The sequence below is a fragment of the Neisseria sp. KEM232 genome (assembly GCF_002237445.1).
In the GTDB taxonomy this organism is placed as follows: Bacteria; Pseudomonadota; Gammaproteobacteria; order Burkholderiales; family Neisseriaceae; genus Neisseria.
The window spans coordinates 1912079-2023820 of the sequence record NZ_CP022527.1; the positions used below are offsets into that span (position 1 = coordinate 1912079).

Sequence of the window (111742 nt, forward strand, 5' to 3'; positions counted from 1 at the left end):
TAATACACATCACACGGCGAGCACCAGAATTATCAGCCACGTCCAAGACTGTCTGCATCTGAATCATATTTTTACCTTTTTCTAAAATCCAACTTAACTTACTATTTTTAAATTCTCAACATTGAAAATAATTACTTAATTGGAATTTAAAACCAATAGAAGGTATGAGTAAATCAGTTTTGGCCCGGAAGGGAAGAAACTTTCACGAAAAGAAAGCTAAAAACGAAGTTTACAGATTTTTTTATCAAACTGCAAGCTTCGTTTTGTCTAAAAATTTTATAAACTAAACAGTACGTGCCTTTTCAATAAGTTCAGTCACTATCCATGCTTTCGTCTTGGAAATAGGTTTACTTTCCTCAATAAGCACAATATCACCAATACCATACTGATTGGCCTCATCGTGAGCATGGATTTTAGTTGAGCGACGGATAACCTTCCCATACAAAGGATGCTTAACTTTACGCTCAATAAGTACAGTAACTGTTTTATCCATCTTGTCACTAATCACCTTACCTCGCAAGACACGGATATTTTTTACGTGATCCATTATTTCACACCCTTTTCAGCCAAGACGGTTTTAATACGAGCAATATCACGACGAGTTTTTTTTAACTCACTTGACTTACTTAACTGCCCTGTAGCATTTTGCATACGCAAACCAAATTGAGATTTCAACAAATCAAACATATGATTACGTAATTGCTCAACAGATTGATCTCTTAATTCACTAGCTTTCATTATTTACCTACCTGCTTAATTACGAATACTGTCGGAATAGGTAATTTGGCAGCAGCCAATGCAAATGCCTCCCTTGCCAACGATTCAGCAACCCCATCCATTTCATAAAGTATTTTACCAGGTTTAATTTCTGCTACGTAATATTCAACAGAGCCCTTACCACCACCCATACGTACTTGGATAGGTTTCGCGGTAATCGGTTTATCAGGAAATACTCGAATCCAAATGCGGCCACCACGCTTAATATGACGAGTCATTGCACGACGGGCAGCCTCAATTTGCCGGGCAGTTAATCGCCCGCGACTCACAGATTTCAAACCAAAATCTCCAAAGCTTACCGAATTGCCACGCGTAGCAATACCAGTATTCCTGCCTTTATGTTGCTTACGATATTTCAGTCTAGTTGGTTGCAGCATTTTTACCTGCCTTTCTGCGTTTACTTTCCGATTCAGATTTTACCTGAGCTGACTCCTTGCTCTCACCTGTATAAACCCAAACCTTCAGACCAATCACGCCGTAGGTCGTATGAGCTTCACTAGTAGCATAATCGACATTGGCACGCAAAGTATGCAATGGAACTCGCCCTTCACGATACCACTCGCTTCGTGCGATATCCGCACCATTAAGTCGACCCGAAGTCATAATTTTGATACCTTTTGCCCCAACTCGCATAGCATTTTGCATTGCACGTTTCATAGCACGGCGAAATTGAACACGCTTTTCCAACTGCTGTGCAATACCATCAGCAATAATTTGTGCATCCAATTCAGGCTTACGGATCTCTTCAATATTAACATGAACCGGCACACCCAAAAGATTTTGCAAATCGCGTTTTAATATTTCAATATCTTCGCCTTTACGACCAATAACCATACCAGGTCGGGCAGAAAAAATTGTTACGCGAGCAGATTTTGCAGGGCGTTCAATAACGATACGTCCAACAGAGGCATTTGCCAACCGTTTCTGCAAATATTCCCGAACATCAATATCCTGTTTCAAAACAGTCGGAAACTCACTATTTTTAGCAAACCATTTTGAAGACCAGTTTTTATTTACCGCCAAGCGAAAGCCAGTCGGATGAATCTTTTGTCCCATAGCTTTTCCTTAGTTTCCCACTGTCAGATTGATGTGACAGGTCTGCTTTTCGATACGGTTACCTCGACCCTTTGCACGAGCCTGAAATCGTTTCAATGACGCCGCCTTATCCACATATACAGTGACAACTTTTAAATCATCAATATCCGCACCTTCGTTATGCTCTGCATTGGCAATAGCTGATTCCAATACTTTCTTGACCAATTCCGCCCCCTTTTTGGGACTGAACGCCAAAATATTTAACGCTTGTGCGACATCTTTACCACGAATTAAGTCTACTACCAATCTGACTTTCTGCGCAGACATTCGTGCATTTTTATGACTTGCTGATACTCTCATGATTCACCTTATTTCTTTTTAGCCTTTTTATCGGCCAAATGGCCTTTAAAGGTACGGGTCAATGAGAATTCACCTAACTTATGACCAACCATGTTATCACTAATAAAAACAGGAACGTGGGTTCGACCGTTATGAACCGCAATAGTGAGGCCGATAAAGTCAGGCAAAATAGTGGATCGACGCGACCATGTTTTGATAGGACGCTTATCGTTGCTTGCACGAGCCGCATCCACTTTTTTTAGCAAATGCAGGTCTACATATGGACCTTTTTTCAATGAACGAGCCATATCAATTAACCTTTATTTGAGTAACGGCGACGGACAATCATATTATCCGTACGTTTATTATTACGAGTACGATAACCTTTAGCTGGTGTACCCCATGGACTTACCGGTTCACGGGCTTCACCAGTTCGACCTTCACCACCACCATGGGGGTGATCAACGGGGTTCATTACAACACCACGAACGGTAGGACGGATACCACGCCAACGATTTGCGCCAGCTTTACCGATTTTCTGAAGACTTTGTTCTTCATTACCGACTTCGCCAATAGTTGCACGGCAATCAACATGAATTTTACGCACCTCGCCCGAACGCAAACGAACTTGGGCATAAATACCTTCTTTAGCCAATACAACAGCAGACGCGCCTGCAGAACGGGCAATCTGCGCACCTTTACCGGGCTTCATTTCGATGCAGTGTACGGTAGTACCTACCGGAATATTGCGGATGGGCAAAGTATTACCTGTTTTAATTGCCGCTTCTGCACCAGACAGCAGCACCGCACCGGCTTGAATACCTCTCGGAGCAATGATGTATCGACGTTCACCATCTGCATAACAAAGTAAGGCGATGTGGGCTGTACGGTTAGGATCGTACTCGATACGCTCCACTTTTGCAGGAATACCGTCTTTATTCCGTTTAAAATCTACTACACGGTAATGATGTTTGTGACCGCCACCTTTATGGCGCGTAGTAATATGGCCGTTATTATTACGACCCGCGGTAGAGTTTTTCTTTTCAAGAAGCGCAGCGTACGGCGCACCTTTATGCAAACCTTCTGTGGTAACGCGAACCATGCCGCGACGACCCGCAGAGGTAGGCTTCATTTTTACAATAGCCATTCCACTTATTCCTTATCTGCAGCTGCAGCGGCGGATTCAAGGTCAAGTTCTTGACCCTCAACCAAGCTTACATAAGCTTTTTTAACGTCGCTGCGACGACCTACCGTACGGCCAAACCGTTTGGTTTTGCCTTTGGTTGTAACAGTAGTAACCGACGCAATCTGCACACCAAACAATAACTCAACAGCAGCTTTGATTTCCTGCTTAGTTGCACTAGGCAATACTTTAAAAGTCATTTGGTTGCGTTTCTCAGCCAGCATATTGCTCTTTTCAGAAACAACGGGAGCCAAAATTACTTTCGTCAAACGCTCTTGATTCATACCCATTGCTCCTCCAGTTGCTGAACGGCAGCCTTAGTAATCACTACTTTTTTGTAGCGCAACAGGCTGTAAGGATCGATCTGCTGTGCTTCCAAAACTAATACATTGGGCAAATTGCGCGAAGACAGGTACAGATTTTCATCGAGTTGTTTGGTAACGAACAACACTTGTTCCAAACCAAGATTTTTTACCTGTTCTGCGAATGCTTTCGTTTTGGGAGTTTCAGCAGACAATTCGTCAATAACAAACAAACGCTCATCACGCACCAACTGAGACAGGATAGAGGCCATGCCTGCACGGTACATTTTACGGTTTACTTTTTGGGTAAAGTTTTCATCGGGCTTGTTCGGAAACGCACGACCGCCGCTTCTCCACAGAGGAGAAGAAGTCATACCAGAGCGTGCACGACCGGTGCCTTTTTGACGCCACGGTTTTTTGGTGGAATGTTTCACCTCGGCACGAGTCAGCTGCGCACGGTTACCGGAACGGGCATTAGCCAAATAGGCGGTAACCAGCTGATGAACCAAAGCCTCATTGTATTCGCGCGCAAACAAAGCATCAGAAGCGGACAAACTACCTGCAACCTGACCTTGCGCATTAATTACTTTTAATTCCATTACGCACCTACTTTCACGCTGGGACGCACAATCACATCGCTGTTTACCGCACCGGGAACGGCACCTTTAATCAACAGCAGATTACGCTCGGCGTCGACACGGACGATTTGCAGATTCTGAACTGTAGAGCGGGTATTGCCGTACTGACCGGCCATGCGCTGACCGGGGAATACGCGGCCGGGATCCTGTGCCATACCGATGGAACCGGGAACACGGTGGGAGCGCGAGTTACCATGGGAAGTACGCTGGGAATCAAAGTTGTGGCGTTTGATGGTACCAGAGAAACCTTTACCTTTGGAGGTACCGGTAACATCCACCAACTGACCTGCCTCAAACAAAGCGACGGTTACTTCGCCGCCGGCTTGCAACTCGGCCAGCTTTTCGGCAGAAACGGCAAACTCAACCAAACCGCGACCCGCTTCCACACCTGCTTTCGCAAAGTGGCCGGCTTCGGCTTTGCTGACACGGTTTGCCTTTTTCTGACCGAAGGTAACCTGAACGGCGGTATAGCCGTCGGTATCTTCGGATTTCAGTTGAGTGACGCGGTTCGGAGTCATTTCCAGCACGGTTACCGGAACAGAAGCACCCTGTTCGTCGAACACGCGGGTCATGCCGACCTTGCGTCCAACCAGACCTAAAGTCATGATTATTTTCCTTAAATTAAAGGGGTCAGCTGCGATTGGCCGACCATTTGGACAAAAATAAAACCTTGGCGCAAAAGGCCAAGGCGCGCACTATACTATATTAGCGGCTGTATTTTCAAGGAAAAAATCATGTTTTCCGCCATTGTGAAGCAAACGGGAAACAGGTCGTCTGAAAACGTGCGGCCGCTGGGGTCGGTTTTCAGACGGCCTGCATATATTTTTACCGGCTATCCAAGGCGGCAAACAAAGGAAAACGGGCAACAAGATACAGCAAAGCCGCCGCATTCAGGAAAACCGTTATAAAAAACACCCTGCGGAAAGACGCTTTCTGTGATTTGTGCCGGAGATACGCCTGCGCCAGCAGCGCACCGCCCCAACCGCCTGCGAGGGACAGTATATGCAGCGTGCTTTCTTGCGTACGCCATCCGCCCGTCTGCGCCGCATATTTGTCGAAATCATAGGCGTAAAAAGTGATATACCCAGCCAGCACATACCATCCGAATATCAGCCACGACAGTTTGCCGAAAGCACATAAAGCAGCAAGGGCGGCGTAAAGGGCAATCACAATCAGCAGTTGCACCGCTTGGCCGGACTCAAAGGCTTCTTGCTGTTGCTGTCGCAGCCGTTCCCTATTCCGCCTTTCCGTTTCCTTGCGCTCTACGAAAGCCTGCTCCTGCACCCGCACGGCCTGCAATCGGCCTTTGCGTTCAGCCGTCTGAAATATAACGCGCTCACCCGCCTGCGGTCGTCTGCCGGCACAAAATTCGCTGATATGGAAAAACAGCTCCCTCCCGTCGGCATCGCTGCGGAGAAAGCCGTATCCTTTGTCGTCCTGCCAGCGGACAACCGTTCCCGTTTGTTGCTTCATTATTTTTCACTTCTCATCAAGGCTGAGGCCGTCTGAAAGCCACCAAACAGTTTTTCAGACGGCCTATTATCCGTTCCGACGTTTAACCGATGATTTGGTTCAACTCGCCTTTGGCATAGCGGTCGGCCATTTTTTCCAACGACACCGGTTTGATTTTCGCCGCCTGACCTTCGCAACCGAAGGCCAGATAGCGGGCGACGCAGACTTCCTTCATCGCATCAATAGTTTTCGCCAGATATTTGCGCGGGTCAAACTCAGACGGATGCTCGGCCAAAAAGCGGCGTACCGCGCCGGTGGACGCGAGGCGCAGGTCGGTGTCGATGTTGACTTTGCGCACGCCGTGTTTGATGCCTTCGACGATTTCTTCTACGGGTACGCCGTAGGTTTCGCCGATGTTGCCGCCATATTCGTTAATCACTTTGAGCCATTCTTGGGGCACGGAGCTGGAGCCGTGCATCACGATGTGGGTATTGGGCAGGGCTTGGTGGATTTCTTTGATGCGGTCGATGCGCAACACGTCGCCTGTGGGCGGGCGGGTGAATTTGTACGCGCCGTGTGATGTGCCCACGGCAATCGCCAGCGCATCCACGCCGGTGTCTTTCACAAAGCGCACGGCGTCTTCGACGCTGGTGAGCATTTGGTCGTGCGACAGTTTGCCTACCGCGCCCACGCCGTCTTCTTCGCCCGCTTCGCCGGTTTCGAGGTTGCCCAACACGCCGATTTCGCCTTCAACCGATACGCCGCAGGCGTGGGAAAACCTGACGACGGTGCGGGTCACTTCGGCGTTGTATTCGTAGGACGCGGGCGTTTTGCCGTCCTCCATCAGCGAGCCGTCCATCATCACCGACGAAAAACCAAGCTGAATGGAGCGTTGGCACACGTCGGGCGATGCGCCGTGGTCTTGGTGCATGACGACGGGAATGTGCGGAAATTCTTCGACGGCCGCCAAAATCAGATGGCGCAAAAAGGGCGCGCCGGCATATTTGCGCGCACCGGCCGAAGCCTGCACGATAACGGGCGCGTTCACCGAGTCGGCGGCTTCCATAATGGCGCGCATTTGTTCGAGGTTGTTGACGTTGAAGGCGGGCAGGCCGTAGCCGTTTTCGGCGGCATGGTCGAGCAGCTGGCGCATGGAGACGAGTGCCATGGGAAACTCCTGAAATAATGAAAAGGTAAACGGTTGAAAGGCGCGGATTATAGCAAAAGATAAAAGGCCGTCTGAAACCTTTCAGACGGCCTCTCGTTACACCGGCAAACGGGTTTTATGGCGTCTGCCGCGCCATCGGCCCTTTGCCGTTGATTTCGAGCTGGCGCTCTTCTATCCAGTCCTCGCAGCGGCGGATAAGCTCCGTTTCGCTGCCGCTGTCGTAGCGGATAACCGGGCCGACAATCACGTCTACCGTGCCGGGGTATTTCAAAAACGAGTCTTTCGGCCAAAATTCGCCGCTGTTGAGGGCGACGGGCACCATGTCCATTTCAAACAGCTTGGCCATCCGCGCCGCGCCGCTTTTGTATCGCCCCCTGCTGCCGGGGGCAACGCGTGTGCCTTCGGGGAAGATGGTGATCCAGTAGCCTTCGTCGCGCCGCTCTTTGCCCTGTTTGGCCAGCTGGGCGCTGGCTTGGGCGCTGCCGCGCTCGATGCCGATGGTTTTGACGATTTTCAGCCCCCAGCCGAAAAAGGGGATTTTGAACAGCTCGCGTTTGGCGACAAACACTTGGTGCGGGAAGATTTCCTGCAAGGCCAGGGTTTCCCAGCCGCTTTGGTGTTTGGCGCAAATGATGGACGGCCTGTCGGGTATGTTTTCCGCACCGACAAGGCGGTATTTGAGGCCGACGACGTTTTTCAGCGACCACATCAGCACTTTCACCCACTGCTGGCCGACCCAAAACGCGCCGTTGGGTATCAGCGCGCCCAAGAGCAGGAAGGGAAACATGGTGATGAGGCTGACGACGAGTATCAGCCAATAAAGCAGGTTACGCGCCAAGAGCATGGGCGGCCTCCGTTTCCTGTTTTTCCTGCTGCATCAGATATTGGGCGAAGGCGGCGAGGTCGTCGAAAATCTGCGTACCCTGCGGCAGCTCCCCCGCGTGTCCGGCCAGCGTTTTTTTGCCTTTGCCGCTCAACACCAGCACGGGTCTGCCGCCCGCGCCCGCCACGGCCTGCAAGTCGCGCAGGCTGTCGCCCACCATGTAAACGTCGGCGGCTTTGGCGTTGAAGCGGTCGATGATGTCTTCCACCATGCCGCTTTTGGGTTTGCGGCAGTTGCAGTCGGCGGCGGCGGTGTGCGGGCAGAACCAGATGCCGTCGATTTCGCCGCCGGCCTGCCGCACCAGCTTGTGCATTTTGGCGTGCATTTCGTTCAACTGCTGCATGGTGAAGAGGCCGCGGCCGATACCGGACTGGTTGGTGGCGACGGCAACGGTGTAGCCCGCCTGCGTGAGAAAGGCGATGGCGTCCATGCTGCCTTCGAGCGGCACCCACTCGTCGGCGGATTTGACGAAGTCGTCGCGGTCGCGGTTGATCACGCCGTCGCGGTCGAGAATAATCAGTTTCATAAGGGTTTCCGGAAAATCGTGCGGCATTTTAGAGCCTGAACGGGGGCTGTCAAGGCTTTGAGACCGTCTGAAAGCGGGGTTTCAACGAAGCCGGAACGGGGCGGACGACGTCTCGGTATGAAGACAGAATGCGGTTATAATGCGCGCTTTGCGCCACCAACGACACGGAAACCGCCATGAGCCAGACCGACCGACAGCCCTCCTCCCTGCGCCGCGACAATATTTTCGCCCCCGCCAGCCTGATCTGCGGCATTTTGGCCTGGACGCTGCTGCCGCTGCTTGCCGCCCCCGCCGCCATGCTGGCCGGACACATTGCCTACGCCAAAAGCAAACGCCTCGGCGTGGGCGGGCGCGGTATGGCGCTGGCGGGCATGGTGCTGGGTTATTCCGGCCTTGCCGCCGCCGCCATGCTGATCGGCGTGCTGCTGGCGCTGCCCGAAGGCAAATCACTGTTTCCGCAGGAAGCCGCCGAACAGCCAGCGCAGGCTGCCGAGCCGCAGCCGAAGCCCCGCGCTGCCAAGCCCGCCAAACCCGTGGCCGTTGGAGAAAAACCGCTGCCGCCCGTCATCCCGCCGCAGGCCGAGGCCATATTGGCGGCGCAGCACGCGGTGGCCGAACGGCTGGCGGCGGGCGAGTCGCTCGACGAAATCAACGAAGGCTTCCCGCTCAACGAAGAAGGCCGCCGCTACTGGCAGAACATCGAAGCGCGGCAGGGCACGGTAATCATCACGCCCAAGCCCGACGCCCGGGGTTTCGCCCGCCAAATCATGCTGCTTTCGGCACAGGAAAACGGCCGCCTCACCTGGTCGTGCGTCGGCGAACTGGAAAAAAGCGTCGAACAGACCGTCTGCCGCTGAACAATCGTGAAACAACACGGGCGGCCGTCTGAAAGCGCACATCCCCGCCGCCTTTTCAGACGGCCTTTTTTCAGACGGCCTCAGGCTGTCTGAAACCTTAAAAGCAATCGAAAACAAAGGCCAAGCATGAAAATCATCCTCGCCACCTCCATGCGCGGGCTGGGCGGCACGGAAACCGCCGGCCTGCGCTTGGGCGCCTTGCTCGTGCGGCACGGCCACGACGTCGTCCTCGCCTCCTCCGACGGCCCCCTGGTCGAACAGGCACAGGCGGCGGGAATGCGCTGGCAGCCCATCGATTTCTACGGCGGCGCGGCGGGCTACCTCAAAGCCGCCTGGGCGTTTGCCAAACTGCTGCGGCGCGAGCGGCCGCACATCGTCCACTGCCAAATGGCGCGCATCGTCCCCGCCTGCGCCCTCGCCGCCAAAATCGCCGCGCCGCAGACCAAAACCTTCTACCACGCCCGCGGCCTCGACGCTGCCACCTATCCCAAAATCGCCCGCCTGTTTGCCCGCCTCGGCGTTTTCCTCATCGCCAACTGCCGCCACGAGCGCGACAAATTCGTCCGCCACGGCTTCCCCGCCGCACGCGCCGCCTACACCTACAACGCCCTGCCGCCGAGACCCGCCGCGCCGCAGAAAACGCCGCGCAGCCACATCGCCCTCGGCACGCTGTCGCGCTTGGACAAAGTCCGCGCCGTCCACCTCACCCTCGACGCCTTCGCCCTCCTCCTGCAACGCGGCCTCAACGCCCGCCTGCACATCGCGGGCGACGGAGAAGAGCGCGCCGCCCTCGAAGCGCAGGCCGCCGCGCTGGGCATAGGCGGCCGCGTCTCCTTCCTCGGCGCGGTGCGCGATTTGGACGCCTATTTCGCTGCCACCGACATCCTGCTCAACACCCCCGACCTGGCGGGCGACCACGGCGCGGGCGTCGGCAACAACATCCTTGAAGCCGGCCTCTACGAAACTGCCGTCGTCAGCTACGACGTGGCCGGCATCTCCGAAATGGTGGAAAACGGCGTCACCGGCTACTGCACCCCGCTGCGCGACCACACCGCCTTCGCCGCCGCCGTCGAAACCCTCGCCACCGATCCCGCCCTGCGCCGCCGCTTCGGCAGCGCTCTGCGCCGCCGCGTCACCGCCCTCTGCTCCGACGACGAAATCTACCGCACCACCCTCGCCGCCTACAAAATGGCGGAAAAAACATAAACGTGTCCGCCCGCAAGCGGCAAGGGCGAAAGGCCGTCTGAAAATTTCAGACGGCCTGCGTTTGCCGACCCTACCCGCGCGTGGGGCGCAGCAGAGAAAAACAGACAAGACAAGCACACGTTTTTTTATCCGCAGGAATCAGGCCGTCTGAACCCTTTTTAACTTCGTTGAAGCTCCGCTTTCAGACGGCCTTTCGCTCTTTAATTTAAAGAGCCGCCGCGCCACGCCCGCCCGCACCGCCCGTATTATCCGCCACCACCGCAGCGCCGATGTCCGCCGCCAAAGTCTGCGCGTTCAGCGTGCGCAAGGCCGTCTGAAAATCCGAGAAATCCATGGCTTGCGAACCGAAGCGGCGCAGGTGCTCCGTGTCCTGCTGGCAGTCGATCAGCGCGATGCCGCAGCGGGCGAGAAAGGGAACGGCGCAGGCAAAGGCGGTTTTCGACGCATCGGGCGCGTCGGCAAACATCGATTCGCCGTAAAACACACGCCCGATCTGCACGCCGTAAAACCCGCCCGCCAGTTTCAGACGACCGCCGGCATCGGGCAGAAAACACTCGAAGGAATGCGCGTGCCCCAGCCTGTGCAGCGCCGTATAGGCCGTCTGAAATTCGGGCGCAATCCATGTGCCGTCCTGCCCCGGGCGCGGTTTGGCGGCGCAGGCGGCGACAACGTCGGCAAAACGGCGGTTGGCGGTAACAAGATAAGGCTTGTTGCGCAGCGTCTTCGCCAGCGAACGGCCGACGCGCAGATTCTGCGGCAGCAGCACCGCCCTCGGCGCGGTGGCAAACCAGTAGAACAGCCCGTTTTCGGAAAACCACGGAAACACGCCCGCGCGGTAGGCCGCCAGCAGCCGCCCCGTGTCCAAATCGGCGCTGACGCCCACCAGCCCGTCCCTTTCGCGCAGGGCGCGGGCGGGGTCGGGGAAACGGTAGTCGAGCGGCGGAAGAAAGGGAACGGTCATAACGGCAGCCTGCGGAAAAAAACGCGATTATAGCGAGCCAACACGAAAATCTACGGCCTTGCTGCGCCTTAGCTCGAAGAAGGCGGTTTTCTACGGCATTGGAAATGCCAAGAAAACCAGTTTCATACTGCTTGTACTGCCTTCGGCTTACTGCCTTGTATCTTTTGTGTTGGCTCGCTTACAGAGTGCAGGCTGCCAAGGCGGTTTTGCAAACCGCCACCCCCTCCCCAACCCTCCCACGCGCTTGGAGCGCAGGGGAGGGAGTGGAAATACAGAGGCGGCAGAAAGGCCGTCTGAAAACCCGTAACAGGGCTTTCAGACGGCCTTTTATGCCTTTAAAGGGAGCAAAACGCTACCTGCGTTCAGTCTTGGTAATCCTCAACCGGCGGGCAGGTGCAGACGAGATTGCGGTCGCCGTATACGTCGTCGACGCGTTTGACGCTCGGCCAGAATTTGTGTTCGCGGTTGTGCGGCAGGGGGAACACGGCTTCTTCGCGGCTGTAGGGGTGCGTCCATTCGCCGGCGAGGTCGTCGGCGGTGTGCGGGGCGTTGACAAGCGGGTTGTCGTCTTTCGGCCAGGTGCCGTCAATGACTTTTTGCACTTCGCCTCTGATGGCTTTGAGCGCGGCGATGAATCGGTCGAGTTCGGCTTTGCTCTCGCTTTCGGTCGGCTCGATCATCAGCGTGCCGGCCACGGGGAAGGAGACGGTGGGGGCGTGGAAGCCGTAGTCCATCAGACGTTTGGCGATGTCGGTTTCGGTGATGCCGCTCTCGGCTTTGAGCGGGCGCAAATCGACGATGCATTCGTGGGCGACGCGGCCGTTTTTGCCGGTGTAAAGAATCGGGTAGTCTTCGCCCAATTTTTTGGCAACGTAGTTGGCGTTGAGCAATGCCCATTCGGTGGCCTGTTTCATGCCCTGTTTGCCCATCATGGTGATGTACATCCAGGTAATCGGCAGGATGGAGGCCGAGCCGAAGGCGGCGGCGGATACGGCGGTTTCGCCGGCACTGGCGCTGCGGGTGTCGGTGAGCGTGTGGCCGGGGGCGTAGGGGGCGAGGTGGGCTTTGAGGCCGATGGGACCCATGCCGGGGCCGCCGCCGCCGTGGGGGATGCAGAAGGTTTTGTGCAGATTCATGTGCAATACGTCTGCGCCGACTTCGGCCGGCTGCATGATGCCGATTTGGGCGTTCATGTTGGCACCGTCCATGTACACTTGGCCGCCGTTGTCGTGGATGATTTTGCAGATGTCGCGGATGCCTTCTTCGTACACGCCGTGGGTGGACGGGTAGGTAATCATCAGTGCGCCGAGGGTGTCTTTGTATTGTTCGGCTTTGGCTTTGAGGTCGGACACGTTGACGTTGCCGTGTTCGTCGGTATCGACCACGACCACTTTCATGCCGAGCATGGCGGCGGTGGCGGGGTTGGTGCCGTGGGCGGATTTGGGAATCAGGCAGACGTTGCGCTCGGGGTGGCCTTGTGCTTCGTGGTAGCGGCGGATGGCAAGCATACCGCTGTATTCGCCTTGTGCGCCGGAGTTGGGCTGCATGGAGATGGCGTCAAAGCCGGTGATGGCTTTGAGGGCGGCTTCGAGACCGTCGATGAGTTCGCGGTAACCTTCGGCCTGGTCGGCGGGGGCGTAGGGGTGGAGGTTGGCAAACTCCGGCCAGGTGATGGGCAGCATTTCGCTGGTGGCGTTGAGCTTCATGGTGCACGAGCCGAGCGAAATCATACTGCGGTTCATCGCCAGGTCGCGGTCTTCGAGTTTTTTCAGGTAGCGTAGCATTTCGTGTTCGGTGTGGTAGCGGTTGAACACGGGGTGTTGCAGGATGGCGTCGCTACGCAGCAGGCTGTCGTTCAGACGGCCTTTGACTTCGTCGGAGAGCGTGAAAGTCTGTTTGCCGGTGAAGATGTAATACAACACGGCCATCTCTTCGCGGTTTGACTCTTCGTGGAAAGCCACGGCGATTTGGCTGTCGGCGGCGCGGCGCAGGTTGTAGCCCAGCGACAAGGCCGTCTGAAACACTTGGTCGGCTTTTTCTTTGCTGCCCAAGTCCGCCAATACGGTGTCGAAAAATACTTCGTGTACGACTGTGAGGCCGTCTGAAACCAGCGCGTCGGCAAAGGCCGAAGCCAGCGCGTGAATGCGCTGCGCGATGCGTTTTACGCCTTCGGGGCCGTGGTACACCGCGTACATGCCCGCCAAATTGGCCAACAGAGCCTGCGCGGTGCAGATGTTGGACGTGGCTTTTTCGCGGCGGATGTGCTGCTCGCGCGTGGACAAAGCCATACGCAGCGCGGGTTTGCCCGACGCGTCTTTCGATACGCCGATGATGCGGCCGGGGGCGGAGCGTTTGAACTCGTCTTTAAAGGCAAAATAAGCCGCGTGCGGGCCGCCGAAGCCCATCGGTACGCCGAAACGCTGCGTGTTGCCCAAAGCAATGTCCGCGCCCATCGCGGCAGGCGGTTTGAGCAGAACCAGGCTCATGATGTCGGCGGCCACGGCCACAATCGTGCCTTTTTCTTTCAGACGGCCTATCACATCGGTTAAATCCACTACATCGCCGTCGCTGCCCGCATATTGCAGCAGCGCGCCGAAATACTCGCCCTCAAAGGCCGTCTGAATGTCGCCGACCACCAGCTCGAAGCCGAAATACTTGGCACGGGTTTTCATCACGTCCAGCGTTTGCGGGTACACGCGGCTGTCGACAAAGAAACGCTCCGATTTCACCTTGCCCACGCGGTGCGCCATCGCCATCGCCTCGGCGGCGGCCGTAGCCTCGTCCAACAGCGACGCGCCCGCCACTTCAAAACCGGTCAAATCGATGCACACCTGCTGGAAATTCAACAGGGCTTCCAAACGCCCCTGCGCGATTTCCGCCTGATAGGGCGTGTAGGCCGTGTACCAGCCGGGGTTTTCCAACACATTGCGCAGAATCACGTTCGGCAGGCGGGTAGGGTAGTAGCCCAAACCGATGTAGCTTTTGTTGATTTTGTTTTTCGCCGCGATGCCCTTGATTTTCAAAAGCGCGTCGGCCTCGGTGAGCGCGTCGGGCAGGCCGAGTTCGGACGGCATACGGATGCTCTGCGGCACAGTGTTGTCCACAAAACCGGCCATGTCTTTCTCGCCCAAAGCCGCCAAAAGCGCGGCCTCGTCGGCAAAGCTGATGTGGCGCGAAGCAAATTCGTTGTTGTTGAAGAGATCGGATAGTTTCATGTTTTTTCCTTTGAGTGGGTTGGCATGAGGCCGTCTGAAAACGGGCGCGGCAAAACGCGCGGATTGTAACACCGTTGCCCGCGTTTTCACGTTGGCGGAGCGGTGTTTCAGACGGCCTCAAACACAACGGGGCGGGGCTGTGCGGCGGTACGGGCGCGATGGTGGAAAAAATTGTCCTGCGGGGCTTGAATTCGCCTGCCGCAGCCCTATTTTCCCGCCGTTGGGTCGGGCGGCGCGCCGTCCGACTGCCGATTCGACCGCAAAGGTCTGTTTTTTATGACTGTCAACTTAATGGAGATTTTTTTATGACCATCCGTCCCCTGCACGACCGCGTCGTCGTCAAACGCTTGGAAGCCGAAGAAAAAACCGCCTCCGGTATCGTCCTGCCCGGCGCGGCCGCCGAAAAACCCGATATGGGCGAAGTGATCGCCGTGGGCGCGGGCAAAGTCGGCGAAGACGGCCAACGCCGTGCGCTTGACGTGAAAGTCGGCGACAAAGTGATTTTCGGCAAATACAGCGGCCAAACCGTCAAAGCCGACGGCGAAGAGCTGCTGGTGATGCGCGAAGAAGACATCTTCGGCATCGTCGAGTAAGTTTTTATGCGGCCGTCTGAAAGCCCCCTTTTCCTTTTTTCAGACGGCCTCCCGACAGCAGAAACAAACATTTGATTATTGATATTTGGAGTAAATGAATATGGCAGCAAAAGACGTACAGTTCGGTAACGAAGTCCGCCAGAAAATGGTCAGCGGCGTGAACACCCTGGCCAACGCCGTGCGCGTAACCCTCGGCCCCAAAGGCCGCAACGTGGTGCTCGACCGCTCCTTCGGCGGCCCGCACATCACCAAAGACGGCGTTACCGTGGCCAAAGAAATCGAACTGAAAGACAAGTTTGAAAACATGGGCGCGCAAATGGTGAAAGAAGTCGCCTCCAAAACCAACGACGTGGCCGGCGACGGCACCACTACCGCCACCGTTCTGGCGCAGGCCATCGTCACCGAAGGCATGAAATACGTTACCGCCGGCATGAACCCCACCGACCTCAAACGCGGCATCGACAAAGCCGTGGCCGCGCTGGTGGGCGAATTGAAAAACATCGCCAAACCCGTGCCGGAAAAATCCAAGGAAATCGCCCAAGTGGCCTCCATTTCCGCCAACTCCGACGAAGCCATCGGCGACATCATCGCCAAAGCGATGAACGAAGTGGGCAAAGAAGGCGTGATCACCGTGGAAGACGGCAAATCGCTGGAAAACGAAGTGGAAGTCGTCAAAGGCATGCAGTTCGACCGCGGCTACCTGTCGCCCTATTTCGTGTCCAACATCGAAAAACAAATCGCCGAGCTGGACGCGCCCTTCGTGCTGCTGTTTGACAAAAAAATCAGCAACATCCGCGACCTGCTGCCCGTATTGGAACAGGTTGCCAAAACCAGCCGCCCGCTCTTGATCATTGCCGAAGACGTGGAAGGCGAAGCCCTCGCAACCCTCGTGGTGAACAACATCCGCGGCATCCTGAAAACCGTGGCCGTGAAAGCCCCGGGCTTCGGCGACCGCCGCAAAGCCATGCTGCAAGACATCGCCATCCTCACCGGCGGCACCGTGATTGCCGAAGAAGTCGGCCTCTCGCTGGAAAAAGCCACCCTCGAAGACCTCGGCCAGGCCAAACGCATCGAAGTGGGCAAAGAAAACACCACCATCATCGACGGTTTGGGCGACAAAGCCGCCGTGGAAGCCCGCGTGGCCGAAATCCGCAAACAGGTTGAAACCGCCACCAGCGACTACGACAAAGAAAAACTGCAAGAGCGCGTTGCCAAGCTGGCAGGCGGCGTGGCAGTGATCAAAGTCGGTGCCGCTACCGAAGTCGAAATGAAAGAGAAAAAAGACCGCGTGGAAGACGCGCTGCATGCTACCCGCGCAGCCGTTGAAGAAGGCGTGGTTGCCGGCGGCGGCGTAGCCCTGTTGCGTGCTCGTGCCGCTTTGGAAAACCTGCACACCGGCAATGCCGACCAGGACGCGGGCGTACAGATCGTACTGCGCGCGGTTGAGTCCCCGCTGCGCCAAATCGTCGCCAACGCAGGCGGCGAGCCTAGCGTAGTCGTGAACAAAGTGTTGGAAGGCAAAGGCAACTACGGTTACAACGCAGGCAGCGGCGAGTATGGCGACATGATCGAAATGGGCGTACTCGACCCCGCCAAAGTCACCCGCTCCGCGCTGCAACATGCCGCGTCCATCGCCGGTCTGATGCTGACCACTGATTGCATGATTGCCGAAATCCCTGAAGAAAAACCCGCGATGCCCGATATGGGCGGCATGGGCGGTATGGGCGGCATGATGTAAGAGGCCGTCTGAACGCCTGACGTACAAGCGTTGAAAAAAACACCCGCAGGGTTTGCGCCCTGCGGGTGTTTTTTATAGTGAGCCAAAATAAAAAAGATACAAGGCAGCAAGCCGCAGACAGTATGGGTAATACGGCAAGGCGCAGCAACGCCGTAGATTTTTTATTTTGGCTCACTATATCGTTGAGGCCGTCTGAAAAGACAGCACAGGCACACAAACATCCGTTCCGTCTGTATGAAAACGTGTGCTTCTCGGGACGGTACACTACCGCGTTTGAAAGATTGAGGCCGTCTGAAAAGTACAAAACGTTTTCAGACGGTCTTTGTGTTTGGCGATTTCGTTTTATCTCAACCTACCATCGCCTTAAACACTTCTTTCGCGGCAGACACGGTTTCGTCTATCAGCTCAGGCGTATGCGCGGCGGAAACGAAGCCTGCTTCATAGGCCGAAGGGCCGAAGACGACTTGTTTGTCGAGCATACCGTGGAAGAAGGTTTTGAAGCCGTCGGTGTTCGAGCGCACCATGTCGGCGTAGTTGCGCGGCAGGCCGTCGGCGAAATACAAGCCGAACATGCCGCCCACGCTGTCGGCGGAGAATGCGATGCCTGCGGCTGCGGCTGCGGCCTGAAAGCCCTGCACCAATTGTTCGGTACGCGCGGTCAGGTTTTCGTAGAACCCGGGGCGCTGGATGATTTCCAGCGTTTTCAAACCGGCGGCGACGGCGACGGGGTTGCCCGACAAAGTACCGGCCTGATACACGCCGCCCAGCGGGGAGATGGCGGACATAATGTCTTTGCGCCCGCCAAACGCCGCCAGCGGCATACCGCCGCCGATGACTTTGCCCATGGTGGTCAAATCGGGCGTGATGCCGTGCAGCGACTGGGCGCCGCCGAGCGCGACGCGGAAACCGGTCATCACTTCGTCGTAAATCAATACCGCGCCGTGGCGGGCGGTAAGGGAGCGCAGGGCTTTGACAAAGTTTTCAGACGGCCTGACCAAGTTCATATTGCCGGCAAACGGCTCAACAATGACGCAGGCGATTTCGCCGCCGATTTGCGCGAAGGTTTCTTCCAGTTGCGCGACATTGTTGTATTCCAACACCAGCGTGTGCTTGGTGAAATCGGCGGGCACACCGGCGGACGACGGGTTGCCGAACGTGAGCAAACCGCTGCCCGCTTTCACCAGCAGGCTGTCGGAATGGCCGTGGTAGCAGCCCTCGAATTTGACGATTTTGTCGCGGCCGGTAAAGCCGCGTGCCAGGCGGATGGCCGACATGGTCGCTTCCGTGCCCGAACTCACCAAACGCACCTGTTCGACGCTGGGCACGAGTTTGGCGATTTCTTCGGCAATCACGATTTCGCCTTCGGTGGGCGCGCCAAACGACAAACCGCCCAAGGCCGCTTCGCGCACGGCTTCAATCACTTCGGGATGCGCGTGGCCGACAATCGCCGGCCCCCACGAGCCGACGTAGTCAATATAGCGCGTGCCGTCGGCATCCCACACATAGGCGCCCTCGGCCTTTTGGATGAAACGCGGCACGCCGCCGACGCTGCCGAAGGCGCGCACGGGCGAATTGACGCCGCCGGGAATGATGTTTTTGGCGCGGGTGAAAAGTTGTTCGTTGCGGGTCATGGGGGTTTCCTTATTTTGATGCGGATGGGGTTTGAGGCCGTCTGAAAATGTCTTTAATCAAACTGCCTGCGGGAGAGTCGGTTTCGGTTTTGACATCGTGGCTGAAACGGTAGTCGGACACGGTGTCGCCGTCGTAGTCGATGCACAGCTTCCATGTGTCGCGGCGGCTTTTCATGTAGAAAAAATTGGTCGGCAGGAAATTGTAGAGCGGCAGGCGGCGCACGGCGGTTTTCCAAACGGATAAAAGCACGGCATTTTACCCTGTTTTCACTTCGTTGAAGCCGCGCTTCGGAAACGCCGTTCCCATGCGGCGGGCGCGGCCTCCCCGCCGCAGAAGCTGCCGCCGCAAAAAATTGCAGAAAATGCTTGACGGGGCGCGTCTGGCTCATTATTATGCGCGCTTTCCTTTCTTACGGGTCGTTAGCTCAGTCGGTAGAGCAGCGGACTTTTAATCCGTTGGTCGAGCGTTCGAATCGCTCACGACCCACCAATTTTAAAGCCGGGTTTTCCAACCCGGCTTTTTTTTGCCCGCATGGCTGACTATGTTTTTCAACCTGTCGGACATGCAGTGAAAAACGCCGCCCTTTTTGCAGGGCGGCGTTTTTGCGGAAACGCTCTGCGTATGCCTTTCAGACGGCCTCAGCCTGCCCCGCCCTGTTTGGCTTCGAGCGCTTCCCAGCGTTCGAGTTTTTCCATCAGCTCGTTTTCCACCGCTTCCGCACGCTGTTGCAACTCGGCGGCTTTTTCGTAGTCGCGGAACACTTCGGGGTCGGACAGTTGCGCGGCCAGTTCGTTTTGTTCGGTTTCGAGGGCGGCGATTTCGTCGGGCAGGGTATCGAGTTCGCGCTGCTCTTTGTAGGAGAGTTTGACGGTGCGGTTGGCCTTGGGTTTGGCAGACTTGGCGGATGCGTCTTCGGGCGCGGGTTTCGCAGGTGCGGCAGCCTGAAAAGCCTGCTCGCGGTTTTTGGCATCGAGATAGTCCTGATAGCCGCCGACATATTCTTTCAGACGGCCTTCGCCTTCAAAGACGATGCTTTGGGTAACGACGTTGTCGAGAAAGGTACGGTCGTGCGACACCAGAAACACGGTGCCGTCGTAGTCGCGCAGCAGCTCTTCCAGCAGCTCCTGCGTGTCGATGTCCAAGTCGTTGGTCGGCTCGTCGAGTACCAGAATATTGGCCGGGCGGGTAAACAGTTTGGCCAGCAGCAGGCGGTTGCGCTCGCCGCCGGAGAGCGAAGACACGGGGCTTTGCGCGCGGGCGGGGTGGAACAGGAAGTCTTCCAAATAGCCCATCACATGCCGTTTTTTGCCGCCGATTTCCACATAGTCGTTGCCCTGGCCTAAGGTGTAGAACACGGTGTCGTTTTCGTTGAGCGCGCTGCGGAACTGGTCGAAATAGGCGGTTTCCTGCTTGCTGCCGAGACGGATTTTGCCCGAAGTTGGCGAGAGTTCGCCCAAAATCAGCTTTAAAAAGGTGGTTTTACCGATGCCGTTGGCGCCGATCAGGCCGATTTTGTCGCCGCGCTGAATCACGGCGGAGAAGTCGCGCATGATGGGCTTGCCGCCGTAGTCGAAGCTGGCGTGTTCGAGTTCGGCGATGATTTTGCCGCTTTTTTCGCCGGCATCGAGTTTGAACGACACCTGCCCCTGCCGCTCGCGGCGCGCGGCGCGTTGGCGGCGCAGCTCTTCCAAACGGCGCACGCGGCCTTCGTTGCGGGTGCGCCGCGCTTCGATGCCTTTGCGTATCCACGCTTCTTCCTGGGCGTGGAATTTGTCGAACAGGCGGTTGTGCTCGGCTTCCACCGCCAGCTCTTCGGCTTTTTTCTCGCTGTAACGCGCGAATGAGCCGGGGTAGGAGCGCAAAATGCCGCGATCAAGTTCGACAATGCGCGTGGCAATGTGGTCGAGAAAACGGCGGTCGTGGGTGATCACAATCAGGCTGCCTGAAAAGCCGCGCAGCAGGTTTTCCAGCCAGATGATGGCATCGATGTCCAAGTGGTTGGTCGGCTCATCGAGCAGCAGGATATCGGGCTTTTGCACCCAGGCCTGCGCCAGCGCGACGCGCTTTTTCTGGCCGCCGGACAGGTTGGCGATGGTTTCGTTTTCAGGCAGCCCCAATTCGCCGATGGTCTGGCGCACGGCGGCGTCGAACTGCCAGCCGTTTTGCGCTTCGATTTGGTTTTGCAGCGCGTTCATTTCGGCGGTGAGTTCTACGTTTTCAGGCTGCTTTTCCAGTTCCGAGAGCACCGCATGATAGCGGCGCAGCACGTCGCGCAGGCTGCCCAGCCCTTCGGATACGGCGTCGAACACCGTGGCCTGCGGGTCGAAAAAACTCTCCTGCGGCACATACACCGTTTTCAGGCCGTTTTGTAAAACGAGCTGGCCGTCGTCGGGCTTCTGCACACCGGCCAGGATTTTCAACAGCGAGGACTTGCCCGCGCCGTTGCGCCCGATGAGGCCGACGCGCTCGCCGGCGTCGAGTTGGAAAGCGGCTTTGTCGAGCAGGGCGACATGGCCGACGGCAAAAGACAGGTTTTCGGCTTGGAGGATGTTCATGGGTTTGGGTTTCAACGGGATGGCAAAGGGGCGGATTGTACAGGCAAAAGGCCGTCTGAAAAGCACGGGGCATGGGTTGGGAAAGGCCGTCTGAAAGTTTCAGACGGCCTTTGGTTCACAATATTGTCAGCGCGATACGGTAAAGCTGCCACAGCGCCCAGGCGCAGACGGAAAGTCCGGCGAAGAGGCGGACGCGGCGGTTTTGCAGCAGGGTTTTGAGTTGTCCGGCAAACCAGCCGAAGGCCAAAAGATTGGGCAGGGTACCCAGCGCGAAGCAGAGCATCAGCAGGCCGCCGTGCAGGGCGCTGCCGCTGCCGAGGGCGTAGAGCGAGGCGCTGTAAACCAGGCCGCAGGGCAGCCAGCCCCACAGCAGGCCGACGGCGAAACAGGCGGGCACGCTTTTAATCGGCAGCAGGCGGTTGAGCAGCGGGTTGAGCCGTTTCCAGATCGGTTTGCCCGCGCTTTCGATATGGCGCACGAGGTCGGACAGCCCCGCCAGATAGAGGCCGAGCAGCAGCAGCAGGATGTTGGCGGCGAGGAACAAAACGGTTTGCGCGCCGCGCGTTTGGTCGAGGGAAATGCCGAACTGGCCGAGCGCGCCGACAATCAGGCCGATGGCGGTGTAGCTGGCGATGCGGCCGAGGTTCATCAGCACAATCAGCCACAGGCGGTTGATGTGCGGCGGCAGTTGCAGGGCGAAAGCGGAAGAGAGGCCGCCGCACATGGCCAGGCAGTGGCCGCCGCCAAAAAAGCCGAGCAGAAAGAGGGTGAGGAAGGAGAGGTCGCTGTTCATGGGTGTGTGCGGGTGGGAGGCCGTCCCCGCCTACGCGGGGATGACGTTTCTGAAAAAGGAGAAAACAGGGTTTTCAGACGGCCTTAATGCAGTTAAATCACAAAATCTTCCGCCGCGTCTGCCTGTTTGCGATACTGGCCGGGCGTGAGGCCGTAGGCTTTTTTAAACGCTTTACCGAAGTGGGTTTCCGAGCCGAAGCCGCAGGCCAGGGCGACGGCCAGCACGGAATCCGCGCTTTGTTTGAGCATGGCGGCGGCCTGTTGCAGGCGGATGCGGTTGACGAAGGCGTAGGGGCTGGTGCCGGTGTGCGCTTTAAACAGGCGCATCAGTTGGGCGCGGGACACGGTGGCGGCGTCGGCCATTTCTTCTATCGTCCACGCGCGCGCCGGGTCGTCGAGCACCGCCTGAATCACGCCGCGCAAACGGCGGTCGCGCCAGCCTTTGAGCAGCCCCTCGGGCAGCGGCCGCACCGGATGTTCGGCCAGGAAAACGCGCACCAGCGACACCAGCAGCACCGCCGAGAGCGCGTCGACCACCGCCTTCGAGCCGGGCTGCGGCCTGTCGGCCTCGGCCTGCAACAGCGACACCAGATGCGGCAGCGGCGTGCCGCGCATATCGAGCAGCACCGTTTCCGGCAGCCCCGCCATCAGGTCGGCCTGCGTATCGTAGGCGAAGCGGGCGCAAAACAGGCTCAAATCGGCCGCGCCTTCGCCGCTGCGTTTGAGCGTGAACGCGCCGCTGCGCTCCGAAACCACCGCCGCGCCGCTGTTGGCGCAGTCGGCCTCGCTGCTCAACACATGATCGGCGGTGCGCGGGAAAAACACCACGTCGCCCGCGCGCAGCCGCCGCGCCTTGTCGTCGGCATCCGCTTTGAGCCAGCCCTCGCCGCCCGTAACGATATGCACCAACCCCTGCCCGCGCCGCGCCTCGTGCCGCACATACCATTCGCCCTGAAACAGACACTGCACATCGACGCTGCCGCTCACCTGCGAGAGCGCCACCAGCTTGTCGAGAATATCCATTTTGCGCCACCTCATGATACGATTTGACGGGTATTATAGAACGAAAAAGACAATAATGGCGGTGTTGTCTGTTTTAATTAGTAAAACAACACGGAAAGATACAAGGCAGCAAGCCGCAGACAGTACAAGTAGTACGAGGCTGGTTTTCTTGGCATTTCCAATGCATTAGAAAACCGTCCCCTTCGAGCTAAGGCGCAGCAACGCCGTAGATTTTCGTGTTGATTCACTATAACCACAAGATTAAGGAAAGAGACCATCATGGAAACCACATTCAAAAACTGGCCCGAACATACCGCCCACGTTAAAAAAGCCTTCGGCGAAATGGGCAAAAAACACCCGAAAATGCTGCAAGCCTACGGCACATTGGAACAGGCCGCCGCCGCCGAAGCCCTCGACGCGAAAACGCGCGAACTGATCGCCATCGCCGTCGCCATCACCACCCGCTGCGAAAGCTGCATCAGCGTCCACGCCGCCGCCGCCGTCAAAGCGGGCGCAACCGAGAGCGAAATCGCCGGCGCACTGGCCACCGCCATTTCCCTCAACGCCGGCGCGGCCTATACTTACGCCCTGCGCGCCTTCGAAGCGGCGGAAAGCCAAAGCTGAAAACCGCCTAGGCCGTCTGAAATAATGCTTTCAGACGGCCTTTGAGCCGCATTATTTGTGCCATAATTACCGAAAGGAAACCCGATGAAAAAACTGCTTCTCCCCGTATTTGCCGCCGCCGCGCTGCTCGCCCAGCCCGCCTTCGCCCTCTCCCTCGCGCCCGCCCAAACGGCGCAGCAGCAGGCGCATGAGGGCGGCGTGTGGATAGACGTGCGCAGCCCCGAAGAATACGCCGCAGGCCACCTGTCGGCCGCGCAAAACATCCCGCTCGAACAAATTACCGCCAAAATCGCCGAAGCCGTGCCCGACAAAAACGCCCCCGTCAACCTCTACTGCAAATCCGGCCGCCGCGCCGGCCTCGCCAAGCAGATGCTGGAAAAACTGGGCTACACCCGCGTCACCAACCACGGCGGCTATCAGGATCTCGTCGCCAAGGGCATGAAATAACAGCCCGTTTGCAAAAAGGCCGTCTGAAAGCCTTTCAGACGGCCTCTTTTCCCAAGTGCCGCAACCGTGAAACCGTAAACCGAAGGAGAACCGAATGAATATGAAACGAAAATTTTCCGCACTGGCCGCTGCGCTGTCTCTGTCTGCCTGCGCGGGCACGCAAACGGGAACGGCGCAGCCTCCTGCGGGCGTGCACAACGCCGCCGCCGAAGCGTCAGAGGCGCGGGAGGCTGAAATGCCGCCTCCGACGAACGTGCACAGCTTCGCCAGCCGCTACGGCTTCGACGAAACCGTTTCCCGCCTGAAAAACGCCGTGCAGGCCAAAGGCATGACCGTGTTCGCCCTGATCGACCACCGCGCCGCCGCGCAAAAAGCGGGGCTGGATATGCAGCCGGCCACGGTGATTGTGTTCGGCGCGCCCAAAGCGGGCACGCCGCTGATGGCCAAAGACCCCGACTTTGCCCTGCGCCTGCCGCTCAAAGTACTGGTAACGGAAACCGACGGGCAGGTGCGCGCCGTCCTCGCCGACACCCGTTCCCTGATTGCCGACAGCCGCATTTCGGTTGCCGACGTGGAAAACACGCTCGACCGTGTGCCGGCGCTGATTGAAAAAACCGTCAGCGAATAGGACGTGTTGACATTCGGCTTGTGGGTATTTTTTGCCAAAAACACCGCCGCAAGGCTGATTGTCAACACGCCCTAAAACGCGGCGCAAAATGGCTGAGGCCGTCTGAAAACTCCGTTTGAGGGTTTTCAGACGGCCTTTCGTTTACCCACAATCTCTGTGGATAAATCTGTGTACAACTTGCGGGTAAACGGAAAAATCCCTATTGCGGCAACCGGCCGCTTAAACTGCCTAAAAAATATTCAAAAATAAAACACATAAAAATCAACAGAATATATATTTCACGATGAGACGGTTTAGCACGGCGTACTAAATTTCCAGCGAAAACAAACCGGTGCGAAATTGTGCATAAACAGAGATTGACAAGCCTGTTCCGCCGCCTGTTCCGGCTTGACTGACACTCTGTTTTTCAGACGGCCCAAGCCGCCCTGCCCCCTCTTCGGGGCATCAGCGCAGGAAAACGGTTTCGCGGTACAATGCGGCCTCGTTTTTTACAAAGAAGAACAATGCCATGAAAGCCAGCCAATTTTTCATTTCCACTTTAAAAGAAGCCCCCGCCGAAGCCGCTCTGGCCAGCCACAAGCTGATGATTCGCGCGGGTTTGATCAAAGCCAACGCCTCCGGTTTGTACACCTGGATGCCGATGGGTCTGCGCGTGCTGCGCAAGGTTGAAAACATCGTACGCGAAGAGATGAACCGCGCCGGCAGCGTCGAATTGCTGATGCCCGTGGTGCAGCCTGCCGAATTGTGGCAGGAATCCGGCCGCTGGGAGTTTTACGGCAAGGAGCTCTTGCGCCTGAAAGACCGCCACGAGCGCGATTTCTGCATGGGGCCGACCTGCGAAGAAGTCATTACCGACATCGTGCGCAAAGAAATCACCAGCTACAAGCAGCTGCCGCAAAACTTTTACCACATCCAAACCAAATTCCGCGACGAAGTGCGCCCGCGTTTCGGCGTGATGCGTGCGCGCGAATTTGTGATGAAAGACGCCTACTCCTTCCACGCCGACTACGAATCGCTGGTGCGCGACGGCTACCAGCCGATGTACGACGCCTACTGCCGCATCTTCGATCGTCTGGGGCTGAACTACCGCCCCGTCGCCGCCGACACCGGCAGCATCGGCGGCACCGGCTCGCACGAGTTTCAAGTGCTGGCCGAGAGCGGCGAAGACGTGATTGCCTACAGCGACACTTCCGATTACGCCGCCAATATCGAGCTGGCGCCGACTTTGCGTCTCTCTGGCGAGCGCAGGCAGCCTGAAAAAACGCTAGAGAAAGTGCACACGCCCGATGTGAAAACCATCGTCGCGTTGGTGGAATTTCTCAATATTCCGGTTGAACAGACGCTCAAATCCATCGTCGTCGAAGGCGAAAACGACGGCGAACCGGTGTTGCTGCTGTTGCGCGGCGACCACGAGTTCAACGACATCAAAGCCGAAAAACTCGCCGGCGTAAAAGCCCCGCTGACGATGGCCGCGCCCGAACTTATCCGCGCCCAATTCGGCGCCGACGGCGGCTCGCTCGGCCCCGTGGGCTTTAAAGGTAAGGTTTACGCCGATTTCGCCGTAGAAAAAGGCGCAGACTGGGTCATCGGCGCGAACGACAACGGCTGGCACTACACCGGTTTCAACTTCGGCCGCGACGCCGCCGAGCCCGAGTTTGCCGATTTGCGCAACGTAGTCGAAGGCGACGCAAGCCCCGACGGACAAGGCCGTCTGAAACTCGCGCGCGGCATCGAAGTCGGCCACGTTTTCCAATTGCGCGACAAATACTCCGCCGCCATGAACGCCAGCTTCCTCGACAACAACGGCAAAGCGCAAATCATGGAAATGGGCTGCTACGGCATCGGCATCACCCGCATCGTTGCCGCCGCCATCGAGCAAAACAACGACGAGCGCGGCATCATCTGGACCGACGCCATGGCGCCTTTCCAAGCCGTTATCGTGCCGATGAACTACAAAAAGTCCGACACCGTGCGCCAAGCCGCCGACCGCCTTTACGCCGAATTGCAAGCCGCCGGCGTAGATGTATTGCTGGACGACCGCGACGAGCGCGCCGGTGTGCTGCTCAACGACAGCGAATTGCTCGGCATCCCGCACCGCATCGTCATCGGCGACCGGGGCTTGAAAGAAGGCCAAGTCGAATACGCCCGCCGCACCGACAGCCAAGTGCAGAGCATCGCGCTCGCCGAAGCCGCAGCGAAAGTGGCCGCAGCGGTGAAACAAGCATAAGCAACGAAGCACAAAGGCCGTCTGAAAAGATGTTTTCAGACGGCCTATCACACACCCAAACCCAAAGGAACTCCCTTGCCGCTCACTTCCCCCGCGCTCTGCCGCATCCGCGCCATTACCGCCTTTGCCACCCTGTCGCCCGCGCAAAACACTTGGGCGGACACCCTCGCCGCCGCCAAGCACCAGTGCGACCGTCTGGCCGCCGCCTTCGCGCAGGAAGGCTACACCGTCCAATCCGTGCGCATCGTCGCCAACCCCTTCGGCGAATACCTCGACACCGCCTCGCCCGAGTCCGCCAAACAAGGGCTCGCCTACATCCAGCGCATCCTCGCCGGGCTGAACCAAAACGGCCTGCGCATCCGCTTTGCCATCGGCGAAGCCCGCAGCGCCGAAGAAATCGCCCTGCTGCCCGAGTTAATCCGCGACTACGGCGATTTGAGCAATGCCTGCGTCAACATCGCCGCCGACGAAAACGGCATCCCCGAACACGACCAAATCGAGCGCTGCACCGCCGCCGTGCAAGAAATCGCCCGCATCACCCCGCGCGGCGAAGGCAATTTCAACTTCACCGTCAATTTCAACTGCGCCCCGCTGATCCCCTACTTCCCCGCCGGCTTCCACCGCGGCGCACAGGGCGACTGCATCGTTGTCGGCTTGGAAACGCCCGACCTGCTCGCCGCCGCACTGCGCGCCTTAAACCCGCCTGCCGACCAGTCCGCCTTTCTTCAGGCTGCCTACACCGCCATGCGCCAAGCCCTGCAATACCACGCCGACCGCGTGCAGGAAATCATTGCCGCCACCGCATTGGACGGCGGCTGGCGCTATGCGGGCATGGACACCTCCGCCGCACCGTCGAAAAACTGCACCTCGATGACGGAAATCTACCGTCTGCTGCGCGTGCCGCACTTTGGCGCGGCAGGCAGCATCGAAGCCTCCGCCCTGCTCACCCGCGTGTTCAAAACGCTGGCAAACGTCAACGCCGTCGGCTTCTCGGGGCTGATGCTGGCGGTAACCGAAGACGCGGGTCTCGCCGCCGCCAGCCGCGTGCCTACCTTCGATTTGCGCGCGCTTTTGACGTACAGCAGCGTCTGCGGCATCGGGCTGGACACCGTTCCCATCCCCGGCGACACCCCCGCCGACCGCATCACCGCGCTGATGCGCGACACCGGCACCATGGCCTTCCGCCTGAACAAACCGCTCACCGTGCGCCTGTTCCCCGTACCCGGCCTGAAAGCGGGCGACATTACCGCCTTTGAAAGCGACGATTTGTGCAACTGCGCGGTGCTGGCGGTACAGTAAGCGCGGCAAAGGCAGCCTGCAAGCGTGGTTTGGGGTTTCAGGCTGCCTGAGAACAGCGAAAAACAGCCTGAAAGACTGATTGACACGTAGGTCGAGTATTTATGCCCGACAAACACGGCTGCCATACAAGCGAGCTTGGTGTCGTTGGTGCACTTGTTTGAATAAAAGGCCGTCTGAAAGGTCGATTAAGGTTTTCAGGCTGCCTTTGCCATTCCGCGTAAATCCTAAAAAACAGCCTGAAAGCTGCAACGGCACTTTCAGGCTGCTTTTTAGGCACGCAGGTCGGGAATTTATGTCCGGCAAATTGACAACAAAACAAAAAATATCGGGCATAAATGTCCAACCTTGTATATCGGAACTCCAGTATCATAGCAACAAACCGCCCGGCCGCCACCCGTACCCAACCGAGGCAAAAAACCGTTGCGTAGCTCAGGGAGCGGCCGGACACCCATCGACACAACCGGACAGTTGCCGGACAACACAACCGAATGCAAGGCAGGTTTATGATGAGTACCCAACACAATTACGCAGGCATCGACATTGCCAAACGAAACTTCGTCATCTCCGTTTCGTCTTTGTCTAAAACCAAAACCGAAACCAACAACCCCAAAGGGATCGCCCATACCGTCGAATACCTTAAAAAACACAACGTCGCACTCGTCGTGATGGAAAGCACCGGCGGTCTCGAAGTCCCCGCCGCCAAAGCCATCCACCGTGCAGGCATAGCCGTGATTATCGCCAACCCTCGTCAGACGCATCAGTTTGCCCAATCACAGTCGCTGACCAAAACCGAAGCGGGGTTGAAAAAGGTCGTCTGAACATTTTAAAACATGGATTTTCATGTGCAATACTGTTTTCAGACGACCTTTTCCCTGATAAGAAATTTCCAATAAAGCCTGAATCATCATGCCCATAGATTCCTTTTTCTACCTCTTACTCCTCACCGGATTTTGCGCCGGACTGATGAATGCGGCGGTCGGCGGCGGCGGGCTGCTGCAAGTCCCGGGGCTGTTCAACCTACTGCCCACTTCCACGCCCGTGGCTTCGGTGGTTGGCACCGACAAATTCGCTGCCTGCTTCGGCATGCTGACCGCAACGGGGCAATACCTGCGCAAAATCCCCGTGCCGTGGAAAGTGCTGCTGCCCGCCGCCGCGCTGGCGTTTGCCGCTTCCTATCTGGGCGCGAATGCCGTGGCGTATCTGCCCGTGCACTACATGAAACCGGCGATGTTGGTCATCATGGTGGCCATGTGCCTTTATACTTTTCTGAAAAAAGACTTGGGACAGGCGGTGCGCACCGAAAAACTGACGCGCCGCGAAACCTTATGCGGCTTGCTGTTCGGCACGCTCATCGGTTTTTACGACGGCATCTTCGGGCCGGGCTCAGGCAGCCTGCTGGTCTTCGTGTTCGTCCGTTTTTACGGTTATGATTTCCTGACAGCGAACGCATCCGCCAAAGTCATCAATTCCACCACCTACCTTGCCGCGCTGGCGTTTTTCATCCCGCAAGGCCATGTCGTGTGGGCATGGGCGGTGCCGCTGGCGCTGGCGAATTTATGCGGCAGCGTGGTCGGCGCGCGCTTGGCCATCCACGGCGGAACAAAATTTCTGCGTTACGGATTTATGGTGTTGCTATGCCTGACCATAGGCAAATTTGCTTGGGATTTGATTCGATAGAGATGGGGCGCGCCATAGCAGGATTAGCGTCCTGAAAGCGTTTCAGACGACCTTTGGATGCCAAAGATGCCAAAATGCTCGCCTTCTTCGCACAGATGACGGCACAGAAAGAAGGTTGGCAAACTATGCTCTACCAGCCGCCCACCGAAGCGGAAGAAGTGTTGGGAGCATTGGTTAACCGCCGCAACCAGCTGGTGGATATGCGGACTGCCGAGAAAAACCGTCTGCATCAGGTTCACGAAACGCAAGTCGAAAGCGTCAAACAACTGATTGCCCATTTTGACCGGCTGATTGACGAATTGGACAAACAAATTGACGACCACACCCACACGCATTTTGACGGCAAAGCCCAAGTGGCGGAGCAGATCAAAGGCATCGGTTCGATAACGACGGCTACGCTGATGGCGATGCTGCCCGAATTGGGACGGCTGAACCACAAACGGATAGCGAGTTTGGTCGGTATTGCCCTGCACCCGAGGGAGAGCGGGGAAACCAAATTCAAAAGCCGCTGCTTCGGCGGAAGGTCTGCGGTGCGTAAGGCGCTGTATATGGCCACCGTAGTGGCGATGCGGTTCGAACCGTTTATTCGGGATTTCTATCAGCGCCTGCTGTCCAAGGGTAAGCCGTATAAGGTTGCCGTTACGGCATGTATGCGCAAACTGCTGACGATATTGAATGCCCGGATGCGTGATTATTTTGCCGGGAACGGTATCCGAACGGCTTGATTTGAGTTTTGGTATTTTTGCCCGACGGGGTGAAAAATACAGTTGCTACGCATTTGCCACACTCGGTTTTGCATCATCGGCGTGCTTGTTTCAACAAAAGGCCGTCTGAAAGCGGTTTTTGGGTTTTCAGACGGCCTTTACCATCACAAACAATCAAACCGTTTGCGCCAGCCATTCATCTGCCACGCGCGCCACGGCGCTTTCCGCGTCCGCCAGCGACTGCTGCAAGCGTTCGCCGCCGAACTCGTCGTATTCCGCCGCCACGCTTTGCACATTGCTGATGCCGATGTAGGCGAAGGCGGTGCGCACCGAGGCTTCGACGTGGTTGGCGTAATCGGCCTGGCCGCTGTCGTAGCCGTAGTCGCCGCGCGAAGAGAGCAGCAGCAGGCGTTTGCCGCTGCCTGCGAGCATCGGCCAATAGGGCTTGCCGCTGCGGTTGCGGTCGAAGCCGAAGGTGCGGCCGACGCGTACGATGTTGTCGATATAGGCTTTAAACTGAGCGGGCGGTGCGAAGTTATACATCGGTACGCCGGACACGATGATGTCGGCGGCGATCAGCTCGTCCACCAGCGCGTCGCTTTCGCGCAGTACTTCGTTCATCCACGGTTCGCGCGCTTCGCTCGGGGTAAAGGCGGCGTGTATCCAACGGCCGCTCACCGGCGCAGGCGGGTTTTGCCCGACGTCGCGGTAAACGATGCGGCTGTCGGGGCGCGCCTGGCGCCAGCGTTCGACAAAACGCGCGCTCAGGCGGCGGGTGTGCGAACCGTAGGCGTCCTGCCCGGAAATGCCGCTACGGGCGCTGGAATCAATGTGTAAAATCGTGGTCATTTTTGGCTCTCCGAAACAAAACAGAAGCGCGATTCTGCCGCCCTGCCCTGATTCCGGCAAACGCTGTTTTCTCAGCCGACAGTCGAGATTTTTTCATCCATTATCACTGCGATATGAACCGTATTCCCTTCTCTCTTGGCGCACTGCACGCCTTTGAGGCCGCCGCGCGGCTGGGCAGCTTTAAAGCCGCCGCTGCCGAGCTGGCGCTCAGCCCCACCGCCGTCAGCCACCGCATCCGCACGCTGGAAGCGCAGTTGGGCAAAACGCTGTTCGAGCGGCGTACCCGCGCCGTGGTACTGACTGCCGACGGGCGGCTGCTGGCCGAAGCCGTAAGCGGCAGTTTCGCCGCCATCGCCGAGGCCGCCTCCCGCATCCGTCGTCCCGAACGCAGCCGCGTGATACTGGCGCTGACACCCGAATTTGCCCGCCAATGGCTGGTGCCGCGCCTAGCCGGTTTTCAGGCTGCCTGCCCCGATGTCGAGCTGCATATCCGCGCCGACTACCGCACCGCCGATCTCGCGGCGGGCGAAGCCGATTTGGCGGTGCGCTACGGCGGCAGCGACAGCGCGGGTATCGAAGCCGTGCCGCTGTTTGGCGAAACTTTTGCCGCGGCCGCCGCCCCCGCGCTGTTGTCCAAACTTCCCGCCGAACCGCAAAACTGGCCGCTGCTGCATCTGGACTGGCACAAGCCGCAGGGCGCCGCCGACTGGACGGCTTGGGCGCAGGCGGCAGGCGTTCCGCCGCATGCCATGCAGGGCGGCACCCGCTATTCCGACGCCGGCCATCTGATTCAGGCCACCCTGGCCGGACAAGGCGTCGCCCTGCTCGGCCGCAGCCTGCTGGCCGAAGAGTTCCGCCTCGGCCTGGTTCACAGCGTGTCGGACATCGTCCTGCCCGGCCGCCGCTATTACCTGTGCCGCGCCACCGGCGTTGTGCTGTCGCCCGCGGTGCGGGTGGTGGAAGGGTGGTTGTTGGCGGCGGGGGATGCCCATGACTGCGGCACGCTTTTGCCGTAATGCCGCCCACGCAGCGGTTTTCAATCAAAGAGGCCGTCTGAAAGCTGTTGCGGGCTTTCAGACGGCATGATGGTTGTTCGCCATGGGAAATGCCGTCGACAACAGACAAGAACGACATGCGGCAATTTCCGATAAATGTCGTGCTATGAATGGTGCGATTAGACGGTGGCAGACAAAAAAATAACCGCTGAAAAGCGGTTAGTGGCAGAGGCTCTATCGAAATGGCAAATAAAAACACTGATTTAAAAAATAATTTTTCTATTAAAAATCAGGCTAACCAACAAAAACGCCAACAAATTACAAGGACTTTATTTCTTAGCCGCCGTCTGCGGTTTCAGATTATCCCGCCGCCTTCCCAAGATGCCGAGTTTTTTAGAAACCAGCTCATCGGCTTTTTCTTCTGCTGCCAGCCATTGCCGGTAAATCCGCTCGTAGGTTTGATGGTGCATTCCTTTGGGGCGGCGCGGTATGCCTGTATCCAGCGGGTCGATTTTTGCCAGCAGGCGGCGGGCTTTGTCGATGGCGTTGTAGGCGGCAGGCTGCCTTGTGCTGGGGTAGTTCAGGTTTTTGCAGCGGCGGCATACGAAAACACGCCCGCTGTACAGTACGCCGACACGGCGGCGGCATTGCGGGCATTCAAACCATAAGCGGCTGCCGCCGTAGTTGCAGGGGGTATGCAGCAGTTTGACGGGATAGGTGCGGGCTTCGCCGTTTATGTGGTAATCCAGTATCAGGCGGTTTTCGGTTGCCCGATAGCTTCGGATGGCTGCCTGCTCTATGCCGCCGCGTGTCCAGCGGGCAGTGATAACGCTGCCTGTCGGGTATTTGGCGATGTCTGTGATTTTGAGTTGCCGATAGTCTTCTGTGCTTGCTTTTGCCATTTTTGCCTGTTGATTTAGTTTGTTTGCAAGTTTAACCGATTTTCCGCCCTCGGCTCAAAAATGAGCTTGCGGCCTCAAATTTGAGGGCGTTAGCCCGTCCATATTTGGATTGGCTGAAACCAAATATGGATTTAGTGCCGAAATGGCTCTGTGCTGCGTTTTTAGTGCGGCCAAATGCGCTGGCAATGGGGGTAGGTAGCGGGCAGGGTGCAAAATCAATCCTAGCGCGTTTTAGGGGTATTTACGGCGGTTTGGTTTGGCTTTTCAGGCTGCCTTTTGGTTTCCTGCCTAAGTTTTACTAAGTTGGGATGGTTTGGCAAATCCGTTTTTCAGGCTGCCTTGCGGATGGGAAAACGGCCAAATTCGCCCCCCATCCCTTTTTCCCTAAATTTTTCAAGAAAAGGGCAAGAGGGACGCGCTAAAAAGCGCGTATAGATGGCTTATATAGAAAGGTGTACGGAAAACGGGGCAATGGGTGGGCTATTGCCCCGTTTTACGGGGCAAGGACTTTAATTTTTCAGGCTGCTTTGTATCTGCGGCCAGTCCGTAGCGTTGGTTTGGTCGGGCGGTTTCAACGGCGGGGGCGGGGTTATTTCGTAGTGCCGCCGCTTCCAGTCGTCAGGCGGGCGGGTGGTGGCCTCGATGTCCAGCTTGCCGCCGCAGTGGTCGATGGCTAGGAAAGTCATGGCATACAGGTTGCAGCGGTTGCGTCCGCCCTGCCTTGATACGGTTATCAGGCCGTTGCCCCGCAGTTCGGCAATGGCTTTTCCCAATGTCTCTTTGGACGGGAAACCTGCGCTTGCGTATGTGGCCGTCAAATCGCCGTTGTTGTGGCCGTTGTACTGCGCCATAAGGTGCAGCAGCAGGCGGGCGGCACTGCCGGAAAGGGTTTGTACTACGGGGCTGCGCAATACGTCGTGCCGCAGCGGCATGAATGACTGGTTGCCGCGTTTTTCGGCTGCCGCGTGCCATTTGTCGGCCTGTTTTTGTCGGCTTCCCATGCCGCCCCCCTATGCCAGCCAATACCGTTTAATTTTTGTTTTCCGCCCGAACTGGTTGGCATGCGGCTCGTAACGGTCTTGCACGGGGTAGCCCATGCGGCGCAATTCCGAAATGCGGGCGGTGGCGGCGTTGATGCCGCGCGTGTGCATTTCGTAGTTGGTAATGCCGCCGTTTTTGAGCCATTGCAGAATGCGTGCGTGTTGGCTCGGCGGTTTGGTAGAATGGCGTTTGCTGTTCGTGCCGTCTGAATGGTTTGCCGTTTGGGCGGTATTTTTTTGTGTCATGGCCTGCCCTCCTATTTGCCTGCTTCGCGGCTGCGGCTGATTAGAATCTGCTGGTAGGCGGCAATTTCGCTTGCCAGCCATGCGGTGGCGCGTTTGCCCACTTTCACGGATTTGGGCATATCGGGGTCGTAGCGGGGATTGCCCTCGCGCATACGGGAATAAACGGCCTCGCTGCTGGTTACGCCTAAGGCTTTTTTGACTTCGCCGATACGCAAAAAGGTTTCTACTGTGTTTGTCATGTTGGCTTTCCTTTGCCGTGGGTTGTGAAACAGGCAAAAGAATATCGGCTTACTGTGGTAAATAACAGGCATGAATTTTTTTATTTTCATGCTGTTATAAAAAAATAAAAATTCATGCACACATGAAAATTTCAGTTTTTCTGCCCGCAAAAATTCTGCCGAAAAAATGCCCGCATGAAATTTTTAAAATTTATGCGGGCATGAATTTGTCGGAATTTTTTACAGCAACAATCTTGGATTGGTTCTTTCCAAAAGTTCTATTGCTTTGGGTTTGACTGTACGGGCAATTCTGCCTACCGCGTCAAAATCCAGCGGGGTATTGTCTCTCGGCGGGTAAATCATGGCGGCCATCTCAACATCGGTAAACTTGCGGCCTGTTATCTGCCCATATACGTACAGGTCGATATAGGCGAAAACCCGATATTCCACAATTTTCCTGATTTCGGCATCCGTGTATCTTTTGGTGCGCCTGCCAGACCAATAGGTGCTTAATTTTGATTTTGATTCCTTTACTCTGATTTCCTTTAATTTCTGCTCGAAAGCCATTTTTAACACTTCATCGCTTTGAGCTAGGTTGATGATGAATATATCGGCATAGTCGGAAACTTCTGATAACGGAGTATCAAGGTCGGATTCAGGGATAGGATTTTCTTCTTCAGTCATTACCACAATATCCGTTAAATAGTCTTGGTATTCAAGTCTGATTGCTCTATCCATTTGCACGGAGGCTTGTTGAAAGATTCTGCGCATTTGCGGATTGACTAAGTAAAATTCAGCAAACAGGTTAACAACATCTCCAAGGCAAAATTCCCGAATAATGTCTTGCTCTGCTTCCAATGGGTCGTAGTCTTCTTTAGCTTGGCTATTTTTGTTTGGGGCTGTACTAGATAAGCAGTCATGTCAGACTGCAAAAATGAAGATAACCCGTTGTAAACTAAAAAAGAGTATTCAAAAGAAACTGCTTCAGTTTTTTGTACTCGAAGTTACTGTCCGTTCAGCAGCTGATTTATTGGGCATCCACCCTAATTCGGCAGTGCTGTTTTACCGCAAGATTCGCGAAGTCATCAGCCATCATCTTTCACTGGAAGCCGATACGGTTTTTGACGGCTCAATTGAGTTGGACGAGAGTTATTTTGGCGGACCCGAACCGAACCGAACCGAAATTATACACGATTTAGAAAATAATTTCACCCAAAACAAGATATTACAACTCAAATCCCTATTCCCCGAAGCCTTTTGCGAAGAGCAAATCGACTGGGAAAAGCTCAAACTCATCCTCGGCGCGGACAATCTCGCGCATCAAAACGAGCGTTACCAGCTTAACTGGGCGGGCAAAACCGATGCCTACCGCACGCTGCAGGCGCCGACCTTCAACACCCTTTCCCCCTGCCGCGCCGAATCGGTGGATTTTGACGGCACGCGCAATCTGTTTATCGAGGCGGAAAATCTGGAAGCCTTGAAAATCCTGCAAAAAGCCTACGCCGGCAGCGTGAAGATGATTTACATCGACCCGCCCTACAACACCGGCTCCGACAGCTTTATCTATCCCGACAAATTTTCCGAAACCCGCGAAGAATACGCCCGCCGCGTGGGCGACAAAGATGCCGACGGCTATTTGAAACGCGACGGCGTGTTCCAAGGCGCATGGCGTAAAAATCCCAGAGAAAACGGGCATTACCACAGCAACTGGCTTTCCATGATGCTGCCGCGCCTGCATTTGGCACGCACGCTGTTGCGCGACGACGGCGTGATTTTTATCTCAATCGATGATAACGAACAGGCGCAGTTGAAACTGCTTTGTGATGAAGTATTTGGGGCGGAGAATTTTGTTGGGCAATTCCCGTGGCGCAAACGCACGGCAAAATCCGATGTGCCGTTTGGCGTATCCGCCGACTATGAATTTATTTTGGCTTATGCAAAATCAACGGAGTTTGTTGCCAGCGTGGAAGGCAAGGAACGCCGTTATTTTGAAACCGATGATTTTCCCAACCGACCTTGGCGTATCCACGATTTAACAAAACAAACCAAAGCCAGCGAACGCCCCAATAGTTTTTTTACGCTTAAAGATCCCAAAACAGGCAAGGAATATCCAGCCAATCCGTTGCGTACTTGGGCGGTTACGCAAGATACGTTTCAAGAGTATTACGATGCAGGAAAAATCGTTTTTCCCGACGACTACGATTTTTTGAATATCAGCAATCCCGTTATGCGCTATTTCAAAGACGACGATATGGCAAAAGCGGGTGAAAAATTCGGCAGAATCGCCGTCAGCACCAAGCTGCCTGAAAACGTGGGAATGTCTTTAAACGGCACAAAAGAAATTACCGATTTGTTTGACGGAAAACTGTTTGATTTTCCCAAACCCTCTTCTCTCATCAGCTTTTTTCTCAACACCTTACACGACGATCAAGCCCTAATCCTCGACTTCTTCTCTGGCTCTGGTACAACCGCCCACGCCGTGATGCAACTGAACGCCAAAGACGGCGGCAACCGCCGCTATATCTGCGTGCAGCTTCCCGAAGAAACCGACGAAAAATCCGAAGCGCGCAAAGCAGGTTTTGACACCATCGCCGAAATCGCCAAAGAGCGCATCCGCCGTGCGGGCGCAGCCGTTTCAGGCAGCCTGAAAGACGGGCAGCGCGTGGATACGGGCTTTAAAGTGTTCAAATTATCCGAAAGCAGTTTCAAACAATGGCGGCAGCCTGAAAACGGCGCAGATTTGGAACAGCAGCTGCGCCTTGCCATCGATTCCGTTGCCGAACACGCCGCGCCGAAAAATATGGTTTACGAGCTGATGCTGCGCCTGGGCTGCAAACTCACCAGCCCCGTCGAACACAAAAACGGCGTGTATTGGGTAACCGACGAAGACACGGGCAAACGCATCGCCCTGCTGCTGGAAGCCGCCGACCAAACGCTGATTGACGACGTAATCGCCGCCGCGCCCGCCAAGGTGGTGGCGCTGGACAAATGGTTTGACGGCAACGATGCGCTCAAAAGCAATACGGTGTTGCAGATGAAAGACGCGGGCATTGTGTTTGAGTGTGTGTGAGGCAGCCTGAAAAGCTACATCCGCCGTCATTCCCGCGCCCTGCTTGCCGTCATTCCCGCGCAGGCGGGAATCTTGGTTGGATTGCGGCGGCCGTTGGGGCAGCCTGAAAGCGCCGAATCTGTTTTTTCAGGCTGCCTTTACGGGGCAAATATCCGTGTACCGCCGAAAAGATTCCCGCCTGCGCGGGAATGACAGGGTGAGGAAATATCTGAAGGCAGCCTGAAAGGCCGTCTGAAAAAGGAAAAATTATGGAACTGAAATTTGAACAATTAGCCTACCAAACCGATGCCGTGAATGCGGTGGTGCGCCTGTTTGAGGGGCAGCGCCGCGAAAGTTTCAGCCTGCACGATGCGGGCATCGAGCTTTTTGTCGGCAATAAGCTGGATTTGGATTGGGCGCAAATCGGCGAAAACCTGAACAACGTGCAAAAAACCTTTGGGCAGCCTGAAACGGAAATCGGGCAGTACGGCCTGAATTTTTCGGTGGAAATGGAAACGGGTACGGGCAAAACCTATGTTTATCTGCGCACAATTTTTGAGTTGAACCGCCAATACGGTTGGACAAAATTTGTGATTGTTGTGCCGGGTGTGCCGATTCGCGAGGGCGTGTTGCAGACGCTGCGGGCGACGAAAAACCATTTTGCCGAGCTGTTTAACAAGCCCGTGATGAATTTCAGCGAGTACGACAGCAAGCGTTTGGGCGCGTTGCGTAATTTCGCGGTGAATGACGGTATTGAGATTATGGTGATCGGCATTCAGGCGTTTTACCAAGACAGAAACGTTATCAATAAAGTCAACGAAAGCGGTGATGCGCCGATTCATTGGATTCAGCAAACCAATCCGATTGTGATTATTGACGAACCGCAAAATATGGAAGACGATGTCAGCAGCAAGGCTTTGGATTCGCTCAACCCGCTGTTTACCCTGCGCTATTCGGCAACCCATAAAAACAGCCGCCATAAGGTTTACAGTCTCAATCCCGTTGAAGCCTACAATCAAAAGCTGGTAAAGCAGATTGTGGTGCAGTCGGTTTTGGCGGAAAACGACAGCAACGGCGCGTTTGTGGAACTGGTGGAAATACCGCCGGCAAAAGGCAGCCTGAAAGCCAAGCTCAACATTCATTATCGCGGCGAAACGGAAACCAAGAAAAAAACTGTGTGGGTGAGAAGCGGCAAAAATGGCAAACAAGGTGATGATTTGTTTGATAAGTCAAACGGGAATGAAGCCTACCGGCACGGTTATATCGTGGATGGACTCAATTTTGATGAACAGATGGTTGCATTTTCCAACGGCGTGCAAATCAGCCGCGCCGACAATCAGGACGCGCTGCAAGATGCGGTGATGAAAGCACAAATCCGCTGCACCATTGACGAGCATTTGAAGCGCGAGAAAAAGCTCAAAGCGCAAGGGATTAAAGTGTTGTCGCTGTTTTTTATCGACAAGGTGGAACACTACCGCACGGCCGACGGCAGCGCGGGCAAGTTTGCGCGATGGTTTGACGAGATTTACCGCGAGCTGGCGGGTGAAGATTCAGACGGCGTACACAACGGCTATTTTTCGCAAGACAAACAAGGCCGTCTGAAAGACACCAAAGGCGATACGCAGGCCGACAACGATACCTATCATTTGATTATGCGCGACAAGGAAACGCTGCTTTCCTTTGCGAGCCCCTTGCGTTTTATCTTTTCCCATTCCGCGCTGAAAGAAGGCTGGGACAATCCCAATGTATTCCAGATTTGCACGCTCAACGAAACCCGCTCTGCCATTAAAAAACGCCAGGAAATCGGGCGCGGGCTGCGGCTGGCGGTGAACCAAAACGGCGAGCGCGTGCGCGATGAAGCGGTAAACGTGCTGACCGTGATTCCCAACGAAAGCTATGAGAGTTTTGCTAAAAACCTGCAACAGGAATACGAAGACGAATGTGGTATTAAATTTGCCGCCAGCAATATCAAAGACGGGCGCAAACGCAAAACGCAGACTTTCCGCAAAAACTTCCCGCTTGACCCCGAATTTCAGGCGATTTGGCAGAAACTCGACCGCAAACCATGCTACCGCGTGCAATACGATACGGCGGAATTAGTCAAACAAGCCGCCGATGCCGTTTGCAGGCTGCCTGAAATCCACGCGCCGAAAATCCAAACGCGCAAGGCGAAAATCGAAATCAACGAAGCCGAACAAGAGCAGGCGTATCAGCTTGAAGCCAAAGAAACCGCCAGCGGCAGCCTGAAAACCGAAACGGTGTTTGCCATTCCCGATATTTTGGGCGAAATCCAAAGCAAAACGGGTTTAACGCGCCGCACTGTGTTTGACATTCTCAAAGCGTCCAAACGCTTGAACGATGCGGCAAACAATCCGCAACGCTTTATTGATTTGGCGGCGGAAAAAATCAACCGCTGCCTGCACGCGCTGATGAGCGAAGGCATTGTTTACGAGTTGACCGACAACGAACAATACCGCCAAGAACTGCTGCGCAACCTGCAAAAAATGGAAAGCGAAGGCGAAGAGTTTTATTTTGACGAACGCACCACGTTTACCGTGCAAAACGGGCAAAAAACCATCGCCGAAAACTATATCCCGCTGGATTCGGAAACCGAGCAAAAATTTGCCGCCGACTGCGAAAACTACGAAAACGTGTCGCTCTATTTCAAACTGCCGCGCTGGTTCAAAATCCCCACGCCGCTGGGCAATTACAACCCCGATTGGGCGGTGGTGAAGCAAAACGGCGAAAAAGCCTATTTCGTTGCCGAAACCAAAAACACCGGCCAAGGCATACAGGGCGGCGTGGACGAGGACAAACTGCGTGATGAAGAGCAGCTCAAAATCCGATGCGCGCGGGCGTGTTTTGAGAAGGTGAAGGAGGTGGGGTATCGGGTGGTAAAAAAAGCAGGGGAGTTGGAGTGAACAAAGGCCGTCTGAAAGCGCAGCGCAAGGCTTTCAGACGGCCTTTGCCGTATGCGCTAAAATGCCGCCTTTTGCAACGACACGGAAAAACAGATGTTCCAACCGAAAATGCTGCTTCTCTGGCTGGCTGCCGCGCTGGGCGTGTTCAGCCTGCCCGAAGTGAAAGAAGCACAAAAATGGCTGCATCGGGCGCAGGCTTGGGCGCGGCAGATTGAACGGCCGCAGGCCGAAACGCCGCGCAAGGCGGCGCGCGGGCGCACGGTGCAGGCCGAGGCGGGGCGGCGTTACGAAGGGCGGGTGACGGCGGTGCACGACGGCGACACGGTGCGCGTTACCGACCGCGACGGCGCGAAACACAAAATCCGTCTCGCCTATATCGACGCGCCGGAAACCGGTCAGGCTTTCGGCACGGCCAGCCGCGATATGCTGCGCAATCTGGTGCTGGATAAAACGGTGGAAGTGCGCGTTGCCGACGTCGACCAATACGGCCGCGAAGTCGCCTATCTGGTTTCAGACGGCCTCGACGTCAACCGTCGCCAAATCGAAAGCGGCGCGGCCTGGCACTATGTTTCCATCGCCAAACGGCAGCAGGCCAAAGCGGATTTCGCCGCCTACTCCGCCGCCGAAGCCGCCGCCCGCGCAGGCCGCACCGGCCTGTGGCAGGCACGCAGCCCGTTTGCGCCCTGGCAGTTCCGCCGCCAGGCGCGCGAGCGGCAGTAAAACAAAACAGGCCGTCTGAAAAGTAAACAGGCTTTCAGACGGCCTTTCCCGCCCGCAAGAGGCCGTCTGAACCCATGAACAAGCAAACCCGCCAAGAAATTTTCGCCCGCTGGCGCGCGGCCAATCCCCATCCGCAAACCGAGCTGCAATACGGCTCACCCTTCCAGCTGCTGATTGCCGTGCTGCTGTCGGCGCAGGCCACCGACAAAGGCGTGAACAAGGCCACCGCCCGCCTGTTTCCCGCCGCGCCCACGCCGCAGGCCATGCTCGATTTGGGGCTGGAAGGCGTGATGGAATACACGCAGACCATCGGCCTTTACAAAACCAAGTCCAAACACATCATCGAAACCTGCCGCATCCTCTTGGAAAAACACGGCGGCCAAGTGCCGCAGACGCGCGAAGAACTCGAAGCGCTGCCCGGCGTCGGCCGCAAAACCGCCAACGTCGTCCTCAACACCGCCTTCGGCCAACCCGTGATGGCCGTCGACACCCACATCTTCCGCGTCAGCAACCGTATGAACCTCGCCCCCGGCAAAGACGTGCGCGAAGTGGAAGACAAACTGATGCGCGTCGTGCCCGCAGAATTTCTGCTCAACGCCCACCACTGGCTCATCCTGCACGGCCGCTACGTCTGCAAAGCGCAAAAACCCCTGTGCCACCAATGTATCGTCAACGACTTGTGCGAATACAAAGGCAAAACCGTCGAACTGCCGCCGCCCGCCGCAAAGGCCGTCTGAAAACTCCCTCGACATAAAAACAAACCATGCACACCGCCGCCCCGCCCGAGCCAAGGCCGCTCCTTCCTCAAACACACGGGAATGACGTTTCTGAAACCCGTTCAGACGGCCTCAACGACACCTTCGCCGAACGCTTTATCCGCTGGCAGAAACAACACGGCCGCCACAATCTCCCCTGGCACAGCCGCGACCCCTACCGCGTCTGGCTATCCGAAATCATGCTGCAACAAACGCAGGTGTCCACCGTTGCCCAATACTACCCGCGCTTTCTCGCCGCCTTCCCCACCGCCGCCGCCCTCGCCGCCGCCCCCGAAGACCAAGTGCTCGCCCTCTGGCAGGGCTTGGGCTATTACAGCCGCGCCCGCAACCTGCACAAAGCCGCCAAACAAATCGTCACAGAGCACGGCGGCGCGTTTCCCGACTCCCGCGCCGCCCTCGAAACCCTCAGCGGCGTCGGCCGCAGCACCGCCGCCGCCATCGCCGCTTTCGCCTTCTGCCAACGCGAAACCATCCTCGACGGCAACGTCAAACGCGTCCTCTGCCGCGTTTTCGCGCGCGAGGGCGACCCGTCCGACAAAAAATTCGAGCAAAGCCTGTGGACGCTGGCCGAAAGCCTGCTGCCCGCCGACCCCGCCGACATGCCCGCCTACACCCAGGGGCTGATGGATCTCGGCGCAACCGTCTGCACCCGCGCCAAACCGCAATGCCCCGCCTGTCCGATGGCAGACATCTGCCAAGCCCGCGCCCAAGGCCGCACCGCCGAACTCCCCCGCCGCAAAACCCCGCCCGCCGTGCAAACCCTGCCGCTCTACTGGCTTATCCTGCGCCGCCGCGACGGCACACTGCTGCTGCAAAAACGCCCCGCCAAAGGCATCTGGGGCGGCCTCTACTGCGTCCCCTGTTTCCCCACCCTCGCCGAAACGCAGGCCGCCGCCGCCCGCCACGGCATAGGTTCAGACAGCCTCGAAGAACAAGCCCCCGTCACCCACCGCCTCACCCACCGCCTGCTCTTCATCACCCCCTACGCCGCCGAATGCGCCCAAACGCCCGCCGCGCGTGAAGAAGACGTTTCAGACGGCCTGTGGGTGCCGCCGCAGGATTTGGCAAACTACGGCCTGCCCAAACCGCTGGCGGCGTATCTGGACGGGAAAACGTAAGGCCGTCTGAAAAAGGCCGTCTGAAATCCGAATCGGGGTTTCAGACGGCCTGACATTTTTCCGCCGCCGCGTAGGGTGTGTTGCGCAGCAACGCACGCGTTCTCCAAATATAATGAGCCAAAATAAAAAATCTACGGCGTTGCTGCGCCTTGCCGTACTACCTGTACTGTCTGCGGCTTGCTGCCTTGTATCTTTTTTATTTTGACTCACTATATTCCGACAAACCGCCGAACAGCTTTGCAAACCCGAAACCGCGTGCGTGCCTGCGGCACACACCCTACGCACGGTGCAAAAAGGCCGTCTGAAAGAGATTTCAGACGGCCTTTTTGCCTGCGGCGTCAGGGCGTGTATTGGGGCATCATGCCGTTGGGTAGGAGCTGCCAGACGTAGCCGGTGTGTTTCATTTTGCCGGCGACGCGGCCGGCTTCGTCGCCGTAGCCCCAGAAGAAGTCGACGCGCACGGCGCCTTTGATGGCGCTGCCGGTGTCCTGCGCCATGATGAGGCGGTTGAGGGCGCGGCCGGTTTCGGGGTGGGCGGTGGCGAGGAAGAGGGGGGCGCCGAGGGTGATGTAGTGTTTGTCGACCGCGCCCGAATAGCCGCCGGTGAGCGGTGTGCCCAATGCGCCGATGGGGCCGTCGCCGTTGTCGGGCAGGGGGCGGAAGAAGACGTAGCTGGGGTTTTGGCCGAGCACTTCGGCCAGGCGCTGCGGGTTTTGCCGCATATAGTTTTTGATGCCCTGCATGTCGGTTTGGGCGAGGGCGAGGTAGCCGCGGTCGGCCATGTAGCGGGCGACGGAGACGTAGGGGTGTTCGTTTTTGTCGGCATAGCCCAGGCGGATGTAGCGGCCGTCGGGGGTTTTCAGACGGCCTGAACCTTGGATTTGCAGGAAGAAGAGTTCGACGGGGTCGGCGGCGTAGCCGAGGACGGGGGCTTTGCCGTTGAGTGCGCCGCCGTTGATTTCGCGGCGGGTGTGGTAGGGGACGAAGCGGTTGCCGGTAAAGCGGCCTTTGAGGGTTTTGCTGCGCTCGTTCAGCGGGAAGGCGGCGAGGTTGGCGGTGTAGGCGCCTGCGGGGTCGATAACGCCGCTGTTTTGGCCGGTTTGGCGGATGCGGACGGTGGCTTTGCTGTTGCGCAGGGCGGCGGGCAGGTCGACGGATACGAAGTCGTAGGGCACGCCGTAGATGGGGAAGCGGGCTTGGGCGGAGGGCGTCGCGCTGCCGTGGAGGACGGGTTCGTAGTAGCCGGTGACCGTGCCTGCGGCTTTGCCGCCGCCGGCCACCTGCCAGGGGGTGAAGTATTGTTCGAAGAAGCGGCGGGCGGAGGCGTGGTCGCGCGGGGTTTGCGCGGCCTGGGCGCAGACGGCCTGCCATTCGGCTCGGGCTTTGAGTTTTTCGCAGCCTTTGAGGAAGGAGGCGAGGCTGTCGGCAAAGGGCTGCTGCGGCCATTGCGGCAGGGCGGCGTAGCTTGCGGCGGTGTAGAGCGCGCCGCCGCCGGATGCGGTTGTGCCTGCGGGCACGGGGCGGCCTGCGGGCTGGGGCGTGCGGTAGGGGAGGGGTTGTAGGGTTTGGCCGGGATGGGCGGGCTTGACGGGTTTTTTTGATGTGCAGGCGGCCAGAATGGCGGCGAGCAGGAGGAGAGCGGTGCGGGATGCGGTTTTGTTCATCTTAAAAACGGGAGGCCGTCTGAAAGGAGTCCTGCTTTCAGACGGCCTGAAAAACGTGGGAATGGAAAATGGGCGGCACTATAACACAGGCCGCCGCGCCGTCTGTTTGTTCGGGAGCAGCGGCGCGGCGCGGCGGCGGGCGGTTAAAACAGCTTCGCCACTTCGGCGGCGATGTCGTCGGCGCGCATAAAGGTTTCGCCGATGAGGAAGGTGTGCACGCCGTGCGACTGCATGAAGACGATGTCGTCCCGGCTGCGGATGCCGCTTTCGCTGACGACGGTTTTGCCCGCCAGATGCGGCAGCAGGCGCAGGGTTTGGTCGAGCGACACTTCAAAGGTGCGCAGGTTGCGGTTGTTGACGCCGACCAGCGGCGTGGCGAGGCGGGCGCATTTTTCCAGCTCGGCTTCGTCGTGTACTTCCAGCAGCACGTCCATGCCCAAAGCGTGCGCCGTTTGTTCGAAGCGTTCGAGTTCGGCGGCTTCGAGGGCGGCGGCAATCAGCAAAACGGCGTCCGCTCCCCAGGCGCGCGCCTGGTAAATCTGATATTCGTCGACGATAAAGTCTTTGCGCAACACAGGCAGCGACACGGCGGCGCGGGCAGCCTGCAAATATTCGGGCGAGCCTTGGAAATATTGTTTGTCGGTGAGCACCGACAGACAGGCCGCGCCCGCACGTTGGTAGTCGGCGGCGTGTTCGGCGGGGCGGAAGTCGGCGCGTATCAGTCCTTTGGACGGGCTGGCCTTTTTGATTTCGGCAATCACGGCGGGCAGGCCGGCGGCGTGTTTGGCGCGGACGGCCTGCAAAAAACCGCGCGGCGCGCCGGCGTCGGCGGCCAGTTTTTCGATTTGCGCCTGCGGCACGGCGGCACGCTCGGCGGCGACTTCTTGGACTTTGGTGGCGAGGATTTTGTTGAGGATGTCGGTCATGGCGGGAGACTTGGCGGCGGGTTGGCGAAGCGGCGGATTATATAGGCCGTCTGAAAATTGGCAAACGGCATCAGGCCGTCTGAAAGGCAAAAGCGCCGTTCAGACGGCCTCTGCGTAAAATTGTCTGCAATTTTGTTGCGCTCCGTTACAATGCGCCCTTTTTGCCCCCTTGGGGCGTTTTATAGTGAAACAACACGGAAAGATACAAGGCAGCAAGCCGCAGACAGTACAAGTAGTACGGCAAGGCGCAGCAACGCAGTAGGTTTTCGTGTTGTTTCACTATAACCAAAGAGGTTTGCATATGATTGAAACAATCCACCACTGGGTGAAGGAAATCAACTCGCCCTTATGGAACGGCCTGATTTTCCTGCTGCTGGGCACGGGAATTTTCTTCACGCTGGCGACGGGCTTCGTCCAATTCCGCCTGTTCGGCCGCAGCGTGCGCGAGATGCTCGGCGGGCGCAAGGCGGTGTCCGACCCGCACGGCATCACGCCGTTTCAGGCTTTTGTCACCGGCCTGGCCAGCCGCGTCGGCGTCGGCAATATTGCGGGCGTGGCGATTGCCATTGCCAACGGCGGGCCGGGCGCGGTGTTTTGGATGTGGGTGACGGCCTTAATCGGCATGAGTTCGGCCTTTGCCGAGTCGTCGTTGGCGCAGCTTTTTAAAATCCGCGACCACGACAGCGGCCAGTTTCGCGGCGGGCCGGCCTATTACATCCGCACGGGTTTGAAACAAAACTGGCTGGCGGTGCTGTTTTCCCTCAGCCTGATTTTCTGCTTCGGCCTGGTTTACAACGCCGTGCAGGCCAACACCATGGTGGCGGCGGCGAAAAATTCCTGGGGTTGGAACGAACACGCCTTCGGCGTCGGCCTCGTTATCCTCACCGCGCCGATTATTTTCGGCGGCATCCGCCGCGTGTCGCGCGTGGCCGAAATGCTGGTGCCGGTGATGGCCGTGCTGTATCTGGCGATGGCGCTGTACATCGTCGCCACCAATTTGCCGCAGGTGCCGCATGTGTTCGGCCTGATTTTCGACAACGCGTTCAATTTCAACGCCGCAGGCGGCGGCATCCTCGGCGGCCTGATTTCCGTTGCGATGGAGCAGGGCATCAAACGCGGCCTGTATTCCAACGAGGCGGGACAGGGTTCCGCGCCCAACGCGGCGGCGGCGGCCGATGTGAAACACCCCGTGTCGCAGGGCATGATCCAGATGCTCGGCGTGTTCGTCGACACCATCATCGTCTGCTCCTGCACCGCCTTTATCGTGCTGCTCTCGACCGACGTGCCCGCCGGACTCAAAGGCGCGGAGCTGACGCAGGCGGCCATCGCCGGACACGTCGGCGCGTGGGGCGCGCATTTCCTCACCGTCGTGTTGTTTATGTTTGCCTACTCCACCATCATCGGCAACTACGCCTACGCCGAGTCCAACGTCCAGTTTATCAACAGCCATTGGCTGACGATGGCCGTGTTCCGCACGGCGGTGCTGGCGATGGTGTACTTCGGCGCGGTGGCCAACGTGCCCGTGGTGTGGGACATGGCCGACCTGACGATGGGCACGATGGCACTGATCAACCTGATTGCCATCCTGCTGCTCTCGCCGCTGGTGTTCCTGCTGCTCAAAGACTACACCGCCAAGCTGCGCATGGGCAGAGACCCCGAGTTCAAACTCTCCGAGCATCCCAGCCTGAAACGGCGCATCAAATCGGATATCTGGTAAACCGCGCCCGCAGGTATGAGAGAGGCCGTCTGAAAACCTTTCAGACGGCCTCTTTTGACATCGTATGTAGGGTGTGTGCCGCAGGCACGCACGCGGTTTTGGGTTTGCAAAACTGTTTGGCGGTTTGTCGGAAATCGAAGAACGCGTGCGTTGCGGAGCAACACCCCCCCACGCGTCGGCGGAAAAATATCAGGCCGTCTGAAACCCGAAGCGGGCTTTCAGACGGCCTCTGTGCGGCGCACCCGCTCAATAACCGGTGGCGCAGAAAAAATCGCCTTTTTTCGCGTCCGCCGCGTAGCAGGTCAGACCCATGGCGGCGGCATTGGCGTTTTTCGCCTGCGCGCCCGCTTTGCCGTTCACCAGCGTTTTGCCGCTTTTGTCGGTCTGCACCGCAACGGCGGTGTTTTTCAGCTTCCATTTCAGCGAGCTGCCCGCCGCGTCCTGGCATTTCGTGACCGTGCACGCCCCTTCGGCGGTGACGCTGCCGTTTTTGTAATGCACGCACTGCTGGCCGCTTTCCTTGCACGCGCCATAGGCGGAAACGGAAAGCAGACAGAGCAGCGCGGCGGCCAATTTCGTTTTCATCATCAGAGTCTCCTAAAAAAACATGACAGGCCGTCTGAAAAGGCGGCAGGCGGATTTTACTCCCGAAAAGGCCGTCTGAAAGCCCAAAAGGCCGGCGGCGGCGCTTTCAGACGGCCTTTTTCCCGCCGCCGCGAAGCGCGTATAATGCCCGCCGTTTTGACTTCCCCATCCGTTTACCCGAAAGGAATCCCATGCCCACCCCCGCAAAATACAAACGCGTCCTGCTCAAACTCTCCGGCGAAGCCCTGATGGGCGGCGACCCCTTCGGCATCAACCGCGACACCATCATGCAGATAGTCGGCCAAGTGAAGGAAATCACCGACATGGGCGTGCAGGTCGGCGTCGTTGTCGGCGGCGGCAACATCTTCCGCGGCGTGTCCGCCCAAGCGGGCAGCATGGACAGAGCCACCGCCGACTACATGGGCATGATGGCCACCGTGATGAACGCCCTCGCCCTCAAAGACGCCTTTGAAAGCCTCGGCGTCAAAGCCCGCGTCCAATCCGCCCTCTCCATGCAGCAGATAGCCGAAACCTACGCCCGCCCCAAAGCCATCCAGTATCTCGAAGAAGGCAAAGTCGTGATTTTCGCCGCCGGCACGGGCAACCCCTTCTTCACCACCGACACCGCCGCCGCCCTGCGCGGCGCGGAAATGAACTGCGACGTGATGCTCAAAGCCACCAACGTCGACGGCGTGTACACCGCCGACCCGAAAAAAGACCCGTCGGCCACCCGCTACGAGACCATCACCTTTGACGAGGCACTCAACAAAAACCTCAAAGTGATGGACGCCACCGCCTTCGCCCTCTGCCGCGAACGCAAGCTCAACATCGTCGTATTCGGCATCGCCAAAGAAGGCGCGCTCAAACGCGTAATCAGCGGCGAAGACGAAGGCACGCTGGTGCACTGCTGATACGCAGCGGCGTTATGCCGCCGCAGCAGGCAGTTTTAAAACATAAAAAGGCCGTCTGAAAAACCGTTTGGGGCTTTCAGACGGCCTTTTGATTTCAGACGGCCTTGCGGCTTGAAGCCGCTTGTTGAGGCCGTCTGAAACCTGTTCCCTCTCCCGTGCGGACGCAGGGAAGGGAGTGGAAATACAACGGCGGCATAAAGGCCGTCTGAAAGCCTTGAATCGGGCTTTCAGACGGCCTCTTGCGTCCGCAGGGCGGCGCGTTTTATTTTTTGTTTTTGCCCATGCTGTCGGGCTGGATGACGACGCTGACGCGTTTGCCCGCTTTGCCGCCCGCCGCTTTGCTGCCGCTGACGGTGTAGACCTCGGTGCGGGTGTTGTAGGTGATGACCGCGCCTTCGGCCTTGTCGCCGCCGCGCGTGACTTTGGCGTTGCCGCTGAGGCGGACGACGTTGGTGGCGGAGGAGTATTCGACCTGCGAGGCTTCGCCGTTGACCGTGCCTTTGCCGCCATCGAGGGTTTGGCCGAAGCGCACGGGGCTGCCGGTGGCTTTCATGGTTTGCTGGCCGTCGTCGCTGCGCACGACGTTGACGCTTGCGGCGCGGATGTTGAGCGTGCCTTGTTTGATGGAGACGTTGCCGCTGAAGGTGGTGGAGCGGTTTTTTTGGTCGAGCTCGCCCTGGTCGGCTTCGATTTCGATGGGCTGTTTGCGGTCGCTTTCGAGGGCGTGCGCCTGGGTGGCGGCAAGCAGGAGGGCGGCTGCGGCGGCGTTAAGAAGGGTTTTTCGGGTCATAAACGGTTGCTTTCACTCGTGCGGGCAGGTTGAGCAGCCCTCGGTTGTAGTCGTAGGTGATGCCGTCGGCCGTGCCGTGCGAGTCGCCGTAGGAGAATTGCACGGGGCGGTCGGTAGCGGCGGTTTTGGCGGCGGTGTCGACGGTGAGGCGGTCGGTGGCGAGGCGGCCTGCGGGTTTGCCGTCGCCTGCTTCTTTGAGGAGCAGGACTTGTTTTTCAAACAGGATTTTGCGGTTTTCCGTGCCGTAGCGCGCTTCTTCGCTGCCGACTTGGTAGGCTTTTTTCCCTTGGGCGTACACTTGCAGCAGAGGCCGTCTGAAAACGATTTCTTTGACGTTCGGGTATTGCCGGGCGGATTCGGCGTCGAGCCGCTCCTGCAAGGCGCCCTGTTTGTCGAAACGTCTGCCTGCGATGCCTTCCATCAGGTATTGCGGTTCGTTGGGGTTGAGGGCGGTTTCTTCGACGGTAACGGCGCTGATGCGGTCGAGCCAGGCGGACAGGCCGCCGAGCGCGCCCGCCAAAACCAGCGGGAAGAGCCAGCCGTAGCCGCGTCTGCCGCTCATTTGACGTATTCCGCAAGGGCATCGTCCAGCGTGCCCTGCGCCTGCATGATGAGGTCGCACAATTCGCGCACCGCGCCTTTGCCGCCGCCGCGCTGTGTGACGTAGGCGGCGTGCCGTTTGGCAAACCAGTGCGCTTCGGGCACGGCGACGGGCAGGCCGCAGCGCACCATCACGGGCAAATCGACCACGTCGTCGCCGATAAAGGCGCATTCGTCTTCGGCCACGCCCGCCTGTTCGCGCAACTCGGCATAGGCGGCGCGTTTGTCGTGTATGCCTTTGAAGTAATAAGCGATACCGAGCTGGCGCACGCGCACGCCGACGGAGAGGGCGTCGCGGCCGGTAATGATGGCCGTCCGAACGCCGCTTTGCTGCAGCATTTTCAGGCCGTGGCCGTCGAGGGTGTGGAAGGATTTGATTTCTTCGCCGTCGTCGCGGATGAAAATCCGCCCGTCGGTGAGCACGCCGTCCACGTCCATCACCAGCAGTTTGATTTTGGCGGCGCGTGCCTGTAATTCGGGGGAGAGGGGCTGCATCGTTTGAAGCCTTTCAGACGGCCTGTAAAAAGCCGCCATTCTAACATCGAAAAGGCAAACCGTCCGTCTGCGCTCCGCGCTTGCGCCTTATGGTTTTTACAATTATTATCATTGGCGTCCCGCCTTGGCGGATTCGTTTACCCATCAGAAAAGGAAAGCAAAATGGCGAAAAAAGTCAGCATCTTGGTCGGCAGCCTGCGCAAAGGCTCGTTTGCCCGCAAAATCGCACAAAACACCATCTCCATGTTTCCCGCAGGCTATGAGGCCGAAATCGTCGAAATCGGCCACCTGCCGCTCTACAACTTCGACTACGACGACCCGAACGAAACCGATTTCCCTACTCCCGAAAGCTACACTGCCTTCCGCGAAACCATCAAAGCGTCTGACGGCGTGCTCTTCGTCACCGCCGAAAACAACCGCACCGTGCCCGCCTGCCTGAAAAACGCCGTGGACATCGGCTCGAAACCGAACGCCGACGTTGCCTGGCGCAACACCCCCGCCGGCATCATCAGCCACTCCGTCGGCAAAATGGGCGGCTACAGCTCGCAGAAAAACCTGCGCCTCGCCCTGTCCTACTTCAACATGCCGCTCACCAGCCAGCCTGAAGTCTTCCTCGGCAACTCGCCGACCCTGTTCGACGAAAACGGCAAACTCACCGAATCGGCGCGTGAATTCGTCCAAGGCTACATCGACCAACTCGTCGCCCTGATTGAGAAAAACCCGAAATAAGCAAATAAGCGGCAAAAAGGCCGTCTGAAAACGAAGTGGGAACCTGTTTTCAGACGGCCTTTTGCGCCACGTGGCATGACCCGGCAGCACAGAACAAACTTCCCCGTCGAATTAAAGCATGAAAAATATTAGCTACTTATGGATTTTTTTAAAATATTCCTTGCCTCTCCATAACGAACATGATTTAATGCCGTCTTTCCGCAAGGCCAGATAGCTCAGTTGGTAGAGCAACGGATTGAAAATCCGTGTGTCGGCAGTTCGATCCTGCCTCTGGCCACCACTAACCGCTTTTTAGCGGTTATTTTTTTGTCTAACGCCGTCTAACGCCGTAAACCAAACGCCCGATATACAAGGCTTTGCGCCTGATTCAAGCTAATCTCGCCGTCTAACGCCGTCTAATCCTGTCTAATTGAAGCAACCAAATTCAGGGGGTATTATTTGGGGTATCTCAAAACACCCCCAAAAAAATACCCCCAAAATGTCCCTAAACGACCGCCAAATAAAGAACGCCAAGCCCGCCGAAAAGCCATACAAGCTGACAGACGGCGGCGGCCTGCATTTGGCCGTTACCCCCGCAGGCGGCAAGCTGTGGCGGCTGAAATACCGCATCGGCGGGAAAGAGAAATTGCTTTCAATCGGCAAATACCCCGCCGTTTCCCTGCTGGAAGCCCGCCAAGCCGCCGAACAGGCGCGGGCGGATTTGGCTAAGGGCATAGACCCCGCCGCCGCCAAGCAACAGGCCAAAGCGGAGCGGCAGGCCGCAGCTTGCAATACGTTTGAAAACATCGCCCGCGAATGGCACGCCTACCAGTTGCCAAGCTGGACACCTGCCCATGCCGCCAAAGTTTGGCGCAGCTTTGAGGCGGATATTCTGCCCGCCATAGGCAAAGAGCCGGTAAACGGCATTTCCGTCAAACAGGTTCAGGCCGTGATTGAAAACGTGGCCAAGCGCGGCGCATTGGATACGGCGGCCACCGTCTTGCAGCGCGTCAAGGCCGTATTCAACTACGCCATACGCACCGAGCGGGCGGAAAACAATCCCGCCGTACCACTGACAGGCATCATCAAAGCACCCAAACAAAAACACCAGCCCGCTTTGCCGCAATCGGAGCTGACGGAGTTTTACCGCCGCTTAATGCGCGAAAACATCAAGCAGCCTACCCGTATCGCCATGCTGCTTATCATGCTGACCTTTGTCAGGGCGGGCGAACTTCGTAAAGCGGAATGGGTAGATTTTGACTTTGAAGCGCGGGAGTGGCGCATACCTGCCGAAAAAATGAAAATGAAAGCCCCGCACATCGTGCCGCTGGCAGATTGGACGCTGGAACTGCTGCAAGAGCTGCACGCCCTTACAGGCCACAGCCGCTATCTGTTTCCCGCCGTCGGCAACCCTGACAAGCCCATGAGCGAAAACACGCTAAGCTACCTAATGGGGCGCATGGGATACAGCGGCATTGCCACCCCGCACGGCTTCCGCAGCTTGGCAACAGACGTTTTGAATGAAAACGGCTACCCGCCTGACGTGATAGAACGGCAGCTTGCCCATGTGGAGCAAAACAAAGTGAGAGCGGCATACCACCGCACGGAATACCTGCCCCAGCGGCATGAAATGATGAAATGGTATGCGGAATTTTTGAAACAGCGGTTTGACAAAGCGGTTGAAACGCTTGCCGCTGGTGTTTGAGGCCGTCTGAAAAATTAAGAGTGAGATTGAAAGATGAAAAAACCTGAATATTGCCCCGAATGGTTTGATATTGACGCATACGATGATTTGGCAGACTTGCCCCGTAATGGGCTAAGTATGGCTTTGTGGATGCGGAAAATGAATTACAAAGGCTATTGCAGTGATATTGAACGCTTTGAACGCGGAGAGGTAAGCGAACGGAACGGCGGCACAAATACAACGCCGGAACAAATAAAAGCCTACGCAATAGAATGGCTGTCCATGCTGGCAACGAAATGGCTTGCGCCACCTGAAAACAAAAGGGGCTGTACTAGATAAGCCCTAAATTTCACACCACCGGCGCAGCACTTTAAGCTGCTCGGAGGGTGTGCCAAAGTTAAAACGGAACTCGCATTCTTTCAAGAAAAGCGGGAAAGATTTACGGTCGATTCCATTGTATTTGCGCAGTACGCGCTTTGCCTGATTCCAGAAATTTTCAATGCCGTTGATATGGTTCTGTCTGTCGGCAAACAGCTTGCTGTGATTAATCTTATCTAGTACAGCCCCATAAAATTATCATGCCGTCCGGACGCGGCAATTGGATATTCGAGGCCAATCCGGCGGCGGCCGAAGCCGTGGCCGACAGCATCCGTTTCAACTTTAAGTTCGAAGAGCCCGGTAAAAAAGCAAAAGTTTTGCGCTTCCATCAGATTGGCGCGGCGGGCGAGACGGTGGCCTACCAAAGCTGGGTGGTCGCAAAAGCGGCAGAGGCGGCAGCGGGCAAAGCAGACATCAAAAAACTGACCGACGAAGACCTCAACAGCATCACGTCACCGGGTATCTTTGGGCAGGCGTTAAACGTACACGCCACCGCAGAGCGCAATTATCCCGTGCAAAAAGCAGGCAGCCTGTTGAGTCTGCCCTCGGCATATAACAGCGACGCCGAACTGGCATCGCATCAAATCTACATTCCATTTGATACCGATGAAATATGGCGGCGAGGCAAGCGCAACGGCGGCCGCTGGACTGAGTGGGCAAAAATCACCGTATCGCCCGCCGAACTGGAGGAGGCCGTCAGAACTGCGGCCGGCCAAACCGTTTTGTTGACAGGTACACAGACGGTGCGCGGCGTGAAAACCTTTTCAGACGGCCTCAAAACGGCCACTCCTGAGGCGACGAGCAACGATACGTCGGTGGCGACGACGGCATTTGTCAAGCGGATGATCGAAGGGGTTGTCAGGAAGGCCGGCAGCTTTACACTGCCTGCAACGGCAAATGGGCAGACGGATAATCAGATGGCCTGTGATTGGCAAACTATTGCCTACCCTGACGGACGTATCGTCCACAGGTATCACATCAAGCACGCGCGCGACATCTATTTCGAGCCTGAGGATGACAATGTGGCGGCCGTTAATGTCGGCGTCAAAGGGGTAACGATAGCCCTGCCGTTGATATCCGCCATGCCGGGTGCGGTTTTCGAAGTGCGCGCACAAGTTATACGGGCGACAAAGCGGGAGCAGTCGTCTACTTATATCGATGAAGCGGCCGAACAGGCAATAGCCTGGAACCTCCGAAAACAGGGGGGCAATTTAGACAAAGTTTATTTGGACATGGCCCGCACGCGTGGCAGCGATAGCGAGCCTGTCGATATCCTTGTTTACGTGGAGGGTTATTAAATGGGGAATTTGAAAGTAGCCGCTTACGCCAAATCCGTCGGCATTGCCGCCGACCAACTGATTAACGCCGTGCTGGGCGGCCGGCCGTCTGAAACCCTGTCCGTCCGCGCCTACCGCCTCGGCGTATTGGACGGCGATACACGCTGGCGGCGCGTGGTTTGGATCATCAACAAACTGTTTTGGTGGCAGAAAAACCATTGCCGGGGTGCATACGCCGCCGCCTTCAACCGATGCACATACAAAAATAAAAGCCCTGCCGACGTACGGCAGGGCGGAATCAACAAACGATAAAACGGCTGCGCGGCGGTGTTGTCCGCACCGTGCTCCGCGCCAGCCTCAGCAGCGACAGCCTGCATCAGCCTTTTTTACCGTCCCCTGCAGGGGAGGCGGATTTTACCACCGCTGATACAAGGAGCTGCAAAAAATGAAACACCGTTGCAAAAACTGTAACAAACTATTGGCCATAGGCACAGGCAAATTCGAAATCAGATGCCCGCGCTGTAAAGCCGTAAATACCATCTGTTCTTTGACAACCCGCAACACCCCCAAACTTTCAGACAACCGTTTAGAGCACCGTGAGTGCCGTTTTACCTTCGATATTCAGGAGACAAAATGACACAAAAACCCCAACCCTTGGTGCCTTGGATGGGCGGCAAACGCAGACTGGCAAAACACCTTATCCCCATGTTTCCCGAGCATTCCTGCTATGTCGAGCTGTTCGCAGGAGGAGCAGCACTGTTTTTCTTACGGCCGCAACCTGCCAAGTGCGAAGTCCTCAACGACATCGACGGCCAACTCATTAACCTTTACCGCGTAGTACAACACCATTTCGACGAATTTGTCCGGCAGTTTGACTGGACATTGACCAGCCGAGAAGTTTTTGCCCGGCTGCAATCCGTTCCCCCGGAGAGCATGACCGACATCCAGCGAGCCGCCCGTTTCTTTTACTTGCAGCAAACCGCCTTTGGCGGGAAGACCGTCCATCAACATTTTGGTACGACCACCACCTCAAAAGCATGGGATGCCTCTCAAATCAGAGCAAAGCTGACAGCGGCACGAAACCGCCTAAGCGGGGTATTTATCGAGAATGAGCCGTGGGAGCGTGGTTTCAAGCGATACGACCGCGAGCACACCTTCTTCTACGCCGATCCGCCGTATTGGCAGACTGCAGGCTACGACCGTGCTTTTGATTGGGCGCAGTATCAACTGCTGGCCAAAGTAATGAGTGAGAGTAAAGGAAAAATCATGTTGTCCATTAACGACCATCCGGACATCAGGAACTTGTTCAAAGACTTCCGCATTGCCCAGTTTGAACTGGCCTATTCCATCGGCAGGAGCAAAACCGGCAAGACAAGCGGCGAGCTGGCCATATGCAATTGGTAAATAAAAAGCGACGGCAACGTCGCTTTTATAAAAAAGTGAAAAAAGATTGCAGATAGTGCAACAAAAAACAAAACGGATTTTCTCAAGAATCAGCGCAGTTTTTCGCAGGCCGCTTCATCCTGCCCGCTATGCCGTTACCTATGAGAATGATGTTTCTTGGGAAAACCGAAAACATTGGATAGCGGGCACAACCATCAAGGTAATTGATACCAAAACCAACACACTGATGGCTGAAAAAACGATGTATGTTTTTGTGCCGGAATTAGGCTATTCCAAATTTGAGCAGAATCCGAATCCTTGGGGGAGAGGGGAAAGATGTCGTCCTAATGAAAATTCCTATGAGCAGAGAACTAGTACATTTGTAAGAAAAGTTTTACTTTCACCAGTATTCAAACCGGAGAATAAAAATGACTAATCAACAACAAAATACCAATACTAACCCTGCAACTATTTTAGAATTTGCTAGATTGCAATTGGCAGCAGAAGTTTTGTATGGGTTTAAAAATGCAAAACCAAACTGGAATCAGGCAGGTAAAAATCCAAATATAGGTAATCTATAGTCAAACAAAATAAAAAATATCCAACAAAGCCTGCTCAAAAGACAAACAGCCGGACATCACTTTCCCCAGATGCCGTTTGATATTCGCCCACACCTTTTCTATCGGGTTCAACTCAGGCGAATATGGCGGCAGCGGCAGAATGATATGTCCTGCCCTCTGCGCCATTTCACGCAGTACCGCCATCCTGTGAAAACGGGCGTTATCCATAATAATGACCGAAGGCTCTTTAAGCTCCTTCAACAGAAACTGCCCAAACCACGCTTCAAACAAGCTGCTGTCCATTGTGCCTTTGTAAACCATCGGCGCAATCAGTTTCCCATCCGCACGGGCGGCAACCAATGACATTCTTTCATAGCGTTTGCCGGAAATCCGCGCTTTGACAATCTGTCCCCTCAAGGCATAGGCATACGGGCGGTAATAGAAAGTATCAAAACCCGTTTCATCCAAGTAAACCTTTGGCATTTCTGAATATTGTTCCAGCTGTTTTTGGTATTCGTCGGCAGCGTCCGATGTGTATAAGAGACTGTCTGAAAAACCTGCGAAGCAGGTTTTTCAGACGGCCTTTTTCAGACGGCCTTTTTCAGACGGCCTTTTTCAGACGGCCTTTTTCAGACGGCCTTTTTCAGACGGCCTTTTTCAGACGGCCTTTTTCAGACGGCCTTTTTCAGACGGCCTTTTTCAGACGGCCTCACCCGCCAGTCCGTGCAGCAGCAGGCCGAGAATGTCCTGCGGCAGGCGTTGCGGCTCGGCGCTATAGCGCGGCAGCGTTTGCGCCTGTTCGGCCAATATGTCGGCGTGGCGGACGAACAGGCCGACCAGTTCGGCGGGAATGTCCGGACGTATCAGACCGCGCTGTTGCAGGGTGTGGAAGAAGCCGTGCAAAAAGACGTGCTTTTCTTCGTTTAATTCGCTGAAAAAACGCTCCAGCGCCAAATCGGTGTTGTCGGTCATGTCGCGCAAAAAGGCGGCGGAATACAGCTCGGCAAACGATTCGCGCTGCAGCCGCCAAAAGGTATCGGCAATGCTTTCCAATGTGCCGCATTGCGCCAATACGGCTTCCAATTCGGCGCGCACGCGGTTTTTCTGTTCGACAACCACCGCCTGCACGATGGCGCTTTTGCCGTTGAAATATTTGTAAAACGTCGGGCGGCTGACGGCGGCTTCGCGGCAGATTCTGTCAACGGATACGGCGGCAAAGCCGTGTTGGTGAAACAGTTGTCGGGCGGTGTCGGCGAGGATTTGCCGTTTGTTTGTGTTCATGTTTTTTGGCTTTCTCTGCAAATTTTTACGGCGGATTTTATGTTCAGACGGCCTGATGCCTCAAAACTATTCCTGATAAAGGCTTGCATTCTTCTTTTTGGTTGACTAAAATTTACAAATATCGTTATTTTAATGTAAATCTGTAAATTAAACTGCCTAAAAAGGCCGTCTGAAAACAAGGAGAACAATATGTGCCTGTCCCAACCCCGCCGCCTGCCGCTGCTTTTGGCGCTGGCGTTTGCCTGCCCCGCCTATGCCGACACCGACCAAACGCCCGAAAAAGCCGAAGAAAGCACGGCCTTGGAAGAAGTCGTCGTTACCGGCGAGCGCAGTAAACGCAGCGGCTTTGCCACCGGCACCAGCCACAAAGTCTTCACCACACCCGATATCGACCGCAGCGGCCACAATCTTTCCGCCACCGACCTGCTCAAGCAGACGGTGAACACCGTGGATTTGGGCAGCGGCAACGACCTGCCCACGGTGCGCGGCGTCGACGGCTCGGGGCCGGCGGTGGGTGCGGTAGCCTTTTTCGCCGGTACGCGGCCGCGCCTGAACCTCTCCATCGACGGGCGCTCCGCCACTTACAACGAATACGCTTTCGGCACGCAGTCGCTGTGGGACATGCAGCAGGTGGAAATCCTGCGCGGTGCGCAAAGCGACGTGCGCGGCCAGCACGCCATTGCGGGCGCAGTGGTGATGCGCTCGAAAGATCCGACGCCGCATTGGGAGGGCGCGCTGCGTTTGGGCTTGGGCAACCAGAAAACGCGCAACGCCGCCGCCGTGCTGTCCGGGCCGCTGGTCAAAGACAATCTGTCTTTCCGCCTCAGTGCCGAGCGCCAGCAGCGCGAAAGTTACGAGCCTTTTATTTCCTACGATCCCACCGGCAACCCGCGCCGCGTGGAAAACACCAATATCCGCTTCAAACTGCTCTACGCCCCCGCCGAGCATCCCGACCTGTTCAGCCGCCTCACCGTCAACCGCATCCGCTCGCGCGCGCCACAAAACGAAATCCTCGGCAATACTGCCAGCCGCCGTTTTCTCAAAGAAAAACCCGTATTTGTTACCGAATCGACCTCGGGCATCTGGGACATCTCGTGGCAGGCCGCGCCCAATCTGCGGCTGGAAAACAAGTTGGTGTACAGCCGCTACCAAAACGAGCGCCTGCATCTGCCGATGAGCGTCAGCCCGCAGGGCGTGCCGGCCGAACTGAAAGGGCGCGAATTCCAAATAGAGCCTACGCTGCACTGGCACACCGACTCAGGCCGTCTGAAAGGTCTGGCCGGGTTGCACTACTTCCGCAGCAGCCAGGACGAATGGGTGGACATCCGCGCCATCGGCGGTCGCAACACATTTGACGACCGCAACCGCGTCTCCGCCGCCTTCGCCGAAGTGACCGCCAGCCCGAACGACCAATGGGACATCACCCTGGCCGGACGCATCGAAAAAGAATCGCACAAGCGCCAAGGCGGCAGCGGCGCGCTGCATCTTGATCTCGACAAAGGCCAAACCGTATTCCTGCCCAAAATCGACATCGCCTACAAACCGTCGGCGCAATGGATTACCGGCCTCAAAGCCGTGCGCGGCTACAACCCCGGCGGCGCAGGCATCACCTTCGGCCGCCCCGTCGTTACCTACGCCTACGAACCCGAGTATGTGAACAACTTCGAGTGGTACACCCGCTGGAAAAGCCCCGACAAACGCCTGCAGCTGAGCGGCAACCTGTTCCACAGCCGCTATAAAGACATGCAGCTGCCGTTTTATCTCGGCACCAACTCCGTCGTTATCCGCAACGCCGAAGCCGCCCGCACCTACGGCGCGGAGCTGGGCGCCGACTGGCAGGCTGCCGAACATCTCAAACTCACCGCCGCCGTCGGCCTGTTGCACAGCAAAATCAGCCGCTACCCCAATAGCGGCATCGAAGGCAACCGCTTCGGCCGCGCACCGAAATACACCGCCAATCTCGGCGCAAAATACCTGCACCCGAGCGGCTTTGAAGCCGGCGGCGACATACGCTTTTCCGGCGGCTACTACTCCGCCGCCGACAACGCCGAAACCGGCAAAATCGGCAGCTACAGCCAAACCAATCTGTATGCCGCCTACAACTTCAAACAAGGCCGTGTGTCGCTGTATGCCGACAACGTCTTCAACAGCCGCCGCCCCGTATTCATCTCCACCGCCGACCGCCAAGACGCCCTCTACCAACGCCCCCGCAGCGTCGGCGCCAGCGTCGAATGGCGGTTTTGAGGCCGTCTGAATACCGCGCCAACCTACTCCCTCCCCTGCGCCCGCGCGGGGGAGGGGCGGGGTGGGGGTGGCAGTTTGCAAAACTGCTTGCCCGCCCGCACAAACGCCGTACAAACCGCAAAAGGCCGTCTGAAACCCCAACTGCAAAGGAAACTCCGCCATGCCCTTTTTCACCCCAATCAAAACCCTGCCCGAAGGCACGGTTTACTTCACCGACCTGACCCCCGTACAGGATTTCGCCGACTGGCTTGCCGAATTTGAAACCCTGTTGGCCGCCCACGCGCACAGCCCGTTTGCCACCGTTTGCGCTCCCATGCGCCTGCAAAAAAGCGACGGGCAGCGCATTGCCGACCGCAAAGCCTATCTGGCGTGGATTAAGGCGCATCAGCCGCAGCTTGCCGAACGCTGCGCCGCCATGCTGCTGGTTGAGCCAGATCCGCCGCAGCTTGAACTGATGCGCCAACAATCGGCCAAACTTGCCCCGTCGCTAGGCGTCAACTACATCGTCGAAGCAAGCGAAGCCGCCGCGCTGGCCGCTGCCGAAGCGGCATTGCAACGGCATGTGCAGGCCGTCTGAAAACCCGAATCCGCGCGTTCAGACGGCCTTTCCCGTACACCGCCCGCTTTCCGGCCGACAAACCCGCCACAAAAGGAGCCGCCATGACTAGGCCGTCTGAAATCCACGAAACATCCGCCCCGCGCCGCAGCGACTGGCTGCTGCTCGCGCTCGGCAGCACCTACAAATTCACCCTCGTCGGCTTTTACCTCGTCGCCCTGATGACCGTGCTTAAACACGACGGCTACAGCCTGAAACAGTTGAGCTGGGTGCAGCTTATCGGCGGCATCGAAGCGTTTAAAGTGCTGTTTGCCGCACTGATGGACGGCTGCCCGACAAGCCCGCGCGGGCGCTTCCGTCCGTGGCTGACGGGCGCGACGCTGGCGCTGGCCGCCGCATTCGCCGTGATGGCGTTTGCCGACGTGAGCCCGCATTTTCCTCTACTGCTGGCTTTGTGTTTGGTTTTGAGCGTATCGGGCACGCTCTACGGCTGCGCCATGCTCGGCCTAAGCTGCATCGTCCTACCCAAGCGCGAACTCGGCTTCGGCGGCGTGGTGCAAACCATGGCCGCACGCGGCGGCAAAATGATCGGCGGCGCACTGGTATTGTGGTTTTACCAGCAACACGGCTTTCAGACGGCCTGCGCCTTCATGCTGGCCTTTACCCTGCTGCTGCTTGCCTTGATTTTGCCCTACCGCGAGCCTGCAAGCCGCGCGGCGGGCGGCAGCGTGGCGCAGCTTGCCGCGCGGCTGTTTGCCTTCTGGCGGCAGCCGCACACGGGGTGGTGCTGGTTTGCCCTGTTGTTTTTCGCCACCCTGCCCTACGCCTTTTGCGCCGCCGTGTTCGTACCCAAGCTCGCCGACGCGGGCTACACGCCCGTGCAAACCGGCAACATCCTCGCTGTCGCCATCCCCGTTGCCTGCCTGATTGTTACCCCGCTGGCAGGCCGCCTCGCCCGCAGCCGTGCTCCGCAAAGCCTGATGCTGCCGCTTTTTGCGCTGCAACTGCCGCTGCTGCTGGCCAACGCCGCGGTCGGATACACCGGCGCCCCCGCGTGGGTCAGCCCCGCGTTGATGGTTGCCCTCAGTCTCGGCTACACCCTGCTGATGCCCGTATTGCTTGCGCTGATGATGGAAAAATCCAGCCGCCAAACCGCCGCCCTCGACAGCAGCCTGCAATTTTCCGTCATCCTCACCGGCAGCTACGCCGCCGGTTTCGCCGCCCTGCGCCTGGCGCAGCATTGGGGCTACGGCAGCGTCTTCCTTGCCGCCGTACTGCTCGCCCTGCCCGCAGGCGGCATGATGTACCGCATGGGCAAAAACAAGGCCGTCTGAAAAACCTGCGAAGCAGGTTTTTCAGACGGCCTTTTCAGACGGCCTTGCAAATCCGAACGGCCTTGGCGGGTGATGCCAAGGCCGTTTGTCAGTTTGGTTCTTTTTTTGTTGCCGTTTTGATTTTCACCGCCATCAGGGTGTGCAGGCGGCGGGGGTCGGCGCGGGCGACGGTGAAGAGCAGGGGGGGCAGGGCGATTTTGTCGCCGCGCACGGGCAGGCGGCCGAGTTCGCGGATGACGAGGCCGCCTATGCTGTCGGCTTCTTCGCCGGAATAATCGGTGCCGAAGTAGGTGTTGATGTCGTCGATTTCGGTTTGGGCGTTGATGCGCCAGCGCTCGGATGAGACGGGGAAGATGTTGTCGGCGGAGTCGTCTTCGTCGAATTCGTCTTCGATGTCGCCGATGATTTGTTCGATGACGTCTTCAAAGGTGACGAGGCCGGAGGTGCCGCCGTATTCGTCGACGACGATGGCCATGTGCAGGCGTTGTTCGCGGAAGATTTTCAGCAGGGCGTTGAGGCTTTTGCCTTCGGGGACGAAGCAGGCGGGGCGCAGCAGGCTTTCGAGGTCGAAGGGTTCGCTGCTGCCGATGTATTTGAGCAGGTCTTTGGCGTGGAGGATGCCGAGGATGGTGTCCTTGTCGCCGTCGATGACGGGGAAGCGGGAGTGGGCGGTTTCGATGATGTAGGGGATGATGCGTTCCAGGCTGTCGCCGGCTTTGACGACGCTCATCTGCGAGCGGGTGATCATGGCGTCGCGCACTTCGAGTTCGGCGAAGTCGAGGACTTTTTCCAGCCGCTGCATGGTGTCGGCGTCGAAGGCTTGTTGTTCGTGCGCCTGCTGCAGCAGGGCGAGGACGCCTTCGGCGGTGTCGGGGGCGTTGCCGCTGAGGCGGTGGATGATGCGTTCGAGGAAGTTGGGTTTCGACGGGCTGTCGTCCATTGTGTTTGTTCCTATTTGTACGGGTCGGGGTATGCTAACTGATGCAGCAATTCGGTTTCAAGGGCTTCCATTTCTTCGGCTTCGTCATCGTCGATGTGGTCGTAGCCCATGAGGTGCAGGACGCCGTGGACGGTGAGGTGGGCGTAGTGCTGTTCGGGGGTTTTGCCTTGTTCGGCGGCTTCTTTGAGGACGACTTGGGGGCAGATGACGAGGTCGCCGTGCAGGCCGTCTGAAAGGGCGGGGAGGGTTTCGCCTTCGTCGAGGGCGAAGCTTAATACGTTGGTGGCGTAGTCTTTGCCGCGGTAGTCGCGGTTGCAGGCGCGGGCTTCTTCTTCGTCGAGGAGGACGACGGAGATGTCGGCGCGGCGGTATTGTTGTTTGACGGCCTGCCACGCCCAGCGGCGGAATTGGTTTTCAGACGGCACTTCGGCGGCGGTTGAGCGGTTGTCGAAGTGGAGGGCGAGGCGTTGGCGCAGGATTTTTTTGAAGGGGTAGCGTTTGGCGCGTTTCATGGGCGGCTTGGCGTGAAAAAGACGGGATGATACTGGAAAACGGCGGCGCGGGGCATTTTGTCCTTCGGAGGCCGTTCCTGTCAGTACCCCTTCGGGGCATAAACGCGGGAATGACGTTTCTGAAAACGGGTTCTGCGTTTTCAGACGGCCATTTTCAGACGGCCTTTTTGTATTCGCGGCTCATACCTGCCAGTCGATGGGGCTTTGACCGTGTGCTGCAAGATAGGCGTTGGTTTGCGAGAAGGGGCGGCTGCCGAAGAAGCCGCGGTAGGCGGAGAGGGGGGAGGGGTGGGGCGAGGTGAGGACGAGGTGGCGGCTGCGGTCGATGAACGCGCCTTTTTTTTGCGCGTGGCTGCCCCAGAGGATGAAGACGAGGTGTCGGCGTTCTTCGGCAAGGCGGCGGATGACGGCGTCGGTGAAGGTTTCCCAGCCGAGGGCGGCGTGGGAGTGGGCTTGTCCGGCGCGGACGGTGAGGACGGTGTTGAGCAGGAGCACGCCCTGATCGGCCCAGTGTTGCAGGCAGCCGTGGGCGGGGACGGTAAAGCCGGGGATGTCGTCGGCGAGTTCTTTGTAGATGTTTTGCAATGAGGGCGGCACGGGGATGTTTTCGCGCACGGAGAAGGCGAGGCCGTGTGCCTGGCCTGCGCCGTGGTAGGGGTCTTGGCCGAGGATGACGGCTTTGACGCCGCCAAATTCGGTGGCTTTGAAGGCGTTGAAGACGTCGGCGGCGGGCGGGTAGACGGTTTGTCCGGCGGCGCGTTCGGCGCGGACGGTGTCGAGGATGGCTTGGAAGTAGGGCTTTTGTTTTTCGCCGGCGAGGGCTTCTGTCCAGGTGTTCATGGCAAAACGGGCTGGTGGGCGGGAGGCGGATTATACAGGGAAGGCCGTCTGAACGGGTTTCAGACGGCCTTTTGCACCCTTTACGACAGGTGCAGGATGGAGTGGCAGATTTCGCCGTTGAGGCGTTCGGTGACGTGCCAGTTGGAGTTGTCGTTGAGGGTGAGCCAGCGGCGCTCTTCGGTTCGGTAGAACCATTCTTTGTCGTTCTGGTAGAAGACTTGGATGTTGCGCGCTTCTAGGATGTTGAGGATTTCGTTGGAGTGCGAGCGGGTGTCGTCGAAGTCGGTGACGGCGCGCTGTCCCATTTCGCTGTATTGGGCGTTGAGGATGAGCAGCAGGTCGTTGGTGGCTTTGTCGAGATCGCGGGCGTTGAGGCCGATGCGGCGGGCTTCTTTGGTGAGGATGGGGTAGCTGTGGGTGGGGTAGCCGGAGTTGAGCATTTCGGCGATGCTGTGCACGCGCACGGGGTCGCCGATGTGGTAGGAGAGCAGCTCTTCGCACAGTTTGATCGACAGCGACTCGGCTCTGTCTACCGCGCCGATGACGAGGGGGTGGACGTAGTCGAACAGGGATTTGTAGGGGTTGGAGCCGGTGTCTTCGGTGTTTTTCTGCCAGAGTTTGACGACGCGGTTGAGTTCGTCGAGGCTGACGGAGACGCGGTCGTTGTCGCGGTCGATGGGCGAGAGGTCGTGTGTGAGGGAGGTGTCCACCGAGCTGAGGTAGGCCATCGGCCCCATTTGGATTTCGTCGGCGCCGATGGCCATCATGGTGGCGGCAGAGGCGCATTGCAGGGGAATCAGGCTGACGAGGCTGCGGCAGTGGCTGCGGATGAGGTTGATCATGCGCAGGGCTTCTTTGCCCGAGCCGCCGTCGCTTTTGATGAAGAGGTAGACGGTGTCGTGCTGGTCGACGTGTTCGAGGATGCGGTAGAGGGCGAGCACGTCGTTGCGGCAGATGCTGCCGCCGTTGCTGTTCCAATAGCACAAAAGCGGGGCGTTCAGACGGCCTTCCAGTTCGGCGATGATTTCCTGTGTTTCGGCAAACAGGCGCGGGGGTTGTTTGATGACTGCTTCGTTTTCACTCATGATGAACCTTCTTTGTTTTGTCGGCGGCAGGCCGTCCCCGCCGTATTTTGCGGGATGCCGTTTCTGAAAACGGATACGGGCGGGCCGTCTCGGGTTGTCGAGCCGGGAATGAAGCGTTTTTCTGATTGCGGACGGAGAGTTCGTTTACATATTATAACCAAGTATGGTTATGCTGTAACAGAAAATTACACTCAAGCGTCGTGCCGCCCGTTTTGCTTTTTCAGACGGCCTTTGGGGTGCGGAGGCCGTCTGAAAAACGGCGGCGCGGTTTTGGCGGCGGGATGCGGACGGTGTTTCTAACAGGGCGGGGTGGCGAAAGGCCGTCTGAAACGTTTTCAGACGGCCTTTCGCCTGCTTGGATCAAAGATGGTATTGGTGCGACAGCTCGTGTACCGAGTCCACCAGAATCTTGGCGTGTTCGGGGTCGGCGTGCTGGTTGATGCCGTGGCCGAGGTTGAATACATGGCCGCTGCCTGCGCCGTAATCGGCCAGAATGCGCGACACTTCGGCGCGGACGGCTTCGGGCGTGCCAAACAGCGCGAAGGGGTCGAAATTGCCCTGCAGGGCAACTTTACCGCCGACGCGCGCGCGGGCTTGGCCAATGTTGCACGTCCAATCCAAACCCAGCGCGTCCGCGCCGCTTTCGGCCATCGCCTCGAGCCACAGTCCGCCGCCTTTGGCAAACAGGATAACGGGCACGCGGCGGCCTTCGTTTTCGCGTTTGAGGCCGGCGACAATCTGCTTCATATAGCGCAGGCTGAATTCTTGGAAAGCCGCGTCGCTCAACACGCCGCCCCAAGTGTCGAAAATCTGCACCGCCTGTGCGCCCGCGTCGATTTGCGCGTTGAGATAGGCGGTTACGGCCTGCGCGTTGACTTCCAAAATTTTGTGCAGCAGATCGGGGCGCGAGTACATCATGGTTTTGATGGTGCGGAATTCCTTGCTGCTGCCGCCCTCGACCATGTAGCAGGCCAGCGTGAACGGGCTGCCGGAAAACCCGATCAGCGGCACACGGCCGTTTAAGGCGCGGCGGATGGACGTTACCGCGTCAAACACATATTGCAGACGCGCCATGTCGGGTACGGCCAGCTTGGCAATGTCGGCTTCGTGTTGCAGCGGCCGCTCGAATTTCGGCCCTTCGCCTTCGGCAAAATACAGCCCCAAACCCATCGCGTCGGGCACGGTAAGGATGTCGGAAAACAAAATCGCTGCGTCCAAATCGAAACGCTCGAGCGGCTGGATGGTAACTTCGGTGGCCAGTTCGGTGTTTTTGCACAAATCCAAAAAGCTGCCGGCGCGTGCGCGGGTGGCTTTGTATTCGGGCAGATAGCGTCCGGCCTGCCGCATCATCCAAACCGGCGTGTATTCGACGGGCTGTTTGAGCAGGGCGCGGAGGAAGGTGTCGTTTTTCAGGGGCTGCATGGCGTAATGTTTTGAAAACGGTTGAAAAGCGGGCGATTATAGCCGAAAGGCCGTCTGAAAAGCGGGTTTTGCGTATAATGCCGCCTTTTGTTTTTCAGGTGCTTTACATGATTATCCACCCGCAGTTCGATCCCGTTGCCCTCCAACTCGGGCCGCTTGCCATCCGCTGGTACGCGCTCAGCTATATTGTCGGCTTTGTCCTTTTTATGTGGCTCGGCCGCCGCCGCATCAAAAAGGGCGGCACGCCGTTTACCAATGAAATGCTCGACGATTTCCTCACCTGGGGCGTGCTCGGCGTCATCCTCGGCGGGCGGCTCGGTTTCGTGCTGTTTTACCAGCCGGAATATTATTTGTCGCACCCGACCGACATTATTAAGGTGTGGAACGGCGGCATGTCTTTTCACGGCGGCTTTCTCGGCGTGGTGGCGGCAAGCTGGCTGTTCGCCCGCAAGCACGGTTTGAAATGGTTGCAGGTGCTCGACTTTATCGCACCGCTGGTGCCGCTCGGCCTGGCTTCGGGACGCATCGGTAATTTCATCAACGGCGAGCTGTGGGGGCGGATTACCGATCCCGCCGCCTTTTGGGCAATGGGTTTTCCGCAGGCGGCCGACGTGGACGCGCGTCTGGCGGCGGGCAACGCGCAGTGGGCGCAGTGGCTGCTGCAATACGGTGCGCTGCCGCGCCATCCGTCGCAGCTTTACCAGTTTGCGCTGGAAGGCGTGCTGCTGTTTGTTGTCGTATGGCTGTTTTCAAACAAACCGCGCCCGACGGGGCAGACGGCGATGCTGTTTCTCGCAGGCTACGGCCTGTTCCGCTTTATCGCCGAATACGCCCGCCAGCCCGACGATTATCTCGGCCTGCTGACGCTGGGGCTGTCGATGGGGCAGTGGCTCAGCCTGCCGATGCTGGTGTTGGGCGCGGCCGGTTTCGTTTGGTTCGGCAAACGGGGAAAACAGGCGGCTTAAAGGTTTCAGACGGCCTCTGTATGGAAACAAAGAGGCCGTCTGAAAACAGAAATGCGGCGCAAAACAGACGTTTCTCGACAAGAGGCCGTCTGAAAACATCCGCCCGCTTGCCAAACGCACGGCGCGGCAATATAATCCGCGCTTTCCTAAATACAGGCACGTAGCTCAGTTGGTTAGAGCACCACCTTGACATGGTGGGGGTCGTTGGTTCGAGTCCAATCGTGCCTACCAAATTTTCCAAACGGCATTTATGCCGTTATTTTTATAAATAAATCCGGAGTTTTTGATGTTGAATATCACCCTGCCTGACGGTTCCGTCCGCCAGTACGAAGCCCCCGTTACCGTGGCACAGATTGCCGCGTCTATCGGCTCGGGTCTGGCGAAAGCGACGGTGGCAGGCAAGGTAAACGGCCGCTTGGTCGATGCGTCTGATCCGATTTATGAAGACGCTTCCGTCCAAATCATTACGCCCAAAGACAAAGAAGGCGTCGAAATCATCCGCCATTCCTGTGCCCACTTGGTCGGACACGCCGTCAAGCAGCTTTATCCCGATGCCAAAATGGTTATCGGGCCGGTAATCGAAGACGGCTTTTATTACGACATCGCCACGGAAAAACCGTTTACGCCCGAAGATATGGCCGCCATCGAAGCGCGGATGAAAGAGTTGATTAATCAGGATTACGATGTGGTCAAAATCATGACCCCGCGTGCCGAAACCGTCAAAATCTTCCAGGAGCGCGGCGAAGATTACAAATTGCGCCTGATTGACGATATGCCTGATGTACAGGAAATGGGTTTGTACCATCACCAAGAATACGTCGATATGTGCCGCGGGCCGCACGTTCCCAATACCCGTTTCCTGAAAAACTTCAAGCTGACCAAGCTGGCTGGCGCGTACTGGCGCGGCGATAGCAACAACGAGATGCTGCAACGTATTTACGGTACGGCATGGGCAAGCAAAGACGAATTAAAAGCCTACATCCAGCGTATCGAAGAGGCGGAAAAACGCGACCACCGCCGCTTGGGCAAACAGCTCGATTTGTTCCATCTGCAAGACGAAGCCCCGGGCATGGTGTTTTGGCATCCGCGCGGCTGGGCATTGTGGCAGGCCATCGAGCAGCATATGCGTAAAGAGCTTGATGCGGCAGGCTACCGCGAAGTCAAAACGCCGCAGATTATGGATAAAACCTTCTGGGAAAAATCCGGCCACTGGGAAAACTACAAAGACAATATGTTTGTTACCCAGTCGGAAAAACGCGAATATGCGGTCAAGCCGATGAACTGCCCGGGTCATGTTCAGATTTTCAACAACAGCCTGCGCTCCTATCGCGACCTGCCGATGCGTTTGGCCGAGTTCGGTTCGTGCCACCGCAACGAGCCTTCCGGTGCTTTGCACGGTCTGATGCGTGTACGCGGATTTGTACAGGATGATGCACATATTTTCTGTACTGAAGAGCAGATTGTTGATGAAGCCCGCCGTTTTAACGAGCTTTTGGTGCGGATTTACCGCCAGTTCGGCTTTAACGATGTGGCCGTAAAACTCTCTCTGCGTCCCGAGCAGCGCGCCGGTTCCGATGAAATTTGGGATAAGGCCGAGCAGGGTTTGCGCGATGCGCTGACTGCTTGCGGCGTGGAGTGGGAGGAATTGCCGGGTGAGGGTGCGTTTTACGGCCCGAAAATCGAATACCATGTTAAAGATGCCATCGGCCGTTCTTGGCAGTGCGGCACTTTGCAGCTTGATTTTGTTTTGCCCGAGCGTTTGAATGCCGAGTATGTAACTGAAAACAATGACCGCGCTCGTCCGGTGATGCTGCACCGCGCAATTTTGGGTTCTTTGGAGCGCTTCATCGGTATTCTGATTGAAAACCACGCCGGTTCGTTCCCATTGTGGCTGGCACCGGTTCAGATGGTGGTGATGAATATCACCGAAAATCAGGCGGATTACTGCCGTGAAGTGGTTGAAAAACTGCGTGCAGAAGGTTTCCGTGTTGAATTGGATTTACGTAACGAAAAAATCGGCTACAAAATCCGTGACAACAGCCAATACCGCTTCCCGTATCAGATTGTGGTTGGCGATAAAGAAAAGGAAAACGGCCAAGTGGCTGTGCGCCGCAAGGCAGAAGATTTGGGTTCATTGAATCTTGACGACTTTATCTCCCGCTTGAAAGTGGAAATGGCCGAGATTCAGTAAATTATTAATTGTTAAAAGGAGTATTACCATCGCTCAAGAACGCGAAGCACGAATCAACGGCGAAATTACCGCTAAAGAAGTGCGATTGATCAGTGGTACAGGCGAACAGCTTGGTGTTGTGTCTGTCCGTGAAGCTTTGGCTATGGCCGAAGAGCAGGATGTCGATTTGGTGGAGATTTCCCCGACTGCCAAACCGCCCGTGTGCAAGCTCATGGATTTTGGCAAGTATAAATACCAGCAGGCCAAAAAACGTGACGAGGCCAAGAAAAACCAAAAGCAGGTGCAGATTAAGGAAATCAAATTCCGCCCAGGTACGGACGAAGGCGATTACCAAATCAAAATGCGCAACATCAACCGCTTTTTGGCCGACGGCGACAAGGTGAAAGTAACCCTGCGTTTCCGTGGACGCGAAATGGCGCATCAACAGCTTGGCGCGCAGCTTTTGGAGCGCGTTAAAGAAGAATTGGCCGAAGTGGCGCAAATCGAATCCTTCCCGAAAATGGAAGGCCGCCAAATGGTTATGATGATTGCGCCCAAGAAAAAATAAAACTATAATCCGCCGCTTGCCTTGTCCGCCGCGCAAGGCAAGTTTGATTTGAGCGGCAAAAACCGTGGCATTCGGGTGTCAAGCGTTTGAAAAGAGACTCAAACCCCCTTATGCCTTATCTAAAAAACGAATGGAGTTTTCCCATGCCTAAAATGAAAACCAAGTCCAGCGCGAAAAAACGCTTTAAAGTGCTCGGTAACGGCGGCGTAAAACGCGCTCATGCGTTCAAGCGCCATATCCTGACCAAAAAAACCACCAAAAACAAACGCCAGCTGCGCGGCACCTCTATGGTAAACGACCGCGATTTGGCTTCTGTTGCCAAAATGTTGCCCTACGCTTAAAGGAGTTTGAACTATGCCACGCGTAAAACGCGGTGTAACCGCACGTGCCCGTCATAAAAAAGTATTAGCATTGGCCAAAGGCTATCGCGGACGCCGTAAAAACGTCTACCGCGTTGCCAAACAGGCAGTCATGAAAGCAGGCCAATATGCCTACCGCGACCGCCGTCAGCGCAAACGCCAATTCCGTCAACTATGGATCGTCCGTATCAACGCCGGTGCGCGTGAAAGCGGTTTGTCTTACAGCAAATTCATGAACGGCCTCAAACGTGCCGCTATCGAAATCGACCGTAAAGTATTGGCTGATTTGGCTGTATTTGACAAAGCTACCTTTGCCCAATTGGTAGAAAAAGCAAAAGCCGCTTTGGCTGCTTAATTGCTTTTGACCGTATAAAACAAAAAAGGAAACTTCGGTTTCCTTTTTTGTTTATGTGTTTGATTCTTTTCCGAAACATCTGTTTTTCTTGTGCAAAAAATGTCAGTTTGCGCTAAAATAACGCCCATTCAATATCCAGCGGAGCGGCCGCAGCGAAATGATAAGGCCGTCTGAACATTCAGACGGCCTTTGTTGATTCCGGTACGGCGGCCGTCACATACAGGCAAACAATCATGGAAAATGCAAACCGTATCACCGCCGCCGGCATCGCCGCCATCGAAGCCGCTGCCGACCAGCAGACGCTTGAACTTGTCAAAGCCCAATATCTCGGTAAAACCGGCGAACTCAACGCCCTGCTCAAGCAGCTCGGACAAATGTCGCCCGAAGAGCGCAAAACCGTCGGCGCGCACATCAACGAGTGCAAAAATCGTTTTCAGGCTGCCTACAACGCCAAGCGCGATGCGCTGAACGAAGCCAAGCTGCAACAGCGCCTGGCCGCCGAAGCGCTCGACATTACCCTGCCCGGCCGCAGCCAAGAGCAAGGCGGCCTGCATCCCGTTACCCTGACCCTGCAACGCGTGGTCGAACTCTTCCACGGACTCGGCTTCGACGTGGCCGACGGCCCCGAAATCGAAGACGATTTCCACAATTTCCAAGCGCTCAACATCCCGCAAGACCATCCCGCCCGCGCCATGCAGGACACTTTTTATGTCGAAAACGGCGACGTTTTGCGCACCCACACCTCGCCCATCCAAATCCGCTACATGCTCGACAAAAAAGAGCCGCCCATCCGCATCATCGCCCCCGGCCGCGTGTACCGCGTGGACAGCGACGCCACCCATTCGCCGATGTTCCACCAAGCCGAAGGCCTGTGGGTGGAAGAAGGCGTAACCTTTGCCGACCTTAAAGCCGTGTTCACCGACTTTATCCGCCGCTTTTTCGAGCGCGACGATTTGCAGGTGCGCTTTCGCCCCTCGTTCTTCCCCTTCACCGAACCCTCCGCCGAAATCGACATCATGGGCGACAACGGCAAATGGCTGGAAGTGGGCGGCTGCGGCATGGTGCATCCCAACGTGTTGAAAAACGTCAATATCGATCCCGAAAAATACACCGGCTTCGCCTTCGGCATCGGCCTCGACCGCTTCGCCATGCTGCGCTACGGCGTAAACGATTTGCGCCTGTTTTTTGACAACGACTTGGCGTTTTTGAAGCAGTTTTCTTGAAAATGGCTGTCTGAAAAGTTTTCAGGCTGCCTGTTAAAGTACAAGAGCGATTCGATAGAGACGCCGGCTCCCAAATTCGCGACGCATTACGTCCTGAATTCACACAGGTTTTGAGCAAACGTTTCAGACGACCTATTCTGATGGACAGACTGACCGCCGAACAACGCCGAAAATGTATGCAGGCCAACAAAAGCAAGGGCACGAAACCCGAGCTTCTGCTGGCTAAGGCCATGTGGAAACTCGGGCTTCGTTACCGGAAAAACAGCAAAACCGTTTTCGGCAAGCCGGATTTCAGTTTTAAAAAATACAAAGTCGCCGTATTTGTGGATGGAGAGTTTTGGCATGGCAAAGACTGGGAAAAGCGCAAAAACGACATCAAGAGCAACCGGGAATTTTGGCTTGAAAAAATCGAACGCAACATACGGCGCGATGCCGAAGTAACAGGCCGTCTGAAAGAAGAGGGTTGGACGGTGTTTCGGTTTTGGGGAGGAGATGTTGTGAAAAATGCCGAAATACCCGCCCGAAAAATTTCAGGCTGCATTTCGGCAAAGCAGTGTTTAAAGCAGGGGAATGATGTTTTGGGCAATACTGCGGATGACGTTTACTGCGACTGAATTGCCGAACTGTTTGTAAAGCTGAACGTCCGACACACCGCGCTTTCTGGCTTTTTCTACTATTTCATCAGGGAATCCCTGCAACCGTGCGGCTTCCAGCGGGGTAAGTTTGCGGGGGTTGGCATTTTTCTGTTCGATCAGGATTTCCGATCCGTCTTTGTAGTAGCGTGCGGAAATGGTGTTGGTATAGTCAGATTGGGCATTAAACAAACCATACCCGAAACCGTTTCCTTTTTGCCGATGTTCGGCCTTCCGCCGCAGGTGTCCCTGCCAGAGTTTGTCTGAAATAGTGTATTTGGGGTCTGGGTTTTTTTCCAAAATGTCCCCCACGCTGACGGTTTTGGGTATCGGCTCGGGAAATTTGAACTGTTCTGCATCCTGTTCGGACAGGAATCCGACGATATAGATGCGTTCGCGGTTTTGCGGCAGGTTGAAGTCCTTTGCAGCCATCACTTTGGCACTGACGGTGTAGCCGAGAGCGCTTAGGGAATCGTAAATAGTTTTGAAAGTCCGCCCCTTGTCATGCCCTTTTAATCCCTTTACGTTTTCCAAAAGAAAGGCTTTCGGACGTTTTTGGCGGATGATCTCCTCGATATGGAAGAACATTGTCCCGCGTGTGTCGGTAAAACCTTTTTTCAGCCCTGCCTGACTGAACGGCTGGCAGGGGAAACCTGCCAGCAGTAGGTCGAAATCAGGGATTTCAGACGGCGTGATTTGGGTGATGTCGCCGTGTGGAACGTCGCCGTAGAACGCGTGATAGGTGGTTTTGGCGAATTTGTCGATTTCCGAGCTGAATACGCATTGTCCGCCTGCTTCTTCAAACGGCAGCCTGATGCCGCCGATGCCCGCAAACAGGTCGATAAAACGAAATGGCGGGTTTTGTACCGGCTTCGTTTTCCTAAAGCTGGAATACAGTTGGAATTCGATGAATTCTTGGATATTGAGCTGGTTTGATTTGCAGTGTGCAACCAATTTGTTGTGAAGGGTGTCGTCCAGTTTGATGTGTATCTGCTTCATATCAGGGTGTAAAAATGTACCAAATTGCGCACATTTTATTTTTTACCCGAGATTTTGCCAAGTAATTTTTGAAATTGGGTCTCTTAATGAAATGCATAGAAAATATCGTATTGCAGCCTGAAGCCGAATGTGAATGGGATGATTTGGAAGAAACCGAAGGTTTTTACCGTCCGCTTTATGCGTTGCTTTATACCGGATTGCCAAATCACGGAAGATTGATGTCTCTGGATTGGGATGATTTCAAAGAAAGGGCAGAAGGTTTATACAACGCATTATCCCCCGAAGTACAAAGGAGGCTGAGAAAATCTGTTGGCACTGCTCCTGCAGACTACAGAAAGAATCCCCATCAAAAATTGGCTTGGATGTTTGCAAACCGATTTCCTGCTTTTGGTGCGGTGCTGAAACACGTCCATTTGAATGCGGATATTCTGCTGAAAACAGTAGCTCTTCTAATGGAAGAAGATGTTGGTGCAGAAAACTTTATCCGCTTTAAAACCAAAATTGACGCATTAAACCGACTGGCTTGGACAAGAACTCAGACGGATTCCGAATCTCAAAGCGGCGTTTCCAATCTGGGTACAATTTCTGAAACCTTATTGGAAAGGGCATTGGCAGATTTGATTGACGGCAGCCGTTTTTTCAAAACCAGTAATCAGGAAATCCAGTCTTACGGAGATTTTGTCCTGATGTGTCTGCCCAACAATCTGTGGTTGTCGGTAAAGTCGAACTATGCGCGGGAGAGACTGCTTGCATCCGGCTATACGACAGATATTCTCGGTGTCGGTTTCTTTACTGATTACAGAGAATTTACCAGCAAGGCAAAAATCCGCAATTTTCAAAGGGTCGGATTTTTGGCTATGTATCTGCCGGATGTTCCGGTTTCCCGAGATCAGCAGGAAGCAGAAATAAGTACTTATGAAGAAGTCAGAGAATTTTATCAGCGGCAGAATCATGAAATGCCAAAGAATATCAACGGTACAGATTTTCTGAGACCTTTGTCAGGTCTCTATAACGATTTGGCAGCATTGCTTGAAGAAGAAAATATCCAAAACAGGACAACCATCAAATTTTAAATCCGAAAGAGTAAAACCATGCAATTCTCCTACTCCTGGCTGAAAACCCAAGCCGATACCGAACTTTCTGCCGATAAGCTGGAACATCTGTTAACCATGTCCGGCTTGGAAGTGGAAGAAGCCGAGACTGCCGCGCCTGCGTTTGCAGGTGTGGTGATTGCCGAAGTGAAATCCGTTGAAAAACATCCTGATGCCGATCGTTTGAACGTTACTCAAGTTGATGCGGGTACGGGTGAGTTGGTGCAGATTGTGTGCGGTGCGCCGAATGTGAAAGCGGGCATCAAAGTGCCGTGTTCGCTGCCGGGCGCGGTGTTGCCGGGCAATTTCAAAATCAAGCCGACCAAGATGCGCGGGGTGGAATCGAACGGAATGTTGTGTTCTGCCAAAGAGTTGGGCTTGCCCGATGATGGTGTGGACGGCCTGCATGTCCTGCCTGCCGATGCGCCCGTCGGTGCGAACATCCGCGATTATCTGGATTTGGACGACACGCTGTTTACGCTGAAAATCACGCCCAACCGCGCTGATTGCTTAAGCATCAAGGGCATCGCCCGCGAAGTGGCGGCGCTTACCGGCTGTGAATTTGCGCCGACTGTGATTCAGACGGCCTCTGTCAGCAGCGGCAAAACCCAGCCCGTGCGCATTGATGCACCGGCCGACTGCGGCCGCTTTATTAGCCGTGTGATTGAAAATGTCAACGCGCAGGCCGCCACGCCCGCGTGGATGCGCCAACGGCTTGAGCGCAGCGGCATCCGCAGCATTTCCGCGCTGGTGGACATCGGTAATTATGTGATGCTGGAAATCGGCCAACCGATGCACGTTTTCGATGCCGACAAAATTTCAGGCAGCATCATCGTGCGCCGCGCCGAAAACGGTGAAGTGCTGGAATGTTTGAACGAAAAAACCGTTACGCTGGCCGACAATACGTTGGTGATTGCCGACGAAAAAGGCGCGTTGAGCATCGCGGGCATGATGGGCGGCGCGGCCAGCGCAGTTTCAGACGGCACGCGCAATATCGTGCTGGAAGCGGCGTGGTTTGCGCCGGCCGTTATTGCGGGCAAATCGCGCCAATACGGCTTCGGCTCGGATTCTTCGTTCCGCTTCGAGCGCGGCGTGGACTACCGTTTGCAGGCCGATGCGATTGAGCGCGCCACCGAATTGGTATTGCAAATCTGCGGCGGCCAGGCGGGCGAGATGGTCGAAGCGCTGGGCGAATTGCCGTCTGAAAAACGCGTATCCGTGCGCTTGGATCGCGTGGCCAAAGTGTTGGGCGTGGACATCGCCGCCGAACAGGTCGAAACCATTTTGCGCACGCTCGGTTTGCAGCCTGAAAAAACCGCCGACGGCTTTCAGACGACCTCGCCGAGCTTCCGTTTCGACATCGAAATCGAAGCCGATTTAATCGAAGAAATCGGCCGCGTGTACGGCTACGAAAACATCCCCGACGATGCCACTTCAGGCAGCCTGAAAATGCTGCCGCTGCCCGAAACCCGCCGCCCGCGCTTTGCCGTGTACAACGAAATGGCCGCGCGCGGCTACCGCGAAGTGGTCAGCTACGCCTTTGTCGATGAAGCGTGGGAAACCGATTTTGCCGCCAACGCCAACCCCATCCGCTTGCAAAACCCGCTGGCGGCGCAATACGCCGTAATGCGCTCGACGCTGGTGGGCGGCCTGGTCGAAATCCTGCAAAACAATTTAAACCGCAAGCAAAACCGCGTGCGCATTTTTGAAATCGCCCGCGTGTTTGCCAAAGGTTCAGACGGCCTGTTTGCGCAAAACGAGCGCATCGGCGGCCTGTGCTACGGCGCGGCCATGCCCGAGCAATGGGGCGAAAAAACGCGCAACGCCGATTTTTACGACATCAAGGCCGATGTAGAAAACCTGTTGAAAAACAGCAAAATCGAGTTTGTCAAAACCGCCCATCCCGCGCTGCACCCCGGCCGCGCCGCCGAAATCGTTTCAGACGGCCGCGTGATTGGTTTTGTCGGCGAGCTGCACCCCAAATGGCTGCAAAAATACGACCTGCCGCAAGCGCCGCTGGTGTTTGAAGTCGATATGGACGCGGTTTTGCAGCGCGAGAAAACCCGCTATCAGCCCGTGTCCAAATTCCAGGCCGTGCGCCGCGATTTGGCCTTTGTACTGCCCGAAAACGTGTCCTACGCCGAACTCGAAAGCAGCCTGAAAACCGTTTCCAGCCCGCTGGTGCAGGAAATCGCGCTGTTTGACGTCTATCGCGGCACCGGCCTGCCCGAAGGCATGAAGAGCATGGCGGTGAAAGTACTCTTGCAGGACATGGAAAACACACTCACCGACGAAGCCGTCGAACCGGTAATGGCCAAGCTGGTGGACGCGGCGGCGGCTGTGGGGGCACAATTGCGTGCTTAATCTATTGAATATGTTTTGAAATCTGAGCGGAAATTGGTAAAATCCGCGTCCGTTACAATAAAAAGGTAAGCAAATGACACTGACTAAAGCCGAATTGGCCGATATTTTGGTCGATAAAGTAAGCAACGTAAGCAAAAACGACGCAAAAGAAATCGTCGAACTTTTTTTTGAAGAGATCCGCAGCACTTTGGAACGCGGCGAGGAAATCAAGATTTCGGGTTTTGGCAACTTCCAGCTGCGCGACAAACCCCAGCGTCCCGGCCGCAATCCGAAAACCGGCGAGGAAGTACCCATCAGCGCCCGCCGCGTTGTGACTTTTCATGCCAGCCAAAAATTGAAAGGCATGGTGGAGCATTATTATGACAAGCAGCGCCAACGTTGATTTGCCCCCGATTCCGGCGAAACGCTATTTCAGTTTGACCGAATTGTGCGAGCTGGCACAGATCAGTCCGAAGCAGTTCGCACAATGGCAGCAGGAACACGGCATTGTGGTGGGCTACGGTGCGGATCACTATACCCGTGCGGATGTGGTGAAAGCCAGAAAGCTGCGGGACACTTTCGCGCCGTTTGTCGATGTGTTCAACCATAACGGGTTGGATGCGGACGGTCGGCCTGCCGCTACGGCGGAGGAAATCAAAACGGGCTTGACTGCTTTGTCGGATAAAATCGAAAAAGCGCTTGCCGGAAACGGTTAAGCTCTATATAATGCGCAGCTTTCCAAGTCGGAGTGTGGCGCAGTCTGGTAGCGCACTTGCATGGGGTGCAAGGGGTCGAAGGTTCGAATCCTTTCACTCCGACCAAAAAATTAAAAAACAGCCGTTTCAAGCGGCTGTTTTTTGTTTCTGTATTTTGCGGGATTTCGTACTTTTCTCTTTTATGTAGGGGCTGTACTAGATAAGCCCTAAATTTCACACCACCGACGCAGCACTTTAAGCTGCTCGGAGGGTGTGCCAAAGTTAAAACGGAACTCGCATTCTTTCAAGAAAAGCGGGAAAGATTTACGGTCGATTCCATTGTATTTGCGCAGTACGCGCTTTGCCTGATTCCAGAAATTTTCAATGCCGTTGATATGGTTCTGTCTGTCGGCAAACAGCTTGCTGTGATTAATGCTGCGTTCGAATTTTTCCTTAGCCATGAGCTAATTCCTTTACAAATAAAGATCACAAAGAACAAAGGCCGTCTGAAACGGATTCCAGAATCTTCAGACGGCCTGGCGGGGTACCGAATCAGCCTTTGCGGGCTTCGGTTACGGCTGCGGCCACATGGGCGGGCGCTTCCGCGTATTTTTTAAACTCCATGGAGTAAGTGGCGCGGCCTTGGGTGGCAGAACGCAAATCGGTTGAGTAACCGAACATCTCCGCCAAAGGCACTTCGGCACGGACTTTTTTGCCGCCGATACCGTCGTCGTCCATACCCAATACAATGCCACGACGACGGTTCAGATCGCCCATTACGTCGCCCATGTACTCTTCGGGAGTTTCCACTTCCACTGCCATAATCGGCTCGAGGAGAACGGGGTTGGCTTTTTTCATACCTTCTTTAAAGGCCATGGAAGCAGCCAATTCAAATGCGATCTGCGAAGAGTCCACATCGTGGTACGAACCGAAGGTCAGGCGGACACGGACGTCGACAACAGGGTAACCGGCAACAATACCGTTAGACAGGGTGTCGCGGATACCTTTATCTACTGACGGAATGAATTCACGCGGAATCACACCGCCTTTGATCTCGTCGATAAATTCGTAGCCCGCACCGCCCGGTTCCAACGGCTCCATTTTGATCACAACGTGACCGTACTGGCCTTTACCACCGGACTGTTTGACGTGTTTGGCTTCGGATTCGACTTCTTTGCGGATGGTTTCGCGGTAGGCCACCTGAGGCGCACCGATATTGGCTTCAACACCGAATTCGCGCTTCATGCGGTCTACAATGATCTCCAAGTGCAGCTCACCCATACCGGAAATAATGGTCTGACCGGATTCTTCGTCCGTGCGCACACGGAAAGAAGGATCTTCCTTAGCCAAGCGGTTCAGGGCAATACCCATTTTCTCTTGGTCGGCCTTGGTTTTCGGCTCGACAGCAATGTGAATCACCGGCTCGGGGAATTCCATGCGTTCCAAAATAATGGGAGCGTTTTCGGCACACAGGGTTTCGCCTGTAGTTACATCTTTCAGGCCGATGGCAGCGGCAATGTCGCCTGCGCGGACCTCTTCAATCTCCGTACGGTCTGCGGCGGTCATCTGCACCAAACGGCCGATGCGCTCGCGTGTGCCTTTTACGGAGTTCAATACGTTGTCGCCCGATTTGACAACACCGGAGTAAACGCGGATGAAGGTCAATTGTCCGACATATTTGTCGTTCAGCATTTTGAACGCCAACGCAGAGAACGGAGCTTCATCGGCAGCCTGACGGTTATCGGGTTCTTCGCTGTTGGGATTAACGCCCTGTACCGGCGGAATGTCGGTAGGTGCAGGCAGCAATTCGACAACGGCATCCAGCATACGTTGCACACCTTTATTTTTAAAGGCAGAACCGCACAACATCGGCTGAATCTCGCCTGCCAGAGTGCGCTGACGCAAAGCACCAACGATTTCTTCCTCGGTCAGCTCTTCACCTCCCAAGTATTTGTCCATCAATTCTTCATTGGCCTCTGCTGCGGCTTCGATCATGTTTTGCCGCCACTCTTCAGCGGTATCGACCAAATCGGCAGGAATGTCGCCATATTCGAAAGTCACGCCCTTATCGGCTTCGTTCCAAATGATAGCTTTCATTTTCAACAGGTCAACGACACCTTCGAAACCGTCTTCCGCACCAACGGGAATCACGATCGGCACGGGATTGGCGCGCAGACGGGTTTTCATCTGTTCGACAACACGGAAGAAATTGGCGCCTTGACGGTCCATTTTATTTACAAAGGCCAAACGCGGAACTTTATATTTGTTGGCCTGACGCCATACGGTTTCAGACTGGGGCTGAACGCCGCCCACAGCACAGTAAACCATAACGGCACCGTCCAGCACGCGCATGGAACGTTCTACTTCGACGGTAAAGTCCACGTGTCCCGGAGTGTCGATAATGTTAAAACGGTGCTCAGGGAACTGCTTGGCCATACCTGACCAGTAGGAAGTTACGGCAGCGGACGTGATTGTGATACCGCGCTCCTGCTCTTGTTCCATATAGTCGGTAGTAGCCGCACCATCGTGCACCTCGCCCAATTTGTGGGTCAGCCCGGTATAAAACAGGATACGTTCGGTAGTAGTGGTTTTACCTGCATCGATATGCGCGGAAATACCGATATTGCGATACAGGTTAATTGGGGTTTTACGAGCCATTTTTTCAGCCTTTCAAATTTAGAAACGGAAATGGGAGAAGGCTTTGTTGGCTTCGGCCATGCGGTGTACTTCTTCGCGTTTTTTCATTGCGCCGCCACGGCCTTCGGAGGCATCGATCAATTCGCCCGCCAAGCGCAGATCCATTGATTTTTCGCCGCGTTTGCGTGCGGCATCGCGCACCCAGCGCATTGCCAAAGCCAATCTGCGTGAAGGTCTGACTTCAACAGGGACTTGGTAGTTCGCACCACCGACACGGCGGCTTTTCACTTCCACAACAGGCTTGGCATTGGCAATAGCTTCATTGAAGACTTCAATAGCTTCTTTGCCTTGTACTTTTTTAGCGATTTGCTCAAGCGCGCCGTATACGATGCGCTCGGCAACGGCTTTTTTGCCGTCAATCATCAGTACGTTCATAAATTTGGTCAATTCAACGCTGCCGAACTTAGGATCGGGCAATACGTCGCGCTTGGGGACTTCTCTACGTCTTGGCATTTCAATTCCTTTAACTATTCAGTCGGGGACTTGCCCCATGAATGCCCATCGGGACATCCACTTACTCGGCCGTTTCAATTTAGGCGGCCGACGTGCCTTTCAATATCCTTACTTAGGACGCTTCGCACCGTATTTGGAACGGGCTTGTTTGCGGTCTTTCACACCGGCAGTATCCAAAGAACCGCGGACGGTATGGTAACGGACACCCGGCAAGTCTTTTACACGACCGCCGCGAATCAGAACGACGCTGTGCTCTTGCAGGTTGTGGCCTTCACCACCGATATAGGAAATCACCTCAAAACCGTTGGTCAGGCGCACTTTGCAGACTTTACGCAAAGCGGAGTTCGGTTTTTTCGGAGTAGTAGTGTACACACGGGTACAAACACCGCGTTTCTGCGGACATGCTTCCAGTGCGGGCACTTTGTTTACGTACACGGGCTTTTTACGGCCTTTGCGTACCAATTGGTTAATAGTAGGCATACTTTCTTTGTCCTGTTGAAATGAAAATATTTGCCGGCACCATGCCGACAAGAGCGGAATTATAGTAGCAAGGCAAACATACGGTCAAGAAAGGCTTTGACAGCCGGATACATCGAACATCTGAACAGATGCGGATTTTCCACACAAAAAGGCCGCCTGAAAAACGAAATCTTTTTTCAGACGGCCTCATCACAACAAGCAGACTGCAAATTAATTTTTAAGATTTGTCAGCCATTCTGCCGCGGCGGATAACCGCAGGAATCTCCAAATCGTCCAATACGCGCTGATCGGACAAATCGGGACCGGTCAGGTTCATATTGCGGACTTCACGCCCCGAAGTAACCACCCCTGCAATATTGGAAAAATCCGCATCCGCAGAATCGCCCGACAAGCCGTCGAGATCTTCACGCACCGCATGCTGGCGGCGCGCAGACGGCGTCCGACCGTATTGAGCCGCAGGAGCCTGGGGAGCAGAGTAGTGGTTATTTTCCTTCAAACCTGTGGCGATGATGGTGACGCGGATGGCGTCTTCCGGCATGTTTTCGTCTTCGGCCGTGCCGTATTTGCGCTCCGAGTCCGGGTGTGCGTAATCGTCGATTACGCGCATGATTTCACGGTATTCCGACATTTTCAGACAGCCCGGTGCGGTAGTGATATTGACCAGCACGCCGCGCGCACCGTCCAAGCTGACATTATCGAGCAGCGGACTGGAAATCGCCTCCTCGGTCGCCAGGCGGGCACGATCGACACCCTGCGAAGCCCCCGAACCCATCATAGCCATACCGGTAATGCCCATCACGTTTTTCACGTCGGCAAAGTCCAAATTGATAAACCCGGGACGGGTCACAACCTCCGAAATCCCCGCTACTGCCGCATGAAGTACGTTATCGGCCGCCTGAAATGCCTCGCGCACGGTAACGTCTTCGCCCAACGCGGTCATCAGCTTGTCGTTCGGAATGACAATCAGCGAATCCACCTGACTTTTCAGATGTTCCAAACCCTGCTGGGCGATATGGATGCGCTTGCCTTCGTGCTCGAAAGGACGGGTTACCACGGCAACGGTCAGAATGCCCATTTCCTTGGCAATTTCCGCCACCACCGGTGCTGCGCCGGTACCCGTACCGCCGCCCATACCGGTTGTAATAAACAACATATTGGCGCCGCGCACGGCCTCGGTAATGGCTTCGCGCTCTTCCAAAGCGGCTTCGCGGCCGACTTCGGGATTAGCTCCCGCACCGAGGCCTTTGGTGAGATTGGTACCCAACTGGATACGTTTGGGCGCGTTATTTTTGCTCAAAGCCTGCGCATCGGTGTTGGCACTGATGAATTCGACACCCTGAATGGTGTTTTTAATCATGTTGTTAATGGCGTTGCAGCCGCCCCCGCCGATACCGATTACCTTGATAACCGCAGGGCTTGCGGCGGAATCCACTACATCGTAAACCAAATCCATTAAAACTACTCCTTTGCGCCCTGTTCGGGACGGCATACTCTGAACAAATACTGCGGATTATATAAGAAGCCGCATAATCTTAGCAAAAAACCTGCGGCGGACGCAGCCTGCCGCCTTATCGGCAGCAAACGGGCATCAGCGGACTAAAAATTGTTGCGCAGCCATTCTTTAATCTTGGCCAGCAAGCCTTCGCCTTCCTCTTCGTGATAAGACACCGAACCACCTTCGCCGCCGGCTTCCACATCGCCGCGTGCGGCATAGAGCAGGCCGATAACGGTGGCGTTGCGCGGATTGCGGATGCGCTCGGACACGCCGGGCATTTCGGGCGGCACACCGACACGGGCGGGCAGGCCGAAAATATCTTCGGCCAGATCGACGATACCGTTCAACATGGATGCCCCGCCGGTCAGCACTACGCCGGAAGTGAGCATGTCTTCATAAAAGCCGCTGCGGTGCAGTTCGTGCAGAGTCAGTTCCAAAATTTCCTCGACGCGCGGACCGATAACGGTGGCGAGGCCGCGCCGTGCGATTTGGCGCGGCTGGCGGTCGCCCACGCTGGGCACTTCCACCATTTCGTCCAAATCTTCGTCTTCCAGATCGGGATGCGCCACGCCGTGGTGGATTTTGATGTATTCGGCGGCGGCATACGGCGTACGCAGAGCCTGTGCCAAATCGCTGGTAATCAAATCGCCCGCCACGGGTATCACGGCGGTATGGCGGATGGCGCCGTTGGTGTAAACGGCAATATCGGTGGTGCCGCCGCCGATGTCGATAACGCACACGCCCAAATCTTTTTCGTCTTCGGTTAAGACGGCCTGACCGCTGGCCAAAGGCTGGAGCATGATTTGCTCCATTTCCAGGCCGCAGCGGGTAATGCATTTTTGGATGTTTTGCAGCGCGGTGACCGCGCCGGTGATGATGTGGACGCGGGTATCAAGGCGTACGCCGCTCATGCCGATGGGGTCGCGCACGCCGGGCTGGTTGTCGATGATGTATTCCTGAACCACGGTATGCAGGATGCTGTGGTCGGGCGGGATGTTTACCGCCTTGGCGGTTTCGATGGCGCGGTCGATGTCGGCCTGCGTCACCTCGCCGTCTTTGATTTTCACCACGCCCTGCGAATTGAGGCTGCGGATATGGTTGCCCGCGATGCCTGTGGTAACGCTGCCGACTTTGCAGTCGGCCATCAGTTCGGCCTCGCCGACAGCCTGTTTAATCGCCTGGGCGGTCGCGTCGATATTGGTGACCATGCCCGCCTTGAGGCCGCGCGAAGGCGCCTGACCGATGCCGACGATATGGATTTCGTTGTCCTCCTGCACTTCGCCGATCAGGGCGATAACCTTGGAGGTGCCGATATCAAGGGCGCTGATATAGTGTTTGTCTTTTGCCATATGTAAATTCCAGTCCTGTTTTTAATCTTATCCGAATCTTTTCCGCTCAATCGTTTTCAGACGGCCTTTCGGCAGCGTCTTCGCTGTGTTCCGCTTTTTTCAGTCTGACGGCAAAACCGTCTTTGTAACGCATGTCCACATAATCCAATCTGTCCGCCTGCGCCGCCAGCAGCTCAGGCCATGCCTTGGCGAAGCGCCGCAGCCGTTCGCGCTCCTGCTCGCGGCCGAGGCGGACGGTCACGCCGTTGTCCAGTTCGATTTCCCACGCCGAGCGCGGCGTATAGGACAGCACGGCAATACCGAGTTTCTGCCCCGCCAGGTCGCGGCGGAACATAGCCAGATGTTCGACCATGGTTTTGCCCGCTCCGGCTTGCCCTCGGAAACGCGGCAGTTCCGTGTCGTCGTCCACAGCCGCGCGGAACACTTCGCCTTCGCTGTCGACCAAGCGGTTTTCATCCCAATGGGCAACGGGTACGCGCTCGGTCAGGTGGATGTCCACCGTATCGGGCAGGCGGCGGCGCACTTCGGCGGACGCTATCCACGGCATACGGGAAAACGCGGCCTGTGCGCCGTTCAAGTCGGCGCGGAAAATATTGCCGCGTATGTAGCGCCGCGCAATTTCTTGCAGTTGCGCGCCGTCGGCATACTGCAAACTGCCGTCGATGTTGACTTTTTTAATCGGGAAATACGGCGAACGGTAGAACCATACGGCTGCCGCACCGATCAGCATGACAAAAACGGCAAAATAAAGCCAGCCGCTGACGCGGCGCATGGCCTGCGCGTTATTCCACATAGGCGGTTTTCAAAATCTCGATGCACAGCTGCGGGAAATCCATGCCCGCCTGCGCCGCCGCTTTGGGTACGAGGCTGTGCGAGGTCATACCCGGCAGGGTGTTGGCTTCCAGCAGATACAGGCGGCCGCTTTCGTCTTTGAGGAAGTCGATTCTGCCCCAGCCGCGTCCGCCGACGGCGTCGAACGCGCGCACGGTCAGTTCTCGCATGAGTTGTTCGTCTTCGTCCGACAAGTCCGACGGGCAGAGGTAAACGGTATCGTCGCGGTCGTATTTCGCTTCTTTGTCGTAAAACTCGGTGGCGGGGATGATGCGCACGGCAGGCAGCGCATGGCCGCCGATGATGCCGCAGGTATATTCGCCGCCGCCGATGAATTTTTCGGCGATGATTTCGCCCTTGTACTGTTTCAGCTCGCGATACACGTCTTTCAGACGGCCTGCTTCTTTCACCTTCACCACACCGACGCTGCTGCCTTCGTTGGCGGGTTTGACAAACAGCGGCAGGCCGAGCTTGGCTTCCACGGCGGCAAAATCGCTGTCGTCGCGCAGCACTTCGTAATCGGGCACGGGCAGGCCGAGGCCTTTCCACAGGAGCTTGCAGCGGTATTTGTCCATCGCAACGGCGGAGGCGAGAACGCCGCAGCCGGTGTAGCGGATGCCGAGGGTTTCGAGCGCGCCCTGCACCGTGCCGTCTTCGCCGAATATGCCATGCAGGATATTAAACGCGCAGTCGAAGCCCTGCGTTTTCAATTCGCCCAGCGGCGTTTCTTTCGGGTCGAACGCATGGGCGTCGACGCCTTTTGCGCGCAGGGCGGCCAATATGGCGCGGCCGCTGTCGAGCGAGATTTCGCGTTCGCTGGAAAAGCCGCCTGCCAGCACGGCCACTTTGCCGAAATTCTGCATATTTCTGTCTTTCGTTTGTTGCCTGTCGGCAGCCGCTCCGATACGGGCGGCATTGCCGGAATGGTTGGTTCGCTTTTCAGACGGCCTTGTGCCTGACTGCCGCTCTGAGGCCGTCTGAAAAAGAGAAAACGTGCTTCAACCGTGTTGAAGCTTGGTTTTCAGACGGCCTCTTTCGCCCGCTCTGCCAATGCGGCGGGCACTTTGTTGATGCTGCCCGCGCCCATGTTGAGCAAAACGTCGCCGTCGCGCAGCACGGTGTCCAGCAGCATGGCGGGCAATTCGTTCGCGTCGGCGCAGTAGAGCGGCTCGACTTTGCCGTAGGCGCGGACGTTGCGCGCCAGCGCGCGGCTGTCTTCGGGCAACGGGTCTTCCCCTGCGGCGTATACGTCGGTGAGCACCAGCGCGTCGACGGTGTTGAGCACTTTGCTGAAATCGTCGAACAAATCGCGCGTGCGGGTGTAGCGGTGCGGCTGGAAGGCGAGGACGAGGCGGCGTCCGGGATACGCGCCGCGCGCGGCTGCAATGGTGGCGGCCATTTCGGTGGGGTGGTGGCCGTAGTCGTCGATAAGGAGGGCGCTGCCGCCTGCTTTCAAGGGAATGTCGCCGTAGCTTTGGAAGCGGCGGCCGACACCGCCGAAACCGGCCAGCCCCTGCTGCACGGCTTCGATGCCGACGCCGCATTCCAGCGCGATGCCGACGGCGGCCAGCGCGTTGAGGACGTTGTGGCGGCCGGGCAGGTTGAGGGTGACGTCGAAATCCTGCCGCTGGTGGCCTTTCATGCGCACATGGACGGTGAATTTCATCTGTGCGCCGACGCTTTGCACGTTGTCGGCGTAAATATCGGCGGTGTCGTCGAAGCCGTAGGTGGCGTAGGGTTTGCTCACTTTGGGCAGGATGGCGCGGACGTGGGCGCTGTCGGCGCACAGAAAGGCTTTGCCGTAGAAAGGCATGCGGTGGATGAAGTCGATAAAGGCCTGGTGCAGTTTGTCGACGCTGTGGCCGTAGGTGTCCATATGGTCTTCGTCGATATTGGTGACGACGGACATCAGCGGCGTGAGATAGAGGAAGGAGGCGTCGGACTCGTCGGCTTCGGCGACGATGTAGCTGCCTTTGCCCAGCCGCGCGTTGGTGCCTGCGGCGGTGAGTTTGCCGCCGATAACGAAGGTGGGATCGAGGCCGGCGGCGGCGAGCACGGAGGCGGTGAGGCTGGTGGTGGTGGTTTTGCCGTGCGTGCCGGCGATGGCGATGCCGTCTTTGAAACGCATCATTTCGGCCAGCATCAGGGCGCGGGGGATAACGGGAATCTGCTGCGCGGTTGCGGCGGCCACCTCGGGATTGTCTTTTTTGACGGCGGTGGAGGCGACGACGACATCGGCGCCCGCGATGTGTTCGGCGGTGTGGCCGGGATAGACGCGCACGCCCAAATCGGACAGGTGGCGGGTCACGGCGCTTTGCGCCTGGTCGGAGCCGGAGACGGTGTAGCCCTGGTTGTGCAGCACTTCGGCTATGCCGCACATGCCCGAGCCGCCGATGCCGACGAAATGGATGTGTCTGACTCTGTTTTTCATGATGGTGTTCCGTATGCTTTTCAGACGGCCTCCTCAGGGCGGACAGGCCGTTTGCGACGGGGCAAAAGCGCAAACGGGTGCGGGATTTCCGAAAAGCGTAAAAGGGGCGGATTGTAAAGTTTTTGCCGCACCTGCGCCATGCGCGGCGAAGTAAAAACAGGTTTTTCCGCCGTTTCAGACGGCCTCGATGTCCCGCCTGCGCGAAGGTCTGTCAGGCCGTCTGAAAGCGGGGCTGCGGCATGGCAAAACCTAAAACGGATGTTTACGCGCTTGCCGCCGCCACGGCCGCTTCGGCCACTTTGTCGGCGCTGTCGGGATTGGCGAGGCGGCGGGCGTTTTGTGCCCGATGCAGGCATTGTTCGCGCGTGAGGCCGCCGAGGATGTCGGCGAGTTTGGCGGCGGTGAGTTCGGGTTGCGGCAGCAGCAGCGCCGCGTCGGCCTGCACCATAAAGCGGGCGTTGGCGGTTTGGTGGTCGTCCACCGCGTGCGGATAGGGCACGAGCAGAGCGCCGACGCCTGCGGCGGTCAGCTCGGCGATGGTGAGCGCGCCGGCGCGGCAGATAACGAGGTCGGCATCGCGGTAGGCGGACACCATATCGTCGATAAATTCGCTGCATTCGGCTTCGACGCCCGCGTTGCGATAGGCCGTCTGAAGCGCCTGCAATTTGCCGCGTCCCGACTGGTGGCGCACCTGCGGACGCTGTTCGGGCGGCAGGGCGGCAAGGGCGGCGGGCACGGTTTCGTTCAGCACCTGCGCGCCGAGGCTGCCGCCGACAACGAGGATTTTCAGACGGCCTTCCCTGCCCGCAAAGCGCGCTTCGGGCGCAGGCAGGGCGGCGATGTCGGCGCGCACTGGGTTGCCGACGAGGCCGCCCGCTTTGTCGAAGGCGTCGGGAAAGGCGTACAGCACACGGTCGGCTGCTTTCGCCAACAGGCGGTTGGACAGACCTGCCACGGCGTTCTGCTCGTGGATAACGACGGGCACGCCGCAGAGTTTGGCCGCCGCGCCGCCCGGGAAGGTGACGAAGCCGCCGAAGCCGATTACGCAGGCGATATTGTATTTTTTAATCACGGCGCGGGCGGCGCGCACGGTTTGCAGCAGAGTGAAGGGCAGCAGCAGCTTGCGTTTGAGGCCGTTGCCGCGCACGCCTTTAATCGCCAGCGTTTCCAGCGGGATGCCGTGCTGCGGCACGAGCCGCTCTTCCATCGAGTCGCGGCTGCCGAGCCAGACGACTTGGTGGCCGCGCTCCCGCAACGACTGCGCCACGGCCAGCGCGGGGAAAATGTGGCCGCCCGTGCCGCCGGCCATCAGGAGAAATGTTTTCGCACCCATGTTTTATCCTTCCACTTTGTAACCGCGCATTTTCAGGCGGTTTTCGTAATCCGCGCGCAGCAGCAGACCCATGCTCACCAGCATGACGACCACCGCCGAGCCGCCGTAGGACACCAGCGGCAGGGTCAGCCCCTTGGTCGGCAGCAGGCCGATGTTGACGCCGATGTGGAAAAAGCTCTGCACGCCTATCCACAGGGCGATGCCGTAGGAGACGAAGGAGCTGAAAAACAGCCCGAGATCGCGCGCCTGTTTGCCGATGGAAAACGCCCGCCACACCAGCCAGCAGTAGCAGAACACCAAAAGGCACATACCGAAAAAGCCCCATTCTTCGCTGATAACGGCGAAGATGAAGTCGGTGTGCGCCTCCGATTCGGTGAGGAAAAAGCGTTTGTCCAAACTCGCACCCGGCCCCGTGCCGAACCACTGGCCGCGCGCGTTGGCAATCAGCGAATGGGTAAGCTGGTAGCCCTTGCCCAGCGGGTCGCGGAAGGGGTCGAGGAAGGAGGTGACGCGCTCCATGCGGTAGGGCGCGAGCAGAATCGCCATCACCAGCCCCAAAAAGCCGAAGGACACGGCGGTGAAAAACCATTTTTTCGGCAAATCGGCGAGAAACAGCATGCCCAGCGCAATCAGCGCGGCCACCACCGTCGCGCCCAAATCGGGTTCGAGCAGAATCAGGCCGAGGCCGCCGCCGATAACGACGGCGGGGAAAATCAGGCTTTTGAGTTCTTTGAGCACTTCGGCGCGGCGGTTGAAAAAGGCGGCCAGATAGAAAATCAGCACCAGCTTGTAGCTTTCGCTCGGCTGGTAGCTGAAAAAGCCGAGGCTGATCCAGCGTTTGGCGCCGTTGATGTTGCGGCCGACGAATAAAATCAGCAGCAGAACCAGCGTATTGGCCAGCAGCAGGTGCAGCGAATAGCGGCGCCAGAACGACATTTTCACGGTGCAGGCCAAAAGCGCGGCAAAGGTGCCGCCGCCGACAAACACGGCCTGTTTGCGCACCACCTGCCACTGGTCGCCGTCGTAGCCCGCCCAGGCGATGGAGGCGGAATAGACCATCAGCAGGCCGAAGGAGACCAGGAGCACCAGCATCCACAGCAGCGACTGGTCGAATTTGTCGCCGTTTTTCAAGATTTTGCGGTCGAGCAGTTTGGATTCGTTAATCATGTTTCCGATACTTCATACTTCAAAATTTTTCTTTCAGACGGCCTTGCAGCGAAAGAGGCCGTCTGAAAAGGCGGGACCATGTTTTCAGACGGCCTGTCATACTGCACCCGACGGCCGCCCCGCGCCGAGACGCCGAGCGGCTTCTACAAGCCCTGAAACGCTTCGACAAACACTTCGGAGCGGTGGGCGTAGTTTTTAAACATATCCATGCTGGCGCAGGCGGGGCTGAGCAGCACAATATCGCCGCTTTGCGCCCGGGCATAGGCCGTCTGAACGGCCTCTTGCAGCGTGGCGCAGTCGATCAGTTCCACATCCGCGCCCGCCAAATCGCGGCGTATTTGCGGCGCGTCGCGGCCGATGAGCAGCACGGCTTTGGCCTTGCCGCGCAACACGTCGGCAAGCGGCGTAAAGTCCTGCCCTTTGCCCAAGCCGCCGAGTATCACAAACAGCGGGTTTTGCAAACCGTTAACCGCGGCGGCGGTGGCGCCGACGTTCGTGCCTTTGGAGTCGTCGATAAACGTGATGCCGTTTTTCTCGCCGATTTTTTCCACGCGGTGCGCCAGCCCTTTAAAGGTTTTGACGTGCGGCAGCAGCGTGTCGCGCGGGATGCCGACGGCTTCGCACAAGGCCAGCGCGGCCATTACGTTGGCGGCGTTGTGCAAACCCTGCAAAGGAATGTCGGCAATGTCGATGAGGCCGTCTGAAGCCGCTTTCAGACGGCCTGTGTCGCGGTCAAACCAATAATCGGCCTGATTTTCCAGCGAAAACCATTTCACATCGCGGCCGGCGCGTTTCATGGCGCGGCAGAGCGCGTCGTCGGCGTTGAGCACCTGCACGCCTTCGCCGCGAAAGATTTTGTCTTTGGTGTGCGCGTAGTCGAGCAGGTCGTCGTAGCGGTCGAGATGGTCTTCGGAAATATTGAGCACGGCGGCGGCGGCGGGGCGCAGGCTTTCGGTGTTTTCAAGCTGGAAGCTCGACAGTTCGAGCACCCACACATCGGCCTTTTTGCCGCCGCGCTGCATTTCGGCTTCCAAAACCGGCGTGCCGATATTGCCCGCGATTACGGTATCCAAGCCGCTTTGTCGGCACAAATGGCCGACCAGACTCGTTACCGTGGTTTTGCCGTTGCTGCCCGTGATGGCGATAACCTTGTCGCCGCGCGCGTTGAGAATGTGTGCGAGGATTTCCACGTCGCCCAACACGCGCCCGCCGTTTTGCTTGAACGCGGCGATGTCGTCCTGCCGCTCGCTGATGCCGGGGCTGAGGGCGAGGATGTCGAAACCGTGTGCCAGCGCGTCTTTCAGACGGCCTCCGTAGCACTCAATGCCTGCGAAACGGGTTTGTAATTCGGAGGCGCGCTCGGCCGACAGTTTTTCATCGTAAGCCGCCACGCTTGCGCCCTGCGCGTGCAGATACGCCAACATAGAAAGGCCGCTGCCGCCCATGCCGGCGACGAGGATTTTTTGGTTTTTCCAGTTCATTTTGCAATCTCTTTCAGGGGTTTCAGACGGCATCAGTCAAACGTTAAAGGACGTCTGAACGATTAGGCTTGCGCCGCCCATTGTGCGGCCAGCGTACCGAAGGCTTGGGCGTAATTCGGGTCGTAGCGGCGGCGCGCTTGGATGTAGTTTTCCAGCCGCCGGTAGTCGGCAGTGAGGGCGCGGCGGCGGATAAGGCGGTAGGCTTCGGGTTCGAGCAAGCCGTTTAACACGGCTTCGGCGGCGGCGTTGCGCGATTCGATAACGGTGCGGATATGGCCGCTGTTTTCGAGATATTGGCGCAACAGGGCTTGCGCGGCTTCGGTGTCGGCGGCGGTGTAGCTTTGGCTGCCGTCTGATCGGCGCGTGGCGGAGATGTTTTGGGCTTGGCCGTGGTGCGCGAAAAAGGCGGCGATGTCGGCATACAGGGCGAAATCGTGCTGCGGGTCGGCGGCGGCCGCGTCGAGCCAGCGGCGGGCGGCGTAGAGGTGCGGGTCGGCGTTTTCGGTTTCGATAAAGCGCAGGGTGAAGTTGTCGAAGGTCTGCCGCGAGGAGTGGCGGGTGTTTTGGTAACCGGTGTAGGCAACGATGGCGGCGATGCCGACGGAAATCACGGCGGTGAGGTCGGCGAGGGCGAGGGTTTCGGTAAGCTGCATGGTGTTTCAGACGGCCTTCGGGGTTTCAGACGGCCTCTGGGGCCGTCTGAAAAGACAAATCAGCGGATTTTCAGCGTGCTCAGGCCGACAAGCACCAAGACGATGGTGATGATCCAGAAGCGGACGACGACTTGGGTTTCTTTCCAGCCTTTTTGTTCGTAGTGGTGGTGGATGGGCGCCATCAGGAAGATGCGTTTTTTGGTGCGCTTGTACCAGCCGACCTGCAACATCACGGACACGGCTTCGACAACGAACAGGCCGCCCATGATGAAGAGGACGATTTCCTGGCGCACAATCACGGCCACCGTGCCCAGCGCCGCGCCGAGCGCCAGCGCGCCCACGTCGCCCATAAACACCTGCGCGGGATAGGCGTTGAACCACAAAAAGCCGAGGCAGGCGCCGCACATGGCTGCGCAGAACACGGCCACTTCGCCCGCGCCTTTGACAAAGGGCAGTTGCAGATAGTGGGCGAAATCGTAGTGGCCGGAAACGTAGGCGAAGACGGCAAGGCCGCCCGCCACGAGCACGACGGGAAAGGCAGCGAGGCCGTCGAGGCCGTCGGTCAGGTTCACGGCGTTGGACGTGCCGACGATCACGAGATAGGTGAGGATAACAAAGCCCAGCCCGCCCAGCGGATAGGCAAACTGTTTGAAAAACGGAATGAGCAGCTCGCCCGAGGCGGGCAGCTTCACGACATAAAACAGCGTTGCACCCGCTGCGAGGGCGACGGCCGACTGCCAGGCCATTTTGAATTTGGCCGACACGCCGTTCGGGTCTTTGTAGACGACTTTGCGCCAGTCGTCGTAAAAGCCCAGCGCGCCCGTGGCGAGCAATACGCCCAGCAGTATCCAGACATAGGGGGTTTCCCATCTGCCCCACAGCAGCACGGACACGGTGATGGCGGTGAGGATGAGAGAGCCGCCCATGGTGGGCGTGCCGTTTTTAATCAGATGGGTTTGCGGCCCGTCGGTACGCACGGCCTGGCCGACTTTGAGTTCGGCGAGTTTGCGTATCGTCCAGGGGCCCAGAAGCAGCGAGAAAACCAGCGCGGTGAGCGCGGCCATCACGGCGCGGAAGGTGGTGTATTGGAAAACATTCAGCGCGGAAAACCAGCCGCTGAAATGCGAGAGCCAGACAAACATGGGGCTTCCTTTTGTTTATTGCTTGGGTTGTGTGTTTTTGGGTGTGTGTTTTTTGGTGTGTGTTTCAGACGGCCTGTGCGGCGGATAATCCGATAATCGGGTCAACCGACGCCTACGGCCGCGCCGTCACGCACAGCGGCGGATAGCCCGGCCGCACGCTGCCGCCGATATCGCGGCAGAGGTCTTCGTACAGAAACGCCTGCGCGCGCATACCGGCGTAAAACATGCCCAACAGGGCGGCGGTCAGCAGCAGGATTCTGCCCGTTTTGGCTTTGTCCATCGTTGTCCTTTCTTTTTCAGACGGCCTATTTGAAATAATCTTCGGGCATCAGGAAATACAGGCACACCATCACCGAAGCAAAGGCCGCCACATCCAGCCACGACATCCACGGCTGCCACGGATAAAGCCAGTGGCGCAGGGTGTTTTCGGCGATAAAGGCCAGCCCGCCGAGCAGCCCGATGCGCCGCGCCCAATCGCGCCCGCGCCACAGGCCGTAGGCCACCGCGCCCATCGCCAGCGAAAACAGCAGCGGCTCGGCCACGGAAACGGCAAACCAGCCCGTGCCGATGGTGCCCTCTATCGTTTTGCCGTCCAGCTCCGTGCGCTCGTGCCACAGATAAATCGCGGTGTTCAGCGGCCACAGCACGGCCGTGGCGGCCACCACGCAGACGATAAACTGCAAAAGCACGGGTCTTTTCATCGTTGTTTCCATTAAGCCGTATTGAGCCGCAGCAGCTTTCAGACGGCCTCTTTCTCTTCCAGCGCCCCGACGACTTCTTCCATTTCCATAAAGCGCGAACCCTTCACCAAAACGCTCGCGCCCTCGGGCAGGTTGTATTCCAGCACCTGAATCAGCGGGTCTTTGGCGGCAAACCACAAGCCTGCCGCGCCGAAAGTTTCCGCCGCTTCCACGCTTTCGTCGCCGACAAAATATGCCGCTTCAATGTCCTTGTCGCGGGCGTACGCGCCGACTTCGGCGTGCATCGCGGCGGCTTCGTCTTCGCCCAACTCGCCCATGTCGCCCATCACAAATACGCGCGGCGCGGGCAGCGCGGCCAGTACGTCGATGGCGGCTTTCATGCTGTCGGGGTTGGCGTTGTAAGTGTCGTCAATCAGCGTCGCGCCTTTGATGCCGCGTTTGACTTTCAGACGGCCTTTGATATTGCTGAAATCTTTCAGGCCGTCGGCCACTTCCTGCAAACTCAAACCGGCGGCCAGCGCGAGCGCGGCGGCAGCGGCGGCGTTGTGGACATTGTGGCGGCCGGGCACGGGCAGCGACACGGCGGCGCGATCATTGCCGCACACTAAATCAAATGCGCACGAGAGCGGTTTCAACACAATGTTTTGCGCGTGCACGCCGCCTTTGTCCACGCCGAAAGTCTGCTGTTTGTGCGCGGCAGAGGCCGTCTGAAAAACCGATGCATTGGCATCTTCGCAGGGAATCAAGGCCAAACCGTCTGCGCCCAAACCCTGATAAATCTCGCTTTTGGCACGGGCGATGTCGGCCGTGCCGTCGAAGCCGCAGCCGACATGGGCGCGCAGGGCGTTGTTGACCAGCGCGGCATCGGGCTGGGCGATTTGTGTCAGCACCGCCAGCTCGCCGAAATGGTTCATGCCCATTTCAATTACGGCATAGCGGTGGTTTTCGTTTAATTTCAACAGCGTGAGCGGCAGGCCGATATGGTTGTTGAAATTACCCGCCGTCGCCAGCACCGCCTCTTCGCCGAAACGGCGGCGCAACACGGCGGCCAGCATTTCTTTCACGGTCGTCTTGCCGCCCGAGCCGGTGATGCCGAACACAAACGGATTCACGTTTTTGCGCCACGCGTGTGCGAGCGTCTGCAAGGCTGCCAGCGTGTCGCCCACAAGCAGCGCACCGCGCAAACCGGCGCAGTCTCCGCGCGACACCACCGCCGCCGCCGCGCCTGCGGCCGATACGTCTGCCGCAAAATCATGGCCGTCGAAACGCTCTCCCTCAAGCGCGAAAAACACATCGCCCTCACGGATGTCGCGGCTGTCGGTAACAATGCGCGACACGGCGCGGTTTTCCGACGGCAGCGGCAGATTGAGGGCTTGGCAGATGAAGTTTAGGTCTAGTGGTTTCATGGTTTGCTTGGATTTTGGGTGGATTGTCGGTTTCAGACGGCCTTAGCTGCCGAATTTGCCGTACTGCTGGTAATCGGAAAAAACAAGGACGACGGTTTTGCCGTTTTTGCGGTAGGGGTAGTACAGGGTGTAGTTGCCGCCGTCGGCACGGAAGCGGCTGCCTTCGCGGCCGGCGAAGGCTTGTTGCAGGTAGGCGCGGTCGGCGGGGTCGGTGGTGTAGACGTGGTCGATTTTGCGCACGGTTTTGACGTTGTCCCGCTCTTTGGCGGTGAAACCGTCGGCGGCGGGCTGCATGTCGGCTAGGTTGCGGTAGCTGTCGGCCTCGTCGTAAAAGGCCAGGTAAACGGGTTTGCCGCCGATGGTGTCCGGCGTGATCAGGAAAACGTTGCGAAAGGCGGTGTTTTCCTTTTCCATCAGTTTGAGCGTGTCGGCCGTTTGCAGGATGTAGGGCAGATCGAAGCGGTAGTCGGCCAAAGAAGCCGTGTCGCCGCTTTGCACGATGCGCTCGGCCGATTGCAGCAGAATCCGCTGCTTGCGCTGTTCGGAAAGGTAGTTGCCGCCAAACAGCAGCGCGGCCAGCAGGGGAAACAGAGCCGGCAGCAGCCACGCCGTTTTTTTGCCGCCCGCCACCGCCGTTTCCTGATTGCGCTCGGCAATGCGGGTCAGGTTCAGCATGATGTTGAGCATCAGCGCGCCCGCCATCAGGGCGATGATGCCCAGCACGCTCATGGCGAACATTTCGGTGATGTGTTCGCGAAACACTTTGAGGCCGAACACCTGCGCCAGTATGAAGGCAAACACCCAGTACACCAGCAGCAGCACCGAGACGATGCCGATGATATTGCTGAGTTTGACCAGTTTTTTCATGTTCATTGCTGACTCCTGTTTTCAGACGGCCTCCGCCATAAGAAAGGCCGTCTGAAAAGGGTTTTGCAGCTTTCAGACGGCCTTTTTGCTTTTACTGCCGTTTGCCAGCGCCGCTTGGGCAATTTCAAAGTCGGAAAAATGGTGTTTCACGCCCTGCACGTCTTGGTAGGTTTCGTGGCCTTTGCCGGCAATCAGGATGATGTCGGCACTTGCGGCGTGCTGCACGGCAAATTCGATGGCGGCGCGGCGGTCGGCTTCGACACGCTCGGGCGCGGATACGGCGGGCAGGATGTCGGCGATGATGTCGTTAGGATTTTCCATGCGTGGGTTGTCGCTGGTGACGACGACTTTGTCCGCACCCTGCACCGCCGCCGCGCCCATCAATGGGCGTTTGCCCCGGTCGCGGTTGCCGCCGCAGCCGAACACGCACCACAAGGCCGCGCCCTGCGGTTTGATTTCCTGCAGGGTGGCGAGGGCTTTTTCCAGCGCGTCGGGCGTGTGGGCGTAATCGACCACCACCAGCGGCTTGCCGCTTTCGATGATGCAGTCCATGCGGCCGGTGGCGGGGCGGATTTGCGCGAGCGCGGCCAAGACTTTATCGAGCGGATAACCGTCGGCACACAATACGCCCACGCAGGCGGCGAGGTTTTGCGCGTTGAACCGCCCCAAGAGGCGGGTTTTGACACTGCCTTTGCCCCACGGCGTGTCGAGGGCAACTTCCATGCCGTCTGAAGCGGCGGCAAACCCTGTGATGCGGATGTCGGCTTGTTCGCCGAAACCGTAGCCGTACACGGCCAAATCGGGGCGGTCGGCTTTCAGACGGCCTATCAACTCTGCGCCGTAGGGGTCGTCTGAATTAATCACGGCGTGTTTCAGGCCGCGCCAGTAAAACAGGCGTGATTTGATTGCGCCGTAGGCTTCCATTGTGCCGTGGTAGTCGAGATGGTCGCGCGTGAGGTTGGTAAACACGGCCGTCTGAAAAGCCGTACCGTTGACGCGGGCTTGGTCGAGGCCGTGGCTGGACACTTCCATCGCGGCGGCGGTTGCGCCCTGTTCGCGGAAACGGTGCAGCAGGGTTTGCACTTCCACCGGCGCAGGTGTGGTGTGGGTGGTGTCTTCGAGCGCGCCCCAAAAGCCGTTGCCCACCGTACCGATAATCGCGGTTTTGTCGCCGAGCAAATCTGCCGCCTGCGCGAGCCATTGGGTAATCGAGGTTTTGCCGTTGGTACCGGTTACGCCCCAGACTTTGAGGCCGTCTGAAAGGTTGCCGTACACTTGCGCGGCGAGGATGCCCGCGCGGTGTTTCAAGTCTTTGATGCCCTGATTGGGCACGTTCCACTCGGGATTCCATTGGAACGCGCCGTCGTCGTCCCAAAACACAAACGCCGCGCCATTGGCAATCGCGGCGGAAATGTAGCTGCGGCCGTCTGAATATTCGCCCTGGCAGGCGACGAAAATATCGCCGCGCTTGATTTGGCGGCTGTCCGAATGCAACAAACGCCCTGCTGCGTTTTCACACAGCAGAGGCGGAAAGCCGGTTTCCACCGGCGGGTTCGAATCGCTGAACATGATGGCTGGTTTCCTTATCCGGCAGCGGGCACGGCGGCTTTTACGGGCTTGGTGGGCGTGACGCCGAGGATGTTGAGGCTGCCCGACATGATGTCTTTGAAGACCGGGCCGGCGACGATGCCGCCGTAGTAGCCGTTGGCGCGCGGCTCGTCGATGGCAACAGCAACGATAACGCGCGGTTTGTCCGCCGGAGCGAAGCCGATAAACGTGCCGATGTGTTTGTCGCGGGCATAGCCCCTGCCGACGACTTTCTGCGCCGTGCCGGTTTTCGCGCCGACGTCGAAGCCTTCAACCGCACCCGCCGTGCCCGTGCCGCCTTTTTCGGTAACAGCAACCATGATTTTGCGCATGGCTTTGGCGGTGTCGGGTTTGAGGATGCGTTCGCCGTCGGGTGCGCCGTCGAGTTTTTCAATCGAAAGCGGCATCAGGCGGCCGTCGGCGGTCAGCACGGTGTAGGCGCGCGCCAGTTGCAGCAGGCTCATCTGCATTCCGTAGCCGAAGGACATGGTAGCCTGGTCGAATTTGCCCCAGTTTTTCCAGTTGCGCAGCTGCCCTGCGGCTTCGCCGGGGAAGCCGATATCGGGCTTGGTTTTGAAACCGAGGCTGCGGTAGTAGTCGTACATGTCTTCGGCGTCGTACATCAGCGAGATTTTGCTGGTACCGACGTTGGACGATTTCTGCATGATGCCGCGCACGTCGAGCGAGGGATACAGGTGGGTGTCGCGCACGGGATGACCGCTGATGCTGTACGGCTGGGTGTTGAACTGGGAGCGCGGGTTGATTTTTCCGTCGTCCAGCGCTTTGGCGATGGGGAAGGGTTTGAGTACCGAGCCGAATTCGTACATATCGGTCACGGCTCTGTTGCGGCGCTGGTCGCTGTCGGCTTCGCCCGGTTCGTTCGGATCGTAGGACGGGCCGTTGACCATGGCGAGGATTTCGCCCGTGCGGGCATCGAGCACGACGGCGCTGCCCGCTTTGGCCTGGTGGTGTGCCACAGCTTTGGTCAGCTCTTCGTAGGCCAGGGTTTGGATGCGCTGGTCGACCGATAAAACGATGTCGCGGCCATCGTGCGGCGCCCGGCTGCCGCCGTCTTCCATGCTGTCGACGATGTGGCCTTTGTTGTCGCGCAGCACGACTTTGCGGCCGTCGCGGCCGTGCAGTTCTTTTTCGCGCGACAATTCCAAGCCTTCCTGGCCTTTGCCGTCGATATTGGTGAAGCCGATGATCTGCGCGAACAGGCTGCCGCCCGGATAGTGCCGCTGCGGCTCCTGCTGGAAAGCCAGACCTTTGATTTTCAAGGCGGCAATCCGCTTGGCGGTTTCGGGTTTCAACTGGCGTTTGAGAAACACGAAGTCGATTTTTTTGCCCATATCGGCTTTGAGCACTTCGACGCTTTTTTTGTCGAGTTTGGACTGGATGGCGGGATTGAGCACGTCGGCCAGCTCTTGCAGCTTGGCATCGTCGGGCAGCACGGCCAATTCGCCCGGGCGCACGTAGAGCGACTGCGTGCCGGAAGGCGTGCCGTCTTTTTCTTTGTCGTCGCGGAATTTCAGGCCGTCGATGCCGAGCGCTTTCACGGCTGCGACGGTATCGGGTTTCAGACGGCGTGCGATATAGGAAACGGTGCTTTTTCTGTCGAGGCGCTCGCTGATGATGTCGGCGGGCACGTCGATCATCTCGGAAAGGGTTTCGATTTCTTCGGCCGTGAGATTGGCTTCGGAAGGGATGGCATACAGGGATTCGGCGGGCGCGCTCAATGCCAGGCGCGCGCCGTTGCGGTCGCTGATCAGGCCGCGCGCGGCGGGCAGCTTCACGGTGCGCACGAAGCGTTTGTTGCCTTCTTCGGTGAGGAATTCGTGATGCGAAGTCTGCAGATACAGGCCGCGTCCGATCAGCGCAAGAAAACCGGCGCCCAGCGCGCCGAGCATGAAATAAATCCGCCCGTTGCTGGTAACCGGCTTTTTGCTCTTTTCCTGCCCGGGCAGCATCTTCGGCTTGTATTCGTTCTTAATCAACATACTGCTACTGCTTTCTTGTGGGAATTTTCTCTGCGTGTCCGGCACAGGCCGGTTTTTGTTGTTATTCGGTTTCCACCACTCGGGTGTCGGCGGCCTGCGGCGGCGCGAGCCCTGCTTGGGCGGCGGCCTGTCTGACCAGCCGGTGGTTCGACAATTCCGCCTGTTTGAGTTGCAGGCGGGCGAAATCCTTTTCCAGCTCCTGCTGCTGCTTTTCCGCCTCCGCCAGCTCGATATGCTGCTGGCGGGCGCGGTTTTGCTGGGAGACGACGGCAAAGCCCGATCCGAGCGCCAGCACCAGCAATGCGATATTGATATAGTTCATCCGTTTTTGCTTCCGCAAACTCTGTTGGTTTTCAGACGGCCTCACGGCCGCCGAATGCGCCTTCGGTACGCTCCGCCACCCTCAGCACCGCCGAACGGGCGCGCGGATTGGCCGCCACTTCATCTTCCGACGCCTTCATGGGTTTTCCGACCGTTTTCAGCGGCGGCTGCGGCAGATCCGCATCGCGCACCATCGCCCATTTGGGCAGCGGCTCGTGGGCGGAATACCGTTTGAAAAATTGTTTGACAATGCGGTCTTCCAAGGAATGGAAGGCAATCACCGCCAGCCTGCCGCCGCTTTTCAGACGGCCTGCCGCCTGCGGCAGCACCGCTTCTATTTCTTCAAGCTCACGGTTGATGAAAATCCGAACGGCCTGAAACGTCCGCGTCGCCGGATCTTGGCCGCGCTCGCGAGTACGGACGTTTTGCGCCGCGATACGCGCCAGCTTGCCGGTTGTATCGACAGGATTTTCGCCGCGCTGCGCGACAATGGCGCGCGCAATCGGGCGGGCAAACCGCTCTTCACCATAATTCCTGATTACCTCGCAAATTTCGTTTTCATCGGCAACTGCCAGCCACTGCGCCGCCGACATGCCGCGCGTGGTGTCCATCCGCATATCCAGGGGCGCATCGAAGCGGAAGCTGAATCCGCGCGAACCGTCGTCTATCTGCGGCGACGAAATGCCCAAATCGAACAGCGCACCGTCTATTTTTCCGATACCCAGCGCATCCAAGGCCGTCTGAAAAGAGGAAAAACCGTCGTGCACCACGCTGACGCGGCTGTCCTGCCGCGCCAATTCCTGCGCCACGGCAACCGCCTGCGGGTCCTTGTCGAACACAATCAAGCGGCCGTTTTCGCCGAGCTTGGACAAAATCAGGCGGGAGTGTCCGCCGCGTCCAAAAGTTCCATCAACATAGATGCCGTCTGAAACCACGTTCAGCGCATCGACCGCTTCGTTCAGCAAAACGGTGACATGGGAGAACGTTTCGCCGTTCACAGCTGAAATCCTATCTGACCCAGCTCGAAATCCAGCTCTTCGGGATCGATATCGAGCGCGGCATCGTCTTTGGCGTGGAACACCTCCCTGTCCCACAGCTCCAAACGGTTAACCCTGCCCGTCAGCGCCACTTCCTTATCAAGCTGCACTTTGCGGCGCAGGTTGGCGGGCAGCAGAATCCGCCCCGCCGCATCCATTTCCATCACTTCGGCATTGTTGAGCAGCAAATCGCGCCACGCCGAAAGTTTGGCGTTGCCCGCCACGTTTACCGACATCAGCCGCTGCGCTTCCTGCTCCCAAACGCTTTCGGGATAAAGCAGCAGCCGCTCGCGGTTTTCCAGCGTGGCAACCAGTGCGGGCGTGTATTTGCGCAGCAGCAAATCACGGAACTTGGCGGGAACCGCCAACCGTCCTTTGCTGTCGATATTTAAATCGTGAATGCCGCCAAACATAAAACGCGCCCGAAAAATTCTTCAACCAGGGAAAATTGACACACTTTGCACCACTTTCCCCCACTCAGGCCGTACTATAAATAAAAACACGGCATACGGTCAAACGGAAAAATCGGGAAAACAAAATAAGGAACAGATACTTAAAGGTAGCCCGAACCAGCCTCCGCACAAGAGCGCAATGCCTTGTCATACCACCCGCACCGCCTTCCCGTATAAAATACACGCACTTAACATTTCGCCGCATACCGACGAAACAGTAACGCCCCGCACTTTTACACCGTCAATCATCGCGATTGCCATTTCATTTTTACACAAGTTAACCATGACCGCCGCAAACCTTCCCGAACCCTCCGCAGAAGCCCTCGAATCTTCCGAACGCCTCAAACAAACCATCCGAGAAGAAATCGCCCTTTCAGACGGCCTCATCCCCTTTTCCCGCTTTATGGAACTCGCCCTCTACGCCCCGCAATACGGCTACTACACAGGCGGTGCGCACAAAATCGGCGCACAGGGCGACTTTGTTACCGCGCCTACACTCACCCCGCTGTTCGGCCAAACCCTAGCCCGCCAAATCGCCGCCCTGCTGCCACAAACCGCCGGCAACGTTTACGAATTCGGCGCAGGCACGGGCGAGTTGGCCGCCACGCTGCTCAACAGCCTTTCAGACGGCCTCAACCGCTATTACATCGTCGAACTCTCGCCCGACTTGGCCGAACGGCAACGCCAGTTCATCGCCGACAACACCACCCCCGAAGCCGCCGCCAAAGTCGTCCACCTCAACGCCTTACCCGATACCGTCGACGGCATCGTTATCGGCAACGAAGTACTCGATGCCATGCCCGTGGAACTCGTGCGCCGCGAACACGGCTGCTTTTGGCAAATCGGCGTCGGCTTGGAAAACGGGCAGTTTGTCCGCCGCACATCGCCGCTTACCCGCCCTGCCCTGCTGCAAGCCGCCGCGCAATATTTCCCTGACGCAGAGCCTTACACCGGTGAGCTGCATCCCGCACAATACGCGTTCGTACGCACGCTGGCCGAACGCCTCACACGCGGCGGCATCATCTTCATCGACTATGGTTTCGATGCCGCCCAGTATTACCATCCGCAGCGCAACGAAGGCACGCTCATCGGCCACTACCGCCACCACACCGTGCACGACCCGTTTTTCCGCGTCGGCCTCACCGACCTCACCGCCCACGTCAATTTCACCGACACCGCACAAGCCGGCACCGACGGCGGATTGGATTTGATCGGCTACACCACACAGGCCGATTTCCTGCTCAACCTCGGCATTACCGAACTGCTCGAACGGCAAAACCTGCCGCCCGACTCCCCCGCCTACGTTCAGACGGCCTCCGCCCTGCAAAAGCTCCTGATGCCGCACGAAATGGGCGAGCTGTTCAAAGTTATCGCCTTCGGCCGCAATATCGGCGTCGACTGGCAGGGCTTTGCCCGCGGCGACATCTGCCACAAACTGTGAAGCGGTTTTTTAACGATTAAAATCAATCGGAAAAGAAAAAGCCTTGAAAAAGCGGTTGCCCGAGCAGAAAAAAGCCGTATAATCACGGCTTAACTTCACGGCGAATTAGCTCAGTCGGTTAGAGCAGAGGAATCATAATCCTTGTGTCCGGGGTTCGAGTCCCTGATTCGCCACCAAAAAATTCGGGGGTATAGCTCAGTTGGTAGAGCGCTTGCATGGCATGCAAGAGGTCAGCGGTTCGATCCCGCTTACCTCCACCAGACAACACAAAGGCTTGGTTTAAAAACCAAGCCTTTTTTACTGCCTGAGTGCACAGGAAACCGCATCGCCGTCCCCGTTTGGAAACACCGCACACCGCATCCCCTGCCCTGCCAAAGCGTCCAGCCACACGAGAAAAGCACACAGCGTCATTTGACGGACGGAAAAGCCCGCCCCGCCCAAGGCTTCCGCCACCGCCTCTTCCGGATACAGGCACACCGCCCTGCCGTCAGATCCGACCACACGGACACCGCCCGCACCGTCTTCCAACAGCCACACCGCCTCAAAATCCACCACCTTGCGCACAAAATATTCATAACGCGTCCGCGCATCCATCGCCAGCAAATTTGCCGGCTTATTCGGGTGGATAAAAGCCATTTTCCCTCTCCTGTATTGACGCCTGCCAACAGCCATAGAGGCCGTCTGAAAACGTATAACAGCATTTTCAGACGGCCTCAACCCCGCCGCCTGCGGTACAATCGCCGTTTTCCCAACAACTGCAAAGGATCAAGCATGACCACCGCCACCATCCTCCAATCCCTCCCCGTCGGCCAAAAAGTCGGCATCGCCTTTTCCGGCGGGCTGGACACCTCCGCCGCCCTGTTGTGGATGAAACTCAAAGGCGCGCTGCCCTACGCCTACACCGCCAACCTCGGCCAGCCCGACGAATCCGACTACGACGCCATCCCGAAAAAAGCGCTGGAATACGGCGCACAGAACGCCCGCCTGATCGACTGCCGCGCCCAGCTTGCCCACGAGGGCATCGCCGCCATCCAGTGCGGCGCGTTTCACGTGTCCACCGGCGGCATGCCCTATTTCAACACAACCCCGCTCGGCCGCGCCGTAACCGGCACCATGCTGGTTTCCGCCATGAAAGAAGACAACGTCAACATCTGGGGCGACGGCAGCACCTACAAGGGCAACGACATCGAACGCTTCTACCGCTACGGCCTGCTCACCAACCCCGCGCTGAAAATCTACAAACCCTGGCTGGACCAGCAATTTATCGACGAACTCGGCGGCCGCCACGAAATGAGCGAGTTCCTGATTGCCAACGGCTTCAACTACAAAATGTCCGTCGAAAAAGCCTATTCCACCGATTCCAACATGCTCGGCGCGACGCACGAAGCCAAAGATTTGGAGTTCCTTAACAGCAGCGTCAAAATCGTCAAACCCATTATGGGCGTCGCCTTTTGGGACGAAGACATTGAAATCAAAGCCGAAACCGTGTCCGTGCGCTTTGAAGAAGGCGTCCCCGTCTCCCTCAACGGCAAAGAATACGCCGACCCCGTAGAACTTTTCCTCGAAGCCAACCGCATCGGCGGCCGCCACGGCCTGGGCATGAGTGACCAAATCGAAAACCGCATCATCGAAGCCAAATCGCGCGGCATCTACGAAGCCCCCGCCATGGCCTTGTTCCACATCGCCTACGAACGCCTGGTAACCGGCATCCACAACGAAGACACCATCGAGCAATACCGCATCAACGGCCTGCGCTTGGGACGCTTGCTCTACCAAGGCCGCTGGTTTGACAGCCAAGCGCTGATGCTGCGCGAAACCGCCCAACGCTGGGTCGCCCGCGCGATTACAGGCGAAGTAACGCTCGAACTGCGTCGCGGCAACGACTACTCGATTCTCAACACCGAATCGCCCAACCTCACTTACCAGCCCGAACGCCTGAGCATGGAAAAAGTCGAAGACGCCGCCTTCACCCCGCTCGACCGCATCGGCCAGCTCACCATGCGCAACCTCGACATCACCGACACCCGCGCCAAACTCGGCATCTACTCGCAAAGCGGATTGTTGCAACTGGGCGAAGGCTCGGTATTGCCAAAGTTGGATAACAAATAAAACGCCCATAAGGCAGCCTGAAACGGGGAAACGGTTTTAGCTTCGCAGAAGCTCGCAAGCTCGCTTTCAGGCTGCTTTTTCAAATATGAAAGGCCGTCTGAAAACATCGTTTCCACATCCCCCCATACAAACAAACGCACACCAAGGAAAACCCATGAACACCCCCACCCTGCGTCTGAACCGCGTCCGCCTCGAACCCCTCGCCCCGCAACACGAAACCGCCCTGCGCGAAGCCGTGTGCGACGGCAACATCTGGGAGCTTTTAGTCACCACCGCACCCGCACCCGATCAAGTGGCAGCCTATATCCAAACCGCCCTGCAAACACGCACCGCCTTTGCCGTTATCGACGAAGACAGTGGCCGCATCGTCGGCAGCACCTCGCTCTACAACACCGACCCCGCCGTCCCCCGTGCCGACATCGGCTACACCTGGTACGCCCGCTCCGCGCAGCGCACCCGCATCAACACCTGCTGCAAACTCATGCTGCTGGATTACGCCTTCGACACTCTCGGCTGCACCTGTGTCGGCTGGCAGACCGACATCCTCAACACCGCCTCGCAAAGCGCCATCGAACGGCTGGGCGCCAAAAAAGACGGCATCCTGCGCCGCCACAAACTGCGTAAAGACGGCAGTGTGCGCGACACCGTGGTTTACAGCATGCTGCGTGAAGAATGGCCGCAGGCCAAAGCTGCGCTGGAAGCAAAACTGGCGGCGTTTGGCTGACGTACAGATCAAGCAAAGGCCGTCTGAAACCTTTTTCAGACGGCCTCCAAACTGCCAACCGAAAGCCCCGCCATGACCGTCACACTCAACAAGCTCAACTTCCTGCTTCTACTCTATGCAGCCGTTTCCGCCTGCATCTTTCAGCTTGCCCTCCCCGACCCTCCCGCTACCTGGCCGGCATGGAGCGCCCTCACCGCCTTTTGCGCCCTGCACGGCTTTATCGTGGCGCGTCGGCTGAAACGCGGGCAGGACGCATCACCTGCCGGCATCGGCAACTACCTGACCGGTTTGCTCGTCGGGATCTGGCTGATACAGGGCATGGACATCCTGATCTACGCCGATTACTACACCGCCGACTACCGCATCCCGCGCGACCGGCTTTCCACCATCGAATTTACCGTGCCCCAAGCCCCCGAATGCAGCGGCAGCAACCGCGTCAGATTCTGCTACCTGCCTGCCGCGGAAGACCTGCACCTTTACTGCCAAACGGTTGACAAAGACAGCTGCACCCGTGCCTACCGCCACGCAGGCCAAACCGCCCGCGTCCGCTACTACGGCGGCCGGCTCTACGAAATGAGCGTCGGCAACACCGCCGTATACCGCTACGAAGAACAAACCGCCGTTTTCGAGCGCGAACAGTCGCAACTGCGCCGCCAGCCGCTTATCCTGCTGCTGTTTACCCCGCCGCTGATCTGGTTTGTCCGCCGCTACAAACGGCTTGCGCGCAAACAGGAGCATCAAACCGAAGGCCGTCTGAAACCCTTTTCAGACGGCCTCTTTTCCATCCCCGCTCCCACTGCGGCAACACGCCCCAGGGGCTGTTGACAATTGGTTTGCGAAGCGGATTTTGCGTCAGAAAGCCGCCGCAATACCAAATGTCGACAGCCCCTAGCCCAGCGCAAACAGCTCGCGCCCGTGCGCTTTGAGCCAGGCTTTCGCCGCCTGCGTGTGCGGCGTGTGGCGGGAAACCAGCTCCCAAAACGCCGCGCTGTGGTTCGGGTGCGGCAGGTGGCAGAGTTCGTGCACGCAGACATAGTCGGCGACGAAATCGGGCGCGCCGACCAGCCGCCAGTTGAGGCGGATGCCCGTGCGCGCGCGGCACACGCCCCAAAAGGTTTTGGCGTCGGTGAGTGCGGCGGCGGCGGGGCGCAGGTTCAGACGGCCTGCGTGCGCCCACAGGCGCGGCGGCAGGGTTTGCGCGGCGCAGGCGTACAGCGCGTCTTTCAGCAGCCGCCTTTGTGCGGCCGCGCCGATCGGCGGCAGCAGAATCCGCCGCCCGTCAAACACCGCCTCCGCCACGCCCGCATCGGTTGCCACTTGCGCCAGCCTGCCGTGCAGCCACACCGCCTGCGGCAGGCCGTCTGAAAGGTTTTCAGACGGCCGCTCCTGCCAACGCGCCAGCGTCCGCCGCAGTGTTTCGCCGTTTTGCGCCAGCCAGTCTTGCAAGCCGCGCCGCCCCAGCCATTTGGGCGCGCTGACGCGCAGCGCATCGGCGGCAAGCGGGCGCAGGATGATGTTTTTCTTGGCGGCAAAGCGCACGGCAATGCGCACGGGGCGGCCGTCGGGAAGGTGGTGGATGAATTCGGTCATGTTGGGTTTTCTGTTTTCATATTCGGTATTTGAGGCCGTCTGAAAAGCCGGAAACGCGTTTTCAGACGGCCTCTTGCCGTTTACGCGCCCATGTAGGCGGCGCGGCTGGCCAGCCATCTGTCCAAATGGGCTTTGACGATGTCGGGATGCTGCTCGATCAGTTGCGGGGCGATTTCGCGGGCGTGTTCCAACAGGTGCAAATCCTGTTCCAAGTTGGCAAAGCGCAGCATGGGTACGCCGCTTTGGCGTGCGCCGAGAAATTCGCCGGGGCCGCGGATGTTGAGGTCTTGGCGGGCGATTTCAAAGCCGTCGGTGTGCTCGTAAATCACTTTCAGCCGTGCTTTGGCCAATTCGCTCAACGGCTCGGCAAACAAAAGGACGCACACGCTTTTGGCCGCGCCGCGCCCGACGCGCCCGCGCAGTTGGTGCAGTTGCGCCAGGCCCATGCGTTCGGCGTGTTCGATCACCATCAGCGCGGCGTTGGGCACATCCACGCCGACCTCGATCACGGTGGTGGCGACGAGTACGTTCAGACGGCCTGCGGCAAATTCGGCCATCACAGCGGCTTTTTCGGCGGCTTTCATGCGGCCGTGTACGAGGCCGATGTTGAGTTCGGGCAAGGCCGTCTGAAGCTGCTCCAGGGTTTCGGTGGCGGTTTGCAGCTGGAGGGTTTCGCTCTCTTCGATCAGCGGGCAGACCCAATATGCCTGTTGCCCTTTGCGGCAGATGTTCAGCAGATAGCCTTCGACTTCGGCACGGCGCAGGCTGTTGACGAGGCGGGTTTGGATGGGCGTGCGGCCGGGCGGGAGTTCGTCGATCAAGGACACATCGAGGTCGGCGAAAAAGCTCATGGCGAGGGTGCGCGGGATAGGGGTGGCAGACATCATGAGCTGGTGGACGTCGCGGCCTTTGTTTTTCAGGGCGAGACGCTGCGCCACGCCGAAGCGGTGCTGTTCGTCCACAATCACGAGGCCGAGGTTTTGAAAGGCCACGTCGTCTTGAAACAGAGCGTGCGTGCCGACGGCGATTTTGACCAGGCCGTCTGAAAGCTGCGCTTTGGCTTCGTCTTTGGCTTTTTTGCGCTGGCTGCCCGAGAGCCATGCGATGTCGAGACCGAGCGGATCAAACCATTGTTTGAACTTGATAAAGTGCTGTTCGGCGAGGATTTCGGTGGGTGCCATTACGGCCACTTGTGCGCCGGCTTCCACGGCGGCGAGTGCGGCCAAGGCGGCGACGATGGTTTTGCCGCTGCCTACATCGCCCTGCAACAGGCGGTGCATGGGAAAGGTTTGCGCCATGTCCTGCCGGATTTCGGCAAGGGCTTTTTCTTGGGCGCGGGTAAGGGCGAAGGGCAGCGCGTTTAACAGGGGCTGCGACAGCGTGCCGTTGCCGGTGAGCGGTGCGGCCTGACCGCTGATGCGCTTTTGCCGAGCCAGCCGCATGGAAAGCTGCTGCGCCAGAAGTTCGTCGAATTTGAGCCGCTGCCATGCGGGCAGTGCGCCGTCGGACAACTGCTGCACGCTCAGGCTCGGCGGCGGCGCGTGCAAAAGGCGCAGGCTTTCGGCCAAATGCGGCAGTTTCAGACGGCCTAACAGCGCGTCGGGCAGGGTGTCGTGCAGCGGGGTGTCGTCTAAGGCCGTCTGAATGATGCGGCGCAGGGTGGGCTGGTTCAGCCCGTTTACGGTGGGATAAACCGGAGTGAGGCTCTCGGCGAGGCCGCTCGTTTCGGCATCGCGGATTTTGGGGTGAATCATCTCGTCGCCGTAAAAACCGTGTTTGATTTCGCCCACGGCGCGGATGCGCTTGCCGACGGCAAGCTGCTTCTGCTGGCTCGGGTAAAAATGGATAAAGCGCAAAAACAACACGTTGCCCGCGTTGTCGCCGATTTGCACAATCAGTTGTTTGCGCGGTTTGAACATGACTTCCTGATGCAGCACCGTGCCTTCCACCTGACAGGGCACGCCGACGGGCGCGTCTTGCAGCGGCATGATGTGGGTTTCGTCTTCGTAGCGCAGCGGCAGGTGCAGCACCAAATCCCAAGCGGTGTGCAGATGGAGCTTTTCCAGCTTTTTGGCGGCGGTGTCGGTGATTTTGAGCTGTTTTCGGGTTTCGGGCGTCATGTTGCGGGCTTTTCTGCGGGAGGCGGCGGATTATATAACAAGGCCGTCTGAAAGCCGTTCAGACGGCCGCCAAACGGCACAAACCCGCAGTTTCAGGCTGCGGGTTCGTGCTTTGGTTCGGTTTTTGAGTATCGAGGAAAAAGGCTGAATCGTATAAAGGAATCTCCAAGAAAGTTGTTGATGAAAGTTGATATGAACGACTGAAATAACGTTGTTTAATGACCCGGCCGGTGAGCCGGTAGGGCGTATTATATACAAATAATAATGGTTATCAAGATTTATTTTGATTTTTTGCCGATTTATTTTTAGAAAGCTGTTTTTAAAGAGAATATTTTTGCCGATTATCGGCCGCGAAACGGCGTATCTGCCTCCGTGGCAATGCCGTATAATCGCGCTCCAACCGCAACAGCGAAAATCCTTATGCCGCACCAAGATACCGTCCAAACCGTCCGCCGCGACCTGCTCGCCGCCAACGGCCTCGATGCCGAAAACCTCGCCCGCAGCCTCGCCCTTATCGGCGCGCACCACGTCGATTATGCCGACATCTACTGCCAGCGCACCGCCTACGAAAGCTGGCACCTCGAAGAAGGCATGGTCAAATCGGGCAGCTTCCAAATCAGCCAGGGCGCGGGCGTGCGCGCCGTGTCGGGCGACAAAACCGCCTTTGCCTACGCCGACAGCCTGAACCTCGATTCCGTCAACCGCTCGGCGCAAACCGTGCGCGTTATCGGCGCTGCGGGCGGCGAAACGGCCGTGCACACGCCGTCTGAAAAAAGCGTCCGCCGCATCCACGACGATGCCGACCCCATCCGCAGCATGGACGCCGCCGCCAAAATCGCCCTGCTCCACCGCATCGAAGAAACCGCCAAAGCCGCCGACCCGCGCATCGTGCAGGTCATGGCCGGGCTTACCTGCGAATACGACATGGTCTACATCGCCCGCCTCGACGGCAGACACGCCGCCGACATCCGCCCTCTGGTGCGCCTGAGCGTCACCGTCATTGCCAAACAGGGCGATAGGCGCGAAATGGGCAGCGCGGGCGGCGGCGGACGCGGCGGACTCGAATTTTTCGACGACGAACGCGTGCGCGGCTATGTCGAAGCCGCCGTCAAACAAGCCCTCACCAACCTCGCATCGCGTCCCGCGCCCGCTGGCGAAATGACCGTCGTTTTGGGCAACGGCTGGCCGGGCGTATTGCTGCACGAAGCCGTAGGCCACGGCCTCGAAGGCGATTTCAACCGCAAACAGACCAGCGTGTTCTCCGGCCGCATCGGCGAGCGCGTGGCCGC

At 57.4% G+C, this 111742-nt stretch carries 111 protein-coding genes, 6 tRNA genes and 6 pseudogenes (2 of these 123 cut by a window edge); 54 read left to right on the forward strand and 69 right to left on the reverse strand.

The genetic code is table 11. From position 1 onward, the window contains the following. From rplN to gmhB, 15 genes are all read right to left on the reverse strand, one after another. Positions 1 to 67: the 5' portion of a 50S ribosomal protein L14 gene (gene rplN / locus CGZ77_RS09440; protein WP_009426089.1), read on the reverse strand. 302 nt of this gene lie to the left of the window's left edge; 67 of the gene's 369 nt are visible here — the first part of the coding sequence; its start codon is at positions 65 to 67; its stop codon lies off the left edge, out of view. Between the two features lie 216 nt (positions 68 to 283). Next, a complete protein-coding gene (gene rpsQ, locus CGZ77_RS09445) occupies positions 284 to 547 on the reverse strand; it encodes a 30S ribosomal protein S17 (RefSeq protein WP_009426088.1) in 264 nt (87 codons plus the stop codon). Then, positions 547 to 738 (reverse strand): 50S ribosomal protein L29, encoded by a 192-nt coding sequence (gene rpmC / locus CGZ77_RS09450; protein WP_009426087.1) that lies wholly within the window; start codon positions 736 to 738, stop codon positions 547 to 549. The genes rpsQ and rpmC overlap by 1 nt, the downstream gene beginning before the upstream one ends. Further along, positions 738 to 1154, reverse strand: a complete 417-nt coding sequence (rplP, locus tag CGZ77_RS09455) for a 50S ribosomal protein L16 (RefSeq protein WP_036496059.1) — start codon at positions 1152 to 1154, stop codon at positions 738 to 740. Before rplP ends, rpmC begins: the two co-directional genes overlap by 1 nt. Then, positions 1138 to 1833, reverse strand: a complete 696-nt coding sequence (rpsC, locus tag CGZ77_RS09460; protein ID WP_009426085.1) for a 30S ribosomal protein S3 — start codon at positions 1831 to 1833, stop codon at positions 1138 to 1140. Before rpsC ends, rplP begins: the two co-directional genes overlap by 17 nt. Before the next feature lie 9 nt (positions 1834 to 1842). Next, entirely contained in the window at positions 1843 to 2172 is a 330-nt protein-coding gene (gene rplV, locus CGZ77_RS09465) for a 50S ribosomal protein L22 (RefSeq protein WP_036496057.1), read from the reverse strand. A gap of 8 nt (positions 2173 to 2180) precedes the next feature. Further along, positions 2181 to 2459: a 30S ribosomal protein S19 gene (rpsS, locus tag CGZ77_RS09470; RefSeq protein WP_002215422.1), complete on the reverse strand. Its 279-nt coding sequence runs from the start codon at positions 2457 to 2459 to the stop codon at positions 2181 to 2183. Between the two features lie 5 nt (positions 2460 to 2464). Continuing rightward, positions 2465 to 3298 (reverse strand): 50S ribosomal protein L2, encoded by an 834-nt coding sequence (gene rplB, locus CGZ77_RS09475; RefSeq protein ID WP_009426083.1) that lies wholly within the window; start codon positions 3296 to 3298, stop codon positions 2465 to 2467. Between the two features lie 5 nt (positions 3299 to 3303). Continuing rightward, the gene (rplW, locus tag CGZ77_RS09480; protein WP_198142885.1) at positions 3304 to 3618 is read right to left on the reverse strand and encodes a 50S ribosomal protein L23; all 315 of its coding nucleotides are present in this window, start codon (positions 3616 to 3618) and stop codon (positions 3304 to 3306) included. Continuing rightward, positions 3615 to 4235, reverse strand: a complete 621-nt coding sequence (gene rplD / locus CGZ77_RS09485) for a 50S ribosomal protein L4 (protein ID WP_009426081.1) — start codon at positions 4233 to 4235, stop codon at positions 3615 to 3617. The genes rplW and rplD overlap by 4 nt, the downstream gene beginning before the upstream one ends. After that, positions 4235 to 4879, reverse strand: a complete 645-nt coding sequence (gene rplC / locus CGZ77_RS09490; protein WP_009426080.1) for a 50S ribosomal protein L3 — start codon at positions 4877 to 4879, stop codon at positions 4235 to 4237. Before rplC ends, rplD begins: the two co-directional genes overlap by 1 nt. 220 nt (positions 4880 to 5099) lie before the next feature. Then, on the reverse strand, positions 5100 to 5747 hold the full coding sequence (locus CGZ77_RS09495) for a cold shock and DUF1294 domain-containing protein (RefSeq protein WP_009426079.1): 648 nt from the start codon (positions 5745 to 5747) through the stop codon (positions 5100 to 5102). 82 nt (positions 5748 to 5829) lie between these two features. Beyond that, the gene (gene fba, locus CGZ77_RS09500; protein ID WP_009426078.1) at positions 5830 to 6894 is read right to left on the reverse strand and encodes a class II fructose-bisphosphate aldolase; all 1065 of its coding nucleotides are present in this window, start codon (positions 6892 to 6894) and stop codon (positions 5830 to 5832) included. A gap of 115 nt (positions 6895 to 7009) precedes the next feature. After that, a complete protein-coding gene (locus CGZ77_RS09505; protein WP_009426077.1) occupies positions 7010 to 7738 on the reverse strand; it encodes a 1-acyl-sn-glycerol-3-phosphate acyltransferase in 729 nt (242 codons plus the stop codon). Beyond that, the gene (gene gmhB, locus CGZ77_RS09510; protein WP_094031224.1) at positions 7722 to 8303 is read right to left on the reverse strand and encodes a D-glycero-beta-D-manno-heptose 1,7-bisphosphate 7-phosphatase; all 582 of its coding nucleotides are present in this window, start codon (positions 8301 to 8303) and stop codon (positions 7722 to 7724) included. Before gmhB ends, CGZ77_RS09505 begins: the two co-directional genes overlap by 17 nt. 176 nt (positions 8304 to 8479) lie before the next feature. Here gmhB and CGZ77_RS09515 point away from each other — a divergent pair, with 176 nt between their 5' ends. Both CGZ77_RS09515 and CGZ77_RS09520 read left to right on the forward strand, forming a co-directional pair. Beyond that, the gene (locus tag CGZ77_RS09515) at positions 8480 to 9160 is read left to right on the forward strand and encodes a DUF4190 domain-containing protein (RefSeq protein ID WP_009426074.1); all 681 of its coding nucleotides are present in this window, start codon (positions 8480 to 8482) and stop codon (positions 9158 to 9160) included. A 126-nt stretch (positions 9161 to 9286) separates the two neighbouring features. Beyond that, positions 9287 to 10366 (forward strand): glycosyltransferase, encoded by a 1080-nt coding sequence (locus tag CGZ77_RS09520; protein WP_009426073.1) that lies wholly within the window; start codon positions 9287 to 9289, stop codon positions 10364 to 10366. A 205-nt stretch (positions 10367 to 10571) separates the two neighbouring features. On the opposite strand, the gene aat is transcribed toward CGZ77_RS09520, so the two are convergent. Together aat and gcvP are read right to left on the reverse strand one after the other, a co-directional pair. Continuing rightward, on the reverse strand, positions 10572 to 11327 hold the full coding sequence (gene aat / locus CGZ77_RS09525) for a leucyl/phenylalanyl-tRNA--protein transferase (protein ID WP_009426071.1): 756 nt from the start codon (positions 11325 to 11327) through the stop codon (positions 10572 to 10574). A gap of 362 nt (positions 11328 to 11689) precedes the next feature. Then, the gene (gene gcvP, locus CGZ77_RS09530; RefSeq protein ID WP_094031141.1) at positions 11690 to 14542 is read right to left on the reverse strand and encodes an aminomethyl-transferring glycine dehydrogenase; all 2853 of its coding nucleotides are present in this window, start codon (positions 14540 to 14542) and stop codon (positions 11690 to 11692) included. Between the two features lie 305 nt (positions 14543 to 14847). On the opposite strand from gcvP, the gene groES reads away from it, so the two are divergent. Together groES and groL are read left to right on the forward strand one after the other, a co-directional pair. After that, a complete protein-coding gene (groES, locus tag CGZ77_RS09535) occupies positions 14848 to 15135 on the forward strand; it encodes a co-chaperone GroES (RefSeq protein WP_036496051.1) in 288 nt (95 codons plus the stop codon). A 100-nt stretch (positions 15136 to 15235) separates the two neighbouring features. Then, a complete protein-coding gene (gene groL / locus CGZ77_RS09540) occupies positions 15236 to 16873 on the forward strand; it encodes a chaperonin GroEL (RefSeq protein ID WP_036496078.1) in 1638 nt (545 codons plus the stop codon). 347 nt (positions 16874 to 17220) lie between these two features. Here groL and hemL read toward each other — a convergent pair whose 3' ends face one another. After that, positions 17221 to 18504 carry a glutamate-1-semialdehyde 2,1-aminomutase gene (hemL, locus tag CGZ77_RS09545; protein WP_094031142.1) on the reverse strand — a complete coding sequence of 428 codons (1284 nt, stop codon included), beginning with the start codon at positions 18502 to 18504 and terminating at the stop codon, positions 17221 to 17223. 10 nt (positions 18505 to 18514) lie between these two features. Further along, on the reverse strand, positions 18515 to 18754 hold the full coding sequence (locus CGZ77_RS09550) for a hypothetical protein (protein ID WP_009426066.1): 240 nt from the start codon (positions 18752 to 18754) through the stop codon (positions 18515 to 18517). A 164-nt stretch (positions 18755 to 18918) separates the two neighbouring features. On the opposite strand from CGZ77_RS09550, the gene CGZ77_RS09555 reads away from it, so the two are divergent. Then, positions 18919 to 18994 (forward strand) — tRNA-Lys (locus CGZ77_RS09555). Positions 18995 to 19143: 149 nt separating this feature from the next. Here CGZ77_RS09555 and CGZ77_RS09560 read toward each other — a convergent pair. The 3 genes from CGZ77_RS09560 to CGZ77_RS09570 form a co-directional block, all read right to left on the reverse strand. Further along, positions 19144 to 21060: an ATP-binding cassette domain-containing protein gene (locus CGZ77_RS09560; protein ID WP_094031143.1), complete on the reverse strand. Its 1917-nt coding sequence runs from the start codon at positions 21058 to 21060 to the stop codon at positions 19144 to 19146. 115 nt (positions 21061 to 21175) lie between these two features. After that, complete coding sequence (locus tag CGZ77_RS09565; RefSeq protein ID WP_036496048.1) at positions 21176 to 21853, reverse strand: sulfite exporter TauE/SafE family protein; 678 nt, start codon at positions 21851 to 21853, stop codon at positions 21176 to 21178. A gap of 92 nt (positions 21854 to 21945) precedes the next feature. Then, positions 21946 to 22875 (reverse strand): AraC family transcriptional regulator, encoded by a 930-nt coding sequence (locus tag CGZ77_RS09570; RefSeq protein ID WP_036496046.1) that lies wholly within the window; start codon positions 22873 to 22875, stop codon positions 21946 to 21948. 258 nt (positions 22876 to 23133) lie between these two features. Between CGZ77_RS09570 and CGZ77_RS09575 the strand changes: the two genes are divergently transcribed. From CGZ77_RS09575 to CGZ77_RS09610, 8 genes and pseudogenes are all read left to right on the forward strand, one after another. Beyond that, the gene (locus CGZ77_RS09575) at positions 23134 to 23478 is read left to right on the forward strand and encodes a carboxymuconolactone decarboxylase family protein (protein ID WP_009426062.1); all 345 of its coding nucleotides are present in this window, start codon (positions 23134 to 23136) and stop codon (positions 23476 to 23478) included. Between the two features lie 84 nt (positions 23479 to 23562). Then, positions 23563 to 23925 (forward strand): rhodanese-like domain-containing protein, encoded by a 363-nt coding sequence (locus CGZ77_RS09580; protein ID WP_009426061.1) that lies wholly within the window; start codon positions 23563 to 23565, stop codon positions 23923 to 23925. 94 nt (positions 23926 to 24019) lie between these two features. Continuing rightward, positions 24020 to 24553 (forward strand): DUF302 domain-containing protein, encoded by a 534-nt coding sequence (locus tag CGZ77_RS09585; protein WP_009426060.1) that lies wholly within the window; start codon positions 24020 to 24022, stop codon positions 24551 to 24553. A gap of 508 nt (positions 24554 to 25061) precedes the next feature. Next, positions 25062 to 26780: a proline--tRNA ligase gene (locus CGZ77_RS09590; protein WP_009426058.1), complete on the forward strand. Its 1719-nt coding sequence runs from the start codon at positions 25062 to 25064 to the stop codon at positions 26778 to 26780. A gap of 75 nt (positions 26781 to 26855) precedes the next feature. Then, positions 26856 to 28079, forward strand: coding sequence for a DUF711 family protein (locus tag CGZ77_RS09595; protein ID WP_009426057.1), 1224 nt, complete (start codon positions 26856 to 26858; stop codon positions 28077 to 28079). Between the two features lie 506 nt (positions 28080 to 28585). After that, positions 28586 to 28876 (forward strand): annotated as a pseudogene (locus CGZ77_RS09600) (transposase); the annotation flags it as partial. Between the two features lie 109 nt (positions 28877 to 28985). Beyond that, positions 28986 to 29756 carry a sulfite exporter TauE/SafE family protein gene (locus tag CGZ77_RS09605; RefSeq protein ID WP_094031144.1) on the forward strand — a complete coding sequence of 257 codons (771 nt, stop codon included), beginning with the start codon at positions 28986 to 28988 and terminating at the stop codon, positions 29754 to 29756. A 56-nt stretch (positions 29757 to 29812) separates the two neighbouring features. Beyond that, positions 29813 to 30481, forward strand: a pseudogene (locus tag CGZ77_RS09610) (IS110 family transposase); the annotation flags it as partial. Between the two features lie 153 nt (positions 30482 to 30634). Here the strand turns inward: CGZ77_RS09610 and CGZ77_RS09615 are convergent. Continuing rightward, the gene (locus tag CGZ77_RS09615) at positions 30635 to 31309 is read right to left on the reverse strand and encodes an FMN-dependent NADH-azoreductase (protein WP_009426051.1); all 675 of its coding nucleotides are present in this window, start codon (positions 31307 to 31309) and stop codon (positions 30635 to 30637) included. 113 nt (positions 31310 to 31422) lie between these two features. Between CGZ77_RS09615 and CGZ77_RS09620 the strand changes: the two genes are divergently transcribed. Further along, a complete protein-coding gene (locus CGZ77_RS09620; protein WP_009426050.1) occupies positions 31423 to 32325 on the forward strand; it encodes a LysR substrate-binding domain-containing protein in 903 nt (300 codons plus the stop codon). Between the two features lie 308 nt (positions 32326 to 32633). Here the strand turns inward: CGZ77_RS09620 and CGZ77_RS09625 are convergent, their stop codons facing one another. The 5 genes from CGZ77_RS09625 to CGZ77_RS09645 all read right to left on the reverse strand — a co-directional run bounded on the left by CGZ77_RS09625 (position 32634) and on the right by CGZ77_RS09645 (position 35568). Next, positions 32634 to 33206 carry a hypothetical protein gene (locus tag CGZ77_RS09625; RefSeq protein ID WP_009426049.1) on the reverse strand — a complete coding sequence of 191 codons (573 nt, stop codon included), beginning with the start codon at positions 33204 to 33206 and terminating at the stop codon, positions 32634 to 32636. A gap of 509 nt (positions 33207 to 33715) precedes the next feature. Further along, on the reverse strand, positions 33716 to 34207 hold the full coding sequence (locus CGZ77_RS09630) for a hypothetical protein (protein WP_009426047.1): 492 nt from the start codon (positions 34205 to 34207) through the stop codon (positions 33716 to 33718). Between the two features lie 9 nt (positions 34208 to 34216). Further along, entirely contained in the window at positions 34217 to 34492 is a 276-nt protein-coding gene (locus CGZ77_RS09635) for a helix-turn-helix domain-containing protein (RefSeq protein ID WP_009426046.1), read from the reverse strand. A gap of 11 nt (positions 34493 to 34503) precedes the next feature. Further along, the gene (locus CGZ77_RS09640; protein ID WP_036496044.1) at positions 34504 to 34731 is read right to left on the reverse strand and encodes an AlpA family transcriptional regulator; all 228 of its coding nucleotides are present in this window, start codon (positions 34729 to 34731) and stop codon (positions 34504 to 34506) included. 219 nt (positions 34732 to 34950) lie between these two features. Continuing rightward, positions 34951 to 35568: a DUF6387 family protein gene (locus tag CGZ77_RS09645; RefSeq protein ID WP_094031145.1), complete on the reverse strand. Its 618-nt coding sequence runs from the start codon at positions 35566 to 35568 to the stop codon at positions 34951 to 34953. A 76-nt stretch (positions 35569 to 35644) separates the two neighbouring features. On the opposite strand from CGZ77_RS09645, the pseudogene CGZ77_RS12120 reads away from it, so the two are divergent. From CGZ77_RS12120 to mutY, 6 genes and pseudogenes are all read left to right on the forward strand, one after another. Further along, positions 35645 to 35872, forward strand: a pseudogene (locus tag CGZ77_RS12120) (IS1595 family transposase); the annotation flags it as partial. A gap of 261 nt (positions 35873 to 36133) precedes the next feature. Then, on the forward strand, positions 36134 to 37780 hold the full coding sequence (locus tag CGZ77_RS09650) for a site-specific DNA-methyltransferase (protein ID WP_369830587.1): 1647 nt from the start codon (positions 36134 to 36136) through the stop codon (positions 37778 to 37780). Positions 37781 to 38028: 248 nt separating this feature from the next. Then, positions 38029 to 40680, forward strand: coding sequence for a DEAD/DEAH box helicase family protein (locus CGZ77_RS09655; RefSeq protein ID WP_094031147.1), 2652 nt, complete (start codon positions 38029 to 38031; stop codon positions 40678 to 40680). Positions 40681 to 40773: 93 nt separating this feature from the next. Next, positions 40774 to 41400, forward strand: coding sequence for a thermonuclease family protein (locus CGZ77_RS09660; protein ID WP_009426408.1), 627 nt, complete (start codon positions 40774 to 40776; stop codon positions 41398 to 41400). Positions 41401 to 41474: 74 nt separating this feature from the next. Next, positions 41475 to 42137: an endonuclease III gene (nth, locus tag CGZ77_RS09665; protein ID WP_009426409.1), complete on the forward strand. Its 663-nt coding sequence runs from the start codon at positions 41475 to 41477 to the stop codon at positions 42135 to 42137. Between the two features lie 26 nt (positions 42138 to 42163). Next, a complete protein-coding gene (gene mutY / locus CGZ77_RS09670) occupies positions 42164 to 43294 on the forward strand; it encodes an A/G-specific adenine glycosylase (protein ID WP_009426410.1) in 1131 nt (376 codons plus the stop codon). Between the two features lie 338 nt (positions 43295 to 43632). Here mutY and CGZ77_RS09675 read toward each other — a convergent pair whose 3' ends face one another. Beyond that, a complete protein-coding gene (locus CGZ77_RS09675; RefSeq protein WP_009426411.1) occupies positions 43633 to 44958 on the reverse strand; it encodes a murein transglycosylase A in 1326 nt (441 codons plus the stop codon). 143 nt (positions 44959 to 45101) lie between these two features. Next, positions 45102 to 45884 (reverse strand): indole-3-glycerol phosphate synthase TrpC, encoded by a 783-nt coding sequence (trpC, locus tag CGZ77_RS09680; protein WP_009426412.1) that lies wholly within the window; start codon positions 45882 to 45884, stop codon positions 45102 to 45104. A 301-nt stretch (positions 45885 to 46185) separates the two neighbouring features. On the opposite strand from trpC, the gene CGZ77_RS09685 reads away from it, so the two are divergent. Continuing rightward, positions 46186 to 47601 (forward strand): sodium:alanine symporter family protein, encoded by a 1416-nt coding sequence (locus CGZ77_RS09685; RefSeq protein WP_009426415.1) that lies wholly within the window; start codon positions 46186 to 46188, stop codon positions 47599 to 47601. 246 nt (positions 47602 to 47847) lie between these two features. On the opposite strand, the gene CGZ77_RS09690 is transcribed toward CGZ77_RS09685, so the two are convergent. Beyond that, on the reverse strand, positions 47848 to 48186 hold the full coding sequence (locus tag CGZ77_RS09690) for a hypothetical protein (protein WP_036496220.1): 339 nt from the start codon (positions 48184 to 48186) through the stop codon (positions 47848 to 47850). 191 nt (positions 48187 to 48377) lie between these two features. Between CGZ77_RS09690 and pyrH the strand changes: the two genes are divergently transcribed. Next, the gene (pyrH, locus tag CGZ77_RS09695) at positions 48378 to 49097 is read left to right on the forward strand and encodes a UMP kinase (RefSeq protein ID WP_009426419.1); all 720 of its coding nucleotides are present in this window, start codon (positions 48378 to 48380) and stop codon (positions 49095 to 49097) included. 262 nt (positions 49098 to 49359) lie between these two features. On the opposite strand, the gene lptA is transcribed toward pyrH, so the two are convergent. From lptA to CGZ77_RS09710, 3 genes are read right to left on the reverse strand one after another with little or no spacing between them, the layout of a single operon-like run. Then, complete coding sequence (gene lptA, locus CGZ77_RS09700) at positions 49360 to 49887, reverse strand: lipopolysaccharide transport periplasmic protein LptA (RefSeq protein ID WP_009426420.1); 528 nt, start codon at positions 49885 to 49887, stop codon at positions 49360 to 49362. Beyond that, positions 49865 to 50449, reverse strand: coding sequence for an LPS export ABC transporter periplasmic protein LptC (gene lptC / locus CGZ77_RS09705; protein ID WP_009426421.1), 585 nt, complete (start codon positions 50447 to 50449; stop codon positions 49865 to 49867). The genes lptA and lptC overlap by 23 nt, the downstream gene beginning before the upstream one ends. Then, the gene (locus CGZ77_RS09710) at positions 50446 to 50982 is read right to left on the reverse strand and encodes an HAD family hydrolase (RefSeq protein WP_036496207.1); all 537 of its coding nucleotides are present in this window, start codon (positions 50980 to 50982) and stop codon (positions 50446 to 50448) included. Before CGZ77_RS09710 ends, lptC begins: the two co-directional genes overlap by 4 nt. A gap of 162 nt (positions 50983 to 51144) precedes the next feature. Here CGZ77_RS09710 and CGZ77_RS09715 point away from each other — a divergent pair, with 162 nt between their 5' ends. From CGZ77_RS09715 to CGZ77_RS12125, 4 genes are all read left to right on the forward strand, one after another. Then, positions 51145 to 51711: an NADPH-dependent FMN reductase gene (locus CGZ77_RS09715; protein ID WP_094031148.1), complete on the forward strand. Its 567-nt coding sequence runs from the start codon at positions 51145 to 51147 to the stop codon at positions 51709 to 51711. 204 nt (positions 51712 to 51915) lie between these two features. Continuing rightward, positions 51916 to 51991 (forward strand) — tRNA-Phe (locus CGZ77_RS09720). A 198-nt stretch (positions 51992 to 52189) separates the two neighbouring features. Next, positions 52190 to 53395 (forward strand): integrase arm-type DNA-binding domain-containing protein, encoded by a 1206-nt coding sequence (locus CGZ77_RS09725; RefSeq protein WP_009426425.1) that lies wholly within the window; start codon positions 52190 to 52192, stop codon positions 53393 to 53395. Between the two features lie 33 nt (positions 53396 to 53428). Continuing rightward, positions 53429 to 53713, forward strand: a complete 285-nt coding sequence (locus CGZ77_RS12125; RefSeq protein WP_009426426.1) for a hypothetical protein — start codon at positions 53429 to 53431, stop codon at positions 53711 to 53713. Between the two features lie 3 nt (positions 53714 to 53716). Here CGZ77_RS12125 and CGZ77_RS09730 read toward each other — a convergent pair. After that, positions 53717 to 53929, reverse strand: a pseudogene (locus CGZ77_RS09730) (transposase); the annotation flags it as partial. 23 nt (positions 53930 to 53952) lie between these two features. On the opposite strand from CGZ77_RS09730, the gene CGZ77_RS09735 reads away from it, so the two are divergent. The 5 genes from CGZ77_RS09735 (at position 53953) to CGZ77_RS12140 (ending at position 56993) form a co-directional block, all read left to right on the forward strand. Further along, positions 53953 to 55050: a pyocin knob domain-containing protein gene (locus CGZ77_RS09735; protein ID WP_094031149.1), complete on the forward strand. Its 1098-nt coding sequence runs from the start codon at positions 53953 to 53955 to the stop codon at positions 55048 to 55050. Next, the gene (locus CGZ77_RS09740; RefSeq protein WP_009427425.1) at positions 55051 to 55341 is read left to right on the forward strand and encodes a hypothetical protein; all 291 of its coding nucleotides are present in this window, start codon (positions 55051 to 55053) and stop codon (positions 55339 to 55341) included. Between the two features lie 321 nt (positions 55342 to 55662). After that, complete coding sequence (locus tag CGZ77_RS09750; RefSeq protein ID WP_094031150.1) at positions 55663 to 56433, forward strand: DNA adenine methylase; 771 nt, start codon at positions 55663 to 55665, stop codon at positions 56431 to 56433. A 55-nt stretch (positions 56434 to 56488) separates the two neighbouring features. Then, positions 56489 to 56848: a hypothetical protein gene (locus CGZ77_RS12135; protein WP_157697536.1), complete on the forward strand. Its 360-nt coding sequence runs from the start codon at positions 56489 to 56491 to the stop codon at positions 56846 to 56848. Continuing rightward, entirely contained in the window at positions 56841 to 56993 is a 153-nt protein-coding gene (locus tag CGZ77_RS12140; RefSeq protein WP_157058138.1) for a hypothetical protein, read from the forward strand. Before CGZ77_RS12135 ends, CGZ77_RS12140 begins: the two co-directional genes overlap by 8 nt. On the opposite strand, the pseudogene CGZ77_RS09755 reads toward CGZ77_RS12140, so the two are convergent. Together CGZ77_RS09755 and CGZ77_RS09760 are read right to left on the reverse strand one after the other, a co-directional pair. Beyond that, positions 56994 to 57488: pseudogene (locus CGZ77_RS09755) on the reverse strand (IS630 family transposase); the annotation flags it as partial. A 183-nt stretch (positions 57489 to 57671) separates the two neighbouring features. Then, on the reverse strand, positions 57672 to 58253 hold the full coding sequence (locus CGZ77_RS09760) for a TetR/AcrR family transcriptional regulator (RefSeq protein WP_009425420.1): 582 nt from the start codon (positions 58251 to 58253) through the stop codon (positions 57672 to 57674). A gap of 189 nt (positions 58254 to 58442) precedes the next feature. On the opposite strand from CGZ77_RS09760, the gene CGZ77_RS09765 reads away from it, so the two are divergent. The 3 genes from CGZ77_RS09765 to CGZ77_RS09775 all read left to right on the forward strand — a co-directional run bounded on the left by CGZ77_RS09765 (position 58443) and on the right by CGZ77_RS09775 (position 62387). After that, positions 58443 to 60497 (forward strand): TonB-dependent receptor, encoded by a 2055-nt coding sequence (locus CGZ77_RS09765; protein ID WP_009425418.1) that lies wholly within the window; start codon positions 58443 to 58445, stop codon positions 60495 to 60497. Between the two features lie 160 nt (positions 60498 to 60657). Beyond that, on the forward strand, positions 60658 to 61074 hold the full coding sequence (locus CGZ77_RS09770; protein ID WP_009425416.1) for a hypothetical protein: 417 nt from the start codon (positions 60658 to 60660) through the stop codon (positions 61072 to 61074). Between the two features lie 83 nt (positions 61075 to 61157). After that, a complete protein-coding gene (locus CGZ77_RS09775) occupies positions 61158 to 62387 on the forward strand; it encodes an MFS transporter (protein ID WP_009425415.1) in 1230 nt (409 codons plus the stop codon). An 88-nt stretch (positions 62388 to 62475) separates the two neighbouring features. Here the strand turns inward: CGZ77_RS09775 and CGZ77_RS09780 are convergent, their stop codons facing one another. The 5 genes from CGZ77_RS09780 to hemE all read right to left on the reverse strand — a co-directional run bounded on the left by CGZ77_RS09780 (position 62476) and on the right by hemE (position 67186). Further along, positions 62476 to 63327 carry an HlyC/CorC family transporter gene (locus tag CGZ77_RS09780; protein WP_009427141.1) on the reverse strand — a complete coding sequence of 284 codons (852 nt, stop codon included), beginning with the start codon at positions 63325 to 63327 and terminating at the stop codon, positions 62476 to 62478. 11 nt (positions 63328 to 63338) lie between these two features. Then, positions 63339 to 63839: an rRNA maturation RNase YbeY gene (gene ybeY / locus CGZ77_RS09785; protein ID WP_009427142.1), complete on the reverse strand. Its 501-nt coding sequence runs from the start codon at positions 63837 to 63839 to the stop codon at positions 63339 to 63341. Positions 63840 to 64019: 180 nt separating this feature from the next. Further along, a complete protein-coding gene (ung, locus tag CGZ77_RS09790) occupies positions 64020 to 64679 on the reverse strand; it encodes a uracil-DNA glycosylase (RefSeq protein WP_009427143.1) in 660 nt (219 codons plus the stop codon). A gap of 80 nt (positions 64680 to 64759) precedes the next feature. Further along, the gene (locus CGZ77_RS09795; RefSeq protein WP_009427144.1) at positions 64760 to 65764 is read right to left on the reverse strand and encodes a hypothetical protein; all 1005 of its coding nucleotides are present in this window, start codon (positions 65762 to 65764) and stop codon (positions 64760 to 64762) included. Between the two features lie 360 nt (positions 65765 to 66124). Beyond that, positions 66125 to 67186: a uroporphyrinogen decarboxylase gene (gene hemE / locus CGZ77_RS09800; protein ID WP_009427147.1), complete on the reverse strand. Its 1062-nt coding sequence runs from the start codon at positions 67184 to 67186 to the stop codon at positions 66125 to 66127. Positions 67187 to 67293: 107 nt separating this feature from the next. On the opposite strand from hemE, the gene lgt reads away from it, so the two are divergent. The 8 genes from lgt (at position 67294) to CGZ77_RS09840 (ending at position 73440) form a co-directional block, all read left to right on the forward strand. Beyond that, the gene (gene lgt / locus CGZ77_RS09805) at positions 67294 to 68151 is read left to right on the forward strand and encodes a prolipoprotein diacylglyceryl transferase (RefSeq protein ID WP_036496606.1); all 858 of its coding nucleotides are present in this window, start codon (positions 67294 to 67296) and stop codon (positions 68149 to 68151) included. 154 nt (positions 68152 to 68305) lie between these two features. Then, a tRNA-Val gene (locus CGZ77_RS09810) sits at positions 68306 to 68382 on the forward strand. Positions 68383 to 68437: 55 nt separating this feature from the next. Then, on the forward strand, positions 68438 to 70342 hold the full coding sequence (gene thrS / locus CGZ77_RS09815) for a threonine--tRNA ligase (RefSeq protein ID WP_009427149.1): 1905 nt from the start codon (positions 68438 to 68440) through the stop codon (positions 70340 to 70342). 22 nt (positions 70343 to 70364) lie between these two features. Continuing rightward, positions 70365 to 70889 (forward strand): translation initiation factor IF-3, encoded by a 525-nt coding sequence (infC, locus tag CGZ77_RS09820; protein WP_083479456.1) that lies wholly within the window; start codon positions 70365 to 70367, stop codon positions 70887 to 70889. 143 nt (positions 70890 to 71032) lie between these two features. Further along, the gene (gene rpmI, locus CGZ77_RS09825; RefSeq protein WP_002232040.1) at positions 71033 to 71230 is read left to right on the forward strand and encodes a 50S ribosomal protein L35; all 198 of its coding nucleotides are present in this window, start codon (positions 71033 to 71035) and stop codon (positions 71228 to 71230) included. A gap of 13 nt (positions 71231 to 71243) precedes the next feature. Further along, positions 71244 to 71603, forward strand: a complete 360-nt coding sequence (gene rplT, locus CGZ77_RS09830; RefSeq protein ID WP_009427152.1) for a 50S ribosomal protein L20 — start codon at positions 71244 to 71246, stop codon at positions 71601 to 71603. A gap of 233 nt (positions 71604 to 71836) precedes the next feature. Continuing rightward, entirely contained in the window at positions 71837 to 72826 is a 990-nt protein-coding gene (gene pheS / locus CGZ77_RS09835; RefSeq protein ID WP_009427154.1) for a phenylalanine--tRNA ligase subunit alpha, read from the forward strand. Between the two features lie 140 nt (positions 72827 to 72966). After that, on the forward strand, positions 72967 to 73440 hold the full coding sequence (locus CGZ77_RS09840) for a very short patch repair endonuclease (RefSeq protein ID WP_009427155.1): 474 nt from the start codon (positions 72967 to 72969) through the stop codon (positions 73438 to 73440). On the opposite strand, the gene CGZ77_RS09845 is transcribed toward CGZ77_RS09840, so the two are convergent. Further along, complete coding sequence (locus tag CGZ77_RS09845) at positions 73384 to 74457, reverse strand: DNA cytosine methyltransferase (RefSeq protein WP_009427156.1); 1074 nt, start codon at positions 74455 to 74457, stop codon at positions 73384 to 73386. The two genes, CGZ77_RS09840 and CGZ77_RS09845, sit on opposite strands and share 57 nt — an antisense overlap. A gap of 86 nt (positions 74458 to 74543) precedes the next feature. On the opposite strand from CGZ77_RS09845, the gene CGZ77_RS09850 reads away from it, so the two are divergent. The 5 genes from CGZ77_RS09850 to CGZ77_RS09870 all read left to right on the forward strand — a co-directional run bounded on the left by CGZ77_RS09850 (position 74544) and on the right by CGZ77_RS09870 (position 78712). Further along, positions 74544 to 75530: a hypothetical protein gene (locus CGZ77_RS09850; RefSeq protein ID WP_009427157.1), complete on the forward strand. Its 987-nt coding sequence runs from the start codon at positions 74544 to 74546 to the stop codon at positions 75528 to 75530. Between the two features lie 18 nt (positions 75531 to 75548). Further along, a complete protein-coding gene (gene pheT, locus CGZ77_RS09855) occupies positions 75549 to 77912 on the forward strand; it encodes a phenylalanine--tRNA ligase subunit beta (protein ID WP_094031152.1) in 2364 nt (787 codons plus the stop codon). 73 nt (positions 77913 to 77985) lie between these two features. Beyond that, entirely contained in the window at positions 77986 to 78294 is a 309-nt protein-coding gene (locus CGZ77_RS09860) for an integration host factor subunit alpha (RefSeq protein ID WP_009427159.1), read from the forward strand. Next, complete coding sequence (locus tag CGZ77_RS09865; protein WP_009427160.1) at positions 78272 to 78607, forward strand: hypothetical protein; 336 nt, start codon at positions 78272 to 78274, stop codon at positions 78605 to 78607. Before CGZ77_RS09860 ends, CGZ77_RS09865 begins: the two co-directional genes overlap by 23 nt. 28 nt (positions 78608 to 78635) lie before the next feature. Then, a tRNA-Pro gene (locus CGZ77_RS09870) sits at positions 78636 to 78712 on the forward strand. 101 nt (positions 78713 to 78813) lie between these two features. Here the strand turns inward: CGZ77_RS09870 and CGZ77_RS09875 are convergent. The 23 genes and pseudogenes from CGZ77_RS09875 to mraZ all read right to left on the reverse strand — a co-directional run. Beyond that, positions 78814 to 79020: pseudogene (locus CGZ77_RS09875) on the reverse strand (transposase); the annotation flags it as partial. A 118-nt stretch (positions 79021 to 79138) separates the two neighbouring features. After that, complete coding sequence (fusA, locus tag CGZ77_RS09880; RefSeq protein ID WP_009424947.1) at positions 79139 to 81244, reverse strand: elongation factor G; 2106 nt, start codon at positions 81242 to 81244, stop codon at positions 79139 to 79141. 18 nt (positions 81245 to 81262) lie between these two features. Beyond that, complete coding sequence (rpsG, locus tag CGZ77_RS09885) at positions 81263 to 81736, reverse strand: 30S ribosomal protein S7 (protein WP_009424946.1); 474 nt, start codon at positions 81734 to 81736, stop codon at positions 81263 to 81265. Positions 81737 to 81844: 108 nt separating this feature from the next. After that, a complete protein-coding gene (gene rpsL, locus CGZ77_RS09890) occupies positions 81845 to 82216 on the reverse strand; it encodes a 30S ribosomal protein S12 (RefSeq protein WP_003783497.1) in 372 nt (123 codons plus the stop codon). A gap of 217 nt (positions 82217 to 82433) precedes the next feature. Then, a complete protein-coding gene (ftsZ, locus tag CGZ77_RS09895; RefSeq protein ID WP_009424944.1) occupies positions 82434 to 83669 on the reverse strand; it encodes a cell division protein FtsZ in 1236 nt (411 codons plus the stop codon). Positions 83670 to 83812: 143 nt separating this feature from the next. After that, on the reverse strand, positions 83813 to 85060 hold the full coding sequence (ftsA, locus tag CGZ77_RS09900; RefSeq protein WP_009424942.1) for a cell division protein FtsA: 1248 nt from the start codon (positions 85058 to 85060) through the stop codon (positions 83813 to 83815). Between the two features lie 46 nt (positions 85061 to 85106). Then, positions 85107 to 85853 (reverse strand): cell division protein FtsQ/DivIB, encoded by a 747-nt coding sequence (locus tag CGZ77_RS09905; RefSeq protein WP_009424941.1) that lies wholly within the window; start codon positions 85851 to 85853, stop codon positions 85107 to 85109. Continuing rightward, the gene (locus CGZ77_RS09910; protein ID WP_009424940.1) at positions 85843 to 86754 is read right to left on the reverse strand and encodes a D-alanine--D-alanine ligase; all 912 of its coding nucleotides are present in this window, start codon (positions 86752 to 86754) and stop codon (positions 85843 to 85845) included. The genes CGZ77_RS09905 and CGZ77_RS09910 overlap by 11 nt, the downstream gene beginning before the upstream one ends. A 158-nt stretch (positions 86755 to 86912) precedes the next feature. After that, the gene (murC, locus tag CGZ77_RS09915; protein WP_094031153.1) at positions 86913 to 88322 is read right to left on the reverse strand and encodes a UDP-N-acetylmuramate--L-alanine ligase; all 1410 of its coding nucleotides are present in this window, start codon (positions 88320 to 88322) and stop codon (positions 86913 to 86915) included. Positions 88323 to 88584: 262 nt separating this feature from the next. After that, a complete protein-coding gene (gene murG / locus CGZ77_RS09920; protein WP_009424937.1) occupies positions 88585 to 89655 on the reverse strand; it encodes an undecaprenyldiphospho-muramoylpentapeptide beta-N-acetylglucosaminyltransferase in 1071 nt (356 codons plus the stop codon). 3 nt (positions 89656 to 89658) lie between these two features. After that, positions 89659 to 90822, reverse strand: coding sequence for a putative lipid II flippase FtsW (ftsW, locus tag CGZ77_RS09925; protein WP_094031154.1), 1164 nt, complete (start codon positions 90820 to 90822; stop codon positions 89659 to 89661). 143 nt (positions 90823 to 90965) lie between these two features. Next, positions 90966 to 92303: a UDP-N-acetylmuramoyl-L-alanine--D-glutamate ligase gene (murD, locus tag CGZ77_RS09930; protein ID WP_094031155.1), complete on the reverse strand. Its 1338-nt coding sequence runs from the start codon at positions 92301 to 92303 to the stop codon at positions 90966 to 90968. A 62-nt stretch (positions 92304 to 92365) separates the two neighbouring features. After that, the gene (locus tag CGZ77_RS09935) at positions 92366 to 92956 is read right to left on the reverse strand and encodes a DUF4760 domain-containing protein (protein ID WP_009424934.1); all 591 of its coding nucleotides are present in this window, start codon (positions 92954 to 92956) and stop codon (positions 92366 to 92368) included. 59 nt (positions 92957 to 93015) lie between these two features. Then, entirely contained in the window at positions 93016 to 94098 is a 1083-nt protein-coding gene (gene mraY / locus CGZ77_RS09940) for a phospho-N-acetylmuramoyl-pentapeptide-transferase (protein ID WP_009424932.1), read from the reverse strand. 112 nt (positions 94099 to 94210) lie between these two features. Further along, positions 94211 to 94378, reverse strand: a complete 168-nt coding sequence (locus tag CGZ77_RS12305) for a hypothetical protein (RefSeq protein WP_009424931.1) — start codon at positions 94376 to 94378, stop codon at positions 94211 to 94213. A gap of 25 nt (positions 94379 to 94403) precedes the next feature. Next, positions 94404 to 94799, reverse strand: a complete 396-nt coding sequence (locus CGZ77_RS09950) for a hypothetical protein (RefSeq protein ID WP_157058093.1) — start codon at positions 94797 to 94799, stop codon at positions 94404 to 94406. A gap of 38 nt (positions 94800 to 94837) precedes the next feature. Then, positions 94838 to 96205, reverse strand: coding sequence for a UDP-N-acetylmuramoyl-tripeptide--D-alanyl-D-alanine ligase (murF, locus tag CGZ77_RS09955; protein WP_009424929.1), 1368 nt, complete (start codon positions 96203 to 96205; stop codon positions 94838 to 94840). Between the two features lie 42 nt (positions 96206 to 96247). Next, entirely contained in the window at positions 96248 to 97078 is an 831-nt protein-coding gene (locus CGZ77_RS09960; protein WP_009424928.1) for a hypothetical protein, read from the reverse strand. A gap of 66 nt (positions 97079 to 97144) precedes the next feature. Further along, positions 97145 to 98641, reverse strand: coding sequence for a UDP-N-acetylmuramoyl-L-alanyl-D-glutamate--2,6-diaminopimelate ligase (locus tag CGZ77_RS09965; protein ID WP_094031156.1), 1497 nt, complete (start codon positions 98639 to 98641; stop codon positions 97145 to 97147). 14 nt (positions 98642 to 98655) lie between these two features. Further along, positions 98656 to 100659 carry a penicillin-binding protein 2 gene (locus tag CGZ77_RS09970; protein WP_009424926.1) on the reverse strand — a complete coding sequence of 668 codons (2004 nt, stop codon included), beginning with the start codon at positions 100657 to 100659 and terminating at the stop codon, positions 98656 to 98658. A gap of 61 nt (positions 100660 to 100720) precedes the next feature. Beyond that, positions 100721 to 100981 carry a cell division protein FtsL gene (ftsL, locus tag CGZ77_RS09975; protein ID WP_009424925.1) on the reverse strand — a complete coding sequence of 87 codons (261 nt, stop codon included), beginning with the start codon at positions 100979 to 100981 and terminating at the stop codon, positions 100721 to 100723. A 31-nt stretch (positions 100982 to 101012) separates the two neighbouring features. After that, on the reverse strand, positions 101013 to 101978 hold the full coding sequence (gene rsmH, locus CGZ77_RS09980) for a 16S rRNA (cytosine(1402)-N(4))-methyltransferase RsmH (protein ID WP_369830579.1): 966 nt from the start codon (positions 101976 to 101978) through the stop codon (positions 101013 to 101015). Next, positions 101975 to 102430 (reverse strand): division/cell wall cluster transcriptional repressor MraZ, encoded by a 456-nt coding sequence (gene mraZ, locus CGZ77_RS09985; protein WP_009424922.1) that lies wholly within the window; start codon positions 102428 to 102430, stop codon positions 101975 to 101977. The genes rsmH and mraZ overlap by 4 nt, the downstream gene beginning before the upstream one ends. Before the next feature lie 322 nt (positions 102431 to 102752). Between mraZ and CGZ77_RS09990 the strand changes: the two genes are divergently transcribed. The 3 genes from CGZ77_RS09990 (at position 102753) to CGZ77_RS10000 (ending at position 104170) form a co-directional block, all read left to right on the forward strand. Further along, positions 102753 to 103910, forward strand: a complete 1158-nt coding sequence (locus CGZ77_RS09990; RefSeq protein WP_009424921.1) for a class I SAM-dependent methyltransferase — start codon at positions 102753 to 102755, stop codon at positions 103908 to 103910. Positions 103911 to 104009: 99 nt separating this feature from the next. After that, positions 104010 to 104086: transfer RNA gene (locus tag CGZ77_RS09995), tRNA-Met, on the forward strand. Positions 104087 to 104094: 8 nt separating this feature from the next. Beyond that, positions 104095 to 104170, forward strand: a tRNA-Ala gene (locus tag CGZ77_RS10000). A 37-nt stretch (positions 104171 to 104207) separates the two neighbouring features. Here CGZ77_RS10000 and CGZ77_RS10005 read toward each other — a convergent pair. Continuing rightward, positions 104208 to 104546, reverse strand: a complete 339-nt coding sequence (locus tag CGZ77_RS10005) for a DUF2750 domain-containing protein (RefSeq protein ID WP_051040394.1) — start codon at positions 104544 to 104546, stop codon at positions 104208 to 104210. A gap of 135 nt (positions 104547 to 104681) precedes the next feature. Between CGZ77_RS10005 and argG the strand changes: the two genes are divergently transcribed. The 3 genes from argG to CGZ77_RS10020 all read left to right on the forward strand — a co-directional run bounded on the left by argG (position 104682) and on the right by CGZ77_RS10020 (position 107568). Then, positions 104682 to 106019 carry an argininosuccinate synthase gene (argG, locus tag CGZ77_RS10010; protein WP_009424919.1) on the forward strand — a complete coding sequence of 446 codons (1338 nt, stop codon included), beginning with the start codon at positions 104682 to 104684 and terminating at the stop codon, positions 106017 to 106019. Between the two features lie 154 nt (positions 106020 to 106173). Continuing rightward, a complete protein-coding gene (locus CGZ77_RS10015) occupies positions 106174 to 106743 on the forward strand; it encodes a GNAT family N-acetyltransferase (RefSeq protein ID WP_007341893.1) in 570 nt (189 codons plus the stop codon). 72 nt (positions 106744 to 106815) lie between these two features. Further along, positions 106816 to 107568: a hypothetical protein gene (locus tag CGZ77_RS10020; RefSeq protein WP_009424918.1), complete on the forward strand. Its 753-nt coding sequence runs from the start codon at positions 106816 to 106818 to the stop codon at positions 107566 to 107568. A gap of 63 nt (positions 107569 to 107631) precedes the next feature. Here CGZ77_RS10020 and CGZ77_RS10025 read toward each other — a convergent pair whose 3' ends face one another. Continuing rightward, the gene (locus tag CGZ77_RS10025; RefSeq protein ID WP_036495425.1) at positions 107632 to 108333 is read right to left on the reverse strand and encodes a M48 family metallopeptidase; all 702 of its coding nucleotides are present in this window, start codon (positions 108331 to 108333) and stop codon (positions 107632 to 107634) included. Between the two features lie 80 nt (positions 108334 to 108413). Beyond that, positions 108414 to 110453, reverse strand: coding sequence for an ATP-dependent DNA helicase RecG (gene recG / locus CGZ77_RS10030; protein WP_009424916.1), 2040 nt, complete (start codon positions 110451 to 110453; stop codon positions 108414 to 108416). Between the two features lie 378 nt (positions 110454 to 110831). Here recG and tldD point away from each other — a divergent pair, with 378 nt between their 5' ends. Continuing rightward, positions 110832 to 111742 carry the 5' portion of a metalloprotease TldD gene (tldD, locus tag CGZ77_RS10035; protein WP_036495424.1) on the forward strand. Its footprint extends 580 nt past the window's final position, so only the first 911 of its 1491 coding nucleotides appear in the window; it begins with the start codon at positions 110832 to 110834; its stop codon lies beyond the right edge, outside the window.

Bases quoted from the DNA above. Each gene is read 5' to 3' on its own strand.
- CGZ77_RS09740 (WP_009427425.1), top strand. From the start codon at position 55,051: ATGGGGAATTTGAAAGTAGCCGCTTACGCCAAATCCGTCGGCATTGCC.
- CGZ77_RS09760 (WP_009425420.1), bottom strand. From the start codon at position 58,253: ATGAACACAAACAAACGGCAAATCCTCGCCGACACCGCCCGACAACTG.
- CGZ77_RS09935 (WP_009424934.1), bottom strand. From the start codon at position 92,956: ATGCAGCTTACCGAAACCCTCGCCCTCGCCGACCTCACCGCCGTGATT.
- fusA (WP_009424947.1), bottom strand. From the start codon at position 81,244: ATGGCTCGTAAAACCCCAATTAACCTGTATCGCAATATCGGTATTTCC.
- CGZ77_RS12140 (WP_157058138.1), top strand. From the start codon at position 56,841: ATGACTAATCAACAACAAAATACCAATACTAACCCTGCAACTATTTTA.
- trpC (WP_009426412.1), bottom strand. From the start codon at position 45,884: ATGACCGACATCCTCAACAAAATCCTCGCCACCAAAGTCCAAGAAGTC.
- CGZ77_RS09675 (WP_009426411.1), bottom strand. From the start codon at position 44,958: ATGAACAAAACCGCATCCCGCACCGCTCTCCTCCTGCTCGCCGCCATT.
- CGZ77_RS09690 (WP_036496220.1), bottom strand. From the start codon at position 48,186: ATGAAAACGAAATTGGCCGCCGCGCTGCTCTGTCTGCTTTCCGTTTCC.
- CGZ77_RS09765 (WP_009425418.1), top strand. From the start codon at position 58,443: ATGTGCCTGTCCCAACCCCGCCGCCTGCCGCTGCTTTTGGCGCTGGCG.
- CGZ77_RS09585 (WP_009426060.1), top strand. From the start codon at position 24,020: ATGAATATGAAACGAAAATTTTCCGCACTGGCCGCTGCGCTGTCTCTG.
- CGZ77_RS09710 (WP_036496207.1), bottom strand. From the start codon at position 50,982: ATGCAGCCCCTCTCCCCCGAATTACAGGCACGCGCCGCCAAAATCAAA.
- CGZ77_RS10020 (WP_009424918.1), top strand. From the start codon at position 106,816: ATGACCGTCACACTCAACAAGCTCAACTTCCTGCTTCTACTCTATGCA.
- CGZ77_RS09960 (WP_009424928.1), bottom strand. From the start codon at position 97,078: ATGAACATGAAAAAACTGGTCAAACTCAGCAATATCATCGGCATCGTC.
- CGZ77_RS09970 (WP_009424926.1), bottom strand. From the start codon at position 100,659: ATGTTGATTAAGAACGAATACAAGCCGAAGATGCTGCCCGGGCAGGAA.
- ung (WP_009427143.1), bottom strand. From the start codon at position 64,679: ATGAACACCTGGACAGAAGCCCTCGCCGGCGAAAAACAAAAGCCCTAC.
- lgt (WP_036496606.1), top strand. From the start codon at position 67,294: ATGATTATCCACCCGCAGTTCGATCCCGTTGCCCTCCAACTCGGGCCG.
- hemE (WP_009427147.1), bottom strand. From the start codon at position 67,186: ATGCAGCCCCTGAAAAACGACACCTTCCTCCGCGCCCTGCTCAAACAG.
- pyrH (WP_009426419.1), top strand. From the start codon at position 48,378: ATGCCCACCCCCGCAAAATACAAACGCGTCCTGCTCAAACTCTCCGGC.
- CGZ77_RS12125 (WP_009426426.1), top strand. From the start codon at position 53,429: ATGAAAAAACCTGAATATTGCCCCGAATGGTTTGATATTGACGCATAC.
- rpsL (WP_003783497.1), bottom strand. From the start codon at position 82,216: ATGCCTACTATTAACCAATTGGTACGCAAAGGCCGTAAAAAGCCCGTG.
- CGZ77_RS09590 (WP_009426058.1), top strand. From the start codon at position 25,062: ATGAAAGCCAGCCAATTTTTCATTTCCACTTTAAAAGAAGCCCCCGCC.
- ftsZ (WP_009424944.1), bottom strand. From the start codon at position 83,669: ATGGATTTGGTTTACGATGTAGTGGATTCCGCCGCAAGCCCTGCGGTT.
- ftsA (WP_009424942.1), bottom strand. From the start codon at position 85,060: ATGGCAAAAGACAAACACTATATCAGCGCCCTTGATATCGGCACCTCC.
- mutY (WP_009426410.1), top strand. From the start codon at position 42,164: ATGCACACCGCCGCCCCGCCCGAGCCAAGGCCGCTCCTTCCTCAAACA.
- mraZ (WP_009424922.1), bottom strand. From the start codon at position 102,430: ATGTTTGGCGGCATTCACGATTTAAATATCGACAGCAAAGGACGGTTG.
- CGZ77_RS09795 (WP_009427144.1), bottom strand. From the start codon at position 65,764: ATGAGTGAAAACGAAGCAGTCATCAAACAACCCCCGCGCCTGTTTGCC.
- CGZ77_RS09655 (WP_094031147.1), top strand. From the start codon at position 38,029: ATGGAACTGAAATTTGAACAATTAGCCTACCAAACCGATGCCGTGAAT.
- CGZ77_RS09750 (WP_094031150.1), top strand. From the start codon at position 55,663: ATGACACAAAAACCCCAACCCTTGGTGCCTTGGATGGGCGGCAAACGC.
- groL (WP_036496078.1), top strand. From the start codon at position 15,236: ATGGCAGCAAAAGACGTACAGTTCGGTAACGAAGTCCGCCAGAAAATG.
- pheT (WP_094031152.1), top strand. From the start codon at position 75,549: ATGCAATTCTCCTACTCCTGGCTGAAAACCCAAGCCGATACCGAACTT.
- gcvP (WP_094031141.1), bottom strand. From the start codon at position 14,542: ATGAAACTATCCGATCTCTTCAACAACAACGAATTTGCTTCGCGCCAC.
- nth (WP_009426409.1), top strand. From the start codon at position 41,475: ATGAACAAGCAAACCCGCCAAGAAATTTTCGCCCGCTGGCGCGCGGCC.
- rpsQ (WP_009426088.1), bottom strand. From the start codon at position 547: ATGGATCACGTAAAAAATATCCGTGTCTTGCGAGGTAAGGTGATTAGT.
- rplC (WP_009426080.1), bottom strand. From the start codon at position 4,879: ATGACTTTAGGTCTGGTTGGACGCAAGGTCGGCATGACCCGCGTGTTC.
- CGZ77_RS09630 (WP_009426047.1), bottom strand. From the start codon at position 34,207: ATGGGAAGCCGACAAAAACAGGCCGACAAATGGCACGCGGCAGCCGAA.
- ftsL (WP_009424925.1), bottom strand. From the start codon at position 100,981: ATGAACTATATCAATATCGCATTGCTGGTGCTGGCGCTCGGATCGGGC.
- murC (WP_094031153.1), bottom strand. From the start codon at position 88,322: ATGAAAAACAGAGTCAGACACATCCATTTCGTCGGCATCGGCGGCTCG.
- CGZ77_RS09735 (WP_094031149.1), top strand. From the start codon at position 53,953: ATGCCGTCCGGACGCGGCAATTGGATATTCGAGGCCAATCCGGCGGCG.
- rplV (WP_036496057.1), bottom strand. From the start codon at position 2,172: ATGAGAGTATCAGCAAGTCATAAAAATGCACGAATGTCTGCGCAGAAA.
- CGZ77_RS09840 (WP_009427155.1), top strand. From the start codon at position 72,967: ATGGACAGACTGACCGCCGAACAACGCCGAAAATGTATGCAGGCCAAC.
- CGZ77_RS09780 (WP_009427141.1), bottom strand. From the start codon at position 63,327: ATGGACGACAGCCCGTCGAAACCCAACTTCCTCGAACGCATCATCCAC.
- rplB (WP_009426083.1), bottom strand. From the start codon at position 3,298: ATGGCTATTGTAAAAATGAAGCCTACCTCTGCGGGTCGTCGCGGCATG.
- murG (WP_009424937.1), bottom strand. From the start codon at position 89,655: ATGGGTGCGAAAACATTTCTCCTGATGGCCGGCGGCACGGGCGGCCAC.
- ftsW (WP_094031154.1), bottom strand. From the start codon at position 90,822: ATGATTAACGAATCCAAACTGCTCGACCGCAAAATCTTGAAAAACGGC.
- CGZ77_RS10025 (WP_036495425.1), bottom strand. From the start codon at position 108,333: ATGACCGAATTCATCCACCACCTTCCCGACGGCCGCCCCGTGCGCATT.
- recG (WP_009424916.1), bottom strand. From the start codon at position 110,453: ATGACGCCCGAAACCCGAAAACAGCTCAAAATCACCGACACCGCCGCC.
- CGZ77_RS09725 (WP_009426425.1), top strand. From the start codon at position 52,190: ATGTCCCTAAACGACCGCCAAATAAAGAACGCCAAGCCCGCCGAAAAG.
- CGZ77_RS09635 (WP_009426046.1), bottom strand. From the start codon at position 34,492: ATGACACAAAAAAATACCGCCCAAACGGCAAACCATTCAGACGGCACG.
- CGZ77_RS09520 (WP_009426073.1), top strand. From the start codon at position 9,287: ATGAAAATCATCCTCGCCACCTCCATGCGCGGGCTGGGCGGCACGGAA.
- rpsC (WP_009426085.1), bottom strand. From the start codon at position 1,833: ATGGGACAAAAGATTCATCCGACTGGCTTTCGCTTGGCGGTAAATAAA.
- CGZ77_RS10005 (WP_051040394.1), bottom strand. From the start codon at position 104,546: ATGGCTTTTATCCACCCGAATAAGCCGGCAAATTTGCTGGCGATGGAT.
- CGZ77_RS09505 (WP_009426077.1), bottom strand. From the start codon at position 7,738: ATGCTCTTGGCGCGTAACCTGCTTTATTGGCTGATACTCGTCGTCAGC.
- CGZ77_RS12305 (WP_009424931.1), bottom strand. From the start codon at position 94,378: ATGGACAAAGCCAAAACGGGCAGAATCCTGCTGCTGACCGCCGCCCTG.
- CGZ77_RS09515 (WP_009426074.1), top strand. From the start codon at position 8,480: ATGAGCCAGACCGACCGACAGCCCTCCTCCCTGCGCCGCGACAATATT.
- mraY (WP_009424932.1), bottom strand. From the start codon at position 94,098: ATGTTTGTCTGGCTCTCGCATTTCAGCGGCTGGTTTTCCGCGCTGAAT.
- rpmC (WP_009426087.1), bottom strand. From the start codon at position 738: ATGAAAGCTAGTGAATTAAGAGATCAATCTGTTGAGCAATTACGTAAT.
- CGZ77_RS09775 (WP_009425415.1), top strand. From the start codon at position 61,158: ATGACTAGGCCGTCTGAAATCCACGAAACATCCGCCCCGCGCCGCAGC.
- CGZ77_RS09770 (WP_009425416.1), top strand. From the start codon at position 60,658: ATGCCCTTTTTCACCCCAATCAAAACCCTGCCCGAAGGCACGGTTTAC.
- CGZ77_RS09620 (WP_009426050.1), top strand. From the start codon at position 31,423: ATGAACCGTATTCCCTTCTCTCTTGGCGCACTGCACGCCTTTGAGGCC.
- murF (WP_009424929.1), bottom strand. From the start codon at position 96,205: ATGAAACCACTAGACCTAAACTTCATCTGCCAAGCCCTCAATCTGCCG.
- lptA (WP_009426420.1), bottom strand. From the start codon at position 49,887: ATGACCCGAAAAACCCTTCTTAACGCCGCCGCAGCCGCCCTCCTGCTT.
- murD (WP_094031155.1), bottom strand. From the start codon at position 92,303: ATGAACTGGAAAAACCAAAAAATCCTCGTCGCCGGCATGGGCGGCAGC.
- rpsG (WP_009424946.1), bottom strand. From the start codon at position 81,736: ATGCCAAGACGTAGAGAAGTCCCCAAGCGCGACGTATTGCCCGATCCT.
- fba (WP_009426078.1), bottom strand. From the start codon at position 6,894: ATGGCACTCGTCTCCATGCGCCAGCTGCTCGACCATGCCGCCGAAAAC.
- CGZ77_RS10015 (WP_007341893.1), top strand. From the start codon at position 106,174: ATGAACACCCCCACCCTGCGTCTGAACCGCGTCCGCCTCGAACCCCTC.
- rplT (WP_009427152.1), top strand. From the start codon at position 71,244: ATGCCACGCGTAAAACGCGGTGTAACCGCACGTGCCCGTCATAAAAAA.
- CGZ77_RS09615 (WP_009426051.1), bottom strand. From the start codon at position 31,309: ATGACCACGATTTTACACATTGATTCCAGCGCCCGTAGCGGCATTTCC.
- CGZ77_RS09950 (WP_157058093.1), bottom strand. From the start codon at position 94,799: ATGAAAAGACCCGTGCTTTTGCAGTTTATCGTCTGCGTGGTGGCCGCC.
- CGZ77_RS09965 (WP_094031156.1), bottom strand. From the start codon at position 98,641: ATGTTCAGCGATTCGAACCCGCCGGTGGAAACCGGCTTTCCGCCTCTG.
- argG (WP_009424919.1), top strand. From the start codon at position 104,682: ATGACCACCGCCACCATCCTCCAATCCCTCCCCGTCGGCCAAAAAGTC.
- CGZ77_RS09605 (WP_094031144.1), top strand. From the start codon at position 28,986: ATGCCCATAGATTCCTTTTTCTACCTCTTACTCCTCACCGGATTTTGC.
- hemL (WP_094031142.1), bottom strand. From the start codon at position 18,504: ATGACCCGCAACGAACAACTTTTCACCCGCGCCAAAAACATCATTCCC.
- ybeY (WP_009427142.1), bottom strand. From the start codon at position 63,839: ATGAAACGCGCCAAACGCTACCCCTTCAAAAAAATCCTGCGCCAACGC.
- CGZ77_RS09575 (WP_009426062.1), top strand. From the start codon at position 23,134: ATGGAAACCACATTCAAAAACTGGCCCGAACATACCGCCCACGTTAAA.
- CGZ77_RS09990 (WP_009424921.1), top strand. From the start codon at position 102,753: ATGACCGCCGCAAACCTTCCCGAACCCTCCGCAGAAGCCCTCGAATCT.
- rpsS (WP_002215422.1), bottom strand. From the start codon at position 2,459: ATGGCTCGTTCATTGAAAAAAGGTCCATATGTAGACCTGCATTTGCTA.
- rplP (WP_036496059.1), bottom strand. From the start codon at position 1,154: ATGCTGCAACCAACTAGACTGAAATATCGTAAGCAACATAAAGGCAGG.
- CGZ77_RS09560 (WP_094031143.1), bottom strand. From the start codon at position 21,060: ATGAACATCCTCCAAGCCGAAAACCTGTCTTTTGCCGTCGGCCATGTC.
- thrS (WP_009427149.1), top strand. From the start codon at position 68,438: ATGTTGAATATCACCCTGCCTGACGGTTCCGTCCGCCAGTACGAAGCC.
- CGZ77_RS09495 (WP_009426079.1), bottom strand. From the start codon at position 5,747: ATGAAGCAACAAACGGGAACGGTTGTCCGCTGGCAGGACGACAAAGGA.
- CGZ77_RS09905 (WP_009424941.1), bottom strand. From the start codon at position 85,853: ATGTGGAATAACGCGCAGGCCATGCGCCGCGTCAGCGGCTGGCTTTAT.
- aat (WP_009426071.1), bottom strand. From the start codon at position 11,327: ATGACCGTTCCCTTTCTTCCGCCGCTCGACTACCGTTTCCCCGACCCC.
- CGZ77_RS09660 (WP_009426408.1), top strand. From the start codon at position 40,774: ATGTTCCAACCGAAAATGCTGCTTCTCTGGCTGGCTGCCGCGCTGGGC.
- CGZ77_RS09860 (WP_009427159.1), top strand. From the start codon at position 77,986: ATGACACTGACTAAAGCCGAATTGGCCGATATTTTGGTCGATAAAGTA.
- rpmI (WP_002232040.1), top strand. From the start codon at position 71,033: ATGCCTAAAATGAAAACCAAGTCCAGCGCGAAAAAACGCTTTAAAGTG.
- rplW (WP_198142885.1), bottom strand. From the start codon at position 3,618: ATGAATCAAGAGCGTTTGACGAAAGTAATTTTGGCTCCCGTTGTTTCT.
- CGZ77_RS09625 (WP_009426049.1), bottom strand. From the start codon at position 33,206: ATGGCAAAAGCAAGCACAGAAGACTATCGGCAACTCAAAATCACAGAC.
- CGZ77_RS09640 (WP_036496044.1), bottom strand. From the start codon at position 34,731: ATGACAAACACAGTAGAAACCTTTTTGCGTATCGGCGAAGTCAAAAAA.
- CGZ77_RS09580 (WP_009426061.1), top strand. From the start codon at position 23,563: ATGAAAAAACTGCTTCTCCCCGTATTTGCCGCCGCCGCGCTGCTCGCC.
- CGZ77_RS09565 (WP_036496048.1), bottom strand. From the start codon at position 21,853: ATGAACAGCGACCTCTCCTTCCTCACCCTCTTTCTGCTCGGCTTTTTT.
- CGZ77_RS09715 (WP_094031148.1), top strand. From the start codon at position 51,145: ATGGCGAAAAAAGTCAGCATCTTGGTCGGCAGCCTGCGCAAAGGCTCG.
- rplD (WP_009426081.1), bottom strand. From the start codon at position 4,235: ATGGAATTAAAAGTAATTAATGCGCAAGGTCAGGTTGCAGGTAGTTTG.
- gmhB (WP_094031224.1), bottom strand. From the start codon at position 8,303: ATGAAACTGATTATTCTCGACCGCGACGGCGTGATCAACCGCGACCGC.
- CGZ77_RS09850 (WP_009427157.1), top strand. From the start codon at position 74,544: ATGAAATGCATAGAAAATATCGTATTGCAGCCTGAAGCCGAATGTGAA.
- CGZ77_RS09570 (WP_036496046.1), bottom strand. From the start codon at position 22,875: ATGGATATTCTCGACAAGCTGGTGGCGCTCTCGCAGGTGAGCGGCAGC.
- lptC (WP_009426421.1), bottom strand. From the start codon at position 50,449: ATGAGCGGCAGACGCGGCTACGGCTGGCTCTTCCCGCTGGTTTTGGCG.
- CGZ77_RS09845 (WP_009427156.1), bottom strand. From the start codon at position 74,457: ATGAAGCAGATACACATCAAACTGGACGACACCCTTCACAACAAATTG.
- pheS (WP_009427154.1), top strand. From the start codon at position 71,837: ATGGAAAATGCAAACCGTATCACCGCCGCCGGCATCGCCGCCATCGAA.
- groES (WP_036496051.1), top strand. From the start codon at position 14,848: ATGACCATCCGTCCCCTGCACGACCGCGTCGTCGTCAAACGCTTGGAA.
- CGZ77_RS09865 (WP_009427160.1), top strand. From the start codon at position 78,272: ATGACAAGCAGCGCCAACGTTGATTTGCCCCCGATTCCGGCGAAACGC.
- CGZ77_RS09910 (WP_009424940.1), bottom strand. From the start codon at position 86,754: ATGCAGAATTTCGGCAAAGTGGCCGTGCTGGCAGGCGGCTTTTCCAGC.
- CGZ77_RS09685 (WP_009426415.1), top strand. From the start codon at position 46,186: ATGATTGAAACAATCCACCACTGGGTGAAGGAAATCAACTCGCCCTTA.